The following is a 115343-nucleotide window of genomic DNA, read 5'->3' on the forward strand; positions in this document are numbered from 1 at the left end:
TGGATAAATTCCCCATCATCATTTATGCAGGTTCCGCTTTCTTAACATTCGCTGCCGGAAAAATGATTATCGAAGACAAAGGTTTAACATTTTTAACAAACGATATTCCAGAATCCTATCAATTAGTGATTCCTATCGCAATGGCTATTATTTTAATAACTGCAGCATTTGTAAAAAATAATATTAAAGAAATAAATATAACACTTTAATCAAATAAGCATCGGATGAAATTCCTCGATGCTTATCTTTTTGTATGTTCAAAATAAACTGTTTGCATGACAGCTCTTATTTGCATCGACTTAACTGCGCTACCCCTTTTCATGTCTATCTATCGATTTGAGGTACCCACATAGGAAAAAAAACACATAATAACAACAATAAAAGCAGTGGATTTCACATAAGAAATCACACTGCTTTTGGCCTTTAATTATGTCAAATACGAGTTGACAGTTAGTTATAATTCATGGTAATTTGTATATGCAAATGAAAAAAGGGACTGAATGAAATGAATGAAGAAGAACAAGTATTAATTCATTGTTTATATTTTACAGCCAGCCGTTTTGCTCGCAACATTACAAAATTAGCTGAAAAAACGTTTGATTTCGGGGACCTTGCACCTTCTTATTTATACATGATCATGATTGTTAAATTCCATCCTGAAATCACTCAAAAAGAGCTATGTCACAAGTTATCCATCGCTCCTTCCACGAGTACGAGGTTTATTGATAAACTTGAAAAACTAAAACTGGTTACAAGAAAATTGAGCGGCAAACAAACCTATATCTCTTTAACTGAAGAAGGAGAAAAAATTTACCATCAGTTTCGGGGTTCATTAAAGGAATTATTTACAGGCTATTCTCAAATTTTAGGAAGCGAATTTAGTATAGATTTAAGCAAAAGGCTCAACGAAGCAAGCATTAAATTAGAAAAAGAACTGTAAATTTTTTTACCCCTTCATTTGCATATACAAATAAAAAAAGGAGAATTTATCATGAAATCTTTAGTCATTGCAGCACATCCGAATTTATCGAATTCAGTAATAAACAAAATGTGGATAGATAGATTGCACCAAGAAAAAGACATCACCGTACACGATTTATATACGGAATATCCGGACGGACGAATAAACGTGGAGCGTGAACAACAGCTATTGTTGGAACACGACAGGATTGTCTTCCAATTTCCATTTTACTGGTACAGCAGTCCTTCATTACTAAAGGAATGGCAGGATGTAGTCCTCACTTACGGTTGGGCTTATGGATCGGAAGGAACCAAATTGCATGGAAAAGAGTTTGTCCTGGCGATTTCTACTGGCGGGCCGGAAGCTGCCTATCAAGCAGGCGGCCACAATCAGTACAGCATGAGTGAACTTACAAAACCATTCCAAGCAACGGCAAACCTAACGGGGATGCGTTTCTTACCATCCTTTACAACACAAGGTGTTCGTTTTTTAACAGATGCCCAAATTCGGGAAAGTGCGGAAGAACTGGTACGCCATCTTAAAGCTTCCTATTAATCCTATAGAAGAAGTCTTTAATACTTCGTGGATGTGACTCTGGAAACAAAACTATATTTTTAATTACCTTTTTTTAATTGGATTCTCACTTATGTTCCACTTTGAACGAATTATGTGCCACTTCCCGGAGTTTATGTGCCACTTTCTCCTTTTTATGTACCAGCTACTTCCGAGCACCTAACACCAAAATAGCCAGGCTCAGGAATCTTTCTCTTATCTTAACTTCGGGCGGTACCTAAGCACCGCCCGTTTCTTCACAACGGAGGCAAATCCAGTTTGCCTTCTTCAAACAACGCTTTTAACATATGCTTCGTATACCCTGCCGCCTGGGAAAATTTTATTTTTGCCGGCATCGGTGCTTCATCCGCATCGACAACTACATCAATAATACAGGGTTTCCGTTGCCCGACGGCTTGTTGTAATGCCGGAAGAAGTTCCTCGGGATGCTCCACACGATACCCGATCCCGCCGCATGCATCCGCGTATTTAGCAAAATTAGGGTTTACCAGATCGGTACCGAACTCAATATTTCCCATTACCTCTTGTTCAAACTTGATCATTGCAATCTTATGATTGTTTAAAACAATGACAACCATCGGTAAATTGTATTTAACTGCTGTAACGAAATCATTCATCGTCATCCCAAACCCGCCATCACCGCACACAGCAAAAACCTGCTTGTCCGGATAAGCAATTTTTCCCGCAATCGCCCCGGGAAGACCGCAGCCAAGCGTCGCCAGCCAGCTGGAAATAATAAATTTCTGATTAGTCATATGAAAATGGCGCGCCATCCAAACGGTAACATTCCCCACATCGACAGATAAGACAGCATCATCTGAAGCTACTTTCTGCAAGTCGCTGATCACACGCTGCGGCTTAATCGGAACAGAATCATTCTCTTCCTGATGCTCTAACTTACTCCACCACTTATTCATCCGCTCCTGGCTTTTCTCTAAAAAGTCGCGATTCGCATTTTCACTTACATTCTCTTTAAGCCATTCGAGCGTCAACCTTGCCTCTCCCGCCAGACCGACATCAACCGGATAGCGCTTGCCGATTTGGTAAGGGTCGATATCAATTTGAATCGTTACTGTCTTCTCCGGTAAAAATCCCGTGAACGGAAACGAAGTCCCAATCATGATGAGCAGATCGGTTTCATGCATGGCTTCGTAGGCTGCCTTTGTTCCAATCAGACCTAGCCCGCCCAAACAATAGGGATGCTTATCTGGAATTGCTCCTTTTCCAGGCAGCGTTAACACAATCGGCGCGGCAATTTTTTCAGCAAATGATAATAATGTCTCCCGGATACCATGTGTCCCTCTACCTGCAAGGATAATCGGTCTTTCCGCTTTTTCAATCAATACCTTTGCCTGCTGTAAATCTTCCTGGAGCGGCAGAACGGCCTGTTTCACTATAAAACTGGATGTTACATGCGCTTCCTTCCCTACCTCAAAGCGAGGAACATCATCGGGAATCGTAAGAACGGAAACCCCTCTTTTTACATAAGCCGTCCGAATCGCTTGATTCACAACGGCAGGAAGCTGTTCAGCCGACATAATCCGTTGATTGTAGACGGCCACATCATCAAACAATCTGTCTAAATTAACCTCTTGAAAAAAATCAGTGCCTATCAGGTCCGTTTCCACCTGTCCTGTTATCGCCAATACCGGCACCTTGTCGAGCTTGGCATCATACAATCCATTCAAAAGATGAATGGCACCCGGACCAGCAATGGCGGTACAAACCCCTATTTTCCCGGTCAACTTTGCATAGGCTGCGGCCGCTAAGGCACCCGCCTCTTCATGCCGGACCTGAATAAACTTTATTTTATCCTGGGCTTTTCGCAAGGGCTCGATAATCGAATTTATCGAATCACCCGGCATCCCGTAAATATGATCTACTCCCCACTCAATCAATAGCTCAATTAACTTCTCACCAGCTGTTTGCTTAAACATAGGACACTCCCTTTATGAAAATAGATACTAGTAGTGTGATACTTTTATCAAAAAATTACTCAATATTTCCATTAAAATTGTGAGCAATCCTCAAGAAAAATAGGGTGCTGACAGACACGGCGATTGTAATGCTTAAAAAAAATCACCAAAACGCTCAAACAACCGTGTTCGTTTTGCCTCCGGGTTTATATATAGTTTCAACAACCGTTAAAGATATTTACAAGATTACATTTGACTGACCTATAATAAGTCCAATCTCCTCTACTAAACTTTAGACAAAATGGATGTTAATACGTATGAACTTTCCTCGTAAAAATGTTTTATGGTATGATGATTAAATTGTTTACTACCTTGTTTCACATTTACATTCATCTAAGAAAAGAGGTATTTATGCACTCCACTGAATTATCCAAGCGACATTGGTTGCTCATCTTTACACTTACTTTATTAACATTTGTTCTCGGGACAAGCGAATTTGTTATCGTCGGGATCTTAACCGATATTTCCTCGGGTCTTCATATAACAAATGCAAAAGCAGGCACACTCGTTTCTGCGTTTGCCATTACGTTTGCCATTACCACACCACTCGTGATGTCAGTAACAAGTCATTTTCCAAAGCGTAAATGGATGTTATTTTTGATAGGATCGTTCATCATCCTGAATGCTTTGTGTGTGATTTCGACGGGCTACATCATGCTCCTTGCACTTCGAATGATGACGGCGATTGTAACAGGAGTATTAATCTCTCTTGCCATGATTGTTGCAAGTGAAACCATGCCAATCGCAAAACGCGGACTTGCTATATCATTCGTTTTCGGTGGTTTTACTCTTGCAAACGTGATTGGGGTACCAATCGGCACTGTCATCGCAGAATGGTACAACTGGAATGCAACCTTCCTGTTAACGACTTTTCTAGGTGGAATTGCGTTTTTGGCATCTTTCTTCATTTTGCCTAATATGGTCAGTCAATTTCGCAGTTCGATGCGTGATCAATTTTCATTGTTGACACACCCACGAATCTTAATGGCGTTTTTCATTCCTTCTCTTGGATTTGGAGCGACATATGCCGTTTATACCTATCTTGTTCCGATCCTGAAAGGAATGGAAGCACCAAGTAATTCAATCAGTTTGATCTTGTTTGGCTACGGATTTATTTCGATTTTCAGCAACATACTCGCTGGTAAAATTGCCAGCTACAATGCGATCGGGCGCCTTCGATTGGTTTTCCTCGTGCAAGCAATTGTTCTGGTCAGTTTATATTGGACCACAAATAATTTGATCCTTGGCTTGATTAACATTGGCTTGATGTCATTAATGGCCATCCTTTTAACAACATCAACCCAGCTTTATTTGATTGACCTTGCCGGAATTTATCAACCAAGAGCGACAGGACTCGCTGCTTCACTGATGCCAGTCGCAAGCAATATCGGTATCGCCTTTGGTTCCGCAGTAGGCGGAATAGTTTACCATCAAGGAAATTTGATCAGTGTGACATTGGTCGGTGGGTTGATTGCTATCTTTGCAAGTCTTCTAACTTTCCTAAGTCATCACTTAGACCAAAAACAAATGAAACCCGCATAAGGGAGAAGCTACGAACGCATTGGCATGCTTCCTTTGGTACCTTCCGATGGACAATAAATTTTTCCATGACATAATGTTAATCCTTCAAATAAAATTAAAGAAAGAAGTATCAAAGAACAGCTGAACGATCTTGATACTTCTTTTAAAAATATCTAATTCTAATATCAGAACTAAAAAAGCAAGAGAACTGAAATGTCCCCTTGCTTTCTTACCATTTACTGCGGTTGTGGTACTTTTTTTAATTGTTTTTCGCGATTAGGTACGACTTCTTCTATTGATCGTCTCCTACCTCGAATAAAGAATGACAATATAAAGGCTGCTACTGACAGATAGGTTGCGACCATGAATGCATCATTAATCCCCATGACCGTTCCTCGATTAATAGCCAAGGCCATGTGAAGCTTATCGGTTGGCAAGATATGATTTTGGCTAATGATCGATTTAACGTGGTTTTCCCCCTGATTCGTCATGATCGAGACAAAAAAGGCCATTCCCACTGCTCCAGCCACCATTCTAAACGTATTAACCATAGCTGTACCGTATCGATTTAAACCAAGTCCCAAATCATTAAGGCCAGCTGTAAAGATTGGCATCATCAGGATTGACATTCCAAACATCCTAATTGTATAAACCCACAAAATGTAGGAAAAGTGGGTGTCAGTATGGAGTTTTGTCAGAGCATAGGTGGTAATAATGGTAATCGCTAAACCGATAATCGCTAACCATCTTGCTCCATATTTATCAAAAAGCTTTCCAGTGATCGGCGACATAATTCCCATCACGATCCCGCCCGGTAACAGCATGAATCCCGCTTCGAGCGGGCTAAAACCCCGGACATTTTGCATATAGATGGGCATTAGAATCATTCCTGAGAACATGGCCATCGTCACAAATACGTTAATAATAGTGGTTAAGGTAAACATCCGATATTTGAAAATCCGAAATTCTAAAATTGGATGATTAACAGTCAGCTGACGCCAAACAAACAGGATCAGACTGACAGCACCAATAATAAACAAGGTAACTACCTCCAGGTCACTCCAGCCCTTTGTACCTGCTGTAGCAAAACCATAAAGAATACCGCCAAATCCAATGGTTGATAAAATAACACCAAGGACATCCAGCTTAGGACGGCTCGTTTCTGTCACATTTTTCACAAGAAAAATAGCAATTAAAAGGTCTAAAAGTGCAATCGGGGCAATGATATAGAAGATGACACGCCATGAATACGTTTCAATAATCCACCCTGCCCAGGTTGGGCCTACAGCTGGAGCAAAGTTCATGGCAACACCAAAGATTCCCATCGCAAACCCGCGCCGCTCAAGTGGAAAGATGGTAAAAATGACGTTTGTAATTAATGGAAAAAGGATTCCCGCTCCTATTGCCTGCACAACCCGCGCAACTAACATCATGGGGAAGGTAGCCGCGGTCGCACATATTAAGGTTCCGACCGCAAAAACACCGATTGAAAATAAGAATAATTGCCTCGTTGTATATCTTTCCATTAAAAAGGCGGTAATCGGAATGACGATTCCGTTTGTTAACAGGAAGATGGTGCTCAACCAATTGGCTGTAACAGCAGATATTTTAAAGTAATCCATAATTTTAGGCAGAGCCACATTAATGACCGTTTGATTCAAAAATGCGACAAAGGCCCCGGCAAGCAAAACGGCAAAAATGGGTGTTGTCCGTAGCGTCTGAGTTGTTGCTTTTGTGGTGTCCAATTAAGAATTCCCCCTCACGTATTGTTTTATTTGTTTAGTATGTATTAAAGAAGAAGCACTGAAACATTTATTATGAAGTACAAATAATATAACGAACTTGCAAATGGGTTTTTTTTCAATGCATCCTATTATATATAGAAGACAGGCTATTTTGTCAAACTACTTGCATTAAACAAGTAAAAGCAGACCTTGTGCCTTCATGCAACTTTTTTCTTTCTTTAATTCCTGAACCGCTGCAAGATATGCTAGATTCTTATCTACAGTGATGTCATGCCCGCTACTGCGAGAATGTTAGATTAATAAAATGACTCTTTAAATAAAAGAACCTGCCTTGCTATAGCAGGCAGGTCACAGGAATCATTTAGCTTTTTAAAATATCTTCAATCCGATCCAGTTCCTCTTTAGTGAATGTAAGGTTGCTTAATGCTGCAACGTTTTCTTCAATTTGGCTTACTCGGCTTGCGCCGATAAGAGCTGAAGTCACCTTCCCACTTCTTAGGACCCAGGCAAGTGCCATCTGGGCAAGGTTTTGACCACGCTCTGCAGCCACTTCATTCAATTTTATAACTCGATTCACAACTTCTTCCGTAACTTGTTCCGTTCCAAGAGCTCCGGTAGATTTAGCAGCTCTGGAATCGGTTGGGATCCCCTTAAGATATTTATTCGTAAGAAGTCCCTGTGCTAATGGACAAAATGCAATCGATCCGACACCGTTTTCCTGTAAAACATCCTGTAATCCATCCTCAATCCAACGGTCCAGCATCGAATATTTTGGTTGATGAATGACAAGCGGTGTACCTAATCGATTCAAAATTTTAACCGCTTCTTCTGTTTGTTCTGCACTATAGCTTGAAATTCCAACATATAACGCTTTTCCTTGACGGACCATTGAATCTAATGCCCCCATCGTTTCTTCAAGCGGCGTGTTGGGATCAGGACGATGCGAATAGAAAATATCGACATAATCCAAGCCCATTCGTTTTAAGCTTTGGTCCAGACTCGCAATAAGATATTTCCTTGATCCCCATTCGCCATAAGGGCCCGGCCACATATCATACCCCGCTTTTGTGGAAATGATCATTTCATCCCGGTATGGGGCAAAATCTGTTTTTAGCATCCTGCCAAACATTTCTTCGGCTGAACCGGCAGGCGGGCCATAATTATTGGCTAAGTCAAAATGGGTAATGCCTAAATCGAATGCTCTTCTAAGCATGGCGCGTCCATTTTCATATGTATCAACACCGCCAAAATTATGCCATAACCCAAGTGAAATGGCTGGCAGCTGAAGACCGGAACGCCCGCTTCGATTGTATTTCATTTCATCATATCGAGTTTGTTTTGCTTGGTAAACCATGGTATCCACTCCTTTTTTATCACAAATAATATTTATTACGTATGAGAAACTATCAATTCACATTTCCCATCGATTTCAAATTCTCCCCATCCCACAGGAATGATAAGATGCGAGCCTTTTTTCAATCCATACTTCTCGCCATTATGATTAATTGTCCCCTCACCCTTAATCACGCTTAGAAGCAAATATTGATCAGGAAATGCAAATGTAGACTTCCCGCTTACCTCCCATTTATAAACGGAGAAAAACTCCGATTCCACAAACGTGGTAAACGCCAAATTTTCCGTCTCCAGCACGGAAGGAACACTCACAGCATCTTGATGCGGCACGGTTGTTACCTCAATGGCTTTTTCTAAGTGAAGATCACGCAAATTCCCTTCCGCATCCCTGCGGTCGTAATCGTAGACCCGGTAGGTTGTGTCCGAGCTTTGCTGTGTTTCTAAAACCACCGTTCCTTCACATAAGGCATGGATCGTTCCGCTTGGCACATAGAAAAAGTCACCTGGCTTAATTTTGACTCTGCGGAGTAATTCATTCCAATTTCCTGCATTAATTTGCTCGATTAATTCCTCTTTTGTTTTAGCGTTGTGGCCGAAAATCATGTCGGCATCTTCTTTACAGTCGATGATATACCAGCATTCCGTCTTTCCTAATTCTCCATTTTCATTGACCATTGCATACGAGTCATCCGGGTGAACCTGAACCGATAAATCCATATTCGCATCTAAAATTTTCGTTAATAGCGGAAATACCTCTTCCTTCGGGTTCCCAAAAAGCTCTGGATGCTTACTCCATAGCTCGTCCAACGCCATACCTTCATATGGTCCATTTTCAATAATTGAAGGTCCATTTGGATGGGCGGAAATAGCCCAGCATTCTCCCGTCTGATCGGTTGGAATATCGTATCCAAATTCCTTTTGTAATGCCGTTCCGCCCCAAATTCTTTCTTTAAATACCGGTTTTAAAAATAATGGTTGCATGTATATTTCCTCCATCAAACGATTTAATTCTCTTGAAATGCTTGATGTGCAAGCATCAGTGCTCCCGTAATCCCCGCATCATCACCTAAGCCGGGACTGACAATATAATCAGAAAGCTCAGGCAGCACCACATAATGGTTAACAAGTTCCGGCAAATATTTATAAATAGAAGAAAATACTTGTTCTTGCTTCATAACACCGCCGCCAAGGATAATCCTTTTCGGTGAAAGAATCAAAATATACTGCATGAGTGCCTGTGCAATATAGTATCCTTCCAAATCCCATACTTCAGCGCGTTCAACCAAATGAAAGCCTTTTTCACCCCAGCGCGCTTCAATCGCCGGACCGGCAGCAAGACCTTCCAGGCAATCATGATGATATGGGCACTTGCCTTGATACTCATCGTTTGGATGACGTCTTACGAGAATATGTCCCATTTCAGGATGTGTTAGTCCTTGAAGAAGTTTCCCTTGAACGATTGCTCCTGCTCCAATCCCTGTACCAACGGTTATGTACAAGCAGCTATCTAATCCCTTAGCCGCCCCGATGGTAGCTTCCCCCAACGCAGCTGCATTGACATCCGTATTGAAACCAATTGGAACAGAAAAAGCCGCTTTTAATGTTTGGACAAACGGGTAATCCTTCCAGCCTTTTTTAGGAGTAGAGGTAATATAACCGTAGGTCGGACTTTCCTTGTTCACATCGATCGGTCCGAACGAACCAATTCCAATTGCTTTTACAGGATATTTTTTAAAAAATTCAATTACGTTTGGAATGGTTTCCTCAGGTACTGTCGTTGGGAACTGAACTCGTTCAATAATTTTCCCGCTTTCATCTCCAACCGCACAAACAAACTTTGTCCCGCCTGCTTCAATGGCTCCTAACATCCACAAATCCCTCCCTGTTTTAACTATTAAAAATTGTACCATTTTCTCCGGGATCCAAATGATGAAGTTTTTAGTAACTAAACCTTAGCATCCGAATTTATCCATTAATTGCCTGTCTTATTAATAACCTTTAACAAACTTTTTGGTTTTTTCCAAACAAAATATAATGAAGGAACCATTAACACATACACAATCGGAAAGAGGCTGAATGAAACAGGTAAAAGCCGCTCAATATCAAAGTATTTTCTCATAGCTAAAAACAAAAAAACACCAATAATCCTTCCCAAGCCGAGTGGTATTTCACGAATAATGATATAATCCAAACGCTTTTCTTTATACTGTGGATCCATTTCAATCGATGCATAAATCATCGCATTCATTGACGTGTTAATCATATTCGAGGCAACAGGTTGAATGATACCAAAAATAATCAATGAGATTAATACTGGCAGGACCGACAGCAAAACAGATCCTAGTAAGATACTAACCGATCCGATAGCAAAAATGGCAATCCGATAATCAGGATTGGAAAACTTGGCGAGCACAACAAATGCCAGAATGGAAACAATTTCAGCGCCTGTATTAAAAACGCCCAAATTCATTTCTCCACCGGCTACTTTGAAGGTAATCATCGTAATTAAAAAGGTCGAGTACACGCCTGAAACAATCCCATCGGCAAACATAACAGGGTACATCTTTTTCCACTCATGCGTTGGATGCCTTACTACATCCCAAAAATAGCTTTTAAGAGCAATCGGTTCCCCTTTTATTTTTAAAGAAACTAAAAAAGTAATGAAAAAGAAAACAGACGTCGCGATAAAAACAATATAATACCCAATCATTCCATGGAATTGTGAAATCAACGTTCCGGCTAAAAGCGGAGCGATTACTCCTCCGATGGTATTTAAAATTCCTTGGATATAAAGAAATTGATCGCGCTTATCATTAGTGGTTAAGTCTAAAACGGCCATATGCACACCGACGTAGTACAAGCTCATTGCTAAGCCGTTTGTGCCGCCCAGCAGCATAATATGATCCCTTAAGGTGTCGTGAAAAATAAGGATGATTAAATAAGTAATCAGATAAAAAACAAAGCCCAATCGCATTGTAATCATCGGGCTAGTCTTCCTGGCTATCCACGAACAAAGCACAAAACAAATGATGATCGAAACGGACCAATACAAGCTGTAGTAGGCAAGCAATGAATAGGTTTTATCCATTTTCCACAGGAATACACTTTGAAACACACCGGACAAAGCCCCTCCAAAGCCAAAAAAGGTATTCATGAGCAAATAAAACTTCAATTCTGTGGAAAAAGATTTAAAAATAGCAAACATCGATTTTTCTCCTTTTGTAGAAAGAATCCGGCTCTAGTCCGACAACCTAATAAAGTAGGAAGTCATCTCCAGGCCGAAGACTTCTACAACTAGTGGATAATGATCCCTTTCGAAACCTTTAGGTCAGGATAGCTGGCCATTGCTTCCGGCAGTTCCTCTACCGAAAACCGATGCGAAATAAGCGACTGAACTTCCACTATTCTTTTCGCAATTAGTGAAATGGCTTCTTCCTGAGTATACGGGTTAATGAAAGAGCCTTTGATGGTAAGTTCCTTCGAAAAAATCTCAAATGGTGAAACTGAAATGGTTGTTTCCGGTGAGGCGACTCCAAAAAGTAACACTTGGCCGCCTTTTGCAGCTGATTTTACTGCAAGTTCCATACTTTCCGGCCTGCCCACACATTCAATCACTACGTCTGCCTCAAACTTAGAAGCATACATTGGATGGATAACTACATCTGCACCTAGCTTATAAAGAAGATGTTTCTTGTTTTCAGCAGGTTCACTGACAAGGATCGAATGGACATTTTGTTGTTTCACCAATTGTAAAAATAATTGTCCGATAAATCCGCCACCGATGATAAGTACCTTACTTAGAGAAGTCAGCTGAATTTTTTTAAATCCATGGAGGACACAGCCTAACGGCTCTACAAGTGCCGCCTCTTCATAGGTCATTTGATCTGGAATCTTGTAACAATTAGCAGCGGGTACTGTACAATACTCGCCCATGCCGCCATCTCTTGTTACGCCTACCGCCTGCAGATGGCTGCATAAATGAGCCCGGTTGCTGCGGCAATATTTGCATGTACCGCAATAAATGTTAGGATCAATCGAAACACGGTCGCCCTTTTGTACGTTTGAAACTTCCGCTCCCACTTCAACAATTTCACCTGCTAATTCATGCCCAAGAACAATGGGTGGCTGTACTTCGGCGGAACCGGGATGTCCATGATAAATATGCTGGTCGGTCCCACAAATGCCGCAGCTTTTCACCTTAACGATTACCTCATCAGGTGATGGTGAAGGATTTTTCCAATCCATTACTTCAATTTGCTTTGTTCCTTGTAAAACTGCCGATTTCATCCTCATCATCCCTCCGCCATAATGGTGTTTACACTGTTGATTGCCTTTACTCGCAACGATTTCCAAGGGATCTCTTTCCCCTCTGCTTGCTCAACCTTAATGATTTTTGTCTCATTAGCCAGCAAGTCAAAGAAATTATCCTCGATCACCAGCTGCTCGATATCGATTTCAATCGTTACCATCCGTGCTAGCACATTAGTTGAAATCGTCAGTTCCTGTTTCTCTCGATTAACCGTGACCTGCAATTCCGGCTCTCTCAAGTTCAAATCCTTGTGATCACGGAAATAATAAATATTTTCATAGGTTTTATTATTTTTTGAGCGAATAACCATAACAGCCTCTTCAGGAGGAAGTCCATTTAAAGCATCTTTTTCGAGAACTACATCTACTTGTTCTGCCACATTAGCCTGAACTGCAACATTCCAATGCTTTGAAAATACTTTTTCACCGTTAAAACCATATACGGCTAACTCAACTTCATCTTGATAGGTTTCTAATCGATCATTGACAACCCAAAGGTTAATATCCTTTCCCGGCTCATGGTCAATCGTCAACAACATCGGACTATAGAATTTTCTTGCGTAATGATAGGAAGCCTTTGGCAATAAGTAATAATCGATAACGGACCAGCTCGTACCCGGCCAGCAGTCATTTAGCTGCCAAAACAACGCCCCGCTTGTATGCGGCTTATTGCGGCGGTAATGTTCGATGCCAAACTTTAATCCTTCCGCTTGCGTTAACATCGAAAACGAAATGTACTCACCCAAATCCTTCGGAACTCCTGTGTAGCCTTCCATTAACAAAATTCCTTTTGGATGATGGATATCTTTATTGCGGTACGCCATCTCTTCGCTTCCCCAGAAAAACTGATCCTTAGGGATATTTCGTTCTAACGTATAGCGGTTAGAGGAGGCATGCATGCCAAACTCACTGGCAAAGAGTGTGGTATCATTTTTAAAATTTTTAAATGAAAGACCCTCGATACTGTAATCCACTTTCTGCGGTTCTCCAAATGTCCGTGGCTCAATATTCCCGTGCCATACCTGCCAATTATGGGTGTCACCCTGTTCCCTCGAGTTGTGGTCATTCCCGCCAAACGGAGAGCTCGGCCAAAACAGCCGTGTTGGGTCTAGTTCTTCTAAAATTTCCGGCATTAATTCATGGTATATTTTTTCACCGTAATAAGGATGAGTAATTTCCCCTGAAGAAAACAAGGCTTCATAGAGCCAATCATTCTCATTGTTTCCGCACCATATCGCCAGACAAGGATGGTTCCTTAAGCGTTTCACCACGTGGACCACTTCTTCTCTGACGTTAGCCATAAAGTTTTTATTGTAATCAGGATACAAGGCGCAGGAGAACATAAAATCCTGCCAAACCAAGATTCCAAGACGATTACACTCTTCATAGAACACATCTTTTTCATAGATGCCGCCGCCCCAGACGCGAAGCATATTCATATTGGCGTCTTTAGACATCTTGATTAAATGCTTGTAGCGAGAATCAGGTACTGCTCCAATGAAACTATCAATGGGAATCCAATTGGCACCTTTCGCAAACACCTTTTCGCCATTTAGGACAAAGGTAAAACAATGATTTCCGGCTTCATCTGTTCGGAGTACTTCAATCGTGCGGATTCCAAAGCTTTCCTGTTGCTCATCAATCTTTTCACCATCAGCAAACAATTCGATGGATAGTTGATAAAGATGCGGAGTCCCTATATCATGTGTCCACCATAGCTTTGGATTGGCCACCACTACTGTTGCGGTTGCATTTTTGCGACTAATTTCTACTTTAGTTGAAAAACTTTCTTCTCCATAAGATAGACTAATAGCTGCCTCATATGCTTTATCTTTTTGATACGTTTCGATTGCAAGATCCACTTCGACCATCGCTTTGTCAGGAGAGATAGAGATCGTTTTAGCAAAGACAGAATCGATTTTGGCAAATGTCCGTTTTTGTAAATGGACATCCTTCCAAATCCCTGCAGCCACTAAGCGCGGACCCCAATCCCAACCATAATGACTTTGGGCTTTTCGTGTCCAAATCCGTTTCTTGCTAAAACCGGACCAGTAATATTGAACCTTCTCACCAACATGAACATGGATTGGATCAAATTTAACTGCCAGCGTATTTTTCCCTTGTCTCAGCTCCCGCGTCACGTCAAAATGATGAGCAATAAACATATTCTCAGTTGAACCGAGCTCAACACCATTTAGGTAAACCGTTGCAAACGTATCAAGTCCCCCAAAAATCAACTCATATCGATCTTCTTTGTTTCGCTCATCAGGGAATTCAAATGTGTTTCGATACCACCATACCTTTTCCTCTACCCACTGGCATTTCAAATCATTGTGTCCGTAAAAGGGATCTTCGATCAGTTTTCGGTCAATCAAGGTGGAATGAACATCACCCGGTACAGCTGCTGTCATCCAAAAATAATCAATATACTCAGGAGACGCCACTTCAAGGTCACGCACTGCCCCAACATCAAAATGTTTAATTTTCCAGTTTCCATTCAATTTCATTGAAATGTCTCCTGCCTTGTTTATTAAAAAATAAAAGCAAAGGCCAAAATCGCAAACATGATTTTGGCACTACAAAAGTTCTTTATTTAATATACGTCAACGAATCTAAGATTTCTTGCAGGCTTAATTCAGCACAGGCCATCGAGGTATCTGCAACACCATAGAACATTTTGACAACATCGCCTTCCACAACAGCACCGCAGGAAAAGACAACATTACCGAAGAACCCCTCTACTTCATATGAAGCTTCAGGTTCTAAAATTGGTTTGTCTGAACGAGCAATAACCTTCGTTGGATTTTCTAAGTCTAGTAAAACGGCACCCATACAATAGCGGTGATCCGTAGTCGCACCATGGTAAAGCTCGAGCCAGCCTTTTTCCGTTTTAAATGGAACAGCCCCTCCGCCCATACGTGCACTGTCCCACATACCTGGACGTAAACCTAATAAATGCTTGTGATTTCCCCAGTGTAATAGATTGGTAGATTCAGCAATCCACATTTCCGGCTCCCCTACACTTTTTGGAACAGGACGGTGGATGGCATAATATTTTCCATTTATTTTTTCAGGGAAAATTAATACGTCTTTATTTTCGGGTGCAAAAATCATCCCATGATGCTCTGTTGTGACAAATTCTTTTGTGGAAACCATCGATTCACCAACACCAACAGGTGAAACGGCGCTAAAATAGATATAAAATGTATCTTCTATTTTTGTAATGCGCGGGTCTTCAATCCCGAAGGTTTCTAATTCATTGGATGGGTAAACAAAAGGTTTTTCATCAATCGAAAAATGATGGCCGCCATCCTTGCTGCGTGCAATCCTTAGGTATGCTAATGAGGTTAAATACTCAAAACCCTGTGTATCCCCATTTTTTCGAATCACGCGAGGATCTGAAAAATCGTAAGCAGAATCATCTAAACGAAATTCTAAAATCTCAAGTTCATTTGATTGCGGATTATAAATAGGTGCTTTTATTACATTAGGATCTTCACTGATCGGGCGTTCCGCAACACGAAGAAGCATGATAATTTCATCGTTATAGGTGGTAACTCCGGCATTAAATGCACCAATGACTTCAAAATCGGATCGATGAGGCAACACATCTGCCGGAGTGACTAATGGGTTCTCTTCATATCTATATACGTTCATTTTGATTACTCCCTTTTTATTAGATTGAGCGGACATCCTTAATTCAGGAATGCCCCAAATAAAGCGTGGCTTGCTGTTGTTTCAGGTTCAAATTACCGCTCGTATTGTAAAAACGGATCTACAATCGTAATCTTTTGCGCTTCAGCATCACTAATCCCCGCATAAATAACGGCTTTGCCATCAGAACCACGAACCAATCCGCCACTAAACACGACATCAATTAAGTCCGGTCGTTTCGATGGTCCCGGCAGGAACTGACTTCTTGTTGCGATTAACTCGATATCGGAAAATTCACCTGTTTCAGGATTAAGCGCAAATACCATAGGATAGTAATGACGATTTCCTTCATTATCAAAAGATGCGACATGGCCTAATACACCCACCAGGCCATTTGCCAGCAAATGCGCCTCGTTTGCGCCGCCCCACTCATCCTCAATAAACTGACCTTCCAGCAACGGTGCTTCATTAATTACCTCAATCGTCAATTCCGATAACGAAGAAATGCGCGTCCAGCCAATTTTCCCGCGACCGCCTTTTTCACCCTGCGGCCGTGTTAATACCCCGATGCTGCCATCCTTTAACTCCACAAGGCGAAGATCTTTCATCCCGTCCGGTCCCTTAGCAAATTCCTGCAATTCAGAAATAGTTGTACCCTTGTAGAAGACTGTTCGCCAGCCAAGTGCTCCTTCAAGTGTTGGATGCGGGAAAATCTGCACTCCGCCAAGAACTAATTCGCCGGCAATTTTTGTGAAAAAAGGATCCTGCAATTCAAGCACAGGGGCACCCGCACGTGGAACCCACTCGCCATTTTGCTTAACAAAGAAGTAAACATTGGAGTGCTCACTGTCACGAGACTCAACTCGTCCTGCAATGACAAGCTCCCCCTCATCCTCAAACGGAGCTGAAATATTATAGACATCCTGTTCACCAATACCTGAAAAAACAATTTTTTCAGGATTGGCTGGCTTTGATTTTGAAGCGAATTCCGCTAAAAGCTGTTCACACGTTTTTACATTACCTTTCGTTAAGACGGTCATATTCCCGTATCCTCCTTTAGAATCATGGCTTCATTTGCCAAAATCGTTAGCATCCTTCCACTCTCAAGGGACGTTCGCTTTGTCGACAGCAGCAATTTCACATCCGAACGAACCTCAAGCCTTCGTGGTTTATCAGTAAAGTTCAATACAATCCGTATTTTTCCACTATCGTCTGTTCTCACAAAGTAGACCAGCCCAGCTTCATTTCCTAAAATTTGATACTCACCTAACCGTAGTGCTGAATGTTCTTTCCGCAATTTTAGTAAGCTTTTATAAAAAGACAACATCGAATCAGGGTCACTTTGCTGGTCTGCAACATTCACGTCATAAGCACCTTCCGGAATCGTAATCCAAGGATTTCCCTCCGAAAAACCGACATTCATATCAGAATTCCATTGCATCGGCGTCCGCGACTTATCACGGCTTTTTTCATTCGCGGCTGCTAATGCTTGCTCATGAGATTGACCGGAGTGCAATGCCAGCTTATAGCCCATCAATCCTTGAACATCCTTCATTTTCTCGATTTTATCGGTCACCCAATCTCGCATGCCAATTTCATCGCCATAATAAATGAACGGAACACCCTTTGCCGTCAGCATGAAAGCAGCAACAAGCTTCGCCCGCTCCTCATCATCCCCAAATCGTGAAATAAAGCGTGACATATCATGACTTGAAAAGAACAGGGTTGGAATTTGATCTCGAGAATAAGCCTGCTCCGTTTCTACTAATCCTCTAAAGAGACGATCAATATCAAACTCTCCAATACTTCCAATATTAAAATTAAACACAATATCCAACAGCCCCGGACCCGAATAGCGCTTCAGGATCTCCAGCTCTTCAGAACCCACCTCACCAACAAGGAATTTATCAGGATATTGATGCACAAAAGCGGCAATTTCTTCAATAATCGTTAAAATACCTTCTTGGTCTTTATCGTACAGATGGTTTTGTTCCTTTTTATCAACATCATAAGGATTGTTTTGAAACACATCATTTACCTTTAAAAAATTGATAACATCCAACCGGAAGCCATCGACTCCCTTTTCGAGCCAAAACTTCATAACATCGAACATAGCAGCTTTTACTTCAGGATTTGCCCAATTTAAATCCACCTGTTCCTTGGCGAAGGCATGGTAATAATATTGGTTTGTTGCCGCATCATATTCCCATGCCGAGCCGCCAAAGAACGATTCCCAATTGTTCGGTTCATCTCTCCAAATATACCAATCACGTTTCGGATGATCCTTTGCTGACTTTGACTCTAGAAACCACGGATGCTCCGAAGAAGTGTGGTTCAGCACCAAATCAGCGATTACACGAATCCCGCGCTGATGCGCTTCATCAATAAACAGTTCAAAATCCTTCATCGTTCCATAATCGGAATCAATATGATAATAATCGGCAATATCATAGCCGTTATCGACCTTTGGCGACGGATAAAAGGGTGTTAGCCATATCCCATCTATTCCCAATTTTTTTAAATAATCGAGCTTTGAGGTGACCCCGGCAAAATCGCCGATTCCATCTCCATTTCCGTCTTTAAAACTCGGCATATAGATTTCATAAAAAACCGATTGGTTCCACCATTTTCCCATTGTAAAAGGACTCCCAGCTTCTATTATTTAAGGGTAAACTGCATACCTTCTTGAAACTTCTTCGAGAAAATCAAGAAAATAATAATGATCGGAAGTGTTAGTAACACAGATGCTGCATACATCGGACCTGGATATCCGCCATATGGACCGAACATTTGCGATAACAGAACGTTTAGCGTTAGCATACCATCGCTCTTTGTTACCAACATGTCCCATAAGAGTTCTGTCCATCTTTCCATAAATAGAAACAAGAAAATAACAGTAGTAATCGATTTAGACATTGGCAGGACGATTTTGAACATAATTTGCAAATCACTTGCACCATCTAATTTTGCTGCTTCAATAAACGTATCCGGTATCGCTTTGAAAAAGTTCGTATACATAAATACAGCCCATAAACTAAGTGCTTTTGGCAAAATCATTCCCCAATAAGAGTCATACATTCCTATTTTTTGAATGACAAGGAACGTAGGAATTAACAAAATGATTGCTGGAAAAAACATTTGAAACAAGATAACATTGTTAACGGTATCCCTTCCTTTAAACGGAATTTTCGCAAGCGCATAGGCAACCATAACCCCAGTGACCATCATCAATAGAGTAGAGCTTGCCGAAACAAAAAAGCTGTTAAAAAAGGCATGAATCCATGGCCTTGGGATAACTGATTGCCCTCCACCCAACAGCCATTGATAGGATTTCAAGGTAAAGTGGGTCGGAATTAATGTCTTATCCACTTGGTCCCATGCAGCAAAGGAACTTAACACCATATATAGATAAGGGAAAATCATAATCAGTAAGAGAACGATCGCAATGAGGTAGCGAAAAAACAATCCCTTTTTCTTAGGTCCAACCATTTCGTTTCCCCCACAATTCTAAGAGTTTTCGAATGATAAAAATTGAAATAAACGTCACAATGGAAGCAATAATCGCAACTGCAGAAGCATAACCCGCTTGCAGATTGGTAAATGCCCGGGTGAAAATCTCCATTTGCCACGTATTGGTTGCAAAATTCGGCCCCCCACCGGTTAATTGATAAACCTCTGTAAAAATACCAAATGTCACACCGATTGATAAAATTAACACCGTATATAACGCGGGATAAAGAAGCGGGAACGTAATTTTCCAAAAACGCTGCCAAGGAGTTACGCCATCGATCATCGCAGCCTCATATATTTCCTTACTAATACTTTCAAAACCTGATGTTAGAATCAGTGCATAATACCCTGTGAATTTCCAGGCGATAATCATGGCGACGACAAAGAGTGCGGCAAACGGTGTCCCTAGCCAGTTAATATCTAAACCAAGAGATTTTCGCAAAAACTCATTAATCGGACTGTTGTAGGCTAAAATCCCTTTCACGATAAGCGACGATACTACCCCTGATGCTAAATAGGGAAGGAAAAATCCGATTAAAAATAACCCTTTAAATTTTGGTAATCCATGGATGATTAAGGCAACGATAATTGATGATGCAATAACCAAAGGGACAAATACAGCCATAAATTTAAATGAGACAAAAAAGGCTGCTTGTACTCCCGGACTTTGAAAAGCCTGAATATAATTAGCAAAACCTTTGAAATTAAAGGTTGGCGAGATTAAGTTCCAATCAGTAAACGATAAGAAAAGTGACCACACAAGCGGTATTAGAAAGAAAACGAGCGCATATATAAGATAAGGACTGGCAAAAAGCCAGCCCAACCTCCCTTGTTTCGTTCCCATTATTTGAGAGCCCCCTCAATGGCCTTCTGCATATCAGTCCATGCAGCTTTCGGATCTTTTTCACCCTTAACAACTGGATTGAATGCCTGTTGACCGATGAATGTTTGAAGATCATTATATTTCGCGTTATCCATTGGCGGAATACCATTTGGAACGGCTGCAGCATACGGTTGTAATGCAGGGTTTTTATCAAAGAACGCCTTGAATGTATCGTTTGTTGATAAATCATCACGAGCTGGTGGTAAGCTTGTTTTTTCAAGCCATGTCAAATCATTTTTAGGATTTGAGTATACCCAGTTAATGAATGTCATTGCTGCTTTTTGTTGTGCTTTTGTTGCAGAAGCGTAAATTACTAAACCTTTTGTATCAGCAAACGTATGAACCTTTGTAGTATCCACACCGTCTGGAACTGGAGGCGGTGTTAATGTATAGGTTTCGTTATATTTCATGTTCGGGAATTTATCTGCCCAGTAAGGAATAGTCCAAGGTCCAACATCTACGAAAATTCCTAATCCACTTTCAAACGGATCTTGAGATTGTCTTGTTAATAATGCATTATCTTTACGAAGATCATTCACTAAGCCAAGAACTTGTTCTCCTGCTCTTTGATCGCCTGTAAATTTACTGCCTTCAACGAATTTATTCCCGTTGGATGCTGCATCATACAACATAAAGAAGTCAAACCATCTTTTCCAAGCTGTTGGGTCAGCAAGATCCGCCTTTGCCCACACATATTTGTCAGGGAATTTTGCTTTTAATTTCTTCGCCACATCTAACATTTCACTATATGTTTTTGGCGGCTCGTTATAGCCAAGCTGTTTTAAGATATCAAGTCTCCAGCCAAACAACATCGCATTGGAGTAGATTGGTAATACATATTGGTGGCCGTCCGCGAATTGCCAGCCCTTCATCGTATTGGTCATATTACGGCTTTGTTTTACTTTATCAAATCCAGCCACCGTATCTAATGGTACAAGTGCTTTACTATCCGCTAATTGAGCGGCGAAACCACGGTTAATATTTTCAGACATGGTAGGTGCACTTCCACCGGCAATTGCTGATTGGATACTTGCTTCAGATGTCGGACTTTCCTTCATCGGACTAACATTCACTTTGATGGTAGGATTGGCTTTATCGAACTCGTCCGCCATTTGCTTCCAATAAACTTGCTGTGTCGGGTTTGGAGCAGCCCAGAATTCAATCGTTGTTACCCCGCTTTTTGAACTGGAAGTTTTTGCATCATTATTACCAGTTGAGCAAGCAGCAAGCCCGCCAAGGGTAAGTGAAGCTGCAAACATAACTGACGCCACTTTTTTTATTTTCATCCTATTTCCCTCCAATTTTTAATATCATTTCCATACATACAAATGAAGATGTATATCCTTAATAAAAGGTATTCTATAAAACTACTATTCTAATAGAAAAAAATGAATTACCCATGCTGTCATAATTTAAATCATTGGCAGCGCTATCATTACCTTTTAAAAAAAAGTAAAATACTAATTGTAATGACTAGTTAAAAATGGTTAATGTGCCTAAACCCCTCATTTCTAAACAGGATATATACCATTACAAATATCTTTGTAATGTATCATTTAACATTACATCAACATTATTGCACCTTATTTTTGTAATGTCAAACATTATTTTAAGAAGAATTTACAAAACAAATACAATATTTACATAACAATCCTTTCGAATCACTATTGTAATATTAATTTTGTAACGTTACAATGTAATTACAATTAATTTAGATTTACTTAACCTTAAAGCTAATCGATAAAGGGAGAACGTTTATATATGGAAAAGAAAATTTCAATGCAGGATATAGCGGACCGGCTAAATATCTCGAAAAACTCTGTTTCTCAAGCATTGTCCGGAAAACCTGGGGTAAGCGAAGAGACAAGGCGGCTAGTACAGAAAGCTGCGGATGAATTAGGTTATCAATACCAAACGAATCGTAAACAAAAGCAGGCAGAAACAAACGCACCTAGAAATATCGCGTTAATCGCCTCTGAATATGCTTTTTCACTTAAAAGCTTTTTCGGCGAAATTTACTTAAGTGTTGAAAAAGAACTTAGGGATCGCGGCATGAGTTTATTTATTGAATCGATTAATGATGATTCAAAAAGGGATTTGATATTACCTGCCTTGCTAACCAATTATGACATTGATGGGATCTTAATTTTATCTCATATAAGCACCGATTATATAGCAAAAATCATCAATACAGGAATCCCTACTGTCTTAATTGATCATCATTCACCCTATCTTCAGGCTGATTCGATCTTAACTAATAACCGTTTTGGGGCTTATATGGCTGTAGAACATCTAATCCAATTAGGACATCGTGAAATTGCCTTTGTTGGGGACATCGACTTTTCCCCTAGCTATCAAGAAAGATTAGATGGTTACTTACTAGCTTTAAAAAAATATGGAATTCAGCCAAACCAAGATTTTATCTTTTCAAACGCACAGGAAACTCAAGAACAAATCTCGATGCTAATCGAAACTCTCCCTGCAAAACCTACCGCATGGTTTTGTGTGAATGATGGTCATGGTTTCCTTGTTACAACCGTATTGCAGCAAAAGGGCTTTAAAGTACCTGAAGAGGTTTCTGTATGTAACTTTGACAATGGACAATTATCGCAAATTGCCACTCCGAAGATTACTACAATGAACATTGATCTAGCCTATTTTGGTAACAAAGCAGTAGAACAGCTTTGTTGGAGAATAGAGAATATAGAGGAACCGGTTCATGAAATTCTTTTACCCACCCAGTTAATTATTAGAGAGTCTACTGCGGAAAGAAAAAACTTAAATGAATAGGAATACGCCGAGCTTACTTTTGCAAAAAAGTAGGCTTTTTTTATTTGTAATTTGCTTACTTTCGCCTACTTGAATGTCTTTTAAGCAAACAAAAGGCCGATTGACTAATAAGTGTCATGGTTGAAGCATTTATTAGCCATGCTTTCCTTTTTAATAATAACGAATATTCAACTAGTAATGTTATAAAAGATATGTAACGTTACAAGTTAGTATGTATCTACTCCTTTTATTACAATCATTTTACGTTTCCCGAATATTCAAAAAGTAAATTGACTTTATAATTACACAAGATTTATAATATTTTTTGTTAACATATGGTAACGTTACAAATATTTTTTTGTAATTATGCCTTATGTTTTGTTAACGCTTCCAAATATAACGGAAAGGAGAAATACCTAAGTCTCTATCTGATACAAGAAATATTTTTTAAAATTTCAATTACATGTTTTTCATCGCTGACGACTACACAAAGATGACCAAAAACAAAAAGACATGCAGGAGGGATATTTTTGAAGAAAACCAATGTTTTACTTTCTTTAGCTCTTTTATTTTCCTTTGCAGCACCTGTTTCCGCAAAAGGTATACAAGATACAGGAATGAACATCAATTTAACTCATCTCAATTCTCTAGATCAGGAAGTTAAGATTGATGGCAAAGATATGTTAATTACACATATTTATTCAGAGTACCCTAATTACCAGTGGGTAGATGCTTCAGGTGAGGGAATTGCTTGTGTGGATGACGTAGCACGTGCCACGATCGTTTATTTGAACGACTATGAACAGACGAAAAACAATGACTCTCTCAATAAAGCAAAATTAGCTCTCAACTTTGTAATGCACATGCAGGCAGCTGATGGTGAGTTCTATAACTTTATTAACAAGGATCTCTCAATAAATAAGACTGGCTCTACCAGCCAAAAATCATTTGATTGGTGGGCTGCACGAGGAATGTGGGCATTAGGTTACGGGTATAAGGTATTTAACAAAATCGACCCGCAATATGCAAAAGAGTTGAACAACAGCTTCTTACTTGCAAATAACGCCCTGCAAAAGAAAGTAAATCCAAATTACGGAAAATATTCGACTATTCATGGATACCAAGTTCCTGCTTGGATTGATGGATTCGATGCGATGTCAAACGCCTTATTAGGACTTTCAGAATATTATTCAGCCAGCCCTAACCCGATTGTAAAAGATTCCATGATGAAACTAGGAGAAGGTTTGACAAAATTTCAGTTTGGCAGTTTTGATGAGTACCCATTCAGTGCACATCTTGATTGGAGCGGGTCACCGACTTTATGGCATGCCTGGGGAAGTTCCCAAACCTTCGCGCTAGCTAAAGCCGGTCAAGTTTTACATAAAGAGCAATGGATTCAATCTGCTAAGAAAGAGGCTGATTATCTTTTTACTCATCTTCTTGTTAATGGGATGATTAAAGAGATGGCGCCTACAATGGCAAAGGATGAGCAAATCGCATATGGAGTTGACATGCTTGTCCAAGGGTTTTCAGAACTTTCAAACGTAACCCATGATAAAACATATGCGAAATATGCAGGAATAGCAGCTTCCTGGTTTACCGGAAACAATGATGCACAGTTTGCCATGTATGATCCAAACACAGGCAGAGGCTATGATGGCATAAACGGTGTTACGAAAAAAGTGAACATGAATTCCGGTGCAGAATCAACGATTGAAACTCTTATGGCGTTACAAGCTATTCGTACTATCCCGGATGCGCAAAAATATTTGTATTCTAAAACGATCGAACGCCATACTCAAAGCGTTCTAGAAGCAGAGAATTTCTTACCATCCCAAGGTAATCCACAAATAATAAAGCCTCAAAGCCAATGGACTGGAGATGCGAGCTATAGCGGTGACATTGTAGGTTTACTTCCCGGGGACGGTCTTAAAACGACCATTCAAAGTGACAAAAATGAAGATGTTATTCTGTATGCAGCAGTTGAAAAGAAATACCTTCCGGAAGGCAATCTTTTCTTAGATGTATACGTGAATAATAAGTTGGTAGGAAGTAGCAATGTAGCTGATTCAAATGATACTGACTATTTGACTCTGATTAAAGTTGGCAAATTAGCCACACTTAATAAAGGCAATAATACTGTATCTGTATCACTTCGCGGCAGCCAAAACAAAACTGTAAACTTAGACAATATCATAATCCAACCTGCTATAGAGTCTGCACTTTTTCAAACTGACAATCATAAATTTATCGAGATCAAACGTGACTTTATTCATAAAAAAAATAGTATTATAGAATATAGTAAAAATGCAGATTAAGATTCTATAGGCTTTTCCTTTCGTCTCATTTCCAAGCTCACTTCTTTTGATGGTGAGCTTTTTTTATTAATTATCAACTTATAAAAAACAAAATGAAAAAGGAGAGCTCAGCTCTCCCTTTTCATTTTTAGATTGCAAGTTTTACGATATGATCAAGCTAGCAACATACACCTGCCTACAAACAACTCTTACGCAAGAATTTCGTGCACTTTACCCATCACAGAATCTTGGAGCAAATTAAGCTTCTTTTGGCTATCTGCCATCGATTCTCCCTTTACCGCAAAATAAAATTTCACTTTTGGCTCGGTACCTGATGGGCGTAGGCAAAACCATGAGCCATCAGCAAGGTGATATTTCAAAACATTAGAACGAGGCAAATCAATTTGACTTTCACTATCATTCTCATACTTTTTAGAAATTAAGTAATCTTCAATTGAGGTTACTTCCTTTCCGGCAACTTCACTCAATCTCTCGCTTCTAATAGTATCCATTAAGCGAGCAATCTGCTCTGCACCATCTTTCCCCTTTAAAGTAATCGATTGGAGTGTTTCCTGATAAAAACCGTATTTTTCAAAAATGGCTAATAGACCTTCATACAGCGTCATGCCTTTGGCTTTATAAAAAGCGGCAACTTCTGCAGCAAACACAGCAGACTGTACGGCATCCTTGTCACGAACAAAGTCTCCAATTAAGTAACCATAGCTCTCTTCATATCCAAAAAGAAATGCATGGTCACCAGTCCGCTCAAAATCATTAATCTTTTCACCAATAAATTTAAATCCTGTCAGTGTATCCAACGCTTGTACACCATACTTCTCAGCAATGGCACGACCAATTTCAGAGGTAACAATCGTTTTGATCACCACACCATTTTCAGGAAGTTTTCCTTTGGCTTGCTTTTGTGATAACAAATACTCAAGCATTAAGGCTCCCGTTTGGTTTCCTGTCAAAACAACATATTCTCCTTCAGTGTTTTTAACAGCTACACCCAATCGGTCTGCATCAGGATCTGTGGCCATAAGAATATCCGCACCGATTTGTTCACCATACTGAATAGCAAGTTCAAAGGCTGCATGCTCTTCGGGATTTGGTGATTTGACGGTAGAAAAATTCGCATCGGGCAGCTCCTGCGCCATTACAACCGTGACATTTTCAAATCCGAATGCCTTCAGTCCGGCACGAACTGGTTTATTTCCAGTACCGTGTAACGGGGAATAAATAATTTTTAAGTCCTTTGCCACTTCTGAAACGACTTCAGGATTTATCTGAAGCGTTTTTAAGTTTTCTACATACTTATTATCGATCTCCTCACCTACGAATGTGAGTAATCCTCTTGTCAGTAAATCTTGTTCATCTGCCACATCCACTGTTAATTCATTTTCAACAGCATTTACATACCGTATGATCGTATCAGCTGCTTCAGGAGGAATCTGGCCACCATCTTCACCATACACTTTAAAACCGTTATATTCCGGTGGATTGTGACTTGCAGTAATTACCACTCCAGAAAAAGCATTTAAGTAGCGAACAGCAAAAGACAAAACAGGCGTCGGCCGCAGTTCATCAAATACATATGACTTTATCCCATAAATTCCAACTGTTTTCGCTACCTCCAGGGCAAACTCCGGAGATTTATGCCGGGAATCATAGGCTATAACAACTCCCCGTTGTTTTGCTTCTTCACCCTGCTCGGCAATATAACGGGCAAGTCCTTCTGCAGCTCTACGGATCGTGTATATATTTAGGCGATGAATACCGGGCCCTAGTTCCCCCCGCATCCCACCAGTTCCGAATTCAAGATGTTTATAAAAACTATCCTCTAATAACCGTTTATCATTTTGAATTTCTATTAACTTTGTACGTAAATCACGATCTAAATCCTTATACTCAATCCATTTTTCTGCATTACTTAACCAAGTCAAAGAAAATTCTCCTTCCTTTAAATAACTAAATTACGATAATTCTTATGAATCATTACTTTCTTTAAAAGAATCAAAGATTACTGTTTTCACTATTATGTAATAATATTCTTGAAGTTTCAATAATCAACAATGTAACTGAATAAGGGTTATGCCGATAGTTGGCATAACCTCTTGTAAAGGATACTCATTATAAGATAGCAATTTCTAAGGATAAGCCCCTCACAAGTGCCTGGCGCCCATAATTTATGAAACCTTTTTAACTGTCTTTTTACCCTCCAGTTCAGTCGACTGGCCATTGCTAAATGTTCAAATAATCGTAACACCATTTTTTTCATATTAGAGGTACAATTCATAATATATAAAGGATTTTTACGTTTGTAATAATCTATAGGGGGAGGTGATTGTGCTGTTCAAATTACTATTTTTTGTCGTTTTGATCCCTATTACGATCATATTGTTAGGCGCTTTTATTAATGGGGTGATTGTATTAAATAATAAAGAAAAAGAAGATAAAAAAAGGATTGTCAAAGAAGGAATTGAAGGATATCTTGAGCAAACGTTTGGAATTGGAACGGTTAAAATATTTAAGACGATATTCGATGCAGACGGTATATTAAGATTTATTATCTATTTGCCTCACTACGAGTGGTTTAAGTCCCCAAGGTACCAATGGTATGAAGTGTATGCGACAGATAACGGCTATCATCATATCGAGATTGAAAGATAGGTTACATATGGAGCTTCGGCTCTTTTTTTCGTTTCCATAAAAAAACAGACTTCCTCGTTTTACGAAAAAGTCTGCCATTTAAACCATTATAATACTTTCTCTAAAAAGTCTTTTGCTCGATTGGTACGAGGATTATTGAAAAACTCTTTTGGAGTACCTTCTTCTAATAATTGCCCGCCATCAAGGAACAATACCCGGTCAGCTACTTCTCTTGCAAATCCCATTTCATGTGTAACGATTGCCATTGTCATTCCGGATTGGGCAAGGTCCTTCATCACATTAAGTACTTCCTTAACCATTTCCGGGTCAAGGGCCGATGTTGGCTCATCAAATAACATTAACTCCGGCTCCATCGCCAGGGCCCGCGCAATGGCGACACGCTGTTTCTGTCCGCCCGAAAGATTATTTGGAAAGGCCGTTTCTTTTTCTTTTAAACCTACTCTGGCTAATAATTCCCGGGCTTTCTGTTCAGCAAGCTCACGGGTTTCACCTTTTACCTTCATCGGTGCATACGTTAGGTTTTCCAGAACTGTCAAATGTGGAAATAAGTAAAAGTGCTGAAAAACCATGCCGATCTTTTGGCGAACTTTCATAATATTCGTTTTTGGATCGGTAATATCCTCATTATTGACCCATACCTTTCCCCGGGTTGGAACCTCTAATAAATTAATACACCGAAGAAGTGTAGACTTACCTGACCCCGATGGGCCGATAATCGAAACAACTTCGCCGCCTTCAATTCTCGTAGAAATATTTTTTAGTACCTCGGTTTCACCGAACTGTTTATAGAGGTTTTCTACTTTAATCACTATATTTCAACCTCCTTTCAACACGCTTGCCAATCACCGTTAGTACCATCACTAATATCCAATAGATTACCCCAACAAAAATTAATGGTTCAAAATTCCGATAAATATCCGCTCCAACAACCTGTGCACGACGCATTAGATCTAGGTAACCAATTGTCGATACCAGCGCAGATTCCTTTGTTAATGTAATAAACTCATTCATTAGTGCCGGTAAAATATTTTTTAGCGCTTGGGGGAGAATAAGGTCCTTCATCATCAATCGATAGGGAACACCAAGTGCCTGCGCCGCTTCAGTCTGACCCTTATCCACCGCTCCAATCCCCGCTCTAATAATCTCAGAAACATAAGCAGATGAATTTAAGCCAAAAGCTAAAATAGACGATAAAAATGGTGAGATGTCATAGCCTGTTAATTGAGGAGTGGCAAAATAAATGATCATCAACTGTAAAATTAAGGGTGTACCGCGGAAAATAGAGGTATAAACGTCCCCAAACCAATTTAAAGCCTTTATCCGAGAAATTTTAAATAAAGCTAAAATGGTACCAAGTGCAAAACCAAAAATAATCGATACAAAAACAAATTTAAGCGTAACCCATATCCCTTGTAAGATATAAGGGATATAAGGCACAATTTGGCTAAAGTCCAAATTCATGCCTTACACCTCATTTCAATATTTTTCTATACACACAAGCAACATTACGTTATTGATTTTTTAACCATTTATCTTTTAATTCTTTCATTTTTCCGTTTTGTTCCATTTGTTTAAGAACCTTATTCACATCATTAACAAGTTTACTTCCTTTAGGAAAAGCCACTGCCATCCCCGGAGAACTGCTTGTTGGATCATCAAATCCTGCTAAGCCTTGTTTTTGAATATAACCGGTAGCCACTGATTTATCCATATAGGCTACTTGAATACGTTTGGATAATAACTCTTGAATTAATGTGGTTGAATTATCCAATGGCTTAACATCAAAATTAATTTTTTCTTGAAGCTTTTTAGCACCCTCTTCTTGGATGGTTCCTAACTGTACGCCAACAGCTGTTCCTTTAAGATCATCAATTGTTTTTATTTTGGAATCCTTTAATGTCAGAAACATTTCACCTGAGCGATTATACGGAGTGGAGAAATCAACATTTTTTTTGCGCTTCTCTGTTGCGGACATACCTGCAAGAACGACATCGACGCGTTTTGTTTGTAATGCTCCGACTAATCCATCGAACTTCATGTCTTTTATCTCAAGCTTATCCCCTAATTGTTTCGCAATATAATTGGCCAAATCTACATCAAATCCAATAATTTTACCTGACGGATCTGTTGATTCGAATGGAGCAAAATCTGCGGATGTGCCCATCGTTAAAACTTTTTGTTGTTTATTCGCTCCTTGATTATTAGCATTGCTGCAAGCAGCCATAATGATTAATGTAAAAATAATCGTTATGAATAAAAAACTCTTTTTCATGTTGTTTACCCCCTATTAATAAGTACGATTCGAATTAAATATTCGGATTTTTATTCAACAAAATGAATTTTAACACACGAGATATTATTTGAAAAGAAGATTATTTATATAATAAATTACCAAATATCATCCTGTTTTATACTTGAAAAATACACAAAAAGCACCTCTTTATAAAAGAGATGCTTTTTTGACTATGCATTACTATTTATTATTTTACGAAACTCTTTTTTCATATTTTCCAATTCTTCTTGTTTGGTAATTAAATCATAGCCCGTTAATGCTAGCGCCAGGGCACCGCTGGAAAGAATCTTATGGGAATTTTCCGTAATGGTGGTATCTGCGAATTCCTTCGTATGTCCGATTAGTCCCGGTGAATCCAGTCCGATATAGGGATGGATGGCCGGAACAACATGACTTACATTCCCCATATCAATTGAACCATATGAATCCTTCGCTTTCTTTACTTCCTTAACACCAGCTGTTAAAAGATTTTTGGTAAACAACTGTGATAAGGTTTGGTTTGTGATCATGTTATCATAGCTTAATTCATAATTATCGATATGAACCTCTGCACCGGTTATTAACGCAGCACCCTTAGCAATATTTTTCACCTTTTCAACCACTTCGTTTAAATAGCTTCTGTCTTTTGCACGCACATAAAACTGCGCTACTGCTTTATCAGGTACGACATTGGCAGCAACTCCGCCTTCTTTAATGATTCCATGGATTCTAACATCTGATGTCACATGTTGACGAAGCGCATTAATCCCATTAAATAATTGAATTACCCCATCAAGGGCATTTATGCCTTTCTCCGGAGAAGCCGCGGCATGACTGGTTTGACCTCGGAAATCAAATTGAATCGCATCCATTGCTAATGATTCCCCGCTCTCATAGGATTCATCTGCCGGATGTAAAATCATTGCCGCATCAATGTCATCAAAGATTCCTTGTTCAGACATAGGAACTTTTGCACCGTTTGTTTCTTCTGCAGGTGTTCCTAACACGACCACTCGTCCGCCAATTTCATCGATCACTTTACGTAAGAGAACCCCGGCACCTGCACTCATTGTGCCAATCATATTATGACCGCACCCGTGCCCAACTCCCGGCAAAGCATCATACTCTGACAAATAGGCAATGGTCGGTCCCTCTTTTTTACTATCATATACGGCTTTAAATGCTGTAGGTCTTCCAACAATCCCTTTTTCAACCGTAAATTGATGTTCCTCCAGGAATTGGACTAATCGTTCCATTGATTCAAATTCCTGATCGCCCAGCTCAGGATGGTGAAATAAGTGATCACTAATCTCCCAAAGGCTATTTTGTATAGTATCTAAGTACTTTTTTATATGATCTTTCATTTAAAACGATCCCCCTATTTTTAAACCGATGAATATAATTGCAAATTATTTTATAAATATACACGATAAATATCTTTGGTTCAAGACTTTACCTAGTAGAACTCATAAAGAAAAGTTTGCAGTTACTTACGACGAATCAAAATGAGGAATAAAAATTTAAATAAGTGATTAACTTTCTTATCAAGATGCTTTCACTAACGAAAAGACTCCAATCATGATTACAACAATACTAATGATCTTTTGTAAAGTGAGGGGACGTGCTGCACTAAATAATCCGAAATAATCAATAAGGGTGGATGAGAAAATTTGCCCTGATATAACTAATACGAATACAGAAAGTGTTCCAATCGAACTAATGGAAGAAGATACGCTAAACATCATGATAACGCCCAGTGCTCCGGCTGCAATCATCCATGGCGAGGAAATTGAAGAAAAAGCACTTAATCCCCCTCTCATTAGAATTACAGCGGCTACGATAACTTGTACGAGGGATACACCTATAATCATGCCATACTGCCCGGATACTTTACCGATTTGTGCATTCATCGATGCTTGAAAAGCGCCCAAAATTCCGGCAGAAAACGCTAATAATATACTGGTTAAATTCCCATTCATGATTTACTCCTTACCGATTCCAAAATGATAGATTTTCATTTAAAGAGATATATAACCTAAAAAATGCTCTGCGCTACTTTAAGGAACGAAAGAAGCGGTCCGGCCACTCCATTTTTACATGAAAATTATAAAGTAGGGCCTGCGTATATATGACGGCATTTACCCATTTTGTCTTAAAACAGAGAGGCTTTTTCTGCAGCCATTCCAATGGGTCCACCTGAACGGAAAAATCGCTGTACTCCTCATATGTTCCATCGTATCCTTTAGGCCAGTATTTCTTTAATGGATGGAAAGGCACACGCCCACCTGTTTTCACATGTTCATATGTTTCCCATAGCCATTGAGGCAAAGGTACCCCTGTTAATGGTTCCTTCATGTTTTCCCATCCACAAAGCAGTGATCCATGCTTTCCCCATTCAATCCGGATAATCGGCCGCTGCTGATTGCCATGCGCCTCAACTACTGCCGCTTCCGATTCCAATACGCGGGCATGAAACCAGCTCATAACGTTTGTCACTTCTTCTGTTTCCCGATTGTATTCCACCCAAACCTCTTCATGATCGCAAGGTTCATAGTCATCCGGGTAATCATAATCATCTTCCCAAAATAGATGATAGCCAATCAAAGGCTTGTCCGGATGATGCACTGCAACGATATCCTTTAGCGGGAAACATTCTTTCCGGTTAATTAAGAGAATAGGGCAAAACTTTTGAATCATCCGTTCCTCCTCTGTTGTTAAAGGAAGAAGCGGATCTAGTTCAAATACCTTACGATACTGCTCTCCTGCTCTGCGCAAATTTCCGTCTAAATGATAGAATTCCGCCTGTTGTGAGACATAGGATACATTTGTTGGCTCCGCTTTTTTTAAAAGCTCAAGCTGTCTAATACCCAGATTATAGAATTCAATGGCTGAAATTTTATTTTCATTTGTAAATTCAATGATTTTATCGTTTTTCTCTTTAAATTCATATAAAAACGTATCAATCATAGCTTTTTCCTCCTAAAGATTCCCTTTATATTAGTGTTTTCTTAATTCCATTAATGTTTTGACTTCATGGGTAGTAATGGAATGTACACCCATGTTCAAAAATTTCTCCATTGCATCCGGTTCATCAATTGTCCAGACTAAAACAGGCAGGCAGCGTTTTCTGGCAACCTCCAGCAATTCTTCCCGGCATATGTGATAATTGATATTAATCCCGCAACATGAGGCAGATATCGCATCCTGGCACGTTTCTCTAATAAAAGATTCATAATTCATTTCCATCGACTGTATACCGGCATTTGTATTTGCATTCAGCAGAACTTGGTAGGGACGGTAATGATTCTTTAAATAAGCCGCCCTTTCTTTCTCACATCCGCTAATAATCACAGAATCTCTCATCTTATAGTTTTCGATTATTTGAATCATCGGATGAATCGCACTGTCCTCTTTTATATCGAGATTAATCATTCGATGATTTTCCAAAATAAGCGGTAGAATAGCTTCAAGTTGGATCATTTCTTCATTTTGCGCAAATTTCTTTAATTCCTTAAAGGTTAATTCCTGTATCGCACTGCTTCCGAATGGTGTGGAAATATATTCATCGTGCCTGAGGACAACAACCTGGTCTTTCGTGGCCCTGACATCTACTTCAATAATTTCTGCCCCTGCTTTTAAACCTTCAAGTACAGACTGAATAGAATTTTCGGGTGTATTCATACAGCCACTATGAGCTGTAATCAAAGACCGTCTCATTTTTAACTACACTTCCTCTCATAGTTCCAATAGGTGTCACTTTTCATTCTCAATCCTATTTAAGAATGTCCAACAAGGAATGATGAATAAATCCGTTAGAGGCTACAAGTGTACGATCTTCAAGATTAAATAGTTCACCGAACCGTGTGGTTACTTTTCCGCCGGCTTCTCGCAGAATCAGGAGCCCGGCAGCTGTATCCCATGGGTTAAGCTCGTCATGCCAAAACCCTGATAACAATCCTTTAGCGACAAAGCATAAGTCTAAACTGGAAGCTCCAAGCAGCCGAATACTTCTACATTTCCCGGTTAGTGCATCGATTTGCTTGACGACCGTTGAGTTTTCCTTCCATTCTTTAGATGGATACCCTGTTGCAAGTACGGCTTCTTCTATTTCTCTTTCATTACTTACCTGGATCGGTGTTTCATTATAAAAAGCACCTTCGCCTTTTGCCGCATAATAAAGGTCAGTAGTGAATGGATTATACACGACCCCAGCTATCAGTACTCCATTTTGAACAATTCCAATAGAGACGGCGAAATGAGGGATTCGATGAATAAAATTAGTTGTTCCGTCAATCGGGTCGATAACCCAGCCAATTCCGCTCTTTTTCTGTTTTATGATTTCAAAAGGATTTGCTTGTCCATTTGCTTCCTCTGATAAGATCCAATGGTCAGGATACATGGTTTTAATTCGATCCCGTAATAAAGCTTCACTCAACTGATCCACTTCTGTAACAAGATCCGCATGATTCAGTTTCTGTTTAATGCTGTTACTTTGAGTGGTATTTTCCAGTATGAGCTGACCCGCATCTTTTGCAAATTCAATAGCTGTCTTAAGTAATTCGTTTTTCATGTTCATACTAGCCTTTCACCGGTTTTCGCATCAAATAGATGAACTGATTCTTTCTTTACTGATAAGTATAGAATGGAACCAGCCTCAGGCATTAATTGCGGCGGTATCATAAAGCGAATATAGCTTTGTTCTATTTGAGCACTCACTAATGTTGCATGCCCTAAGGGTTCCGCCAGTAACACCTGTACTTTAAATTGAAGATCACCCTCACTGCCAACATGAATTTCGTGTGGACGAATGCCAAGTGAAACGGATGTCTTATCCTGAATCGGCACATCGATTGGTAAGGTGAACATGGTTTCTCCCATCTTGAACTCGCAGGAGTTTTCATTGGGTACTACTATCCCCTCGATAAAGTTCATTGGCGGTGTGCCAATAAATTGAGCAACAAAGAAATTTTCCGGCTTCTGATATAAATCCATAGGGGTACTGTATTGGACAATATTCCCTTCCTTCATTACTGCGATCCGATCTGCCATCGTCATAGCCTCTTCTTGGTCATGGGTAACCATAATGGTTGTAATACCAAGTTCCTTTTGCAGACGACGTATTTCTTCTCTCATTTCAATCTTCAGCCGCGCATCAAGATTGGATAAAGGTTCATCCAATAATAAAACACGCGGTTCTTTTACGATTGCCCTTGCAAGAGCAACCCGTTGCTGCTGTCCACCGGATAGCTCTGAAGGCTTACGGTCTAGGAAACTTTCAAGATGTACTCTCTTAGCCGCTTCTCTTGCACGTTGATACCGCTCTTCCTTAGGCACCTTCATTTGCTTTAATGGAAACGCAATATTATCCAATACCGTCATATGCGGATATAATGCATAACTTTGAAAAACCATACCAATGTTCCGATCTTTTGTTTCTACATCATTAACCGGTTCATCATCGAATAAAATCGTTCCGGCATTCGGTTTGATGATCCCTGCAATCATCAGCATCGTTGTTGATTTCCCGCAGCCGCTGGGTCCCAGTAAAGCAACGAGTTCTCCTTCAGGTATCATTAAATCTAAGTTTTTAATGGTATTCGTATTTTTATTAAATGCCTTTGAAACGTTCCTTAGTTCAATTTTCATACCCTTTTTCCTCCACCTGCACTGACTTGTAGCAGTGATTTCTGAGTTGTAATAAACATAACAATAATTGGCAGCATGTAAAATAAGGAAACTGCACTTAACAATCCGTAATTAATCATATTTGGATCACTAATAAGTTTTTGGAGGTAAGCAGACAAGGTCACGTTATCATCACTGACGATAAAACTATACAAAAGAAGAAATTCGGACCATCCAGATAAAAATGAAAATATAGTAACCGCAGCAATCCCCGGTTTAACTAGAGGGAGAACAATTTGATACCAAACTTTAAGGCGGCTGCATCCGTCAATTAAACCGGCCCATTCAACATCCCATGGCACCTCATCAAAGAATCCTTTAACAATCCATGCAGTCATCGGTACTTGGAGAGCCGTTTTAACTAGGATCACTCCCCACAATGTGTCATACAAGCCTAAGAAATTTAAAATATAAAAAACGGCAATCAATAAGGCGACACTTGGAAATGCATGCAATAAAAGCGTAACCTTCATGATTTTTTGTCGTCCGGGAAAGTTTAGGCGAGCCAGTGCGTATCCAGCCATTAACCCAATAACCACTTCGAAAAGTGTTAACATCCCAGAAAAGAAAAAAGAATTCCATGTTGCTGTCCAAATACTTGGAAGCACTGTTCCTCCTTGCTTGATAGGAGACCAGAGAAAGCTCCAATTTTCTAATGTGAAATGATCAGGAATGAAACCGTATTTCATTCTAGTAGAAAACGAGTTTAGGATTAACCATATATACATCAAAAGAATAGGTAAAGTTGTTATACCTAAAACGATATAGGCAATAAAGTATGGTGTTTTACGTAACGACTTCATAAAACGTTGATATCCCCTTCCTTAATCGATACGCGAATTCTTTATCATTTTATTCATCCCAAATACCTTCCACATAACAAACGAAAGGATCAGTGCGATGACTACAAGGACTAGGGCAACAGCGGAACCATAGCCAAATTCAAAGTTTTGGAAAGCACTATGGAAAGAATAAAGAGATAGCACTTCACTTTCATGTAATGGTCCTCCTTTAGTCAAGAGAAGAATGTATTCATAGGAGGTTAATAATGAAAGCAACTGCCACATTGTTACAAACATAATAGGCCAGCGTAAAGAAGGAATAATAATTTCATAGATGATGGACCAAGTTGATGAACCATCAACCTTTGCGGCTTGATACAAATCCTGCGGTATGGATTTAATAGCTGAAGAAAAAATAATCATACCGTAAGACGCCCCGATGACTCCATTGGCTAAAATAACAACGAGCATTGGATGAGTTGTCAGCAATGCTTGAGGTCCCATATGCAAAAGAGAACGAATGCTGTTAAGCACACCATATTGGCTTGAATCTAAAAACCATAGCCATAGTAAAATATAGACAACAGGAGGAGACATACGTGGAAGCATCCAAATTGTCCTTATAAATAAACTGACAGATTCTTTCTGAATAAAATATGTGGTAATAATCGACAAGATTAATCCGAATATAACGTTAATCACTAGCGTAAACACTACATAAACCAGTGTATGGGTAAGGATTTCCAAAATGTTTGGATCATGGAATAGCCTTTGAAAATTAGCTAACCCATTAAATGTCCATTGCATTGCAGAATCCATATTTGTAAATGCCAAAATGGTAATCAAAATAACCGGCAAGAAAAAGAAGATGGCAATTAACAAGATAAACGGACCGAGCATGACAGCAGGAAAGCCCCATTTTCGGAAAAAAAGCATCGAATTTCCTCCTTAAAATGTTTGTACCTGGCATAAAGCCAGGTACGTAAGCAATGTTTTATTCAATCACTTTTAATTTATCACCTAGAGAAGATTTCAGTTCGGTTTCTGCATCCTTTAATGCTGCTTCCGGTGTCTTCTTACCTAATTCCACTGCTTGAATAGCACTAAAAATAACCTTGGAATACGTTGGGAATCCTTGAGCATTTGGCAAGAATGTTGTATAGTCCAGCATATACGTAGTCTTACCTAATGTAATATCATTTTTAAATGTTGGTTCCTCTGAAGCCTTCTTAGTTACTGGTAAATGTGTAGTACTAACATCATGTGCAGCTTGAAGCTTTGGATCTGCAACCAGTTCCACTAATCGCTTAGCAAGTTCCGGATGCTTGGATTGAGAAGAAATAGTATACACAAATGGGTGTGATAATGTTACTGCTTTTCCACCTTTATCAGCGGCAGGAATTAGCATCATACCGAAATGATCATTAACCCACTTAGCATCTACTTTTCCAAGCTTGTCATGGAAGTTATCCTGACTCCAGTTGAATACATTCCAAATTCCACCGTAGAAGAACAAGGACTTTCCGTTTACAACTGTTTTATGAATGCTTGGCCAGTCCATGGATGTAAGATTGTCCGGGATCAATTTCTTTTGTGCAAGATCATAGAAGTAGTTTAATTGTTTCGCAACAGCTTTTTTATCAAGAACTAGCTTGTTTTCTTTCGCGTCATATAGCTTTGCCCCAAAATCATAAGCCATTTCTTGGAAGTCTGGGCCATCTACTGGACGATGAATGACTCCATATTGAACGAAACCTTTTGCTTTCGCTTCTTCAGCCAATTTAGTCATATCATCTAGAGTAAACTCGCCTTTTTTCACTTTTTCAGGCAGACTGTTAATTTGATCATCCGACCATCCCAGCTGCTTTAATACATCTTTGTTATAAAATACAGGCCTTACTTCTGTATCCTGTGGAATTCCATAAGTATGATTCTTGTACGTAACAGATTTCCATAAGGTCGGGAATACATCTGAATAGGCTTTATCTTTCTTTACATCATCTAATGGCTGAATATAATGCCCGTCTGCGAGCCAACCGATATTATCATGACCAGTGGCATAAATATCCGCCTCTTTCTTTGCTTTAAAGGACAGCATGAATTGTTTTGCGTAATCGTCCCAGCTTCCTTGGAAGTCATTCGTTTCTACTTGGACTGTAGTATTCTTACCTTCTTTTTTCAACTCTGCGTTAAGTTGTGCCGCAGCTTTAACTAAATTATCAACTCGTGTTTTTTCAGCTCCTGCTGTTTGTGCCTTAATGACCACGACCTCGTTTGCTTTTGCATTTGCATTTGCATTTGCACCCTTGTCTTGATTACCGCAACCGGAAAGAAGACCTACACCTAAAACTGTCGATAGTAGAACTGCTGGAACCATTTTCTTCATAAATGTCACCTCATAGTTTTGTGTGGGAACGTTCCCAGATTTAGGATTGTGTTTTTGAATAAATATAAAAATCAAGGTAAAGATTTTATTTCTATTGTTTTATCTTCCTTTTACTCTCGCCTTAAAAGCTTATGAAGTTATTCAAAAACCAATCCACCGCCTTATTCATTATCATTAATTAGGTAAAGAATAGAAGTGAAGAAATCAGAAAAGGGTATGGGAACGTTCCCATAGTGATAGAAAGTAAGAATTCTTTTATCTCCCTTTTTTAAAATCTTAGATTTACTTCTCTATCTATTTATAACTATAAAATGAATATGTTTAGAGACTATGAATTGAATTTAAAGATAGTGTAAATTCACAATCCCCCTTGAGTTTTTCTATTTACAGCCTGTAGACAATCATTTTTTTCTTACTTTGTAGATTTTCTTATGATCATTTGAGGTTCATATTCAATTCGTTCCGGTGGTACTTGCTCCTTTTTTATTAACTGATCCAGCAGTAGAACGGCGTCTTCACCCATTCTCATATTATCAACCTTTACCGTTGTTAGGGGTGGATGAAACATATTTGAAAAGTCAATGTTATCAAATCCTGAAATAGCCACATCTTCCGGTATTTTTAAGCCCTTTTCCAAAAGGGCCTTCATCGCTCCCAGGGCTAACATATCGTTTGTAGCAAAAATGGCTGTCGGCTTTTTAATACTGAATTGTTCCCAGATAATAGATAACCCCTTATACCCATCTTCATAAGTAGAGGTAGGGGAATAGAAGATATCTTCTTGATTAATTGAGCAGCCCAACTCATTCATCCGTGCTAAAAAACCCTGTAACCGCAAATGATGGCTGCGGTGTTCTTGAGGGCCGGCAATCACCAAGAAATTCTTATGTCCTAGTTGATATAAATGATCTGCAACCATGACCCCTCCTTTTCTATCATGGTTAACAATCTGAATGACATCATTCTTTTCCATTGTTCCGTTTACCATAAGATAAGGAATGTTAAATTGATCAATATGACCGATAACCTCTTGGCTCAGCCGGCTGATTAAAATTAACCCATCTACCCTTTTTTCAAGCATATAGTCAGCAGATATTAATGACATTTCTTTATCTGTTGTCACAAACACTGAGTAGTTTAGACGTGCTGCAGTCATAAGAATGGCATCGAGAATTTTTCCGTAAAAGGGATGTGAAGCAATAGGATGATGCTGGCGGTATATGATGACGCCAATATTGTTTGTTCGTTGCGAAACCATGGCCCTGGCAACACCATTCGGTTTATATTGCATCTCCTTAATTGCTTTTAACACTTTCTCTCGTGATTCCTTGCTTGTATATCCATTTTCGGATATGACACGTGAAACGGTAGATTTTGATACACCAGCCTGTAATGCGATATCTTTTATTGTGTAACTCACTGAATCACCTTCTAAGCTTTTAGTTGTTAATGAGTATAATTAAACTATTATCCTCATAAATTTAAACATTAAATAAACGATAAAAATTGGAATTTATTTCTTTTTTAATAGACTTAGTGTCGTTTTAAAAGCCTTCATTTCCTTTATCGTTGGCTTCCATTGTTTTAAAGCCGTTATCAATGAGCGTTTACCACAGTAGGTTGCCTCTAACCCAGCGTTTTTGGCAATCATGATAATTCGCCGCATATGAAAGGAATTAGATACAATAACGCATGATTTATATCCCTTTTGCTCCATGATATTCTTCGTGAATCGTATATTTTCAACCGTATCTCTTGATTCATTTTCTACCAAAATGCGATTTGGTTCAATACCATGCTCGATCAGATAATCCTTCATTATTTCTGCTTCAGATTTGATCCAGCCAACAGCGCCACCTGAAACAATTACCTTTTTATTCAGGTATTTCTCCATTTGAAGTAGCTGTAAAACAATTTTTAAACGCTCTTCAAGCAATGGGTCGAGATTATTTCCAGTCGTTTTATATCCCAGCACTAATACAACATCATTATTACCAACAGTTAGCGGGGCAGACTGGATCCAAATAAACCAAATGACCATGATGATTAAACAAAAAAGCAAAAATAGTATAATGGGTAATCAATCCTCTCATTTTAAAGAATCATTTATTTAACTCGTAAAATATAGCTTATATTCATTTTGAGACTATTGAAATAATGTTAAGAGTTTGTTAATCATCATTAATATTGCCTGTAACCTACATCTCCCAGGGGAAGAATTAACTATTTAAAAATATCAATCTTCGACAAAAATCGGTTTGTTACGGGCGGTGACAGCTCTAAACTGTGGTATAGTCCAAGCACATTCGGAATATCTATTAGAGAAAACAAAAAAATTATTAAGCACTCATTTTTAATTGAGAAAGGGGGATCTTCACCAATGGATGTTTGCATTTCTTGTGGGAACGAGTTATCGACTATGGAGAGAAATAGGTGTGAATGCTGGGAGTGCAGAGATACGACAGTTGAAGCTTATGAGGAAGAAGATAACTAGGTGATGCCTATCACCATCCGATTTTCCTTGTTCCGTAGCATTGTATTGTTCCACACCCCTCATTTACTTTCTTGTCGTCTCCTACTTCTTTGAAACCCTACACTCTCTTCAATTTTCGGTCATTATGAACGCCCCATGATGACCGTTTAATCTAATATTTAGTTTTACAGAGGGATGAACAGTAGCCAAACTATATAATAAGCTCTCACCCCCCTTACCATAGCTCTTGTTTCTCTTCAACTGCTAACCTGCATCCGTTAGCACAACAAGAAAAAGGGATTGCCGTAGCAACCCTTTCTTCAACTTTACAAAAAAGTGTCGGCTTTAATACCAACACTTTTTTCCTTTTTATTTAACGGTTACCATTGTGCTGGTACCATTTCCCAGAATAGTTGTTGGATTCACACCGTTCCATTTCTGTACTTTATTGTATTCCACCAGCTCAGATGTTAAAGATTTAGATAAAGCCTCATTTGCTGCAGCTTCCCCTTCAGCTTTGATCTTTGCTGCTTGTGCATCTGCTTGTGCGTTTAGGATTTTTGTCTGATTCTCAATCTTCGCTTTATCTTGATCTGCTTGTGATTTCTTAACATTTAGCTCAGCAGTGGCAAGAGCCTGCTGAGACTGCTCCATTCCTTTTGGTGACCCCACATGGGTAAATCCAAATGTTCCGATGGAAATTCCCATTTTATCGAGTTCAATTCCTAATTCTTTGTTAATTTTTGCCGTAACATCTGCTTGCCCTGCTCCCTTTATGTCATTCCATGAATACATATGAGTGATTTTGTTCACGACATTTTTCATAGTCGGTTTCACGATGGAATCTGAAATATATTGAATATCCTTTCCTCCAACCGTTTGATACAACGCAGGGGCATTTTTGGTATTGATTTTCCAGGTTAAAGATGTATTGACTGGTAGTTCCTGTTGATCACTAGTTCCTACCGACCATTGCTGATTGTCATTTCCACCTTCTTTTGGATTATCAGAAAGCACTAGTGACTGCATATAAGTAGGATACTCTTGGACAGCAACTCCCCAACCGACCCAATGAATCCCTTGGTTTAGTTCTGTGACTTCTCCATCTATGTGCTTGACAATCCCCACATTTCCGACGCTAATCCATGAGATTCCAGTAAAACCCGCAACTAATACCAAAGCCAGTACCACCGCAAAGATAAATGCACCAAGTTTAAATTTTGTTATTTTCATCTTTCACATTCCCCTTGTCATTTTCCTCTTTAATTTTTTCTCTTGTTTTTTCTACTTTGTTTCCAATTTTATAAAACAGTTTCCAAGAAAGACAGAATATAATTACGGCAAGAATAACCGCCAAAACCACAAGCTGAAAAACAATTTCAACCAATTTCATCCCCCCATTTCTCTTGAAATAGGCATAATAAAAAGACCTACTTTTTTACCTCAGGCTGCTTATTTGTGATAAACAAAAAAGCCCCCTGAATTAGGTGGTCTTAGTCCCCCCTCGCTTTAGCCGACGAAGTTAGCTGACGGGTAGGATGGCGAAAGAGCAGCTCTCATCCCTTCTGATATCCAGAATTAACCCCTAAAAATTGGTTCCTCCGCTCCTGAGTTTCCTCAGGATTAAGCCGATATATTAAATTACTAATTTATGAAGTAATTGTAAGCTTGAGCCACTCACTTGTAAAAGGCTAAATCGGGTTAAATCTACTCGTAATCTAAGATTTTTCCAAATAAATCCTCTACTTTATCTTATTTTCTAATCCATACTCATTTTTTTATACTTTATTACACAATAAAAAAGGGACTATTGCCGCATCCCACTCTTCAACTCTTGACCCGTTCATTTTTGTCTCGGAAAGGAAAACAAATTACCAAACAGAATGTCCCCTCGGCTTTTCCTTCCTCTTCACGAACTACGAAAATAGAAATAACATCTTCTACTTTAAGATACATTTAGAGTAGTATTTGATTGCTCTTATTGAAGGAAACACCCGGTAGTTTAAAGCTTTCTTAAGGTGGTTGTTGGCTTAATAAAAATGATTAACTCCTTTTTAATTTAAAGTTTTTGTAAAATTTAATGAATTTTCCGATTTGTGATGTAACACCCTATAATTAATGGTATAATTTTCCTTGTTTTACAAATTTATATATTGGGAGGTTACTTATGACATGGTTCACCAAATGGGCATTGCGGAATAGAGCGGCTCTCTTTTATTGCAAAATTTAATTGCCACCTGTTATATTTAATAAGAAACTAACAGGAAGTGTTATTTTATGAAACAGGCTCTAATAATTATTGATATGCAAGAAATTTTCTTTAATTATCCCCAAAACTATTTATTTAAAAATGAGCAATTAGTTATTAATATAAACGAGCTAATTAAGCAGGCTCATGAAAAAAATATACAAGTGATCTTCATTCAACATACTAGTCAAAACGAACAAGACGAACTTTTTGAAGGAAAAAATGACTGGAAACTTCATAAAGATTTATTAGTATCCTCTACCGATAAAATTATTAAAAAATCAAAATGGGATTCATTCTATCAAACTGAACTCTTAGATTACTTAAGAAGTAATGAAATAGAACAACTTATTTTTGCAGGAGCACAGACTGAGTTTTGTCTCGACACAACTATTAGAGCAGCCTTTAGTTTAGGGTACCAAAAAAATCTACTTTTCAAAGAGACACATAGTACATTAAATGGTGTAATTTTAAATGCAAGTGATATTATTAATCATCATGAGTCTATTTGGAATAATAGATTCCTAACTGTTATTGATGGTGAAACAAAATTATAAATTTCTATTTATAGTATGGTTATTTTCCAATCAGACATTGTGAAAGAAAACATCAAAAACAAAGCCACCATTTAAGGTGGCTTTTTATTATATTCTCATATAGTGGAATTTTGTTAGATACTTAGCAGCTGAATCCACAAAATTAAGAATAACACTACGGATCATTACCAGCTGGAATCAGATTCTAGCCGTCTCGTGAACTCTTCCGCAGCACTGTATCCTTGCTGTTTCAGAAGCCAGTTATTTGCCGCAGCTTCAATTAAACCCGCCACATCCCGACCAGGTTGGAGCTGAATTTCAATATGAGGAATTCGAACGTCCATATATTCTGTATATCTAGGTTCGTGATCCAATTCATTATTAAGGGAATTTTTCTGCCATTTGGTCAGTTCAATATCGAGCGCGATCCTCGTTTCATCCTGAAAAGCTTTTCTCCCATATAAGCGGACCACATTCAATAGCCCGACACTTCGTAGAGCGAGAAATTCCTTTGTTTTCCCATCATGGGTACCGAGAATGGTTCGTGGACTGAGCTTTTTCAACACAACGATATCATCAGCCACTAGCCTGTGACCTCTGCCAATCATTGTGTGTGCCGTTTCGCTTTTGCCGACGCCTGATTTTCCTCGAAGTAAAATGCCCATTCCATACACATTGATACAAACCCCGTGAACTGCGATTTCTGGAGCTAATGTTTTTACCATATACTCATCAAGTTTCGTAATAAATTCAGAAGTCATTTGAGGCTCGTTTGTACATAATAACGGGATTCCCTCTTCTACACAATACTGAGTTAAATACGGTAGTCCTTCCTGTCCAGCAGTAACGATAAAGCAAGGGGGGTGGTATTTGACGATATTACCTATTCGCATCTGACGCTCCTCTATACTTAATTTATGCAAATAAGTAATTTCTTTTCTTCCAAGTATTTGAACACGTTCAGTTGGGAAAAAATCAAAGTGACCAACGAATTCCAAACCCGGACGATGACACCGTGATTGCTTAATTGTTTGTTGTAATTGATTTTCTCCAGTCAATACTTTTAATGAAAATTTTCGAACTAAATTTTCAACTGTTAATATTTTCACGTCTATGGCACTCTCCATCCTTAATGACTTTCTTATTCTTGATTTTACTTGTAAAAGGAGGAATTTCAACTCAATATCTTTCTATTAAAATAAACCTTTCACAATTAAAGCTCGGTAAAAATCTGAAGTAGTATCAAAAAACCTCAATTCTTTTATAACAAGGATTGAGGTTTTTTGCAGTGTTCCAATTCACATTCTAATATCCTTCAGCTACCAGATGTTTTGCTTCGAAATACAAAGCCTGTATAAACTTCTTGGCATTTATCCGTGTATGCGTTGATGAAGTTAAAGATGCATGTTTCAATTCCGTCATTCGTTGACGCACTGTTGTAAAATCAAAAAACTTCGACGCGTAATTCTCAAATTTCGGATTCCCAAAATCAGTTAGACCAAGAGATGCCAAATTGTTCAATGATTGGTAAATCGCTCGGCGAATTCGCTGTTCTGATGCTTTTCTCTCCCTGTCAACCTCTTCTTGGGAAGCGGCCGTTCCTAACTTTTTCAAGCTGATTTGGGTGAGGATATCCTTTAAAATTGGAAATCCATTATCAAATGCTAGTTTTGTCTCATATTGATACAAATAATCAATGATATCCAGCAAGTCCTTACTTCCGTTTTCTCCGACTATTCCGAGTTCGGATAAAAGGAATTGGCCCCATTCTGTAATTTTCTTTTCCCCGTAGGAAGGCCTATGTTCTTTGGTGGAATTCCAATCAGATACATTGCTGAGTAATTTTTGAATGTCATGTATAGATCGCTCAAAACGAATACGCTCCATGACCTTTTGTACAACCGTTATTACTTCAATTCTGTTCAGCGGCTTTGTGATGTAATATTCGATTCCAAGGGAATAAGCTTCTCCGATCAGCTCTTTAGATTCGACTTGGGAAATCATAATGATTTTTACTTTAAATGACTGTACAAGGCTCCGAATGGTTTCAATTCCGTCCCGGATCGGCATCAGTAAATCAATAAATAAAATATCGACATGGTTCATTGCAAGCGTATGTGCATCTAGGAAAGAACCATCTTCCGATTCCCCTACAACGTCACCCAATTCTTCATCCTCGATAATTTGTGACAGCATAGAGCGAAAGACTTCATCGTCATCCGTGATATAAAAATGCATAAATTCACCCTTCCTCGGCAAGATTGACGATCGGCAGCCGGATGGTGAAAATGCTCCCGTTCTCTCTCGGTAGGAGTTTTACCTCTCCTCCCAATTCCTCTGCCATTTCTTTTATATAAGATAACCCCATTCCCGTGGAGGGTGTTCCATCACCTCTATATTTAGAGGTAAACCCCGGTTTAAAAATGAGTTGTTTATATTTTGAAGGAACTCCCGGACCGTCGTCAATCACTTTACAGTCAATCCAATTATCCTCTTTATCAATCGAAACGGTTATTGTTCCTGTATTTTCAATCGCTTCTACTGCGTTCGCAACTAAATTGTTGATAAAAGACAGCATAAGATAAATATGATAATTCGGATGCTGTCCCCTAATCTGTGACACAAATTCAATTTTCTTTCCTAACAGCGCCGCATATTTCTGATTGATTCGCACAATCATGTGCGCCAATTCATGTACATTCATATATTCCGGTAGACTTTCACTTGAAATGAGCTTTGTAAGGCCAGCAAAAATTCTTTGGTTATCCTTTTTTATTTCATGCACCTCTCCAGCTATTCGTAAAGCTTTTTTTCCCCAATCTTTAATTGGAAGCCCTTGAACATGGTTAAAATCATTCAAGTTTCGATATAGATTGTAGGATTCTTTTGTGATTGTTTCTGCATTTTGTAGCGTCTTTTTCAAATAAACGGACTCTACATACAAATTGGAAAGGTGTTTAAGCATATTCTCATTCTCCCGCCTGGTTTGCGATTCTTTCAGCTGCAGTTCGTAAATCCTCATCATATTGATGAAGGCCAATACAAAAAAGCTTCGGAACACTGCGATAATAATGATTTTGTTTAATGCCCCTACCGTCACCGTAGTTCCCAATACAAAAAGATGATAAAGCATTAACTCCATAAGACTAGATACTATTTCAATTGTAATACCGAAACATCCTATCAGCAAAGGATGTTGAAAACGATTCACCCTCATCAAATAAAACAGGAAGGCAAATGTGAAATAGTAGAAGAACGTCGGAGACCGTAAAGTGATTGATTCTACCAGGCTAAAGTCCGCCGACATCATCCAATCCAATAGAACACGGAACGCCGAGACGGACATGCCTATTAACAGCCCCATTACAACAGGTGAAATTTTACGAAAGTACAATAAAGAAAAGAAGAAAATGGGTGTTCCAAAACTGACACGAAATACATTATCGAATGGATGAAAGTTCAATTCACCCGCGATCGGTATAATAACCGTAAGAGCTATAATAATCCAGTAATCTTTGCTTTGCAGTTGATTCGCTCTCAAATCCGCCACATCCTAATTTTTGCATCTAGTATACGCTTGTAGTTATAAATACAATTAACATTTATAGTCTCTCGGAAATTAATTTTCCTAATCTCCAATTACTATATAAGAAAATACAGCTTGTTTATCAAAACAAGCTGTTTTTGGGTTCATTATACCATAACTTTTTCCTTTGCAGCTTTCATAGGCCGATAAACCGGTTCCCACATTAAATTTCGAACAGCTTGCTTAATATCGTCATGTTTTATTCGTGCCACACCATCAGCAACAGCCGCCCTTGCCACTTCAATCGCGACGATTTCTGAAATAGTACGGAGATTCTCAACTTGCGGAAGTAATGGGGCACCCGGCTTGCTAGCATCGATCATACCCGCTACAGCTTCTGCTGCAGCAGCGAACATGCCGTCAGTAATGATACTGGCACGCGACACGTTCGTTCCAAGTCCAAGCCCCGGGAAAATAAGAGCGTTATTGGATTGACCGATTACATATACTGTTTTGTTATATGTTACTGGAGGAAACGGACTTCCGGTTGCCACTAGAGCTCTACCCTCTGTCCAATGAATTAAATCAGCAGGGGTTGCTTCCGCAAGCGGAGTCGGATTGGACATAGGCAAAATAACCGGTCTTTCAACGTGTGCCGCCATTTCTTTCACAATATCCTCAGTAAAAGCCCCCGCAACCGTTGAAGTTCCGATCAAAATAGTTGGATGTACTTGACGAACGACTTCAGCCAAGCCTGCTCCTGAATTGTTTTCATCAGCGGGACGCGCATATGGCCGCTGGAAATCGTACAATTCGTCCATATTAACTGCCAGCAAACCATTCCGGTCAATGCACCAAAACCTGCGGTTCGCCGATTCCCATGAAAGCCCTTCGCGTATCATGGCATCACGAACCTGATCGGCAATTCCAATACCGGCTGTACCCGCCCCGAATACGACAATACGATGTTCACTGAGCGGAATACCGGAAGCACGCACTGCCCCCAGCACAGCAGCAAGTGATACGGCACCTGTACCTTGTATATCGTCATTGAATGTACACACTTTATCTCGATATTTCTCTAAAATGTTTCGTGCATTTTGGGAGCTGAAATCCTCCCAATGCAGCAATGCATTAGGAAACATACTCGCCGCTGTGCTTACAAACTGCTCAATGAATTCATCATACCGGCCATCCCTAACACGGGGATGGCGATTTCCGACGTAGAACGGATTGTTTAGAAGCTCTTCACGATCTGTGCCCACATCTAAAATAATTGGCATGACACGGGCGGGATCAATTCCAGCTGCAGCCGTATAAACGGCTAATTTACCGATCGCGATATTAATACCGCCAACACCCCAGTCACCGATTCCTAAAATGCCTTCCCCATCGGTTATAACCATTAAATCGATATCATCCGCACTCGCCCCGAAGTTTTCAAATGCCTGTTCAATGTCGTTAACATTATTAATGGATAAATACACTCCGCGCGGGCGGCGGTATTCAATGCTGTAACGTTGGATTGCCAACCCGACTGTCGGTGTATATACGATCGGAAGCATTTCAGGCAAATGGTCCGTCAGCACACGGTAAAACAATACCTCGTTTCGGTCATGAAGTGCCGATAACGTTATATTTTTACGCAAATCGCTCGTCTGCGAGGAGAATTGTTTATATGCACGGCGTGCTTGCTCATCAAGCGTTAGTACTGCCGGCGGCAATAATCCTGTTAAACCCAGCTCCTTTCTCTCCTCCTCCGTAAATGCAACCCCTTTATTTAACAACGGTGTAGCAATTAATTCCGCACCACGTAAGGCAGTTTCCACTTCCCCATTCGGACTAACTTTGAATTTATACATATAATACCCTTCCTTTTCCAATCAAACTTCTGATATTGATTCTTAATTAGAAAAGCCCAACCAGCATGTTAAGGCGTAAAACCAGAGGTTCTTCTCCCTAAAAAGCGCTTTTTTGTACCGGAAGTTCTTTGATTCTTCCCTTGCAGAAGAAGTTTTATCCCTTATGCCAAGCAAAAAAGGGCGCTTCGCCCTGATTTGCTTGAGATTTACAAGTTTACTATCTATCTAAAAGAGCTGCACCTGCGATCCCTGGATGTGTCATTTCATACGGGTCTAGTATCAAATTTAGCTCCTCTTCTGTCAACACATCATATTTCAAACATAGTTCCCTGATTGGCGCACCGCTTAAGATTGCCTCCCGTGCAATTCGAGCCGCTACTTCGTACCCAATATGGGGGTTAACCGCCGTAATGACTCCAGCACTCTTTTCTACATACTCTTTTAATCTCTCTTCATTTGCTTTTATTCCTTTTAAACAATGGTCTGTAAAAACACGGAAAGCATTATTCATAATACTGATCGATTGTAGAAGATTAAATACTAGGACAGGCTCCATAACATTTAATTCAAGCTGACCTGCTTCTGATGCAAGACAAATCGTATGGTCATTTCCAATTACTTGGAATGCCACCTGGTTAATAACTTCCGCCATCACTGGATTTACTTTACCAGGCATGATAGAAGAACCAGGCTGTCGTGCAGGTAACGTGATTTCAGCCAAACCTGCTCTTGGACCAGATGCCATTAAGCGTAAGTCATTTGCAATTTTTGACATGTTCATCATACAAACTTTCAATGCCGCTGATACTTCTGTGTATGCATCAGTATTTTGCGTAGCATCAACAAGATGTTCTGCACCGATTAGCGGCAGGCCGCTGATGTCTGCTAGATGTTTTACCACAAATTCAATATAACGCGGATCCGCATTTAACCCTGTTCCGACGGCCGTTGCTCCCATGTTCAATTCATATAAATGCTGGCGTGATTGTTTAATCCGCTTGATATCACGTCCGATTACGCGGCTATAGGCTTCAAATTCCTGACCAAGCCGAATCGGCACAGCATCCTGAAGGTGGGTACGGCCCATTTTAATAATAGGATTAAACTCTACGGCCTTTCGTTGAAAAACTGTATGCATTTCTTCCATGGTTGCTAACAATTTTTCTAAAAAGTTTAGGACTGCAATATGAATCGCAGTAGGAAAAGAATCATTAGTTGATTGTGACATATTGACGTGGCTATTTGGACTGCAATGGGAATAGTCCCCTTTTTCTTTCCCAAGTAATTCAATAGCCCGATTGGCAAGGACCTCATTTACATTCATGTTAATCGAGGTTCCTGCTCCGCCTTGGATAGGATCGACAATAATTTGGTCGTGCCATTTTCCTTTAATCATTTCCTCTGCCGCCTTAACTATTGCTTGTCCAATGCCGGAATAAAGACGTTTAACATCCATATTTGCAAGCGCAGCAGCCTTTTTCACCATGGCCATCGCTTTAATTAATTCTTCATGGATTCGATACCCTGTGATTGGAAAGTTTTCAACAGCACGAAGTGTTTGGATCCCATAATAGGCTTCAGCAGGAACTTCCTTTGATCCTAAAAAATCCTTTTCGGTTCGAACGTTTGGTTTTATTTCAGTTACTGTCATTACATTCTCCTCCTATCCCTTTATGCAACATTTGTTTCTTTAACAGAATCCAAATAATCCTGCGCTTTGTCTTTATCAAATTCGCCCTCCCATTTCGCCATTGAGATGGCAGCCAATGAGTTTCCTAAAACGTTTACGGCGGAGCGAATCATATCTAAAATACGATCGATGCCAGCAATCAAAGCAATTCCCTCTAACGGTAATCCCATAGAGCCGAGTGTCGCCAGCACAACGACAAACGATGCACCCGGGACGCCTGCCATACCTTTTGAAGTCATCATAAGTACAAATAACAATGTAATTTGCTGCATCAACGACATGTGGACGTTATACATTTGCGCAACAAACAGCGAAGCAAGCGCCTGATAAATTGCTGATCCCGTCAGATTGAATGTGTATCCTGTCGGAATGACGAAAGAAACAATCGCCTTCGGACAACCGAATTGCTCCATCTTTTTCATAATGTTCGGGAGCACTGCCTCAGAACTCGCTGTTGTAAAAGAAATGATAAGTTCTTCCTTTAAAATCTTAATAAGCGTAAAAATATTTGTTCCTGTCATTTTCGCGTTTAAACCTAAAATCACAATAGTGAAAAATATTACAGTTACATAAACAGCCAATACAAGCTTTCCAAGCGGAAGTAATGTGCTCACTCCGAAATGGGCCACCGTCACCGCAATAAGAGCGAATACTCCAAACGGAGCAGTTTTCATTACTTGATTTGTTACCCAAAACATTGCTTCTAATACACCTTCAAAGAAATGAAGCACAGGCTTACCTTTGTCCCCGATTGCCGCGACCCCTAGGCCAAATAGAACACTGAAGAAAATAATAGGCAATAGATCGCCTTGCGCCATTGATTCAAACACATTTTTCGGAACGATGTGAACAATTGTATCCGCAAAGCCTTTGTTTTGTGTAGCGCTTGCTGTTTGTTCGTATGCTGAGATATCTCCTTTTGCCAGATGGCTCATATCTACACCAGAACCTGGATGAAACACGTTTGCAGCCAGCAATCCAATCCCTATCGCAATCGTTGTAATGATTTCAAAATAAAGAATCGTCTTGCCGCCAAGCTTACCTAATTTTTTTATATCACCTACACCCGCCACCGCAACAACAAGTGCGGCTATTACAATCGGCATAACGATCATTTTAATTAAATGAATGAAAATATCACCGATTGGTGAAATGAAGGCAATTGCTGTTTTGTTCCCGTAAACAGCAGCTCCAACCACTATACCTAATATAAGTGCAACAAAAATTTGCCCAGCTAATCCAAATTTTTTCATCTACATCCTCCTTGTTAACGTTTTCAATTTCTTTCATCGATTACTTCATTAAGTTTATAAGCAAACCTACAAAACGATACAAATCGGTACAAAAACCCACAAAAGGATTTGAAAAAAATTTTAGGGTCACAAAAACTATTGAAATCTTCTCTTGTTAAAACTATCATCTAACCTTTTTCGCAAATGAAATTGGCTTTTCCGCAAATGAAACCCTACCGCTCCGTTTTCATATTTCATGAGAACAAAAGAATTATCCTTTAAAGGAGCGCGACTACTAACAAAACTCTGCCGGTCACATAACTTTTTTAATTTTTAAAAAACTCCCCATCCCTCATTCAATTATTTATAATCATTAAGAGAAAGGAGACGTGCTATGTCGTACATCATTAAATTTATTTATGGCTTTGTTCTCCCTCCGGGAATTTTTGTACTATTCCTTTTGATAGTCGGAATCCTTCTTTACCGCCGGGAGACATTAATAGCAAAATTATTGTTCATTACCGCTTTCCTTTTATATGGTTGTACCATTCCCCTAACCGGCAAACTTTTAATTCAATCATTGGAAAATCGCTATACTCCTCCATCTCAAATTAAAGGGGATGTCATCTTGATGCTTGGCGGAGGGGCAACCCTTGACACACCGGACTTCGATGGTAAGGGCCAGCTTTCAGGTAATGGAGCGAACCGTTTGCTTACTGTGCTAAGACTTTATAAACGGACAGGGCTTCCCATATTACTCTCGAGCGGTCAAGTATTCAGTGATTCCGGAAATGAATCTGAGATTGCCAAACGTGAACTACTTAGTCTGGGAGTTCCGAAAAGTAAAATCTTCTTAGAAAATAAGAGTAAAAACACTGAGGAAAATACGGAGTTCTCAAAACAACTGTTAAATAAGAATGGATGGCACAAACCTGTTTTGGTCACATCTGCATTCCATATGGAGCGCGCGGTATTAGATTTCAAGAAAAATAACATCGATGTACTGCCCTACCCAACTGATTACCAAACAAGCCGAAAGCTGCCATTGTATGCTAATCAATTCACGCCATCAACAAATGGATTAGCCTTTTTAGCAGCTAAAGAATATTTAGGTATATTTTCTCTTCAGTTTTAAATTACCGCTTTACTGGCATTATTCTATAAGTACCATCCTGATTACAATGGTCTTCTCACTTGATTTCCGTGTGGCGCGGATTATCGGTGTTCCATTTATCCTTAGAATTAGTTTTTTCTTACGTGGGAAATCTCTTCCTATGAAATAGACAGTCAATTGCAATCTTAATAGTGAGAGGAAATCCAAAAACATATTAAACAAGAAAAGCCCTAGTGCAGGTACATCACTAGGGCTTTCTTCATTTTAAGAATTGGTGAAATCCTTAAACAGTGTCATAATCCAATTCATTTTAGTTTTTTCAATCCAATCAAGTAGTTTGAAAGGAGTGCAATTTCAATCAAGCGCTTCTACTAAGATGTCATTTTTCGTTCTATTACTGCGATTTCCTATTAATCAAACGTTTAATTAGATTTGCGCGAATGCCCAGAATAAATGGAATCTTGCTGCCTAACTAGTTGAAATTTTGTCATATCAAGTTCGACATATATCGGGGTGATAACAGACACGGGAATTGATTTTGACAGATAAAGGCAAGGTTTTTAAAATCCGTGTCGTTCTTTATCGAGAGAAACTTCTATTAATTGTAAATCTAGTTGTTATAAAATTTAGAATGTTAACATAATAACTTTAGGGGGTTTTTAATGTGAAAAAAAAGAAAAAGGGAATGGCTATCGTTGCCAGCAGTATCCTTGCAATATCTTTATCATCTTTTAGCTTACACGCCTCTGCAACCACACCGACTGTAAGCAAAAATTATCTAATTGCTTATAATAAGTCGTTGCCAGCAGACTATCAATCTATAATTAAAAAAGCTGGAGGAGAAGTATTACGAGCAATTCCAGAGATTAGCGGTTTGGAAGTGCGCTCATCGAACCCAGCTTTTCTTGAACAGTTAAAGTCAGATACAACTATTTCTGCGGCAAATATTGAAAGGGCTTACAAATTGGATGATGAACAACAAGGGCAATCGAATGGGCAGCCTGTGACTCTTGATCCTAATGCTAGTTCTTATTGGGATCTTCAATGGGATATAAAGCATTTAACCAATGATGGGAAATCATACGGAATTGAGACAGGCGGGACAAAAGGTAGCGACAATAAGGTATCCCATAAAGCCGTTGTTGGTATTATCGACTCTGGAATTGACTCAGGACACCCTGATTTAGCGGCGAATTTCATAGGTGGTCAAAACTTCGTCCCTGCTGGAGGCTACTATGGAGGTGTTCCGTCTGAATCAGGTAATTCTTCAGATGTGACAGATACTAACGGTCACGGGACACATGTGGCAGGATCCATTGCCGGGAATGGGAAAATCAAAGGTGTTGGTCCGGATTTAGGAATTCGAGCTTACCGTATTTTTGATGCAAGCGGCAGTGCTCCAACATCACCGATTGTAGCAGCGATTATTGCTGCTGCTAATGACAAAGTCGATGTTATTAACATGTCAATTGGCGGATTTGATAATTTGAAATATTACTCTGATGGCACACGTTATTCAGATCTTGCAGATGTTCTTCTCTGGAAACGGGCCGTGGAGTATGCTGTTAAGCATAACGTAACAGTTGTTTCAGCCGCAGGTAATGAATCGCTAAATTACGCTGATAAAAAGTCGCTTACTGATTATTTGAATGCGAACTATGGTGATTCAAATCTCGTATTTAAAGGTGTAACAGTTGAAACACCGGGAGGAATTCCAGGGGTTATCACGGTTTCATCTTCAAATAAGTGGTCAACTACTCAATTAGCATTCTATTCAAACTATGGAAATAGCTTTATTGATGTAGCAGCTCCCGGCGGTGATAACGGTCCAGATTATGCAGCGACCGGTGATTTAATGAAGCGTGATTTCACTTACCGTGCGTTATCTACTTGGCCAAGGTATTTGGCTAATTATTTTACAACTAATGCTAATGGTTACGCATACTTACACGGTACTTCAATGGCTTCACCAAAAGTCGCCGGTATCGCAGGATTAATCAAAGCTGAACATCCAGATTATAATCCTGCTCAAGTAAAAGCACTGATTGAAAAGACAGCACTTGACTATGGCAAACCCGGCCACGATGCTCTATATGGAGATGGGGAAGCAAATGCCTATACTGCTTTAACAGCTAAATAAAATTCCGGTGACAGGCACCGTCCGTGGACAAAACTACTGTTTTGTCCACATTCAAAAGACAGATAGTTTAGCGACTATCTGTCTTCTTTTTATTCAAACTTAAATGGTTAAGTAATTCCTTAATTCATTTGTGAGAGAAGATCAAACATAACGGTTACCGCCAGAAGATCAGCTGATCCTCCTGGACTGATGTTTCTCCGGATGAATTCCTTGTCCATTTCATAGACCATCTCCACGCCTTTCGGTGTTAGCATACCGCCGGAATCCAGTACCTGATTGGAATAATAGTGAACAAATTTCAACGTTTTTAAATCATGTCTTGCAACGATATTGGTATCTTCGTTTACTCTCATAAGATGAAGGAGTACCTGCACCAAAATATCATTGATATGTAAGGTTTGCATAGATTTTAGCTTTTTTAGCACAGGAAGAGAGTAGTTCCGAACCGTAGGAAAGCCGCTTTCAACTTCTCCGCGTATGCCTTTAAGACCATATTTTTGATACAGTTTTTCCCCAAAAGTAAGACCTTCCGACTTGTTCATGAAAGTCAGTTCCCTCATACATAACCCCTGCGTCATTAGGGAAATTTTTGCACAGATCGTATCCGTATCCACACTTTCGGATTCATTTTCCATCATACAGCATGAAGCTGCCGCGCAGATAATCCCTAAGGAAAAAACCAGTCCCTTATGGGTATTTACGCCATCTGTAGCCTTAAACATCGCTTTTTCAGCGTCAATCCCAAGGCCTCTTAAGGCTTGAAACAGTTCTTCGGGATTTTGTCCCGAGTAGTTTACGCCTTCCGTTACACAGTGATCGAAATAGTTACTCAGTGCAGCACTGCTGGACATAAACGTAAAGAAGTCCATATCCGCATGTGCTCCCTGGTTGAACCTGTCAACAAGCCCTGGTTTAGGGCTTGCTGAAACTTCATAAAGTAAGGCTTGCAGTGCTTTTTGTGAAATGGTTTGTATCCGCCGTTCATCCATATTCAACATTATAGCTCCTTTCAATAATGCGAATGCACCAAAACAGAATGACCAAACCCGATAAACACCTGTGATTCCTATCCCAAAGGATATCTAGAGATAGGAATCACAGGAAGGTTATCACAGTTTGGCCAAATGATTTAACTTAAGATACAATCTTCGAATAAGAATCAACCATAATATGGATCTTCTGCATCAGTGCCTCTGTTGAATGCCGGCTGCTCCTTCCGCAACTATGTGCTTCCTCGTCACAAAGCAGGCATTTACGTTTGGAATTTCCGAAGTCTTCCCTTGAGATAGGGTTACCATCCGCCCCGATGACATCGAGATCAAAGAGTCGGCCCAGCGGATGCTCGTTCTCAATCTGAAGCATATGAGCTTTTAAAGTCCGTTCAGCAGTTTTCACAACAAAGTATGCCTCATATCCCGTATCGGGATTGTTGGCTTCGTAATATTCCGGAGAGCAACCGGTCTCCTTGAGTTTTTTCTCCAGTGCATTGCAACCCTCACGAAAAATGATGCAGCTGTCCGATGTTTTCTTGCACGCACCTGGCATATTGACTGTGAACGATACCAAAGGCAACCTGTATTTCTCTAGTAATTCTTTTTGACGGGCAGCCCTATGCTCGCAAGCCTGCAATAATTGCTCAAGCGTTACTTCACGGACTTCTGTCATCTCCAAGGCTCCTTCTTCACCTGATGAATTACATCTATTACCGAGCCATCCCTATACTTAACCACCCCGATAATTTTATCCTCCACCTTAATCGGTTCAGGCATTCCGACAATTTTATTTGCTTTTTCCTTGAGCTCTTCAATGGACATGACCGGCAGGTTTGCTTTTCTAAGATTATAATACAAATCCTGTCTTCGGGGATTCACGGCAATCCCTTGGTCTGTAACCAATACATCAATGGAACAGCCCGGGGTAACTATCGTGTGTACCTTGTCAAGAATAGTTGGCATTCTGCCCCTGATGAGAGGAGCGACAACAATTGCTGCGGCTGCTCCTGCAGCTGAATCACAGTGTCCACCTGATGCGCCGCGAATGACTCCGTCGGAACCGGTAATGACATTCACATTAAAATCGATATCGATTTCTAATGCACTTAATACTGTTATATCCAATTGATTAACTGCACACCCCGGATTATCGGGGCTTGCATAATACTCAGCATCAATCTGTTGGTGAAATCGGTTATTTTTAAGTGATTCGTCTGCGCTGAGATCAAAGCCTTGGACATCTAGTAATCTTTTAATAAGTCCTTCCTCATGGAGAGCAACAATCTGACCGGTAATCCCACCCAGCGCGAAGCTCGCTTTGATGTTTCTCTCAATCATCTTTTCTCTTAAAAACCTTGTAGCAGCTAGAGAAGCTCCGCCTGAGCCTGTTTGCAACGAAAATCCGTTTTCGAAATAGCCTGAAGCTGCTATAACATCGGCAGCATTCTGAGCGATTAGCAGGTCTTTAGGATTCTTGGTATACCGGGTTGCATCAGACATAATCCCTTTTGGATCACCGATTGAATCCACAACCACGATATAATCGACCTGAGATTCAGGAATAGCGAAGGGTGTATTAGGATATTCGACTAAATTATCCGTGATTAAAACAACTTTTTGAGCATACTGGGCATCAACCTTGGCATATCCCAACGAACCGCATTCGGATATTACTGTATTATCCCTGAAATATCCATTGGCATTGCCTGCAGGATCACAAGAGGGTACGCCTAAAAAAGTAACATCAATCGGTAATTCTCCCGAGACAATCGCCCTTGCTCTGCCGCCATGGGAATTGATAACGATTGGAATGTCCATCAAGCCGTTCGAAATGGCCTCAGCCAATTCACCTCTTAATCCGCTAGTCTCAATCCTCCGAATGACCCCATTTTTTATATGATTAATTAATGGCGCATGGATAGTTGAGAGAGAACTCGGTGCTAAAACGAGGTCCTTAATTCCCATTCTTGAAATGGTATTCATCACCATATTAACGATATAATCTCCGTTTCGGAAGTGATGATGGAAGGAAATCGTCATTCCATCTTTTAAACCTGTTTCTCGGATCGCTGTTTCAAGAGAATCAAGGATTTTATTCCGTTCAGGATTTCTCTGCCGATCTTTGGATCTCTGTGTATTTTTCACCAGTCCATTCGAATCAAACTGTCGTAGAGTTCCGAGTCCAAAAATCTCTTCCGGTATTTTACGTCCAATTCCATTAAACATTATTGCCACATCTCCTCAACGCTGACTCTATCTACAGCCTTAGCTAGTTCAAGTACTCTGTACGCTCTTTCGACTATTGGCTTGTCAATCATTTTGCCATTCAGGCTTATAACACCCGATCCTCTTTCCTCTGCTTCTTTCGCTGCTTCGATAACCTGAATGGATTTCTTTATTTCATCTTCAGTCGGTGTATAGATTTGATGCAAAATATTAATTTGTCGCGGATTAATGAGAGATTTTCCATCAAATCCTAATTGTTTGATGAGCTTGACTTCGCGGATAAATCCTTCTTCATCATTCACATCCGAAAAAACAGTATCCAGGGCATCAATTCCTGCAGCCCGTGCTGCAAAGAGGATTTGGCTCCTTGCCGTTAGTAATTCAATGCCTTCTTTAGACCTTGTAGTTTTTAGATCTGTTACAAAATCCTCAGCCCCAATCGCAATACCAATTAGCCGCGAACTCGCCGTTGCAATTTTATAGGCAGTAATAACTCCCAACGCACTTTCAATAGCCGCCATGAGTTGGATAGTTCCCTGTTCCATTCCAGCTTGCCTTTCAATTTGCGTAATGAGCTCATCCGCTTCCACTACATCCTCAGGTGTTTCGGTTTTAGGTAGACGGATCGCATCCGGTTTTGCTCTGACTATAGCTTCAAAATCATCTCTGCCATAAGGCGTATTTAAGCCATTGACGCGCACAAGGACTTCCGTTCGTCCGTAATCAAATGTTTTTAAAGCTTCATAGACTAAAAGTCTCGCAGCGTCTTTTTCCTTGAGAGAAACTGAATCTTCCAAGTCAAACATGATGGCGTCCGATCCATAGATATGAGCATCCCTGATCATGCCTGGATTGTTCCCCGGAACATACAACATACTTCTTCTCAGCCTGCCCACTTATTTCACCTCCCACGGAAAACAATTATGATATGTAGCCCTACTTACGGCGGTAATAACTCTAGCCCGAATGGTACAATCCAGAGCCCCTTTATCATTAGCTAGGACAACTGCATTCTCTACTCCTAACTCTAGTAACGTCTCCAGAATGACCTTTTTGATCTGCTTACCAAACTGATTTTCAACGCTGCTTTTGAGTGCAAGTTCGATTCCATGACCTTCATTTTTTTCAATTTGGATGGTGATATCGCTTGACTCAAGCGTTCCGGCAATTCCTACATCCTGAATGTTTAATTTTTCTTGAAGAATCATCATTTTTCATGAACCTCCTTTTAATGTCGTCTATGGTCTGCCTGAATCCGCTGGATAATCCCCTTTGCCTCTGCTGATAAAAGAAATTGATACGTTGTTTCGGGAACCAGTTTCTTCACTTCGTAAAGTCTTCCTTCATGGATCAATTCCCGCACTCTAGAGGCGCCGATTGGTCGCCCTTCGTTCAACATCCTCGGAACCAACTGAACCTCTATACCTTGAGCAGGAAGAATCTCCTGCATGATTGAGTTATAGGTTGCTGTAACCTTGCAGTAAGGTTCCTCTCCAACAAATCTCTTTTGAATTCCGAGTGCCGGAGCAATATAGCGCGTGAATAGTTCTAAGTCTAGCCTGGCATGGGTTTCTATCACATCCTGGAAGTCTTTGATAAAGTAGGACGGGAAAGTTGCATCAGATATGATATAGTCCTTTCCCTGATGAAGAACCACATTGGCTAGATGTTTAACCCCTTCTTTCACAAGTCTGTATCGGATTTCGAAAGGAAAGCTCGACTTGTCCTCCCTTAGAACGAAGATATGGAGCGTTTGACATCTGGACGCTGCGTACTCAATCAGGTGCCGATGGCCCAACGTAAACGGATTGCAATTCACAATGACAGCCCCTGAATTACTCTTGTCCCCATCATCCCGGGTGATTTCTTTCAGATATTTTTTAATTCCATCCGGCTTGTTCTCCATGAGAATAACCTTTGACGAAACTTCGGCGATTGGATAAAAGCCTAAGTCCGAGAATATGATCTTATTTTCCGGCTTTGTATAGATAAAGAGATGTGTCTTTCCCCTGGAATAGGCTTCACGGACAAGATGGGTGATAAGTTTTGCAGACAAACCTATATTCTTATATTCTTCATCCACAGCAATGCATTTTAGAATTCTTCCCCCGAGGGAACCTGTAGCCACGATCTTTTCTCTGTCAACTATGGAGACTGTATATTCAACCTCCCGATCTAAAGATAAATTTTGCTTTTTCAGGAATTCCTCCAGTTGAACCCTTTCTGCTTTCGATTGTAGATTTACGATCCGTTCACTCAAAGTGTCATACCACATCTCAGAATCTCCATTGTTTGTTATATTGCAATATACTTCCTATTACCAGTGGATTGAGCGACCTGTTTCACAGCCTCGGCCACAGCCAGACTCACTCTCTTATCAAACGCATCCGGGATAATATAGTTTTCGTTAAGTTCTTTATTTGTCACTAGATCAGCGATGGCTCTTGCAGCTGCTAACTTCATTTCATCCGTAATATCTTGGGCTCTCACTTCCAGAGCACCTTTAAAGATACCCGGAAAAACCAATAAATTATTGATTTGATTAGGGAAATCCGACCGTCCGGTTGCAATGATTCTTGCTCCGCCTGCTTTTGCTAGATCTGGCATTATCTCAGGAACCGGGTTCGCCAGTGCAAAAATAACACTGTCCTGATTCATGGTTTGTACCATTTCTTGTGTTAAAACATTTTCTACTGATACACCGATAAAAACATCTTTGTTTTTGATAATGTCTTCGAGATGGCCTACTTCATATTCCCGATTGGTGCATTCGGAAATTTCCCTTTGTGCATCATTGAGCATGATGTCTCCTTCAAAAATAGCTCCGTTGATATCACATAACACAATATGCTTGGCACCTGCAGCCAAAAGAATTCGGGCAATGGCAATTCCAGATGCGCCGGCTCCGTTGATAACAATCTTAAGTTCACCTAACTTCTTATTAAGAACTTTAACCGAATTATACAATCCTGCTAATACAGCAACTGCTGTTCCATGCTGATCATCATGGTAAACCGGAATATCTAATTTTTCTTTTAATTGATTTTCAATATAAAAACATTCCGGTGCTTTAATATCCTCAAGATGGATTCCGCCGAACCCGGGAGCGATCAATTGTATTGTTTTAACAATTTCATCAGGGTCATAACTGTCTACACAGATAGGAAAGGCATTCACATCGCCAAATTCCTTGAGGAGCAATGCTTTGCCTTCCAGTACCGGTAAGCCAGCAACCGGACTGATATTACCTAGGCCTAAAACAGCTGTACCATTGGTTATCATGGCAATGGTTGTTCCTTTAATGGTATAAAGATAGGCATTATTTTTATCTTTATAGATCTCTTTACAAGGTTCCGCTACCCCAGGAGTATAAATAAGGGATAAGTCTTCTTTCGTTTTCAATTCTACTTTTCTGTTAATCTCTAATTTTCCGTTATTCTCCCTATGCAGTTGTAAGGCTTTTTCTTTAATATTCATAGTGGTTTTCTTATTGAACAATACATTCAATAATTACCTCCTTCAAAAGTTTTTTTAAATAAAGTCCGGGTTACCCCTTCTTTATTTTTTAAGTATAATTTATACTAACGCATATAATTTAAAAGATATATATTGTAAAAATAAGCACCAAAAAGTTTATTTAAGCGAATTAAGTGCATTTTGTTCAAAGAAAAAACATCTCTTTAGGAGTCAAAAAATGCGGTTACAAACGAAATTAGCATTGTTAATATTATCTTTACTTTTATCTATCATTCTTGTGTTTAGCTTTTATTTCCAATCCTTGATTTCCAAGTCCTTAACGAACCAGCTTGGGGGTAGAGTATTAGCCATTGCCGAAACGGTGGCTTCCATACCTGAAATCAGACAAGCCTTTTCGACAAATGATCCCTCAAAAATCATTCAACCTATAGCCGAAAAAATCCGTATAGAAACCGGTGCTGAATTTGTCGTTGTTGGCAATGAGGAGAAAGTTCGCTATTCACATCCTGTCCCGGACCGTATTGGGGAATTCATGGTAGGTAAAGATAATGATGAGGCACTACGAGGAAAAAGGGTTATTTCACAGGAAAAAGGTACTCTAGGTCCATCCCTGAGAGGAATAGTCCCCGTTTATAATCAAAATGGGCAAGTCATTGGGGTTGTAGCGGTGGGCTTTTCCCTACAAGACATTGAAAATATTACAATGAATTACCGGAATAAAATCATTTTCATCGCTGTGGGTGTTATTTTAGTTGGTATTATTGGTGCACTGCTTATCGCTCGTGGTATGAAGCGTTCAATTCTTGGATTGGAACCGAATGAAATAACCCATTTGTATCAAGAAAATAAAGCCGTTTTAGAATCGATCAAAGAAGGGATTGTGGCTGTAAATTTAGATGGAACGATTACGATGGTTAATCAGCAAGCTATAAACATGCTCCATTTGTCGAATGAACAGAATGTTCTTGGTTCAAACATCTTAGAACAGTCACCTTACTCTCCTTTCTTAGAAATCATCCAAAAAGGAGAAGCGGTATTTGATAGGGAATTTTTGCTAAATGATGAATTCTTCATAGCCAATTACATGCCAATAAGGAGTGAAAAGGGGAATATTACCGGTTGGGTATCAAGTTTCCGCAGCAAATCGGAACTTTATCGCCTTACCCAAGAACTTTCACAGGTTAGACAATATTCCGAAGCTTTACGTGCTCAAACACATGAGTATTCGAACAAGCTCTATATGATTTCCGGACTTATTCAGCTCGAATCGTACCAAGAAGCCATTGAGTTCATTGCCAGTGAATTTGATATTCATCAAAATTTATTGAACTTCATTAAGCAAGAAATACCCGATATCATGATTGGCGGATTACTCATTGGTAAATTTAATCAAGCAAGTGAATTAAAAATCCATTTCGAGATCGATCGGGAAAGTAGTTTTAAAGATATCCCGGTAACGATTGAACGTGACAGTCTGACCACGATTATCGGAAATCTTATCGATAATGCGATGGAAGCAGTAATGAAACCTACAGCTAAAGCAAAAAATATAAAAATTTTCTTTTCGGATTATGAAAAGGATTTAATTATTGAAGTTGAAGATTTAGGGATTGGAATTTTACCTGAACATCAAGATAGAATTTTTGAAAGAGGTTTTTCAACCAAAACTATGGAAAGTCACGGTATTGGCCTATTTTTAGTTCAAAAGATCATAAAGAAATTAAATGGATATATTTCATATTCACCTAACCCTGAGGGTGGGTCTATTTTCACAGTAATTATACCCAAGTCTTAGCATAAAAGGATGATCAAAGGTGGCATACCCAAAAATCGAAGACCAAATTTCCGTACTAATTATAGAAGATGACGTTCGAATTGCAGAAATTAACCGGCGTTTGGTAGAAAAAGTTCCCGGTTATCATGTCATCGGTATAGCTACAGATGAACAGCAGGCGAAAGAACAGTTAGCCATTCTCCGTCCACACTTAGTGCTGCTGGATATTTATTTTCCTGATATGAACGGATTGGCTTTTCTGCAAGTGATACGCCAGTACTTTCAGGAAACGGATGTTATTATGATAACAGCATCTCGAGAGATCAATTCTGTCAAAGAAGCTCTTCGCAGCGGAGTTTTTGATTTTATTGTTAAGCCATTAGTCTTTGAACGTTTGAAAAACTCCCTTGAGAATTACCAAGAGTTTCGCAGTAGATTAAGAAAAATTCAAAATGAAAATCAACATGTAAACCAAGAAGAAATTGACAAACTAATGGAAAAAATTGGACAAAAAGAACAACTCACTCCTTATCTCCCTAAAGGAATTGATAAGATTACATTACATAAAGTAACAGAGGTTTTAAATCAATCGGAGGAAGGTTTGAATGCAGAAAGACTTGCAAAGAAAATTGGGATTAGTCGTCCAACCGCCCGCCGATATTTAGAGTACCTTGTAGCAAAAGAACAAATCAGCGCGGACTTGTCCTATGGAGATGTTGGACGGCCCGAGAGAATTTATTTAAAAAAATAATCATATGTTTGAGAAAAGCGGAAGCGCCTTGCTCAGGGGCGACAGGCATAAGACGAGCCGGCTTGAAGGTTGCTTTTTAACCTTCAGGACGGATTGGCTTATGACCCCGAGCCCCTAGGCGCTGGAGCTGGACAATTCTCAAAGTTAAAATTTATACATTCTTATCTTTTTAAAAGAGGGTGTCCCAAAAGAACTTTTGGGACACCCTTTTTTTGCGCTTTTTAATAGATTGCCGTGAACAAAATGTTCAAAATATACAAAAATAATCTTTTTAACTCTTATTTTTATAATATTCATTTTTTTAACCTTTATTGCTATTTTAATACTAGTTTAATAATTTTATAAAAAAATGAGAAAGGAGTAGGACGTTAATTCTATTTTTTGGCATTGACTGTAAACGGTTTCAATTAAAACTCGACTCTAAGAAGATCAAATCTACCATTAGCATTTATTCTATTAATTAAATCTTAGGAGGAACACGAATGGGACTAAGAAAAGAACTACCAGCAGTAGTAGAGACTGAATTCTCTGCAAAAACAAGTCTTATAAACGTTAATATGTATGGTTTGCCTTTATGGGCATGGTTTGCCGGTTTAGTCGTCGTAGCTTTTGGGACAATGACGAAATCCCTTCCTGTAAATTTTGCCGGAAGTATTCTACTTCTATTTACCGTTGGATTTTTCTTTGGAAAAGTTGGCGACACACTTCCAATCTGGAAGGATTATCTTGGCGGTGGTTCCCTGCTTGCCTTCCTAGGCGCTTCTTTTTTAGTATCACAAGGTATTATTTCTAAAGAAGCAGCCACTGGGGTAAAGACACTTTTCGATGATATAGGTATGCTGGACTTTTTTATTGCTGTTATTATCACAAGTTCCATTCTTTCAATTAATAGAAAGTTTTTAGCAAAGGCAATCGGCGGATTTATCCCCTTGGTTCTCGTTGGTACTGCTTTTGCTTTTATCATGGCAATTGTAGCTGGGTTTATTGTTGGCGTTCCTTATAAGGAAGTCTTAATGAATTATGCTCTTCCAATCATGGGCGGGGGCAATGGCGCCGGTGCCATTCCAATGAGTCAAATCTGGGGGCAAGTTACTCACAAGGATCCTAAAATCTGGTATTCTTCTGCAATTGCAATCTTAACAATTGGTAACGTTTTCGCTATTATCATAGGGGCTCTTTTAAATGGGATCGGAAAGAAAATGCCGAAATTGACGGGAAATGGAGAATTAATTAAAGGAGAAGTTACTGAAAAAGCGAAGGAAGGAAAAGCGAAAAATACTGCTACTATGGAAGACGCAGCTTTTGGTTTATTTGTTGCTATTGGCTTCTATGGTCTAGCAAATTTAATTGGAGTTGGGTTACTTCCAAAAATCGGTCCTTTCTCTATTCACCCTTATGCATATATGGTTGTTCTATTAATCGTGGCTAACGCACTGGACGTAATTCCAGCACGTGCAAAAGCCGGTTTAAAAAAGGTTAATGAATTTATGATGGGTAAACTTTTATTCGTCTTTTTAGCAGGAGTCGGTATCACTTATACCGATTTTAATGGACTAGTCCATGCACTTACTATTCAAACTGCTGTTATTTCTTTATTTACAGTTCTTGGTGCTGTTATCGGATGTTGGTTCTTTGCCAAAGTTGTCGGCTTCTATGAAATTGAGGCGGCCATTGCCGGTGGTCTATGTCACGTTAATCGCGGCGGCTCCGGTGACCTTGAAGTATTAGGTGCTTCGAATAGACTTATCTTAATGTCCTATGCTCAGCTGGCTACCCGTCTTGGAGGGGCTCTCATACTAGTTCTTGCAAGCGTTATCTTCGGCATGTGGGCTAGGTAAATAGGTTAAATAAGCAACAAGGCTGAGAGTTTTACCCTTCACAGCCTTGTTTTTTAATGGATTAGAGTGCCATTTTGCAAGAGTGATTACTATCTTTAACCATGGAATTTACTAAATTAAATAAGTGAAAAAGGGATGATTTTTTAAATGTGGGTTATCACTGTCTTTTCAAATGGAGAAAGTATAAGAATGTTTGAGTTTAACACGGAAAAAGAAGCAAGAGCATCTTTCAAGAATATTCAGGGTTATAAGATTCTTACTGAGATGGTTTACTATAATGATCCATGTTCATCTTTAGTAGCTATTTAAATTTTAGTGTGATACTTATAGATTTATAAAAGTTTACCAGTAAGTCAATTGACCCGATGTGATTACTTTCACTTTGGGTCAATTGACTTATTTCTATTTCAATGGATGGTTTTCCCTAGTATATGATATTGTGACAAGCAAATATTATTTTTTATTCATCCAGGTACTATCGGGTCTTTCACGAGGAGTTAAATTGATAATGAAATACCCAATTATTAGGATTAAGATAATAATCGCATAAAATAATGAATTTTCAGGGTGATCGTGATCAACAATAATTATTCTTATCATTGCCGTTATCCCAATATATATAAAATATCTAATAGGGAAGTGATATTCTTCTTTAAAGTATTTAACAATCATAGAAATAAACTCAAAATATAAAAAGAAGATAAGTATATTGGCAAGAAAAAGTTTAAAGTCATTGTTGCCTCCTCCTATCAAAATCTGAATGAAAATGATTAATTCCTTAACTAGTAAAATAGATAAAATTATACCTAGAAAAACGAGGGATATATTCAAAAATAGTTGGAGAATCTTTGGGATATAACATAAGATAATAGAAAAATTCTGTTTTATCTTAACCATGCAAATCTTCCTCTCACTTTTAAAATATAACTCAACTTTAATTATTCTTAGAAATACTGGATTACCTTCTTTCTCTTCCTTAAAGAAAAAGCAAAAATGCACTCTTAAAAAGAGTGCATTACTGACAAATAAAACCTACACTCTTATCGATCAAGGCATCATCACCAGCAGGAGTTAGCACAGTATCTTTGCAGACCTGTTGCTGAGGTTTCATCGGGCCAGTCTATTCACCTCTCCGGATAAGAAATATTTTTTTATAACTTTAACAACCGACAAAAATAATGTCAAGATAATTCTGTCTTTTTAAAAACACTACATCCCTACACCCATAAGCTTTAAGAGTAGATTATGTGAAATTGTTCAAGTGTAATTAACGGGTCTCTTATGTTCAGAATTAAATGTGAGAAAAGACCTATAAATCAATTAGGCTAATTGGCCGATAATAGTGGTATAAACCATAAATCGTACGATAAAGGCAAAATCATTGAAAAATGGTGACGCAAAACTATAGGGGCTAAAATCATGTAAGGGTGATTATGCTCGCCAGTTTCCGAATACGGTCTCTTACGATTTATGAAAAATTTGGAGGAGACATACATTATGGAGATCAAAGGGAATATTACAAAAATTAGAATTAAATGGCATACGTTAAGACGAAACTATTTTGAACTATTACTTGATAGCTGTCTGGATTCAATTGTTAAAACAAAATTGAAACAAAAAATTACCTACCATACCACTAGATTAATTGATCTGATTTAATCGGGCACCTTTCGAGGTGCTTTTTCTATTCCTTAAAACACTATATGTTTTTGGGTATTATAATAGCTTGGCAATTGGTGCCAAGCTATTTCTTCTTTTTTTAATTATTCATTTCTCCTTCAGCTAACACATCCGTTGAAGAAAAGTCCTTCTTTATAAATGTGGCATTGAAATAAAGTTTAATCAAAGATATCTCACAAACCTGTATTTATGTTAAATAAAGAAGAATCCATTTTGAATATAAGATTAATCAAAATGGATTCTTATCTAGCAGTATTAAGCTTAGGTTTTATAAAAAAGTTTAATCATTTTCTACCTGGGGTGCTCCACAATCGCGCCCGATTCTGGAATAAAAACCTATATATTCTCTCAACTAATATCAAGAAATAAACAACAATATGGCTTCTTCTTGTTAAGCAGTTAAACGATAAAATTCAACTAATGATTCAAAATTCTCTATTAGGATTATTATTACTTTTTTAAAATCGGTATCCATATTTCGCTTTTGAAAGTTGGTGAGGTTACATCTTTATCTTCATTCCACAGGATTTCCGGACCTCCTATTTGTTCATAATTTGAGGATGGAAACCATTCTGAATAAATGCGTCCCCATACATCTTGAAGCGTATCTGGAAATGGTCCGATTGCTTCGAAAACAGCCCATGTTGAGGCAGGAACTTCAAGCTGTGAAAGGTTATTTGGATACTCGTTCGTTGTGGCTACGCCAATATAGTGATCAAGCTCTCCTTTTTCCTCCATCCTACCTTCAGAAAAGTTCGTGGAGGCACTAATCAGTCCCAAAGGCGCGACATTAGAAAGGTTTTTAAGTTTATTTATTGCTTCACCATCTAAACTTTCCCACATAGAGGCAATTTCCGGATTAACCCCGTTGAAAATAATAGGAACTCTTTTCTTAATACCAACGATGCGAAATGCCTCTTTTTCTTCAATACGATAGTTCATTTCACTTCCTCCTTTGATTGATAACTGGAAGGTCATTCGTGGGTAAGCTTTAAGTGAATGGCCATTATTTCTGGCTTCTGACGGTGTTATGCCATGCAAATTTTGAAAAGCTCGTGCAAAAGAATCTGGTGAGTTATACCCGTATTTTATTGCAATGTCAATGACCTTTACGCTGCTATCTTTAAGCTCAAACACTGCAAGAGTTAGCCGTCTGCGACGGATGTATTCCGATAGTGAAATACCTGCAAGGAAGGAAAACATCCTTTTAAAATGATATTCGGAGCAGAAAGCAATCCTAGCTACTTCTTTAAAGTCAATATCATTAGTAAGATTTTCTTCAATATACTTTAATGCTCCATTCATGTTTTTAAGCAAATCCATTTATGTGACCTCCTTTATCAAAAGAATAGCAGGAGTTGAATGTATCCACCCGACATTTCGTGCACAATTATGTAGGGTTAACTCATAAGTAATAAAGCATGTTATTCTATTAAATGGCCCAAACATAAAGAAAAAGCACAATTCTTGCTGTAGAATGGCGCCCGATTGCAGAATAAGAGCTCATATCTAAAACCACTTTATTTCAAAGATATAAAATAAAAAAAGAACAGTGATGTATTAAGACCACTGTTCTTCATTTATTGAGTAAATTTTCCCGGGTTTCACTGAAAACCGGGATCGCTTTTATTTTTCTAGTGCCTCGACAACTTGAGAATCAAGAGTCATTGTCGTAAACCAGTTTGGATACAACGGTACAGGACGTGTCAATTTCTCCAACACCTCGATTTCTTCCGATGTCAGGTTCAGCTTGACAGCGGTTAAATTGTCTTCTAATTGGGAAGCTTTGCTCGAACCTACAAGCACGCTATTTACATGAGTCTGTGCCAGTAGCCAAGCGAGTGACACTTGTGCCGGAGTTGCGCCATGATCTTGTGCGAATTCTCGAATCTTATCCAAGATTGTAAAGCCCCATTCCTTGTCATGCGGAAGGAAATCAAATCCGCTCAGCCGATTATTCGGATCATTCAGATTATTGCGGGTATACTTACCGCTTAAGAAACCGCCAGCTAGAGGACTCCACACCGTTAATCCAACATTGTTGTTTTTCATGAAAGGAATTGTATCGTGCTCAATATCCCGACCAACTAATGAATAGTACATTTGCCCATTAATAAAGGTGGCCCACCCGCGTTCACGTTGCATCTGAAGAGCTTGAGCAGCCATCCAAGCTGGCCAGTTAGAATAGCCGAGATATCGAACTTTGCCTTGCCGAACCAGATCATTAAGCGCCTCAAGTGTCTCTTCGAGCGGGGTGAACGGATCGGTCTTATGGACAATATAAAGATCTATATAATCGGTATTTAATCGAGCTAGGCTCGATTCGCACGCAGTGAATAAATGTTTACGGGATAGTCCAGTTTGGACAAGGCCTGAACCCACCCTATTACCAGCTTTAGTGGCAATGATAATTTCTTTTCTGCGAGTCCCCAGCAACCGACCCAATATTTCTTCACTTTGCCCATCTGCGTAAGCGTCCGCTGTATCAAAGAAATTGATGCCAGCATCCAGCGCTTTGTCTACTAGCTCCTTTGCTTGACCTTCACCGACTTTGTATACACTTGGAATATTCCCTGATCCAAAAGTCATCGCCCCAAACGCAAGTTTCGATACAATCAATCCAGATTTCCCCAATCGGACATACTTCATATTTTGCTCAGCCTCCTCATAATGATTGGTAACATAAATTCAAATTCTTCATTTTAAAAAGAATCTTTGTACTAATTCTGCGAAAATAGTGGTAGTACCTTCTAAATATTCACATTTTTTAACTTCTCTACAATATGGCCCATTTCATTAAAATGGGCGCATTTCTGGAGCAGAGGGCACTGCAAAAGTCCAGAAATAACTAAAAAAAGGGTGAGCACCTACCATAGGTAGTGTTTCACCCTTTTTCTGTTCCTCTACATATTGTGTTTCAGAAATTAAATCTTGAGTTTTGCAGTAGCCTCTTTTAGATAATCGCGCCCTTTAATGGAACATTTATATACTCTCAGGTAAATGAAGTTTATACATTTCTAATGCATCTTTATGCTCTTCTAACACAGTTATTGTTTTTGGATTTGGCTTTACATAAATAACAGGATAATCCTTTTCATCAAATTCCTCTTGAATAGGAAACGCTAATTTTTCTTCATCAACTGAAAATTGAGCATCAATGCCCATTTTATTTCCACGAGCATCTAACCTTACCCATTTATTAAGTGATTTAAAGTAAACAGCATTCAAAGCGTGAATACAATACCCTTTTTCTGGCGTATCAAACAACATCAATCGTTGATAACAAAAACCTGTCGGTATTCCTTGTGAGCGTAAAAAGGATGCTAATAGGTTTGATTTTGCATAGCAAATTCCCTCTTTATATGCTAATACTTCTGAAGCGTTACAAGTAACCCGTTTTGATTGAATATCCCAAGAATGAGATATTTCGTCACGAACAAATTCAAAAGCTACTTTCACTTTTTCAATTTCTGTTTGAGCAGGGTTGAAAAGTTCATCCACATTTGCTCTAATCATTGGGTTAGAATAATCAACCATATTTAGTTCAAGTAAATAGTCATTTATATTTTCAGACTCACAAATCATATAAATAAAAATCCACTCCCTTTTATTTTTTGAATATATATGTAAAAATAATTATAATTATACAACAAAAAGTGCCTGAATTATAGATACACTGTTAAACTAAATGACACAATTCATAATCGAGTAGGAGGGGGTGACTAACCCCCGATCTCTCACACCACCGTACGTACCGTTCGGTATACGGCGGTTCAATTAAGTTTGACGTAGAAATTCATATCTGTGATATAGACTTTTCAGCCCTCGATTATTCCAAAAGGAGTTATCCAGGGTTTTGTGTAGAATCGGACTACTAGCGATTCTCCAGTATTTCTTCCTGGAGTTTCCCCATTCGTAAGCCTTGTTTGGTGGTACTCCCAACCCTTTGAGTTTTCTTACTCTTGTTTTGGGTGTTTTCCATTGTTTCCATTCAATCATACGGAGTCTTCTTCTTATCCATTCATCAAATTCTTTAAATTTACTTGGTGTATCCGCTAAAGCAAAGTAACCACAATTGTTCAGTCCTTCCCTTACCATCTCGAGTAGGTAAGGTACTATTACCTCTGCTGACTTCTGATTGTTCAGCTATCTATTGCTAGATAGGTTACCAAGTGTGCTTGGTATTCCAATCTGACCTCCCCAGGTAAGAGTGCAATCTTTCCCTCCATCTATCTGCTTCATTTACTCTATACCACCTTCGGCAGAATGGACTTTGTTTTGTCTTGCAAACTCATCCAATGGTATCTAGCCTTATATGAAGTTCGTGTCCCTCAGACCGGAGGTTTGCCGCTCGCTTCCTTCAGATTCCGCGTCACCACGGACACCCTTGCGTTAAGCTACTGTTACTTCTGCCTTCACAGTTCGGGACTTGCACCCTATAGATTGCACCCATGCTGGGCGCACAAGAAAGAGCACAATTCCTGCTGCAGAATTGCGCCCGATTGTAGAAGATCAAAGTCTGAGCTGGCTGGTACTTATTTAACTCTAGCCCCCTACAGTTCAATAAGGTCAATAAGTTTTGTCCATAAAAAAGGTATCGACAATCTTATTAATGTGAATTGCTGCTGTATTTAATGGATGGATATTTAAATCCTCATTTTTGATTAACATAGGGAGTTCTGTGCAACCCAATACGACATAAGCAAATTAAACATCTTATACATATTAATGCTGCTAATAAAGAGTTCCGGTAATTCTTCTTTACTACCTATCTTTTCTTGAAATTTAGAAATTATCGATTGGTAATAATCTACTGTTGCTTCTGGTCCTATACCTCCAACAATTCCAACCTTTTTCATCCTATCAGTCCCTTATCAGGTATTATTAGATTTTAGCAAGATATCTCATATATTAAGTAGGAATCGTGCTTGTTATCGACATGATGTATTATTTTCAATAGGGTTGTCCAAAAAAATTAATTTTAACTTTTGAAACAGCCCCTTGTCTAAGAATTAACTTCATGTTGTGTTTTTACTACTCTGCTTTGACCACTGGCTAAGACAGCTCCAAAAATTGTAATAATTCCTCCTACAAAAGTGATTCCAGATATTTGTTCCTGTAATAAAAGAACACCCAATAAAACAGTCCAAACCGGAAGTAAGTTAATATATGGTGCCGCACGACCTGCACCAACGATTTTCACACCAGCATTCCACGCAAAATATGCAACGACTGACGCAAAGGTACTTACATAAATAATACAAATCCATGCATTTCTCGTCATATGAATTAGTTTTGGATCAACAGTTCCAATACAACTAATAGCACTAAGAAGGGTCCCGTAAAAGGCTGCCCCGGCAGTCAGTGTTAATGGATCAATCTTTTTTCCATATTTTTTACCAAGAACCGTATACATTCCCCAGGCTACACATGATAAAATGATTTCAATTTCTCCAAGAATGGATCCTTCAGAAGAAGTTGCTTGTTTACCTTGGACTAGCAAGATAACACCAATTATAGATATAATTGCTCCAATCCATGCTTTTATTTTAATTTGCTCTTTAAGAAAAAAGGGGGTGAAGACTAAGATGGTAATAGGAATACCTGCTGAGATCATTCCCGCTTGTGATGCACTAATAGATTTTAATCCCAAATAATTTAAGGTTGAAAATGCGAATACACCTAAAAACCCCAAAACCAAAAATTCCTTCCACCTTATAAAGATAGGAAGTTGTTTCTTATTAAGAATTACTAACCCCCAAAGTATAAGCGTTGAAATTGCCCAACGTATTGTATTCAATAATGTTGCTGGTAACGCTGGACCTAAAAAACGACCACATATGTAGTTGCCCGCCCAAAGAAAGGTAGCTAAGACTAATAATAAAATTCCTTTTTGCATTATTTTGATCCTTTCCCGCTACTCCCCTATTGATTGGAGAAGCAGTCTGTTATTCTATAACAAAGTTACCTTTAAACCAATTGTATGGATTATTGGTACACAGAACTTTTAAGAAAACTTAATGAAGGATATCTATTAATTAAGAAAAAAATTTTCTATTAAAAGAAGAATTTTTTTCAACGGTTAGAGCAATTACTTCTATAACATTGGCAAGATAGTCCCGCCTGACAGTACCTTACCCATAACATTCGTGCAGCGTGTGCGAATTTGGTAAAAACCGCAAAATTTTCATTTACCATTTTATTCACTTTGCAATTCGTAAAAATTTAAACATATATTTCTGCTATGGAATATAAAGCAGCCTTACCGCTTAATTTCGTACGTGTTCCCTCATAATCACAGTATAGGACTCCCCCACGAGGTGATGCCTGATAAGCAACTATTGATTTTTTATTTAGCCGCTCTGCCCAGAACGGAATGATATGGCAGTGTCCACTACCGCATACAGGATCTTCAGGTACATTGCATTTTGGTGCAAATGATCTTGATACACAGTTATAATCTTTTCCTTCAGCTGTAACATGCAATAAAAGTCCATCCAGTTTTTTTACCTTATCTTGGTCAGGATTTACGTTGCGGACTTCATCTTCTGTTTCCAGAATACATACCAGGTCTCTTCCCATATATGCCTCTAGCGGTCTTATACCAATGGCCTCTGCCATTTCATCGGTCACGTCTACCTTTTTCAAATCATATGATGGAAAGTCCATTTCAAATAAATCATCTTTTTTTAACACAACAAGCTCCCCGCTCATTGTCTGAAACGTGATTCTCTCCACATTTTTTTCATAATAGTTAGCAATGACATACGCTGTTGCCAATGTTGCATGGCCACAAAGGTCAATTTCCCCACCCGGTGTAAACCATCTAAGTCGGTATTCATCTCCTTCTTTCACTGCAAAAGCTGTTTCGGAAAGATTATTTTCAGCAGTGATTTTCAGCATCAGTTCTTCCGGAAGCCATTCATCCATGACACATACCGCTGCTGGATTGCCTCCAAAAACTTTATCTGTAAACGCATCAACTACATACTGTTTCATTTATTTGTCCTACCTTTCTATTCATTAGAGATATTTATTTTCTTCACATACTGTTTCTATTATTCTCCCAAATAGGCAATTGCTTCAACCTCACACAATATACCAAGAGGAAGGGATTTCACAGCCAAACAGCTTCTGGCCGGTTTCTCCGTAAAATACTTTTCATATACCGCATTAAAAGCAGCAAAGTCAGACATATCGGCAAGAAAGCACGTCGTTTTAACGATTTTTGTGTAATCTATTCCAGCTTCCTTAAACAATTCACCGAGGTTTTTCATAGTCTGGTCAGCCTGTGCTTCAATTCCGCCTTTAACAACTGTCCCATCTTGAGGATTAAGTCCACCTTGTCCGGAAGTAAAAAGGAAATTACCAGCTACATATGCCTGGGAGTAGGGGCCGATAGCTGCTGGTGCTTCTTTTGTAGTAATTTTTTGCATTTTTATCCTCCTCCATACAATTTTTAATTCGTATTCATTATATAATCATGTTATTATACATACAATAAACCAATTGTATGTACGACAATGTTTTGGAAGGTAACGCTATGCCAATTAATTCATTCGATAATTTCCCAATGTCTTGGAAACCTAATAAATCCCTTATGAAACAACCTTATTTTACGTCTTTAGCAGATCAGCTGGAACATGATATAAAAAATGGCAGTCTGGCTTCTGGAACCAAACTGCCGCCACAACGTGAACTTGCGGATTATCTTGACTTAAACTTTACGACTATTACCCGTGCGTATAATCTCTGTAAAAAAAAGGGGTTGATATACGGTACAACCGGCAGGGGTACATTCGTTTCCCCTCACGTAAATGAATCCATAACAATTACTGGTGCTGACCTTTCTCCTAGTTGTATTGAAATGGGCATGGTAAGTGGTTTTGAACAATACAATGAACTGGTGGCGCAGGCAACAATATCAGTCGTAGAAAAAGGTTATCTAAACAGTCTTTATGAATACTCATATCCGACTGGCCATCCCCACCAACTGGCTGCGGCAATCCGCTGGCTGGAACAAATGGGTGTCCATGTTGACAGCAGCCACATTGCTATTTTCTCTGGTGCCCAAAACACCTTAACTGTTGCACTCATTTCCTTATTCGAGCCAGGAGATAAAATTGCCACAGATGAATATACCTACTCCAATTTTGTTGAACTGGCTAAACTATTAAACATTCAATTAGTTCCTATTTCCGGAGATCAAAATGGTATGCGGGCTGATTTATTGGAACTACAGTGTAAACAGAAGAAAATTAATGGCATTTATCTAATGCCAAGCTGCGCAAATCCGACCACCATTAAAATTTCATTGTCCAGAAAAAGAGAACTGGCCGAGGTCATTCGACGCCACAAACTGATTTTAATGGAAGATGAAATTTTCGCATGCATGATTACTGGCCTAAAGAAATATGAAACAATACCACTGTTCAGTTTGGTTCCTGAGCAGACTATCTATATAAGCAGTACAAGCAAAACTCTTTGTAGTGGTGTCCGTATCGCTTATCTTGCATTCGCCGAGAATTTCCGTGAGAAAATATTACATGGTCTATTCAATACCAATATCAAGACTTCTTCATTAGATGCAGAGATTATTACAGAATTAATTTTAAATGGAAATGCCTATGCTATTGTTAAAAAAAAGCGTGAACTTGCTGCAAAAGCAGGTACAATTTTTGAACGATATTTTCCAGAGTGTCCTCCGCCAGCAACACCATACTGTTTTTATCGCTGGCTGCCGATTCTAAACACCAAACCTTCCTTCCATGTGGAAAAAGAATTAGAACAATCCGGCATCAGAGTCTACCACTCAGACCGATTTATTGTCAGAAATCCAACGGATAAACAATTCCTTCGGGTCTCTCTTTCTGATGCAGGTAGTATGAGCAAACTTGAAAAAGGATTGGCCATTTTAAAAGAATATCTGGAAACATAAAAAGAAGTCTTCACAAATAAATCATCTTTGAAATCTCGCTTTCTTAAGATTATCAAAGTTTTTCATCTGTTAACTGCAACAAAGCAAGCGTTATTTTTCTCTTAAAACTTTAAAAGGTGCAACCATCAATGGTTGCACCTCTATACTACCTACTAAATGTCTGTTTAATTTTTCTTGTCAGTTATTGAATAAAATATCCCATTCTACTACCAAGTGTTATTCAATTATCTGGCCCTTTTCTTGAATAAACAAAAAGCTGATATTAACTGGTATTGTTCAATTAAAAATCCTCAACTGTTAGTGATCAAGGATTGTAATCATTCTTGCCCCTTGTGGTAGAGTACCGGCGGTCATGCCGGTGGAAAGAGCTGTGTAAACAGCTCTTTCTTTCAGCTAACGTCACCTTTTTGAAGAAAAAATGGATTACTCTTCTCTTACCTATTTCTGATGAATCACATTATCAGAATACCAATAAAAAGCATAATCAGTCATAACTGAAGAATCACCCAATTGATGCAACATAGCTGAAATATTCCCTCTATGATAGGTCCCATGATTCACAACATGTAAGATCATTTCAGATAGACTTGTTTCTCTTAAACTTGCCCATGGATTGAACATGCTCGAGTTCTCATCTCGCTTCTTCCATCAATTCTTGGATGAGTGTGATGAACAGTTCTTTTTTAGAATTGAAATAGCGGTAAATTAGTCCTTCGCTAATACTGGCTTCCTTAGCAATCAAGCTCGTTTGTACCCTCGGCGGGCAAACACTTTAAGCGCTGCTTGCTTTATCTCCTCCCTGCGTTCGTCACGGATTTGATCAAGCTGCTGTTTGTTTAATGGAGACAATCGTTCCAACCTCCGGATCTTTGAAAAATGTTATATTCATTGTGCGATCAAACTGATGAAGTTATTGCTTCTACAATGAGGAGATAGACACGGGTGCCAATGGACGTACTCTCTTTATCAACTCCTCAAGGAACTGATCGGCACGGGCAAAACACGCAAGATGTCCAGCGTTCTTGATTAGAACAAATTCCTTGTGGGGAGCTTCAATCTCATCGTAATATGCTTTAGCCAGTTCAGTCGGCGTTAAAATGTCTGTATCTCCTTGAAAGATAAAGATTGGAACCTCAAACCGCATCCCGAGTTTTTTTATGTCAAAGGTCATTAATTCATCAAACAGCTGGTCAAGGGAAAAACTCATACCTTTAAAGATATCCATCATATCATTAATTTTGTGTTCCGGAGAAGAGAGCATAGAGGGCAAAAACAGGTCTGTAATCATATTGGGAACATCCTTAATAGCTTTAACGATCAATCGATTTCTCATGTCAAAGTCTTTACGACTCCAATGGGATTGATCCGATCCCATTTTCTCAACCAACTGCACACCCTTTGTATTACCTGCTGTACGAAGAGCGTTGACTGTTAATTTGTATAAAAGATTTTGCTTTTGTGGATCTGAGGCATTCTGATCTGTGCCGACATAAGCATAAAAAAGGTCTGGCCGAAGCTTTGCCATCATGATACCAATCAGGCTGCCAACAGAGCTTCCAATGAGAATTACTTTTTGATGGCCGAGTTTATCGCGCAAGTATTCTGCTACCTCTATCCCATCCTGCGCGAGGCTGTCGAAAGTGATGGTTCCGCTGCCGTCTTTACCGTTCTTACCGAAAGTCTTTCCTGCTCCACGCTGATCCCACTGAACGACAATGAAGTGCTTCTCCCATGAACGCAACAACGGACTGAAGATGGAATAGGTCGAAGCCGGACCGCCATGAATCAATAACAAAACGGGGTTGTTCCGATTCTCGCCGCGAATCGTGATCCACTGATCGATGCCGCTAATTTTAACGTAACATCCTTCAACGATGCTGTTCGCTGTACTGATCTGAAGTTCCTTGGCCTTCTTATCCTGATTACGCTTTCGCAGAACGATTTCCCGCAGGATATTGGTTTTACTCATTTGAACATGCCCTCTTTCCTTTTTAATGAGGTATTTTCTGGCAGCTGTCAATAATAAATTTTCATCATAATACCAGAGAAGATTTCTTTATAGATTCTTCACAACAGAAAATGTAATAAAATATCGTTCTTGAATGGTGGTTCAATAATCCTTACTCTATTAAATGGCCCTTAAAATGAAATTAGACGCATTTCTTATTAAAGAAATGCGCCCGATTGTGGAAGATCATTGCCTAAATATTATTCAATGTACATCCTAGCTTTCATATCTTTTATGCCATAAGGTGGAAAATAAGAAATTGAAACCCATAAGCTCCTAAAGAGCTAATGCTACCCACTAAAACAACAATCAACAATAAGACTTTTGTTCAGATTGTTGTTTCGCATGGAGCAAATTAAGAAAGGCAAACATTAAACTAATTAAGAAGAAGACAATCCATAGCTTATTTAATGTAAAGGAGTCAAAGTTGATAAGATAAACTGCTATGTAAAAAATATTAATTAAAAACATTATGATTAATATAGATTTCCTCAAAAACACATCACCCCTATATCCCCAATTAACCCAAATTATACCATAGTATGTGTTTCTGATTGAACAATTTGATAACTCTATTTTAAGCACTTAACAACAAGAAAGAGCACAATTCTTGTTCTGGAATTGCGCCCTTTAATGGGATTACTAAATTCTGACCTCTCTCATAAAATCACCTTTCCACTGGTCATAAAAATCTACTCTTACAGTAATCTTAAACATGACTCTCTCCACTTCTTTCTAAAAATAAACATAAAAGGAGCAACAAGCAGTAATTTGAGGTGAAAGATGATGCTGATATTGTATTCCATAAAAAAAATTGTTAATATAAAAATACAATTATGAGAGGACTGATGGATGGATAATGATTAACTAATCTATATATTTATTTGAAATGAATAACTTCAAACTACAAAATATAGGGTTAGTCTATCCATTTTTATAAATCAGTTTACACTTTATTTGTCATGATTCCAATGGCAAAAAAGAACTTATTTAGAATAAGTGAAAGACTAATCCTTCCAATTACAAATTGGGAGGATTTTTTATTCTCTCATAGATAAGATTGATGTTTTTTTATCTGTAACTTTAATAAAATAAATAAAGGAGAGAGAGAAATGAGCAATTCAGACACTATTGTTACGCATGTAATACTCCGTATAAGTCGTTAATATCCATCAAACTTATACGGAGAAATTTAGAATAGATGGATGTGCCGACTTTGTATAAAAAGTAAAAAGTGTTGATATACAAAGGAGGAATTATAATGTCAATGATACAAGTTCAAGACTTAACTTTTTCTTATCCAGGTAGTTTTGACAATATTTTTGAAGGTGTAAACTTTCAAATAGATAGCGATTGGAAACTTGGATTTATCGGTAGAAATGGACGAGGTAAAACAACATTCTTTAATTTATTATTAGGGAATTATGAGTATAGTGGGAAAATCGTTTCTTCGGTAGAATTTAATTATTTTCCTTATCCAGTTTCGGATAAAAACAAGTATACTCATGAAATCTTTGAAGAAATTTGCCCGCAAGCAGAAGATTGGGAATTTCTTCGTGAAATATCCTATCTAAATGTTGATGCCGAGGTCATGTACCGACCATTTAAAACATTATCAAATGGGGAGCAAACAAAGGTGTTGCTTGCTGCACTTTTTTTGAATGAGGGTCAATTTCTATTAATTGATGAGCCAACCAATCATCTAGACACTGATGCACGAAAGATGGTCTCTGATTATCTAAGGAAGAAAAAAGGATTTATTTTAATTTCACATGACAGAATTTTTTTAGATGGATGCGTTGACCATATCTTATCTATAAATAGAGCAAATATTGAAGTTCAAAGTGGTAACTATTCTTCTTGGAAGTTAAATTTTGATAGACAGCAGGAACACGAAGAGGCAACAAATCAGCGTCTACAAAAAGACATAGGGAGATTAAAACAGTCTTCAAAGCGTTCAGCAGATTGGTCTAATCAAGTGGAAGCTTCCAAAAATGGGACAACGAATTCGGGTTCTAAGTTGGACAAGGGTTTTGTAGGACATAAAGCGGCAAAGATGATGAAGAGAGCAAAGAACCTTGAATCAAGGCAACAAAAAGCTATTGAGGAAAAGTCAAAACTGCTAAAAAATGTGGAAAAAACCGAGTCATTAAAATTAGAACCATTAGAATTTCAGTCAAATGAATTGATTGTTTTGGCTGATGTGTCTGTTAAGTACGATGACCATGTAGTGAATAAGCCAATTAGCTTTAAAGTTGAACAAGGTGACCGAATTGTACTTGATGGAAAGAATGGAAGCGGAAAAAGTAGTATCCTAAAACTAATTCTAGGAAATCCCATACAGCATACAGGTACAATGAATTTAGGTTCAGGCCTCATTATTTCCTATGTCCAACAAGATACTTCTCATTTGAAGGGACTGTTATCGGACTTTATTGAAATGCATGAGATTGATGAAACGTTATTTAAATCCATCCTACGTAAGATGGATTTTGACCGAATTCAATTTGAGAAAGATATATCTCATTATTCTGGTGGACAAAAGAAAAAGCTGCTTATAGCCAAAAGTTTATGTAAAAAAGCTCATTTATATATTTGGGATGAACCGTTAAATTTTATTGATATTTATTCGCGCATGCAGATTGAAGAGCTTATTCAAAGATTTAATCCCACAATGGTTATTGTTGAGCATGATCAGGCATTTCAACAAACAGTTGCAACAAAAACTATATCTATGTAGTTAAATATGAAAAATGAAGATATAATCAGTAAATCAGGTAATTAAACTATATGGTGCTTTAGTTGAAGAACGTAGCTAAAATGATCAAACTTTTTTATGAAAACTAAACATAAATCTGTTAGAGAAGAATCTATTTTGATCAATCTTTTTTCAAAATGGATTCTTTTTTTTATCGTAAAATACTGGTTTATGAGGTGTTTTTGAACAAACTTTATTTTAAAGCAACAGCCACAATGTCTAATTCCTGCCCGAGATTAGAAAAAGAAGCTCTTTCTTAAGGTTTATTGACCGCACCAACAGAAATCACTTCATCATAAACTGCAGGAAAGCCAACATTGGCATTCTCATTGCCGGAAACAGCTACAACGAGAATTTCTATTATTAAAAATGAATTTAAATACTCTTTTTCTTGACAAGAAAAGGTTTCTCCTTATTGAAGTAACCTCGCCGTTAGATTAAGTAAAAATATTCATAAAGTATCATATTACATAAACCACCAAGTGTTATTCAAGAATTTGGCCCGATGGTTGACAAGAAAAATCCTGCTTTTCAAGCAGGATTTTGATCAATCTTTTTTACATCTTTTTTATAAACGGTACGACTTTCTAATAAACAGTAAAACTTTGTTTCAAACCAACAATTCCGTGCTTGACTTTTTATTTTTGTACATTTATAAACAGTTTCCAACTATTTTACGGTTTCTAACTTTATTTAACTTTTCCAACTTTATTTTATCTATTCAATAAAAGGAATCGAATGAATTTTACTTAACTTTTTCCTTATCATAGATATCTTCCTGCCATAACTGATAAAAATATAGAATGACGGCTAATATTGTCATTGTCAAAAGGTTGTTGAGTGGAGAGAAACTACCAGATTCTCTTATCTCTAGCTTGTTTAACATTTTAGTAAGACCCATCCCGTAAAAGAGATCGATTATTAAATTAACAATAATATATATCCAAAATTTACGAAATGTAAAATAAAATATCCATATTGTACCGACCAAGAATATGCCATATACAGTAAATAACGGTGCTATTTTGTCCCAGCTTAAAAGAGTCTCTTTAAATTTCCACCAGTTATATGACCAAGCCATTTGTGCTAATATTGTGTTGAGCACTGTAGCAAATAGAGCAACAGGCATATATCTTCGAATTGCTGAACGGTCTAAAAAGATCAAAGAAATCCAAGGAATAATAAATATAGACCAACTAACCACTTTAACCATTTTATAAGTCCTTTCATTATTAACTTTATATATAACTTGTCCTGTATTGGTAAATAAAATGTATTTTCTTCAACTCCTGCCCTGTTAGTTGAAAACGAAATATGCTTAAAAGCTGCCTCATTTCTTCATAATCCAGTAGAATTAGTCTCATTAAAAAAGGTAAAATAGAAAGTACCAGCACGACTTTTTAGAAGGTAGTTATTATTTATTAAAGCTAACAATTTCAAACAATCATATTGGAATAAATCCGTTAATGAGGTGTATTTTAATTGAAAGTCATTGAAACTGATAGGTTGATACTTCGTTGGTTATCAACTGATGATGCAGCGTTTATTCTCGAACTTTTGAATGATCCTTCTTGGTTACGTTTCATAGGGGATAAAGGTGTGAGAACTCTAGAAAATGCTAGAAACTATATTTTAACAGGACCAATGGACATGTACTCCAAACTGGGCTTTGGTCTTTATTTGGCAGAACTAAAGGATGGAAGGATTCCAATTGGAATTTGCGGATTGATAAAAAGAGACTCTTTAGAAGATGTCGATATTGGATTTGCTTTTTTATCGAGATTCCAGTCTAAAGGTTATGCCTATGAGGCAGCCTCTGCTACGATGGCGTATGGAATCGAGCAACTGGGTCTCAATCGGATTCTAGGAATAACCTCTAAGGACAATTATGATTCATCCAGGCTTCTTGAAAAAATCGGAATGACATTTGAACGTATCGTTATACTTCCTCATGAAACGGAAGAGCTTAAATTGTTTTCATCTACATTTTAGGCTCTGTTAAACAACCGTATTGTTTTAAGTTAAAATAATAGCTTGGCGATTTGAACAGCACCCGTTGAATACGTCCTTTATGTCGTAATAGGCTCCAACTAAGTAACAAATTCAAAAAAAAGAGGGCTGAAATTCAGTCCTCTTTTGAAACAGTATATGAACTTTTTTAAGAAAATTAAACCCACGGAGATCTTTTCTTATATAAATCGGCTTATTAAGATCAATGCCCCCACTACCCAACAATAAATGGCAAATGGCATCATCGCATTAATTTCTTTTGTCTTAAACCATTTCATCAGAATCCAAACACTTATATAGGCGAACACCCCAGCAAGTACACCACCAAAGAGGGACATTGGAAGCAATCCATGTGTTCCGCTCTTTGCCAACTTCGGAACTTCCAAGATACTTGCACCTAAAATGATTGGAGTAGCTAATAACATTGACATTTTTGCTGATGCCTCATGCTTTAGTCCCATCCAAAATCCGGCTGTCATGCTGGAGCCTGAGCGAGAGAATCCAGGTATTAATGCTAATGATTGAAATAAACCAATTACAACCGCTTGTCCATAGCTAAGGTCCTTGATTTCTTTTGTTCCACGAGATTGCATTTTTTCTCCAAAGTAGAGAAAAAATCCGTTTACGATTAAAAAGATCGATGCGCTTGTTACGCTACTGAATATCATTGTTAATTTTTTTTCAAAAATAACACCGATAAGAGCTGCTGGCAATGTTGCTACAATTAACAGAAGTAAAACCTTCCTATTCATTTTAGCATCACCACTAAAAATAGAGCGAATTAGATCAATCCAATCTCTCCAAAAGAACACCAACAGTGCTACGGCAGTTCCTAAATGAAGCATAACTACATATGGCAGAAAATGCTCTTTTAAAAACACCGGACTCAAGTTCCAATGAAATACATACGGTGTTAGTACGCCATGTGCAACACTGCTAATAGGGAAAAGCTCTGTTATACCTTGAATAATAGCAAACACAATTGTTTTAATAATATCCACAGTTGATACCAGCCTTCTTTGTAATTTTGTAACTACTTCATTATAGCAATTTGTGATAAATAATAAAGAATACGAGGGATATTATTAACACTAACTTTACAATTGATATGGAGTATGACAATGGAATAAAACAATATTCGCCTACTGCGCAATAAACATTACTTGTTCAACTCCCGTTGGCTGAATAAGAAAAAAAGCTACTTATTTCGGCAGCATGTTCTTTTAGCAGAACATCTATTTACTTAATGTTATAGGATTGTTCCAAATGAAGTAAAGATTGTTCGACTTTATAAAGACCCTTATAGTCTTGATTAGCTATTGCAGTTTTAGTATCAATTAAATCTTTTTGTAAAGAGTCTATTATTTCTTTTGAAGCATTTAACTTTTTAGCAAGATTGACTGCACCATCTTCATACAATACAACTGTATCAAGATTCCCTTTATTTTTAGTAAAATCTATTGTTTTTACTTTCCCTTTTTTCAAAACTCCATTTAAGAAGATATGAGTATTATGAATTGCTTGACCCAAAGTGCCATTTCCAGTAATTGGTTCCCCCTTAATGTTTTGCACAACAGGAGAAACTGATTTGTTAACAGATTCTTTGGACACCTGATCGTGAACTTTAATCCAAGTTAATCCTCCAACGATTGCTAAGATTAAGATTCCAATAGAAATTTTTTCCATACTTACCTCCTATTTTAAATCTCTTTAGACTATTATCCACTTACATAGAACAAATTTAGTAAATATAGAATTCCTTGATGCTTGCCACACGATTAACAAAAATAGTATGCCATTTATGATATAATTATTTTATCATAATTTTCCATTTATTTAATGATTTATAATCGCTAATTTATTAAAGAATGTAAGTCAGCTGAAAGGATAACCATTGAAGATGTAGTAAAAGATATTATCGAAAAAGAGAAAAATTAAACATTAAATGAAAGGCATTCTTTCCAGGAATGTCTTTTTTTGTGCTATCAGACCTTTTAATAAACTAACTCTTCTTAAGCACCTGCCCGTTGCTTGAAGAATAAAAAAGCATTACCGTTGTTCCAGTAATGCACCCTTAACTTAACTTTTTTCAATCTTACAAATCCACTTATAATAATTCAGTAAAATAACTAACAAAACAGGGTCAGCAATAATAGAATACTCCAATTTCCACCACCCATAATGGAAGTACCCCCAAGGTTTTGGAAGTAATGCTATTACTTCATAGATCAGCATAAATCCTATCCAATAAATATAATAAAGAATTCTTTGTAATAATGGAGAGTTAAAAGGATACCAGTTCAAAAACATCATATTTACAGGTGGTAAAAGCATTGTAAGGGTAGGTAAAGCTTCCCAATCAACAGCTTGTGTAAAGTACCAATAACCGTGGTATTTTTGGTCAATAAATAAATCAGCAAAAATCTGTAAAGAAACGGTGAACGACCAAATATGAATAATCTGATTTTTAGTAAGTCGCTTGTTAGTTATAAAAGCTATTAAATTAAAAAGAATAACAGCAATAATAAGTCCAATCATAAAAAATGTCCTTTTTTAACTTATTTTCTCTTATCATTGTTCAATTATTCTGCTTACGATAGCACAATAAATAAAGTAGGGAAACCTCTTTCGAGGATTCCCCCTTTAAGGACAATCCTTCACAAATTTTTTTCTATTTATTAATTAATTCAGTACCATAATCCTCCTGCTTGATTGCAAGATCACACTTCTTAATAAACGCTTTTAATTCGTGTTCCATAATAGCCTCCATAGTAAATTTTCACTTTATTAATACGTGTTAAAAAACTCCGTTAAGACAAAAAGTTCAATAAAATAAGTCTGTTGACTTAACTAAAGTCAATGAAAGGTCTTAATCCAGCTATTACAATGAAATAAAAAACAAAGGAGATTATTTTATGACTAATGTTGGATATAACCGAACATCCGAGCGAAAATATGCATTATCTGCTGGCACAGCACTTATGGTCATGACCCTTGCTGCATTGTTTTCCTATGGACTTGTTCTTGGAAGGCTTGTAGTTGAAGGAGATGCCAGCGCCACATTTCATAACATCAAGTCATCAATTGCACTTTTTAATGCCGGGATTATGGGTTGGCTTATCATCCTAATATGTGACATTGTGGTCGCATGGAGTTTCTATATATTCCTGAAGCCACTAAATAAACTAAATGATGCTCTTACCACTAATCATGTTTTATTGCCAAGATACGTTTTCTCAAAATTCCATAAAATATTCTGTAGTTAAATTCCGAACCATTTTCCTCTACCATCATTTCTAGGGCGGTTAGTAATAGAATTAAAATTTCTATATTTGTATGTTCTTATTTCAAATTCTTTTTCATAAATTAATGTAGAGTACTCCTTTTAATCCAAAAAAAACCTCCCGCTTTTAACTTGTTGTTGGACATTTTCATTCAATTTGAAGCGTCAATCTGACGCTTTTTTTTGTTTCTTTATAACCCCCTATTTTTCCATTTCAATAACTCTTTGAAGAAATAAATAAGAGGCACGAGAAGGGATTGAGTCTGCAAAGGCAAAACTTATTAAGTTGTCGATCAATGTTTTAGTCTTTGCTGCTAACTTTCGACAATATTTTCGAACAAAAAAAGCACCTACGATTAAGTAGATGCTAAGTTATTAGTGAAGTTGTTCAGAAATATGACTTAATGCTTCTCCTGCTTCGTTAACATGAATGTTTACTGTTGCAAGATCACCAATAGCACAAATTCCTAGCATTTCCCCATTTTCAACAACAGGAATACGTCGAATTTGATGTTCGGACATTATACGAGCACATTCATGTACATCTGTATCAGGCGCGCATGTGATGACATCCCTTGTCATACTATCATGGCAATGAACGGACTTACAATCCTTTTCTTCAGCTACACAATTTATTACAATATCACGATCCGTAATCATACCAACAACTTTTTTACCTTCACACACAGGAACAGACCCGCAGTTAATATCACGCATAATTTTAGCCGCTGCTGTCACAGGTTCATGTGGTGAACACACCTTAACATCTTTTGTCATAATATCGCGTAAAGTAGTCATTTTTTCTTCCTCCTCTTGATTAATTAGCCTTAGTATTTTGCCTTTTTTTTTCGTTATTATTAAAATTCTTTATATACTTGAATAAGAAAAAGTAATCCTCAAATTCGAGGAAATTGATTCAAAAAAAATGGCTAGGAGTTTTCCTCCAAGCCATTTTTGAATTTATATCTATTTTTCATTAAAGCAATCGTTAATTGAAGAAGAAAAAAGGCTTTACACCTCTTTGAATCGAAACACCTTAAAAGCACCAGTTTAATTTTTTTTGCTGCTTAAATTCTTGCACACGTTAACGAAATAACCCGTTTAGCCCTATAAACAACTCATTTTCCATTTAAAAGGCATGGGAAATATTTTTCCATGCCTTTAAACTGCTAATTCTTTAAATGATAAGGTACTGTTGTAATAACAACATCTCGATGCCTCAGTAACCATAGTCGAAGTAATAGAGCGGTTTGATTATGCAATATGTTATGCCACCACTTATGAGGAATAAATTGAGGGATGACAATATGAATTTGTGATTTAAACTGTTCCTTTTCTTCGATCAAATGTATTAATCTTGATAAAGGTTCTAAAACGGAACGATATTTACTCTTCAAGGTAACCAATCTGCAAGGGTTTCCCCATTCTTCCCATTTAGCTTCCATCTTTTTCATTGAGTCATCATCAAAGCCTACGTATAGGGCTAATAAATTTTCCTGACAAATACTGGTTGCAAATGATAATGTGTTTTGGACCACACGATGTACGCCTGAAACAAGAACAATCGTGATAACCCTGTTCGCTTCAGGGCGCATGGTTTTCAGATCAATCTTTAACTCTTTTGCTACGTCACGATAATGATGCTGGATTGCCAATGAAAATAAAATAAGTACTGGTATTACGATTAAAACAATCCACGCACCACTTGTAAATTTCGTAACTGCAAAAATTAGAGCAACAATAGTGGTTATGATTGCGCCAATCGTATTAATCGTTAATTTTGTTTTCCAATGTGGTCCTTTTACACGCTTCCATCGTCTCATTAAACCAAATTGGGCAACTGTAAAGGACATGAAAACACCGATTGCATATAAGGGAATTAAAGCATTTGTATGAGCTTGGAATGCGATAATCAATAAACTGGCTGTAGCTGCAAGCACGATAATTCCATTAGAGTATCCTAAACGATCTCCTCTGTTTGTTAGTCCACGCGGCAAGAATCCATCAGCGGCTACGATGGCAGCTAATTGTGAAAAACCTGTAAACGTTGAATTGGCTGCAAGGATTAGCACGATAAAAGTAAACCAGATGATCAACTGATACATGATCCCATGTCCAAAATAATACTCTGTTAATTGAGATAGCATGGTATTATTAGGATTTGGACTAATGCCTCTAACATATAAATGATAAGCAAATCCTAAAAGGGTTATCGATGTGATAGTCCCTAATGCAATGTATGTTTTAATAGCATTTTTTTGTTGGGGCTTTCTAAAAATAGGAACTGCATTTGAGATTGTTTCGATTCCCGTTAAAGCAGAGCAAGCAGAACTGAATGCTTTTAATATAAGTAAAATGGTTAACCCTTTAGGAACCGACCCAAATGGAGGCGTGCTTGGTTGAACAAAACCATGTTTGACCTCGTTAAAAAGCCCTGTAAAAACTAGTATCATCATACACGCCGCAAATCCGATTGTAGGCCACGCAAAAATTTTCGCTGATTCGGCAATTCCCCTAAGATTCACCATTAATAAGATAAAGACACAAAGAATAGCCAGAACCGTTTCATATGGAGCGACAATTGGGTAAGCCGAAACAATAGCCTCTAATGCTGCAGATACAGAAACGGCTACTGTTAAGATATAATCTACAAGTAATGAACCCGAAGCAATTAAAGATACCCAACGTTGTTTAAAGTTATCCTTTGCAATGGCATATGCCCCGCCCCCATTTGGATAGGCCAAGATGCCCATGATATACGAAATGATGAGGATGAACAATAAAACAACAGTAGAAATCGTAATAGGGATGATATACCACTTTGCTTCATTCCCTAACTTAACGAGTTCTGTTATTCCCGACTCAGGCCCATATGCAACTGATGAATATAGATCAGCAGAAAGGATAGGCAGAGCAATATACCAAATTAATTTATTGTGCTGAGCATGCAATTCTGCCGTTCTCATTGGCCTTCCAATTAATGCACGTTTAACACTGCTAAAATTCGAAATCGAAAACCAAATTCCAACTAAGGCCAATATAGCAAAAAATAGTTCTATAAAATGAGATGGATGAGTCACTTTACAAATTCCTTCCTATAATAAAAATGAAAATCGACTTTAACTAGTATTTGAAAAAACCTGAATAAATATCACAAGCAAACAAATTTGTAAGCATTTTTAAATAATAAATTGTTTACAGAATTGGCTACCTATTATTCCAGGAATTAAATTTATGTTATGTTCTAAATTAACTAGGCTTAAAAACTCCTTAATATCCTCTTCAGTTTCGCAAACTTTTATATGCTCAATCCAAATGGAATACCGCTTTTTTTGTATACAAGTTACAGCCATAGGGAAATCATTGCATGATTTTAAAACATACCATCCTTCGGTTAGTTCCTTCCAAGGCTTTTTCATAATTAAAAGAAAATGCAGTCTCCTCCTTATAGACCAATTTTTTTTATTTTGTTCCGTCCTTATAATTTGATAAATTTGGTCTATCTCATTTTTTTGAGATATCATTGGGGCAGAAAATCCTGCCTTTTGTATAGCACAATGAATTTCGTTCTCATGATCTGCAAACCAATAGCCCAAAATATATCTTCTGCCGTCTACTAATTTCCAAACTGCACCAAAGATTCTGTATTTCATAGTATGAATATCAAGGTATCCACTATTAAGCCCGAAATAAGTAGGTAAAGTGTTGTCTAAATAAACATATGTATGGCTTTTACCTAGGTTAGAGGGTTTACTCATCTTTACTTGTCCTCCAAAAAAACGTTTTGAACGATGGGTTATAATAAATAATTATTTTTTCCATTACGTATTTAATTAATCCGAGTAAACCCAAAAGTTAATTTTTATGTTGTTAGGCTATGATCAACACCCCCATATGCGTCTCGCCTTACAAATTCCCTTTGTAAAATGGGCATAATAAAAAGACCTACTTTTTTTATCAAGCCGCATTTTTGTGAAAAAACAAAAAAAGCCCCCTGATTTAGGCGGTCTCTAGACCTCCTTCGCTTTAGCCGACGAAGTTAGCTGACGGGTAGGATGGCGAAAGAGACTTCATCCCTTCTACTGCTGTAGAATTAACCCCAAAAAGTGGGTCCTCCGTTCCCTTACAGGATTAGGCATTATGAAATTGTTTCCTATGTTCAAGATATTACATTGAAGCAAATAAACTGTAAAGGGCAATTTCGAAAAATATTAGCTGTGTTCAGCAAATCATTTTTTATTTTCAACAAAAATAAAAAGACAACATTGAAGTAGTCATTCATTGTCCTTATTGATGGAACTAAAGATTTACGCTTCTACCTTCATTTTATGTGTCCCAAGTACAACAATTTTTAAGCAGTTTTCTATTTTAAATAGTAACAATCTCTAAGAAAAGAGCCTTCAAAAAAAATGTAAACCGATATGAAAAAGGATCCTAACATTGAGTTTGGATCCTTTTCTTTTGGGACATCCGCTTCCAGCCGCCTCACGCTTTATCGAAACCTACAATCTAATTCTCATCATTTCAAAAACAGTCAGTCGGTGATTAGGCACTGGTATCCCTATGAAATAATAGACTTTACCATTCGCATTGTAGGAGGTTTATCCTTACTAATTGTATTTTAAAAATTTAATTAATTCAAAAAACTTTGTAAAGTGTTTTACAGAATTGAACCGGTTTCTCCGTTAAACTAAGTGTGGGGGTTGAAGACCGGGCATCGAATGAATGAGGTACTGTTTATTCATTTTACTGATTACACCTTTTTCCTGTAGCGAAAGCATTACGTTTGAAACACTTACTCTAGAGGCTCCCACCACTTGAGAAAGCTCTTGATGGGTAAACGGGATGGTGATTAACACTGTTTCTCCAGAACGTTGTCCGTAGGTTTCTGCAAGTTGGACCAAGACAAAGATGACGCGCTCTTCGATGCTGGAAAAACTCATTAATTGGGTCTGTATTAACAGTGCGTTTTGTTTTTGGCTGATTGATTGTAGGACGATTTCAAAAAGGCCGGGTGTTGTGCGGACAATATCTTGAAACAAGGTTTTGGGGATCCGAATAATTTCTAAATCTGTAGAAGCTGCGGCGCAATAAGCGTAGGAACCCATTGACCAAACATTGTCTTCGCCAATGATCGAATTGGACCCTACAACAAATAAATGCCTCTCTTCACCGGAAGGCGATAATAAGTAGGCTCTTACCCGCCCTGAAAGAATCAAATACACATCTGTTAATGGCTGGTGTTGCAGAAATAGACTGGTGCCTTTCGGGTAAAACTTTATCGTTCCATTTTGTTTAAATCGTGCAGGATCCCAGATTCCCTTTTCTACCCATAAATTCATCCTTACGCCCCCTTTTTAACACGATAGCAGAACAAAAACCTATATGATCAGAAAGGAAGTAATAGTATGGTTACCCCTTTTAAAAAACAACGAGAGTTATTTCCAACACTATCAAACACCATCCATTTGTCCAGCTGCTCACAAAGTGCAATCAGTTTACCCGTTAAAGACGCCATCAGTTCGTATCTTCAAAGCTGGACTGAAAACGGAATGGATTGGAATGGCTGGATGGATGAGGTTCAACACGCAAAAAACGAGTTTGCTAGATTAATTAATGCAGCTCCTGAAGAAATTGCCGTTTTATCGAGTGTGTCTGATGCCGCTTCTGCTTTTGCGGGTGCTCTTTCTTTTTCAACTGAACGAAATAAAGTAGTCACCACTGATATCGATTTTCCATGCGTAGGCCATGTATGGCTTTCACATAAAAGAAGAAATGCCCAGGTAAACTTCATACCTCCGGAGGAAGATCACTCGATTTCATTCCAAGCATATGAACAAGCGATTGATTCAAAAACACTTGTTACCTCGATTCCTCATGTTTCTTATTATAACGGCTATAAACAAGATTTGAAATTGCTTTCCCAATTAGCTCATAGCCATGGATCCTATCTATTTGTTGATGCCTATCAATCGGCAGGAAGTGTATCAATCGATGTGAAGGATAGTGATGTAGACGTACTGGTAGCAGGGGCGCAAAAATTTTTGCTGGGGGTTCCCGGGATTGCGTTCATGTATGTAAAAAAGGAGCTGGCCAATCAATTGGAGCCACTTACAACGGGATGGTTTGGAAGACAAAATCCATTTGCTTTTACCAATCAAATTTTGGATTATGCGGATGTAACCAGAAGATTTGATACGGGTACTCCACCGATGATCAATGCCTATGCAGCCCGTGCAGGAATCTCACTTCTAAATCAGATCGGAATAAAACCGATTGAGGAATACTTAAATCATTTATCAGGTGTATGCATCGAAACGGCCCAAAAACATCAATTAGAAATTGCCAGTCCGTTGGATATCGAAAGAAAAGGAAGTAATACAGCGATACGGGTTAAACATGCATCCTATTTAGAACAGCATCTGAAATCACAGCGGATCATTGTGGCAGCCCGAAACGATGTCCTAAGAATTGCCCCGCATTTTTATAACACAGAGGATGAAATTGTCAAAACTGTCGAGGCGATCGCCCATGCTCTTATCACAAAGTAAAAAAATACTCGCCATTCTAGCCGGCACATTGCTTGTCGCCTGCGCTTATTATGCTTTTCAAAAACCGAATGGGATCACAGCCCCCGGATTAGGTGGAATAGCAGTTATTCTGGCGAATTTCCTTCATTCGCCCTTAGGTCTTATTTATTTCATCCTTAATATTCCATTATTTTTAATGGGCTACCGTTCCATCGGGTCGACCTTTGCTTTTCTTAGCCTGATTGGGATGGGCTCCCTTTCCTTCTTTTTAGCCGTTTTATCCCACCTCCCGATTCTCCCCTCTCCCATAATCGGCTGTATTTTGGGTGGTTTGCTCTCCGGGATTGGGATTGGGATCGTTATTCATGTTGGCGCCACAACCGGAGGCTTGGATATCGCAAGTGTCGTCATTGCAAAGCGGTATCCCTTTTTCACCATTGGAAAAACGATGATGGCTGTAAACGGCTGTGTACTGATTTTGACTTTTCTGGCAGCCGGATTAACCCATACCATTCTTACCTTTTTAAGCATCATTATTGCTGGAAAATGCGTGGATTTAACCCTATCGTTATTTCAACACGCTAAAAAAAAGGAGGCTAGTTTATGAAAGATCATATTATTAAGCAAGAAGAAGGGTTAAAACGTGCGCTAACAGATCGGCAACTGACGATGATTGCAATCGGCGGTGCCATTGGGACCGGATTATTTATGGGAAGTGGAATCGCCATTAGCTATGCAGGTCCCGGGGTATTGATCAGCTATGTCATTACTGCCTGTATTGCCGTTATAATGATGTTCAGTTTATCTGAAATGGCGGTTGTTCACCCTACTGCGGGTTCGTTTGGAACCTACGCTGAAATGTATCTGAATTCTTGGGTTGGTTATGTAGTTCGTTACACCTATTGGGCGGCCCAGGTTATTGCCATCGGTAGTGAAGCCGTTGCCGTCGGTATTTACATGCAGTATTGGTTTCCGGCTATTCCCGTATGGATTTGGGCTCTTGGATTTGGTGCGATTATTATTTACGTCAATAGCCGTTCTGTCGGAAACTTCGGGACAATTGAATATTGGTTTGCGATGATTAAAGTAGTAGCCATCGTCTTATTTATTATTTTCGGAATCTCCGTTGTGTTGGGGATCGGGCATTCCCATGCCATTGGTTTTAACCATTATACAGACAATCATGGATTCTTTCCAAATGGATTTAAAGGAGTTTGGATGGGCGTACTAATGGCGATCTTCTCTTTTTACGGTGTAGAAATCATCGCTGTAACGGCCGGTGAATCGAAAAATCCACAGAAAGCCGTACCAAAAGCAATGAGAACGATGATTATCCGCCTATTTCTCTTCTATATCCTATCACTGGCCATCATTCTTGCGATCATCCCCTGGGCAAATGCAGGTGCACATGTAGTCGCACAAAGCCCGTTTGTAAAAGTGTTTGAAAGCTCCGGTATCAGATATGCTGCAGGAATCATGAATTTTGTTGTCCTAACAGCTGCATTATCCAGCATGAACACGAACCTTTATCTCACCTCACGGATGCTGTTCTCACTATCCAGAGGCAACTATGCACCAAAATCCTTAGGCAACTTAAGTAAGAACGGAACACCGATAAATGCACTTTTGGCTTCTAGCGGTGGAGTTTTAATCGCAAGCCTTGTTTCCTATTTTAGTCCGATGGCTTTTAACTACTTATTCGGAGTAGCCTTATTTGGAGGAATCCTTGTTTGGATTATCATCCTCGCAAGTCACTTAAATTTCAGAAAAAGTGTTCATCTATACCATCCCGGACCGCTACCTATTAAGGCACCACTGTTTCCAGTCTTACAGTGGATTGGTATTATTCTATTAAGTGCCATTCTGATTACAATGGCCTTCTCCCCGGATTTCCGTGTAGCGTGGATTGTTGGTGTACCGTTTATCCTTATTATTAGCCTATCGTTCTTCTTACGTCGGAAATCTCTGCCGATGGAAATAGACAGTCAGTTGAAATCTTAATCGTATGAAGAAATCAATAAACCTATAAAACAAGCAGGCCCTAGTGAATGCACTTCACTAGGGCTTTTGTCGTTTTTAGCATTGGCGCCGAATCGTATTCAACAGGATTACTTGCACATGTTACTTCCACAATATCCCTTTTAAAAGATTCTATTCTATATACTTCTTATCATTTAGTTTTAATAAACTTTTAAAATCCAGTTCTGCAATTAGTACACTTATTAATAAGAGTGTCGCACCTAAGTAACCTTTATTTGTAAGAGTTTCACCTGTGAAAAAGAAAGCAAAAACGGCTGAAAAAACAGGTTCTAATGAAAAAATAAGACCTGTATGTGTAGGACTGGTATATTGCTGTGCAATTATTTGAACAATGAAAGCGATTGCCGTACAAAATATACTTAATGCTAAGATTGAAAACCATGATTCAGAATTGTTAGGAAGTTTTGGTGTTTCCATAAAAATGGAGAAAATAATACTAAAGAGTCCAACAAAACCAAGTTGTAAAACTCCAAGGGAAATGGAATTGACATGCTTAGCCATTGTTCCAGTAACCATGATATGAACTGCATAAAATAAAGCACAAAGAATACAAAACAGATCACCATAGCCTGTCTTTAATTCGTTATTTAATGTTAATAGACCTATTCCTACTATGGCTAGAACAATTCCAAACACAACTTTTTTTTCAGGCTTTTGTTTTAAAAATATTGATGATAATACGGGAATAAATATGACTGTGAGACTAAATAAGAAACCAGCATTCGAAACTGATGTATACTTTGTACCGAAAGTCGCAAAAACATAAACGATAAACAAAATAGAAGCTAATATAAATGCATATTTAACAGTTTTAAAATCAGTCTTAATTAAGTGCTTGTAAAATACGATCCCTGATAAAAGAAAAGCAATAATGAAACGTAATGAGATTAAATTATATTCTTGCATGTAATTGAGACCAATTTTTGTAAGCAAGATAGATGAACCCCAAAAAAATGTAATCATTAGTAGCATTAAATCAGCTCTTAGTTGTATTTTCATCTCTGTTCCCTCGTTAATCTTTACCTTTAAAATATTTTTTAATTTTTCTTGTGTACTATACACATAAGATAAGCAACTCTTGTGGCGCACTGACATTAACTGTCGTCCTATTTCAGGCGCATTTATCCTCTCTATTATTTCGGATATTGACAACTATTACAAGATATATAATTTCGGATAAAGTTAGTCTATGAGTCTAAACCAGTGACGTATGCCGCACTATATTAATTTGACCTCTTTCCGTACCATAAACATTGTTAATACTTCTCTTCTTACCATTTAAAAACCTAACCGTCTACTTTTTTAAAATAACGATAAATCTTTTCTAGTTTTTTAGTTTGTTTTCCCTTTGGATTTTCCATATTACCAAATTCAAAAAACTTCACGTTTTTGATTCCTACAAAATTAAATAAGGCTTTTTTCATTAATATTTTATGCGAATTATTTAACCAGAGAAGTGGATAATTTGTAGGTCCTTTCATGGTGGACACACATACAACTGACTTTCCTTTCAATAGACCCTCCGGTAGAAGTCCCTTCTTATCCTTGTAGGCAAAATTTGCTGCAAATAATTGATCAATGTATCCCATCAGCATTGCAGGAGGCCTTCCCCACCAGATTGGATAAACAAAGACAATCTTGTCAGCCCAAGTTAGTTGCTTTCTATATTTTTCAAGATGAGGATCACGATACATATCGCGCCTTTGTTTGTGCTCATTAAACACCAGGAGTGGATTAAATCCCTCTTCATACAAATCTAAGACCTGTAACTCCTTTATATTAGGATTTTCATTACTTCCATTAATGACCTTTTGTAAAAATTCATAACATAAACTTTTGTGATTAGGATGTGTGTAAATAACAAGGATTTTCATAACGCACCCCTTTTACTTATCATTTGATAACAAAAGAATAGCACCATCTGCTTTTTATTGTCAAATGATAATTGTATTTTGAAAATAATTTTGTTATCTTCTCAGTACGAGGTGAGAAATATGGACAAAAAAGCTCTTTTTTTTAAATGTGTGTCTTTTACAGCTTCGGTTCATCAGGTGACACACGAATTAACACAAAACGCCAAATCTGATTCCATCACGCAAGTTCAATATAAAATTCTTGAGTATATAACCGTTAGTCAACCTGTTACCCTTAGTGATATAAGTGAGTGTCTGCATATATCAATGCCAAATACTAGCCGTGAGTTGAAAAAATTAAGTGAAAAAAATTTAATTGAAAAAATAGGCGATACCGAAGATCGACGAAAACAATACATTCGTCTCTCTAAAGAAGGAGAAACCATGATGAACGCAGCCTTTGCATCTATAGAGTCTCGTTTCTTAAATCGAATAAACAATGCTTCGAAAGAGGATTTAGTGGATATTGACCGCGCCCTAGATATTCTTCAGACAAAACTATTTTATTAAGAGCTGTTTTCGCAAGAATAGGCTAAACACACGTATTTATCTATGCTATAGCGCTCTTTTCCTTAACGAACTATTCCAAATTAGTAACTGCTCTTGGGAAAAATGTTAAAACGAATCTTACTTTTGATCAGATAATGGACATTCAGTTAACTTAAATAAAAATAAGGCCCTATCGGCATTACTGTAGGACCTGTTACCCTCTACTGCATCTCTTTTTAATTTTCCATACGAGTAGTGAACAGTTCTCCACATGTTGGGATTACTGATACAAATAAACTCTATAGCACTTTGCTTAAGAAAGCTTTGGTCCGTTCGTGCTGCGGGTTGCCGAACAATGCATTCGGTTCATTTTCTTCGACAATATAACCGCGCCGTCCATAAAGATTACCCGGTCCCCCACTTCCCTGGCAAAGCCCATTTCATGAGTCACAACTACCATGGTCATACCTTCTTTAGCCAGCTGTTTCATTACCTCTAAAACATCGCCTACCATTTCAGGATCAAGTGCGGAAGTCGGCTCGTCAAATAACATAATTTTTGGATTCATTGCAAGTGCCCTCGCAATCGCAACCCGCTGTTTTTGACCCCCGGATAGTTCGTCCGGATAACTATTTGCTTTTTCCTTTAGTCCCACTTTATCAAGCAGTTCCAGCGCTATTTTTTCCGCTTCTGATTTCTCCGTACCGCGAATTTTTATTGGTCCTAGAGTAATGTTCTCTAAAACGGTTTTATGAGGAATTTTAGTATATTCATTCATTTTGATATAAAAATTTTAAATATCTAAATATTTAAAATACTAAAATAGTTAAAGATACCCCTAGAGATCATTCGAAAAAGTTTGTAAATCATTTTCGCAAAAAAGGATCTTGTTATACTAAAATAGCATTAACATTCAATAAACATAAATAACTATTAGTAGTTTAAAAGAACTGTATTCTCTTAAAAATACTTGATTCCAATTTGGATATTTTCTATTTTGATGGTTCGGTTTGACTATTCTCATAAGCGAAAATCTCTCCTTTTTAAATAGGTAATTTGTCCAACATATTCAATTTTCGACTATTTATGACAAATACGGACAGAAACCTATATAGACTGACGAATATTACATATGGGGATATATTTGTTATGGCCTATATTTAGTAAAAAATGGATTTAAGTGAAAACCATAACATATACCCATCAATAAATGAACGTATTACTTTACACCATAATGGGGGAGCAGGAGAATTGGTTATTACTACGAAAGAAATTTTTGCAAATGGAGAATTAGCACTAAGAAGGAAAGAAACTCACGGTAAAAGCAAGCAAACAAAAAGTGTCCCGGTTTTCACTACAAGGATGGAAAAACGCGACTATTATAACGAAAATTATTTCACTATTCGAAATGTATTAGATATTAAAGGATTCCTAAAAGATATTCGTGATAATTGGGATACATATGTTTCACAGGTTCACAAGTGGATTCAAATAAATCCAGTAAAAAAACTTGTCGTGACTGGCATTTTTACCATAGTTCTTGGCTTTTTAGGAAGCAGTGCGAATGCAGAATCATTTATTCAAGAATATACGTACCAGGTTAAAAGTGGTGAAACAATTGAACATATCGCTGCGGAACATGGTGTTACAGCACAAGAAATATTAGATGCCAACGGGATATCTTCCATTAACGGTAAAAAAATCCTTTTACCAAAAGTAAACGACAGAACGGTTACCGCCACAATACTAAATATTCGGTCTCAACCAAACACTGAAAGTAGTATTATTGGAAAAGTTAAAAAAGGCGATGTTGTTAAAGTTGCATACGTAGAAAACGGATGGGCCGGCATTCTGATTAATGGAAGAGTTTGTTTTGTAAGTGATACATATTTAACAAATAACGAACCACTTAAAACACAAAATGGGGCAGTTAAAGACAACAGCACAAACACAAGTTCATCTGTGTATGTGATTAAGAAGGGTGATACGTTTACAAAAATCGGTAAAGCACTAGGTATCCCTGTCGCTTCCATTCAAGACCTAAATCCAACAGTAGACTCTTTCAAGTTGAAAATAGGACAACAAATCAAAATCCCTGCCATGACTGCAGCTGATACAAATGACATAAAAGTAACAGCTCAAATAGGAGGGGTAGACCCTCATGGAACTTTTCGTTTTATCACGTCTGATGGTAAAACGTATGCTGCAAAAGCATCTGGCAACATGTTAAATGAATTATTTGAACTAGAAGGAAAAAAAGTAACACTAACCCTTCAAGGAAAAAGGGGTCAACAAATGACCTTAATTTCTCTCACATAAATTTTATCAATCGAACGAGTAGCCTCCATGTGGGGCTTTTTGTTTGTTCAAGTAATAGTATCATTCTTCCTCATTAATCGATAAAAAATCTATCAAACTATGGAAATTCAGCATGATTAATCCTTTTTCTACATATTTTTCATTTTTTGGGTGTGTTGCAAAAAAAGAAATGCTAAAATTAGGATTAATATACTAGTTAATAGTGTTCATTATTAATAGATTATTAAGGAGATAGTGATGAAAAAAGTAATTCTACCTACGATTTGTTTTGCTGTTTTATCAACAACTGCCTTTGAAAAAGCTGTTTTTGCTGAAAATCCCAAGTCACTAACTACTATCGTTAGTAATCACTCAGCTTTAAAGACGACAATCCGATATGTCAATGTCTCTACTGGTTCCAGCTTAAATTTACGTAAAAGTGTTTCTACTAATTCATCCATTGTGGCTAAGCTGGCGAAAGGCGCTCCCGTTACGGTTTACTCTGAAGCCAACGGTTGGGCAAAAATTAAGGCTAACGGATTGGATGGGTTTGTTAGTTCTCAGTTTTTATCTGCTTCGAAACCTAGTGTTACCAGTTCCCCGTCCGCAACGACTAACACGGCACCCACTGCTAAGCCTACGGCTGCACCTGTGACGACCAAATATGTAAATGTATCTGCCGGATCTAGCCTGAATATGCGCAAGAATGCTTCATCCAATGCATCCATCATCATCAAACTAAGTAGAGGAATTCCAGTTACGGTATATTCTGAGGAAAAAGGCTGGGCGAGAATTAAGGTATACGGCCAGGAAGGATTCGTTAGCTCTCAGTATATTACGAAAACGATTCCTAGCTCTGTTTCTTCATCAAATGGCCAGCCTAAGGAGACACCAAGCGTGATCAAATTTGTAAACATCAGCAACGGGTCTTCCCTAAATATGTATAATAGTGCTTCTTCCAGTAGCTCCGTGATAGCAAAACTAGACAGTGGGGCTCAAGTCATTGTTTACTCCGAGAATAATGGTTGGACGAACATCAAGGCAAATGGAAAAGATGGCTATGTAAGTTCAAAGTTCCTATCTTCATCAAAACCAACCACAAAAACGGCATCCGAAACAATCACAACAAAATATGTCAATATAAGCCCAAAATCCAGCCTTACTATGCGTAACAATCCGTCTCCTAGCGCCTCCATTATGGTCCAACTGGCAAGAGGTGTTCAAGTTTCTGTGTATTCTGAGGAAAATGGCTGGACAAAAATAAAAGTTTACAATCAATTCGGCTATGTTTCCTCAGAATATCTCTCGGCCACAAAACCCGGTACGATCGATACCGATACGAACATGAATACATCCAAGACAGAAACAGTTTTAAAATTTGTCAATGTCAACTCCGGCTCTAATCTTAATATGCGTTCAGAAGCAGCTGACACATCCAGTGTTTTGGCTCAACTATCTTCTGGAACCGTCGTTACTGTTTTAGATGAAAAAAATGGCTGGTCGAGAGTTACAGCTAATGGAAGGACCGGGTATGTCCACTCTGAATACCTTGCCATAAAGGCACCGGCCACTGTAAAAAAGGACATTAATTATACATATGAGAATTTAAATATGACATTAAATGAAATGACAGCTATACAATATCATAGTGGGCCGCAAACTGATAAACAATATCATACCTATCTGCGTGAAGACGCATTAATCGTAAATAACCCTTCGAACCCTGTCAGCGGGATTGTTAAAGGGTCCGGTTGGAATATCCGCGGCGGGGCCGGAACGGATTATTGGACTGTTGGAACAGTGAATGGAGGAGAACATCTACAAATATTATCAAAAAAATTAGGATCAGATGGACATTATTGGTTTGAAGTTAATTACGAGAAAAGCTGGGTTAATGCAAGCCCTGATGACACAAAGTATTATTTAGATCCCCATAATTTTGTTAAGAGCTCAGTAGATTCGTACCAATTTCTTAAACTATCTCAAACTACTAATTTAGACTCGAAGGAAGTAAATAAGAAGATACTTTCAGGTAAAGGAATATTGGAAGGACATGCCTCTACTTTTATTTATGCAGCTGAAAAATATGGGATAAATGAAATGTATCTCATTTCGCACGCATTGCTAGAAACCGGTAACGGCACCTCTCAATTAGCAAATGGAATCCAATTAAACGGGAAGACCGTTTATAATATGTATGGAATTGGTGCCTATGATAATTCCGCCTTAACAAGCGGTGTCCAATACGCCTATAATGCGGGATGGTTTACACCAGAAGATGCTATTATAGGCGGAGCAAAATTTATTGCACAGGGATACATAGATGCCGGGCAAGATACTCTTTATAAAATGAGATGGAATCCCAGTATGGCCGCAACAGCAGGATACGCTACCCATCAATATGCAACAGATATCGGATGGGCTGCAAAGCAAGTAAAACAAATCTATAATTTATACACCCTTTTAGATTCCTACCAACTTACATTGGACATTCCTCAATATAAGTAAAGAAAAAAGAACCAACCTGAGTCATCATTCAGGTTGGTTCTTAGATAAATAACTAAATTATTACAATCAACCTTTAATACATCTTTGGCAAAACAGCTTGATGTTTTGCCAAAGATGGCCCACTTCTATATTATTTTTTATAAAAACACGGCGATTTAACTTCCCCCTTTTCTCCAACTGACTCTCGGGAAAATCCATCCTAATCATTAAGTGTTCATTTTGTTCGTATCCCATTAATCGCTCCAGCACTTTTTCCTAATCATCCTTCTCTTTTATAAAAATCATATAAAAACTAAATAAAAATGTAAAAAACGTCCTCAAAAATCACTTTTAATGTAAAAAAGATTGCTTTTTAGTCAATATTCTGATGAAAAGTGATTTTGTGTGGTTCGATAAAATGAGCCATTCCATATATGGTAGAGGTACCCGGGTATACAGGGCAATGCATGCTTTCAGAAGTAGCTCAACAATATAAACCGATGAATCATCTGGCGGCGGCTTCACCTATATTAAGCGGTTCACACGGGCGGTTTTTTATTTTAATAAACTAGTATAAAAGGAGGCGATTTTGATGACTCAATTAAAAGGAATCGACGTATCACACTGGCAGGGTGCTATTGACTGGGGGAAAGTAAAAGGTGATGGAGTAGAGTTTGCATTTATTAAGGCAACGCAAGGGACAAATTATGACGAGGTATCCTATTTTAAAGAAAATGTACCGAAAGCACTTGCGGCCGGGATCCATGTCGGCGCCTATCATTATGGAACCTTCGGAACCGCGGCTGAAGCTAAAGCGGAAGCTGCCTATTTCCTTAGCGTAATCAAAGGTTTTACCCTTGAATATCCTCTTGTTCTTGATTTAGAGGAAAATAAGAAAGGAATGAGCAATACTCAGCTTACCGATGCTGCTATTGCTTTTCTTAAAGCACTTGAAAATGCAGGTTATTTCGCTATGCTGTACACAGGTAAAACCTTCTTAGAAACACAGCTTGATGAAAGTCGATTGACTTCCTATTCAAAATGGATAGCCCGTTATAACAACGAACTAGGTAGAAGTGCAGATATGTGGCAATTTACATCATCCGGAAAAGTCAACGGTATTTCTGGAAATGTTGATTTGAACTGGGCATACCGTGATTTTACAGCAGTAATTAGAGGGATGAATAAAACAACTGCTTCACAACCGGCAGCGGCACAACAACCAAAAAAGGAGTACGCCTATTTCCCTCCTAACGCAGGTACATGGAGAGTATATCCTTTAAACAAAGCTCCAACAGCAGGAAATGAAGTAGGAGCGATCAACCCTACTAAGTTTGGCGGTCTTGAATATGAAATTTTAGCGAGACCTTACCCGAATGTCGCAACAATTCAGACATCGGACTTTGGGAAGGTAAATATTTATATTGGAGCAGACTCTAAAGCTCAAGTAAGAGTTCGATAATAACAAAGCCTTTCTACTAGAAAGGGCTTTGAATGTTATTATAAAAGCTGAACGGAATTTTATCCATTCAGCTTTCATTTTTATTGTTTCAACTCTAATTGAAAAAGAAAAGGAAACCAACAGTTAGATTTAGCATCCTTCCAGGGTGCTTTTTTTATGAGCATAACTGCACTTATGTAGCGCATTTCATTTAAATAAAAACCTCTCCCGGTATTATAAAGTCTTTTTAGTTTAAGGAGGAATATAGATTATATTTTGATAGAAACTTGTCCATACTAGTTTTAAAGTTTAAAAAAGATGGAGGTTACTAACGTGATAACAACCAAAATGAAGAATTTAAGCCTTATTAATGTGCTGGTTATCCTTATTGTTATGGTAGTGCCCTTACTCGAAATGGATCAAACTGCTTATGCTAATACGTCTTCTTCTTCTCAGGCTACGGTAATTGCACCAAATCTTAATGTGCGGGAAGCTTCAGACATTTCGAGTAAAATTATTGGCCTAGTTCATCAAGGAGACACGTTTGAAGTCATACAGACAAGGAATAATTGGGATCAAATTAAACTATCAAGCAATCAAACTGGATGGGTTTACAATGCTTACATAAAAAAGGTGAAGAAATCAGCTGAAAACATAAAAGCAACTGAAGACAATGCTTTAAACATTCGAGAAAATCCAGGTTATTCTAGTCAAGTTGCAAGTAATTTAAAATTGGAAACAATACTAACCGACCAGGATAGTCAGGGCCCTCTTGAAGGGAAAACCATTGTGTTAGATCCAGGTCATGGGGGGATGGATGACGGTACAACAAGCATTTTTGGAACACCTGAAAAAACATTGAACTTAGCAACAGCCACAGTTGTTAAAAAAAGGCTTGAAAATGCAGGTGCCAATGTCATTATGACACGGACCAACGATACTTATGTCTCCTTACAACAACGTGCAGATTTCTCAAACAATAACCATGCGGATGCTTTTATAAGTTTTCATTACAATTGGTCAAATGACCCATCGGTAAATGGATTGACTGACTTTTATTATCAAAAATCAAAAGATAACGCTTTAGCCTCGAATATTTTAAATGAGGTTGCCAAAACTACGAGATTAACTAACATTGGAACAAGATTCAATGACTTGAATGTTTTACGAAGTAATTCGCAACCCAGTACACTGATTGAACTTGGATTTCTTTCAAATAAACAAGATGATTCGGTTGTTGAAAGCACTACTTACCTTGATAACGTAGCTCAAGGGGTTTACCTTGGATTACTTGATTATTTTAATCAAGAATAAGTAACTATATTTTTGATTAATTCATCCTTTTACTATATATGTATACTACTAGTCGATTTTACATTTAATATCCAAAATAAGAAAGCCCCTCTTTATTTCAAGAAGGGCTTTTAATGTTATGGTACGGTTCACCCTAATTTATCTTAAATAAAAGCTGTGTTAAAGGCGAATGTGATTTTTTACAACTGTTGATTGGAGCGGAGGGCGCTCGACTCCTGCGGGATAGAGAGGTCACGGGAGACCCCGCAGGCGCATTAAGCGCCGAGGAGGCTCTCGGACCTCCCCGCGGAAAGCGAGCGCCAGGAGCGGAAATCAACAACCAAGTTTAACAGAGCCTAAATAAAAATAAGGCCCTACCGTCATTACGATAGAGCTTGGTCTGATCCCGTAAAAGATTGATTAAATTACACCAAAGCCAAAACTCTGCTAATCCTGAAAATACTTTGCAATAATACTCTTCATCTGCTGTTGATCAATCACAATCTCATCATTCCTAGCTTTCAGCACATCATCATACAAACTCTCCTGAACCCCTTGGAGCTGCTTGTAATTGACTTGTTTGTTAGGATCAATGCCTTTCACCGCAAGGCCAAGACTCAGCATATCCGACGTCGACATATTGGTTGCAACCATATATTTAGATACGGAATTAACTAATGATGGCAGTTTCGGAATATTACCTGGGCTTAACGCTTCTTCAGCAATTCCCTTTAACACCGCGACCTGTGCCATTTGCCGTCCATAATCCCCACCGGCAGCGGTGTGGCGTTCGCGGGCAATCGCTAATGCCGAAGTTCCGTTCACGAAATGCGGACCGGCCGTAATCACTTGGGAACCGATTTTCACTGTCTCCGGTACGTTCATCGTGATCCCACCCAAGGCATCGACCATCGCTTGAAGGCCTTCAAAATTGGTTTCGGCATAATAATTAATCGGCACTCCCGTAAAATCACTGATCGTTTTTACAGCGCCTTCAATTCCTTGCTTAGGACCATTCTTCGACTGCAGGACATACTGGACGCTCGTTAGTTTGGTATAGCCATACCCGCTTAAATGAACACGCGTGTCACGCGGAATGCTGATCGCGTTGATTTGGTCCTTGCTTAAATCAACATGCGCCAGCATCATCGTATCGGAATGCCCGATGGATTGACCTGGTCGTTGATCCGACCCCATTAGTAAAATGTTAAAGCTCCCATTACTTTGCTGTGTGGTATTCCCCCCGTCCACTACTGGAACGGTTTTGAAGTGCTGGTTTGGCTGAATTCGATTGTAAGCAAATGCAAGGACTGCAACTATAACGATAATGATTCCAAGGATGGTATTACGAATAGCTTTCCATTTGCTCTTCTTTTTCATATGTCTCTCAGATCCCATATATCCTCCATTAGTAAGCGCTTTTATATATAACCACTCTTGTTTAGGTTGACTGAAAGGAACGTTTTCCATTCCATCAATCTAAAGGTTCTTCCGCAAAAATATGAAAAAAGTATGAATTTTACGATTGGTAATAATAAGGAATTACCTATTTTACACCATCCAAACATTGTCTGCGAAAGTCAAACCTAAGTTATTTGGCTTCAGGCACCCAATTTTACACAAAGCTAACATTTTCACAACAGGTTTAGCCGGAGATGTCCCATCCTTCACTGTTGGAAAAAATTTTTTAATAAAAATTTTGTTTAATTTTCTTATCTTATTCATACTTTTTTCAAAATACATGGTTACATTGAAAACTGTAAGGAAATTTATTTTATTAAGGAGAGGTTCTCAAGATGAAAGTTAAATCCAGTTTGATTGCACCGATTTTAGCAGCATCTATATTAGTACCAACTGTAGGAAATGCGATGGCTAATCAAAAAACAGATACATCCAACACATCCGCAACTATCCAAAAAGAGAATCAAAAAGAAACTCATCACAAATTGGGAAAAGAGGAAAAGCAAAAAGATCTTATGAATATTATTAGTCAATATGCTTCTCCTCAATTAAAAACTCAACTTACAAAAGATCTTGCCACTCGTGAAAGTTTAATGAAGCAATTACGACAAACACCTGGTTTCCAAAAGCAAGAAAACCAAGAGAAAACGCAACGACAAGCATTTTACCAAGCTCATAAACAAGAAATTGATTCTATAAAACAACAAGTTAAAGATGGAAAATTAACTAAACAACAAGCACATAAGAAATTAGAAGCACTATTCGGAAAAGAACAAGGTAAAGATCAAGATAATGATAAAGGAAAAGAGCAAGGCAAACGCGGTATCTATCGAGGATTAAAAACAGCGATTCAAAAGAAAGACAAAGCTGCTATTAATTCAGCATTAGAAAAATTTGATGAACAATTAGAACGTTCTAATCAGCAATTACAACAAAAGATCAACGCTAATAAATAATGTTGATTTACATTAAGTAATTCTATTATTATTGGAGATGGCATAAATAGTTAGAGTCATACTTGAATAACAATTAAATTAGCACGCAAAAACGCTTGGGAAAAGTTTGTATCTAATTCTGAAATGACCCCAAAAAGTTAGACATTTTATTTCATTAGGCCGCTTCTAGGGCTTGGGTTCGGTATTGTACCGGACTCAAGCCTTTTAATTTTGCCTTCATTCGTTTGTGATTGTAATAATCGTATTTAAAATCAGGCCAAATTGAACGTTTCGAAGAATTTTCACAGTTTACGAATCATTGTCTATTCTTCTTATCTTTATTGGAGCGTCTTTCATACTAATTAATGCTTTTTTCTAATATTTTATCCCTTTCATTTTCTCCTTTTCCCTAAAGATCTCCTTAATCCATCATGATTTCTTTTATATAGGAAGCAGAGAATCCATCTTGTAATAGCTGTTTCATCATTTTCATGTATGGATTAATATGCTTAAAATATTTCTTATAGGATGCACATAGATAATTTAGTCCTGGCTCACTTTGTTCTGATACTAGAAATCTATGTTTAGGACATTCACCATGACAAGCAAATCGAACCTCGCAATTTCTGCACACGGAGGGAAGTGTATCTCGCTTTTTTTTACCAAAGGTAAGCTGTGATGGCAAATTCATCATATCGGTTAAGCTGTCAGTAATATTACCCAATCGATATTCAGGATAAACGTAATGATCACAGGAAAACAGATCCCCATTATGTTCCATAGCAACCGCTCTACCGCACTCTTCCGAAAAAATACAGATTGGTGACGAGATTCCTATCCAGGAAGCTAATGCCCATTCAAAATTCATGACATAAACCGATCCTACATCATGCCGGACCCACTCATTAAAGATTTGAATTAAGAACTCTCCATACATGTCTGGTTCTACCGTCCAAGGAGTTACCGTTTGTTGAGCTTCTTCCATCAATAGAGAAGGTGGTGTTCCATGGCGTAAAGACAACTCAACTGCCCCTTCATTCACTTCTCTTTCTACAATGGGAATAAACTGTATATATTGAATGTCTTGCTGCTTTAAAAAGTGATAGATTTCCAGAGGATTATATGAGGCATGTCTTGTGACACAGGTAAGTATGTTATATTCTACGAGATGATTCTTTAACATAGAAAGAGACTTCATGACTAATTCAAATGTAGGTTTCCCCCCACGATCAATCCGGTACCTATCATGAATATGCTCCGGCCCGTCTAAGCTTAGACCTACCAAAAAGTGATGCGCTGAAAAGAACTCACACCAACGGTCATTTATTAATGTTCCATTTGTTTGAATCGTATTTGTAATTTGTTTACCATTCGCATATTTGTTTTGAAGAGAGACAGCCTTGCGAAAGAAATCTAACCCTATTAACGTTGGTTCCCCTCCCTGCCAAGCAAAGACAATTTCTTGCGTGTCCTGGGAGGCGATATACTGTTTAATATACGACTCTAAAACGTCATCAGACATTCGGAAGGAATGATCTTTAGGAAAATACGCCTCCTTTTCCGTGTAATAGCAGTACGTACAATCCAGGTTACAAATCGGACCAGTTGGCTTTGCAAGTATGTGGAAACTGTTGTATTTATCCAATTTCTTACCTCTCTTCTTTTGCTGGATCTTTCCAATCTTCATAGGGCATTTAAAGATAAATCATCGTTCCATTTATATTAATGTAAATGAAATCTCTTTTTTTCTTTTTCAAAACCCTGCTATCTTCTTGATCATTATGAAGTTCAATGACCACTCTCTCAATTTGCCCACTAAAAGGAAATTCCGGCACTGGGTAGTTAGGGCTCACTGATGTTAATCGATCCCTGCCTATATCCACTCCCTCAACCGAAATAACAAATGGTAAAGTACGAGGCATATAAAGGGTGCCAACCTGTTGACCATTGATATAAAGATTGCCCGTCCCTTGAATGAACATCTCCCTTTTAAATTCAAATTTTATGGTTGAATAACCAACGGGCACTTCAACAGAGGATTGAACTTTATAGAAAGTGCCAACATAATTATATTCATAGAACAAGTGGTTATCTTTTATATACAATGTATACCCACTTGAATAATTACCATGAGCAATTAATACACCTTCTGCCGTACGATTCGTACGAAAGATTGGTACTGTGATCGAGTAAGAAGAACGTGTTACATTTGGAGCAGCACTTGATGGCAAATGAGCCATACCGGGATAGAAGATGAACGTTGTTCTTCCTTCCTGCAATCCTTTATACCCTTTTCTAAATGGATTGTCATCTAAGGGCAGGACACCGTACTTCTTAGCTTCCTGCCACCATATTTCTTGAAGCTCTTTTAATTTTCCCGGATACTTTTTTGCTACATTATACTTTTGCGAAAAATCTTGGTTTACATCGTATAACTCCCAATGATCTTCATCAAAAGGGACACCCGGTTCATGATAGGTAACAGCAACCCACCCATCCTGCCAAATAGCCCGATGTCCGAGCATTTCAAAATACTGTGTTTTTCTCTTTGATGGGACATGCGGTTCTGTAAATGTATCTAGCATACTCACACCATGAAGGGGCATCTGTGGAACTCCTTCATAAATTTTAGGAGCCTCAATACCTAGGAGATCTAATATGGTAGGAGTAATATCAATAGCATGATAAAATTGGGAGCGAATTGAGCCAGGGTCCGGAATACTTTGAGGGCATTGGATGATAAGGGGGACATGCGTCCCTCCAAAAAACGTATTTTGCTTATAATATTTAAAAGGCGTATTATTCACTTGCGCCCATCCTTTAGGATAATTCGGTCTTGTAAAAGGTCCTCCTATCTCATCAACATGATCAAACATGTCATCCAAGCTTTCCTGGATTCCATTGAAGTATGCGGAATCATTAATGGAACCATTCCAGCCTCCTTCCTGACTACCGCCGTTATCAGAAAGTAAAACAATTATGGTATTATCTAGCTTGTTTTTTGATTTCAGGAAATTGAGCAATCTGCCTATTTGCTGATCCGTGTGAGTTAAGAAGCCGGCAAACGTCTGTTGAAATTTGATAAACAAACCTCTCTCCTTCGTTGTAAGTTCGTCCCATGGCTTAATCCCCGGATTGCGTTCAACGAATTCGGTGTAAGGCGGAATAACTCCTATTTCCTTTTGTCGTGCGAATCGCTCTTCCCTTATTTGATCCCAGCCTTTATCGTAAACTCCCTCATATTTTTCTATAAATTCTCTTGGTACCTGATGAGGCTCATGCTGTGCCCCGAAGGCTAAGTACAGGAAGAATGGACGGTCCGGAGTAACAGAAATATGATCAGTCAAAAATTCCATCGTTCTATCAACCAGGTCCTCTGATAAATGATAATTAGAGTTATCAGGCTTTTGGACACGATGATTATCGTATATTAAATCCGGCGTATACTGATCAGTCATCCCTAATAAAAAGCCATAATACCGCCCAAAGCCTTTTGAGAGTGGCCAGTTTTCAAAAGGTCCACTAGATGCTGCTTCATGACCAGGAACCAGATGCCATTTGCCAACCAGATAGGTCGCCATCCCATTCAACTTTAAAATCTCAGCCAAAATGGCTGCCCTATCTGAAATTCTCCCTCGCTTATTAGGGTATTGAGGTCCCCAATCTATTTCAGTTACGAATCCTACCCCTACCGAGTGGCAATTACGACCTGTTAGAAGACACGCACGAGTAGGAGAACACAATGGAGTTACATTAAAGTTATTATACCGAAGGCCGTTTTTAGCTAATGAATCAATATTAGGCGTTTCAATCTCTGAACCAAAGCAACCTAAAGCTGAATAACCACAATCATCTAGAACAATATATATTACATTGAGCGCAGATTTTTTGTCGGAATTTTCAAGCCCTGCCCTAATCACCATTACCATCTGTCCTTTCATACTAAATAATAGTACAAGGGTTCGTAAACAATGGGCATATATATTAAGTAACGTATGAAGAGGACGATATAATAATGAATAATCTACTTAAAAAGACGCTTTTTTTATTTCCTAAACGGAACCTTGAAAAAACCGCCTTTACTTATGATACGGTTCACCGCGATTAATCCGAAATTATATTAGTGATAGTACCATTTTCATTTCTACTAGTACCTCACACAATTATTCATTTATTAATAAGAGGGATCTTGTCACATTAGTTATAACCAGCTGTGAAAGGAAAGTATTTATAAGTGCTTATAAACCTTAGATAGATCAAGGGTTGTAAACCCAACCACTTATTAGTGGTTGTTTTTTTATGTTTGGCAATTATGAGTCGCACTTTCATCATTCGAGCAATTCCACCAAAAATCCCTTTTAACCAAACGTTTGATTAAAATTGGCACTAGCCCTCCTACTAAAGGATTTCCACCTCAAAACACTTAAAAATTATGTCACAATTTTGTCACCAAAACACTCAAACAACCCTGTCCCTTTTCCCTCTGGATTTATATATAGAGGGTAAAAGGGTGGTGCATTTAAATGAATTTAAAATCAGGCCAAATTGAACGTTTTGAAGGATTTTCGCAGTTTACAAATCTTAAGGAGTTTAATCATTAATCATACGTGAGGTTATTTCGATACAAATGATCTAATACTCTTAGAAAGGAAAATTCTCTTGGTACTTTCGTAGGCACTGACCGTAGGGAATTTATCTTAAACTGAGTGGGCGGGCTGACCCCAATTCTTCCATTATCTAATCATGCTAACGGGGGCCAGAGTGGCGGCAATCCCTTTATTTGTTCATTAACGTAGCAGGAAGATGAAGAAGATAGTAGTTAACATTTCATGTTGGCTCAGATTGTAGACAAAAGGCATCCGATTAAGCCTATTTGGATGCCTAAACATCTTTCTCAAACTAAAGGTTTCCAATCAGCCTAAGGCATAGTAAATCTATATCAGATAATAGATTCGAATATTAGCTTTTTATTAGCATTTTATCTAATTCACGTACTTTATCATATGAATTTAATAGTTGTTTAGGTACCAATGTTCTTCCATATTCCCAGGAATTCGTTTCTATTAGAGATAAAAGCTGTTCTTTTTCTTCTTCCTTACCATACATTATTATCCTAGTATCATGTTTATTTTTCTTAAAATCTAAATAATAACCGAGCACATGATAAAGAATAATTTTAACAAAGTTTTCATCTGTCTCTTTAATCTTAAAGTTCATTTTAGCTTTATATCCGTTAACTTGTAAGTAGTTAAACCTTATAGTATTGTGCGATACGTTATAACTCATTGGTGCAGTTAACTTATTGTTAAATTCATAATTTATATCTAAATTGTGCTCATGTAATGTATTTTCAATTATCTTCTCGATATCCCATATATAAAGCATCTTATTGATCACTTCCCTTTCAAGGATTTACTTCATTTAGAGTAATCTGCTCCCTCGTATTAAGTAGGCAGAAGCGACACAAGTGGCACCTTGTGATAGTATTTCTTCTCGACTTTTACTAATCCTTTACCTAAATGATTCTTTTCAAAATAGCATTTGACCTCATTATGAACTTTTATCTTATCACCCGAAGGGTAGTCTTTAGCAGGAAAATGGATCCGTGTCCCGTCATCAACCTTTTCCGTAGTATTGATTCCCTTGATGCGAGCACCGCTCGGATGATCACTCTTTTGAACATGTTACTCTACCCCCTTCTATTTATTTTAAGAAATGAGAGAGGAAAGTGAATCCTTCTTTGTTCCTTTAGTCTTTATACCTATGTCAGGATTGAACCATATTATTCTAATGCTACAAAAAGGGACAAGTTCACCAAGGGGTGAAGTCTGCCAAAATGAAGTTGAGTTCATACATATTTGTTTGGATTAGCATGTTGAATATTTTAAACAAGAATTAGCAAAATATATTGATTATTATTATCACAAACGAATTAAGACAAAATTAAAAGGCTTGAATCCGGTACAATACCGAACTCAAGCCCTAGAAGCTGCCTAATAAAATAAATGTCTAACTTTTGGAGTTCACTTCATATCCAAGCGTTTTTTCATACCTTATAACTGTTTTTACGCGCCTTAGAGGATTCGAACCTCTGACCGTACGCTTAGAAGGCGTATGCTCTATCCTGCTGAGCTAAAGGCGCATCTTATCTATGGCGGAGAAGGAGGGAATTAAACCCATGTGCCGTTTACTCGACCAACACCCTTAGCAGGGGCGCCACTTCAGACTCCTGATTACTACCTAATAACAATAAAATGGCTCCGCAGGTAGGACTCGAACCTACGACCGATCGGTTAACAGCCGATTGCTCTACCACTGAGCTACTGCGGAACAAAAATATATAATTTTATTATGGTGGGCCTAAATGGACTCGAACCATCGACCTCACGCTTATCAGGCGTGCGCTCTAACCAGCTGAGCTATAGGCCCATAATAAATATGGGGCGGCTGATGGGAATCGAACCCACGAATGTCGGAACCACAATCCGATGCGTTAACCACTTCGCCACAACCGCCATCATGGTGGAGGGGGACGGAATCAAACCGCCGACACAA

The 115343-nt window shown here is 38.3% G+C and carries 94 protein-coding genes, 4 tRNA genes, 7 pseudogenes and 4 riboswitches (1 of these 109 only partly in view); of the genes and pseudogenes, 28 read left to right on the forward strand and 77 right to left on the reverse strand.

Annotated features, from left to right (window positions below; all coding sequences use genetic code 11):
- The 3 genes from J2S10_RS11870 to J2S10_RS11880 form a co-directional block, all read left to right on the forward strand.
- Nucleotides 1–209, forward strand: the end of a protein-coding gene (locus tag J2S10_RS11870) for a YjbE family putative metal transport protein (RefSeq protein ID WP_307407912.1). Its footprint begins 457 nt before the window's first position; 209 of the gene's 666 nt are visible here — the last part of the coding sequence; its start codon lies beyond the left edge, outside the window; its stop codon occupies nt 207–209.
- 296 nt (nt 210–505) lie between these two features.
- Nucleotides 506–940, forward strand: a complete 435-nt coding sequence (locus tag J2S10_RS11875) for a MarR family winged helix-turn-helix transcriptional regulator (protein ID WP_307407914.1) — start codon at nt 506–508, stop codon at nt 938–940.
- Nucleotides 941–991: 51 nt separating this feature from the next.
- Nucleotides 992–1516 carry an NAD(P)H-dependent oxidoreductase gene (locus J2S10_RS11880; protein WP_307407917.1) on the forward strand — a complete coding sequence of 175 codons (525 nt, stop codon included), beginning with the start codon at nt 992–994 and terminating at the stop codon, nt 1514–1516.
- A 254-nt stretch (nt 1517–1770) separates the two neighbouring features.
- Here J2S10_RS11880 and J2S10_RS11885 read toward each other — a convergent pair whose 3' ends face one another.
- Nucleotides 1771–3471 carry a pyruvate oxidase gene (locus J2S10_RS11885; protein ID WP_307407919.1) on the reverse strand — a complete coding sequence of 567 codons (1701 nt, stop codon included), beginning with the start codon at nt 3469–3471 and terminating at the stop codon, nt 1771–1773.
- 390 nt (nt 3472–3861) lie between these two features.
- On the opposite strand from J2S10_RS11885, the gene J2S10_RS11890 reads away from it, so the two are divergent.
- A complete protein-coding gene (locus tag J2S10_RS11890) occupies nt 3862–5052 on the forward strand; it encodes an MFS transporter (RefSeq protein ID WP_307407921.1) in 1191 nt (396 codons plus the stop codon).
- A gap of 215 nt (nt 5053–5267) precedes the next feature.
- Here J2S10_RS11890 and J2S10_RS11895 read toward each other — a convergent pair whose 3' ends face one another.
- The 13 genes from J2S10_RS11895 to J2S10_RS11955 form a co-directional block, all read right to left on the reverse strand.
- Nucleotides 5268–6776 (reverse strand): DHA2 family efflux MFS transporter permease subunit, encoded by a 1509-nt coding sequence (locus tag J2S10_RS11895; protein WP_307407923.1) that lies wholly within the window; start codon nt 6774–6776, stop codon nt 5268–5270.
- Nucleotides 6777–7137: 361 nt separating this feature from the next.
- Nucleotides 7138–8130: an L-glyceraldehyde 3-phosphate reductase gene (gene mgrA / locus J2S10_RS11900; RefSeq protein WP_307407925.1), complete on the reverse strand. Its 993-nt coding sequence runs from the start codon at nt 8128–8130 to the stop codon at nt 7138–7140.
- Between the two features lie 35 nt (nt 8131–8165).
- Nucleotides 8166–9116 (reverse strand): mannose-6-phosphate isomerase, class I, encoded by a 951-nt coding sequence (manA, locus tag J2S10_RS11905; RefSeq protein ID WP_307408136.1) that lies wholly within the window; start codon nt 9114–9116, stop codon nt 8166–8168.
- A gap of 17 nt (nt 9117–9133) precedes the next feature.
- A complete protein-coding gene (locus J2S10_RS11910; RefSeq protein ID WP_307407927.1) occupies nt 9134–9997 on the reverse strand; it encodes an ROK family protein in 864 nt (287 codons plus the stop codon).
- Between the two features lie 104 nt (nt 9998–10101).
- Nucleotides 10102–11334, reverse strand: a complete 1233-nt coding sequence (locus tag J2S10_RS11915; RefSeq protein ID WP_307407929.1) for an MFS transporter — start codon at nt 11332–11334, stop codon at nt 10102–10104.
- Nucleotides 11335–11423: 89 nt separating this feature from the next.
- Nucleotides 11424–12482, reverse strand: coding sequence for a zinc-dependent alcohol dehydrogenase family protein (locus tag J2S10_RS11920; protein ID WP_307407932.1), 1059 nt, complete (start codon nt 12480–12482; stop codon nt 11424–11426).
- Complete coding sequence (locus J2S10_RS11925; protein ID WP_307407934.1) at nt 12422–14944, reverse strand: beta-mannosidase; 2523 nt, start codon at nt 14942–14944, stop codon at nt 12422–12424. The genes J2S10_RS11920 and J2S10_RS11925 overlap by 61 nt, the downstream gene beginning before the upstream one ends.
- Before the next feature lie 82 nt (nt 14945–15026).
- Nucleotides 15027–16094 (reverse strand): BtaManbiosPhlase, encoded by a 1068-nt coding sequence (locus J2S10_RS11930; protein ID WP_307407937.1) that lies wholly within the window; start codon nt 16092–16094, stop codon nt 15027–15029.
- A 92-nt stretch (nt 16095–16186) separates the two neighbouring features.
- Nucleotides 16187–17131: an MTP-1 family protein gene (locus tag J2S10_RS11935; protein WP_307407939.1), complete on the reverse strand. Its 945-nt coding sequence runs from the start codon at nt 17129–17131 to the stop codon at nt 16187–16189.
- Entirely contained in the window at nt 17128–18726 is a 1599-nt protein-coding gene (locus J2S10_RS11940) for an alpha-glucosidase (RefSeq protein ID WP_307407941.1), read from the reverse strand. The genes J2S10_RS11935 and J2S10_RS11940 overlap by 4 nt, the downstream gene beginning before the upstream one ends.
- Before the next feature lie 23 nt (nt 18727–18749).
- Nucleotides 18750–19580 (reverse strand): carbohydrate ABC transporter permease, encoded by an 831-nt coding sequence (locus J2S10_RS11945; RefSeq protein ID WP_307407943.1) that lies wholly within the window; start codon nt 19578–19580, stop codon nt 18750–18752.
- A complete protein-coding gene (locus tag J2S10_RS11950; protein WP_307407945.1) occupies nt 19567–20445 on the reverse strand; it encodes a carbohydrate ABC transporter permease in 879 nt (292 codons plus the stop codon). The genes J2S10_RS11945 and J2S10_RS11950 overlap by 14 nt, the downstream gene beginning before the upstream one ends.
- On the reverse strand, nt 20445–21770 hold the full coding sequence (locus J2S10_RS11955) for an extracellular solute-binding protein (RefSeq protein WP_307407947.1): 1326 nt from the start codon (nt 21768–21770) through the stop codon (nt 20445–20447). The genes J2S10_RS11950 and J2S10_RS11955 overlap by 1 nt, the downstream gene beginning before the upstream one ends.
- 475 nt (nt 21771–22245) lie before the next feature.
- On the opposite strand from J2S10_RS11955, the gene J2S10_RS11960 reads away from it, so the two are divergent.
- Both J2S10_RS11960 and J2S10_RS11965 read left to right on the forward strand, forming a co-directional pair.
- Complete coding sequence (locus J2S10_RS11960) at nt 22246–23274, forward strand: LacI family DNA-binding transcriptional regulator (RefSeq protein WP_307407949.1); 1029 nt, start codon at nt 22246–22248, stop codon at nt 23272–23274.
- A 509-nt stretch (nt 23275–23783) separates the two neighbouring features.
- Nucleotides 23784–25571, forward strand: a complete 1788-nt coding sequence (locus J2S10_RS11965) for a glycoside hydrolase family protein (protein WP_307407951.1) — start codon at nt 23784–23786, stop codon at nt 25569–25571.
- Nucleotides 25572–25759: 188 nt separating this feature from the next.
- On the opposite strand, the gene J2S10_RS11970 is transcribed toward J2S10_RS11965, so the two are convergent.
- On the reverse strand, nt 25760–27493 hold the full coding sequence (locus J2S10_RS11970) for a phospho-sugar mutase (protein ID WP_307407953.1): 1734 nt from the start codon (nt 27491–27493) through the stop codon (nt 25760–25762).
- Between the two features lie 403 nt (nt 27494–27896).
- On the opposite strand from J2S10_RS11970, the gene J2S10_RS11975 reads away from it, so the two are divergent.
- The gene (locus J2S10_RS11975) at nt 27897–28220 is read left to right on the forward strand and encodes a hypothetical protein (RefSeq protein WP_307407956.1); all 324 of its coding nucleotides are present in this window, start codon (nt 27897–27899) and stop codon (nt 28218–28220) included.
- Nucleotides 28221–28306: 86 nt separating this feature from the next.
- Here J2S10_RS11975 and J2S10_RS11980 read toward each other — a convergent pair whose 3' ends face one another.
- The 16 genes from J2S10_RS11980 to J2S10_RS12055 all read right to left on the reverse strand — a co-directional run bounded on the left by J2S10_RS11980 (nt 28307) and on the right by J2S10_RS12055 (nt 43205).
- On the reverse strand, nt 28307–29029 hold the full coding sequence (locus J2S10_RS11980; RefSeq protein WP_307407958.1) for an amino acid ABC transporter ATP-binding protein: 723 nt from the start codon (nt 29027–29029) through the stop codon (nt 28307–28309).
- Nucleotides 29022–29681 (reverse strand): amino acid ABC transporter permease, encoded by a 660-nt coding sequence (locus J2S10_RS11985; protein WP_307407960.1) that lies wholly within the window; start codon nt 29679–29681, stop codon nt 29022–29024. The genes J2S10_RS11980 and J2S10_RS11985 overlap by 8 nt, the downstream gene beginning before the upstream one ends.
- Nucleotides 29682–29730: 49 nt before the next feature.
- A complete protein-coding gene (locus J2S10_RS11990) occupies nt 29731–30492 on the reverse strand; it encodes an ABC transporter substrate-binding protein (RefSeq protein WP_307407962.1) in 762 nt (253 codons plus the stop codon).
- 191 nt (nt 30493–30683) lie between these two features.
- Entirely contained in the window at nt 30684–31856 is a 1173-nt protein-coding gene (locus tag J2S10_RS11995; RefSeq protein ID WP_307407966.1) for a M20 family metallopeptidase, read from the reverse strand.
- Between the two features lie 180 nt (nt 31857–32036).
- Nucleotides 32037–32471 (reverse strand): DMT family transporter, encoded by a 435-nt coding sequence (locus tag J2S10_RS12000; protein ID WP_307407968.1) that lies wholly within the window; start codon nt 32469–32471, stop codon nt 32037–32039.
- A gap of 73 nt (nt 32472–32544) precedes the next feature.
- A complete protein-coding gene (locus tag J2S10_RS12005; protein ID WP_307407970.1) occupies nt 32545–33459 on the reverse strand; it encodes a hypothetical protein in 915 nt (304 codons plus the stop codon).
- Nucleotides 33460–33489: 30 nt separating this feature from the next.
- Complete coding sequence (locus tag J2S10_RS12010) at nt 33490–34209, reverse strand: glycerophosphodiester phosphodiesterase (protein ID WP_307407973.1); 720 nt, start codon at nt 34207–34209, stop codon at nt 33490–33492.
- A 55-nt stretch (nt 34210–34264) separates the two neighbouring features.
- A complete protein-coding gene (locus J2S10_RS12015; protein ID WP_307407975.1) occupies nt 34265–35068 on the reverse strand; it encodes an inositol monophosphatase family protein in 804 nt (267 codons plus the stop codon).
- Entirely contained in the window at nt 35065–36138 is a 1074-nt protein-coding gene (locus J2S10_RS12020) for an ABC transporter ATP-binding protein (protein WP_307407977.1), read from the reverse strand. Before J2S10_RS12020 ends, J2S10_RS12015 begins: the two co-directional genes overlap by 4 nt.
- Nucleotides 36135–36980, reverse strand: a complete 846-nt coding sequence (locus J2S10_RS12025; protein ID WP_307407979.1) for a carbohydrate ABC transporter permease — start codon at nt 36978–36980, stop codon at nt 36135–36137. The genes J2S10_RS12020 and J2S10_RS12025 overlap by 4 nt, the downstream gene beginning before the upstream one ends.
- 21 nt (nt 36981–37001) lie before the next feature.
- On the reverse strand, nt 37002–37895 hold the full coding sequence (locus tag J2S10_RS12030; RefSeq protein WP_307407981.1) for a carbohydrate ABC transporter permease: 894 nt from the start codon (nt 37893–37895) through the stop codon (nt 37002–37004).
- A 58-nt stretch (nt 37896–37953) separates the two neighbouring features.
- Nucleotides 37954–39345: a sugar ABC transporter substrate-binding protein gene (locus J2S10_RS12035; protein ID WP_307407983.1), complete on the reverse strand. Its 1392-nt coding sequence runs from the start codon at nt 39343–39345 to the stop codon at nt 37954–37956.
- A 412-nt stretch (nt 39346–39757) separates the two neighbouring features.
- Nucleotides 39758–40765, reverse strand: a complete 1008-nt coding sequence (locus J2S10_RS12040; protein ID WP_307407985.1) for a LacI family DNA-binding transcriptional regulator — start codon at nt 40763–40765, stop codon at nt 39758–39760.
- Between the two features lie 93 nt (nt 40766–40858).
- On the reverse strand, nt 40859–41386 hold the full coding sequence (locus J2S10_RS12045) for a YdcF family protein (protein WP_307407987.1): 528 nt from the start codon (nt 41384–41386) through the stop codon (nt 40859–40861).
- Between the two features lie 801 nt (nt 41387–42187).
- A complete protein-coding gene (locus J2S10_RS12050; protein ID WP_307407989.1) occupies nt 42188–43051 on the reverse strand; it encodes an SPFH domain-containing protein in 864 nt (287 codons plus the stop codon).
- The gene (locus J2S10_RS12055) at nt 43032–43205 is read right to left on the reverse strand and encodes a hypothetical protein (protein WP_307407991.1); all 174 of its coding nucleotides are present in this window, start codon (nt 43203–43205) and stop codon (nt 43032–43034) included. The genes J2S10_RS12050 and J2S10_RS12055 overlap by 20 nt, the downstream gene beginning before the upstream one ends.
- Before the next feature lie 109 nt (nt 43206–43314).
- Nucleotides 43315–43458: riboswitch (cyclic di-AMP (ydaO/yuaA leader) on the reverse strand.
- A gap of 637 nt (nt 43459–44095) precedes the next feature.
- Here J2S10_RS12055 and J2S10_RS12060 point away from each other — a divergent pair.
- A complete protein-coding gene (locus J2S10_RS12060) occupies nt 44096–44623 on the forward strand; it encodes an isochorismatase family protein (protein WP_307407993.1) in 528 nt (175 codons plus the stop codon).
- Nucleotides 44624–44787: 164 nt separating this feature from the next.
- On the opposite strand, the gene hprK is transcribed toward J2S10_RS12060, so the two are convergent.
- The 7 genes and pseudogenes from hprK to J2S10_RS12095 form a co-directional block, all read right to left on the reverse strand.
- Complete coding sequence (hprK, locus tag J2S10_RS12065) at nt 44788–45711, reverse strand: HPr(Ser) kinase/phosphatase (protein ID WP_307407996.1); 924 nt, start codon at nt 45709–45711, stop codon at nt 44788–44790.
- A gap of 196 nt (nt 45712–45907) precedes the next feature.
- Complete coding sequence (locus J2S10_RS12070; RefSeq protein WP_307407998.1) at nt 45908–46840, reverse strand: response regulator; 933 nt, start codon at nt 46838–46840, stop codon at nt 45908–45910.
- Nucleotides 46841–46844: 4 nt separating this feature from the next.
- The gene (locus J2S10_RS12075; protein ID WP_307408000.1) at nt 46845–48152 is read right to left on the reverse strand and encodes an ATP-binding protein; all 1308 of its coding nucleotides are present in this window, start codon (nt 48150–48152) and stop codon (nt 46845–46847) included.
- A gap of 143 nt (nt 48153–48295) precedes the next feature.
- Complete coding sequence (locus tag J2S10_RS12080) at nt 48296–49990, reverse strand: NAD-dependent malic enzyme (protein WP_307408002.1); 1695 nt, start codon at nt 49988–49990, stop codon at nt 48296–48298.
- A 217-nt stretch (nt 49991–50207) separates the two neighbouring features.
- On the reverse strand, nt 50208–51641 hold the full coding sequence (aspA, locus tag J2S10_RS12085; RefSeq protein ID WP_307408004.1) for an aspartate ammonia-lyase: 1434 nt from the start codon (nt 51639–51641) through the stop codon (nt 50208–50210).
- Between the two features lie 20 nt (nt 51642–51661).
- A complete protein-coding gene (locus tag J2S10_RS12090; RefSeq protein ID WP_307408006.1) occupies nt 51662–52933 on the reverse strand; it encodes a cation:dicarboxylate symporter family transporter in 1272 nt (423 codons plus the stop codon).
- Nucleotides 52934–53143: 210 nt separating this feature from the next.
- Nucleotides 53144–53245: pseudogene (locus J2S10_RS12095) on the reverse strand (hypothetical protein); the annotation flags it as partial.
- A 61-nt stretch (nt 53246–53306) separates the two neighbouring features.
- Between J2S10_RS12095 and J2S10_RS12100 the strand changes: the two are divergent.
- Nucleotides 53307–54047 carry a YdcF family protein gene (locus J2S10_RS12100; RefSeq protein ID WP_307408008.1) on the forward strand — a complete coding sequence of 247 codons (741 nt, stop codon included), beginning with the start codon at nt 53307–53309 and terminating at the stop codon, nt 54045–54047.
- 643 nt (nt 54048–54690) lie between these two features.
- Nucleotides 54691–56166 (forward strand): S8 family serine peptidase, encoded by a 1476-nt coding sequence (locus tag J2S10_RS12105; RefSeq protein ID WP_307408010.1) that lies wholly within the window; start codon nt 54691–54693, stop codon nt 56164–56166.
- A 119-nt stretch (nt 56167–56285) separates the two neighbouring features.
- On the opposite strand, the gene citG is transcribed toward J2S10_RS12105, so the two are convergent.
- The 7 genes from citG to J2S10_RS12140 all read right to left on the reverse strand — a co-directional run bounded on the left by citG (nt 56286) and on the right by J2S10_RS12140 (nt 62891).
- On the reverse strand, nt 56286–57155 hold the full coding sequence (gene citG, locus J2S10_RS12110) for a triphosphoribosyl-dephospho-CoA synthase CitG (RefSeq protein WP_307408138.1): 870 nt from the start codon (nt 57153–57155) through the stop codon (nt 56286–56288).
- Between the two features lie 145 nt (nt 57156–57300).
- Nucleotides 57301–57831 (reverse strand): citrate lyase holo-[acyl-carrier protein] synthase, encoded by a 531-nt coding sequence (gene citX, locus J2S10_RS12115; protein WP_307408013.1) that lies wholly within the window; start codon nt 57829–57831, stop codon nt 57301–57303.
- Complete coding sequence (gene citF / locus J2S10_RS12120; protein WP_307408015.1) at nt 57828–59384, reverse strand: citrate lyase subunit alpha; 1557 nt, start codon at nt 59382–59384, stop codon at nt 57828–57830. The genes citX and citF overlap by 4 nt, the downstream gene beginning before the upstream one ends.
- Entirely contained in the window at nt 59384–60280 is an 897-nt protein-coding gene (gene citE / locus J2S10_RS12125; RefSeq protein ID WP_307408017.1) for a citrate (pro-3S)-lyase subunit beta, read from the reverse strand. The genes citF and citE overlap by 1 nt, the downstream gene beginning before the upstream one ends.
- On the reverse strand, nt 60281–60595 hold the full coding sequence (gene citD / locus J2S10_RS12130; protein WP_307408019.1) for a citrate lyase acyl carrier protein: 315 nt from the start codon (nt 60593–60595) through the stop codon (nt 60281–60283).
- 17 nt (nt 60596–60612) lie between these two features.
- Entirely contained in the window at nt 60613–61659 is a 1047-nt protein-coding gene (gene citC / locus J2S10_RS12135; RefSeq protein ID WP_307408021.1) for a [citrate (pro-3S)-lyase] ligase, read from the reverse strand.
- A 20-nt stretch (nt 61660–61679) separates the two neighbouring features.
- Nucleotides 61680–62891: an NAD(P)-dependent malic enzyme gene (locus J2S10_RS12140; protein WP_307408023.1), complete on the reverse strand. Its 1212-nt coding sequence runs from the start codon at nt 62889–62891 to the stop codon at nt 61680–61682.
- Between the two features lie 187 nt (nt 62892–63078).
- On the opposite strand from J2S10_RS12140, the gene J2S10_RS12145 reads away from it, so the two are divergent.
- The 3 genes from J2S10_RS12145 (at nt 63079) to J2S10_RS12155 (ending at nt 67224) form a co-directional block, all read left to right on the forward strand.
- A complete protein-coding gene (locus J2S10_RS12145; RefSeq protein ID WP_307408025.1) occupies nt 63079–64656 on the forward strand; it encodes an ATP-binding protein in 1578 nt (525 codons plus the stop codon).
- 19 nt (nt 64657–64675) lie between these two features.
- The gene (locus J2S10_RS12150; protein ID WP_307408027.1) at nt 64676–65386 is read left to right on the forward strand and encodes a response regulator; all 711 of its coding nucleotides are present in this window, start codon (nt 64676–64678) and stop codon (nt 65384–65386) included.
- A gap of 482 nt (nt 65387–65868) precedes the next feature.
- The gene (locus J2S10_RS12155) at nt 65869–67224 is read left to right on the forward strand and encodes a 2-hydroxycarboxylate transporter family protein (protein WP_307408028.1); all 1356 of its coding nucleotides are present in this window, start codon (nt 65869–65871) and stop codon (nt 67222–67224) included.
- A 453-nt stretch (nt 67225–67677) separates the two neighbouring features.
- Here J2S10_RS12155 and psiE read toward each other — a convergent pair whose 3' ends face one another.
- On the reverse strand, nt 67678–68121 hold the full coding sequence (gene psiE / locus J2S10_RS12160; RefSeq protein ID WP_307408030.1) for a phosphate-starvation-inducible protein PsiE: 444 nt from the start codon (nt 68119–68121) through the stop codon (nt 67678–67680).
- Between the two features lie 140 nt (nt 68122–68261).
- Nucleotides 68262–68367: riboswitch (SAM riboswitch) on the reverse strand.
- A gap of 218 nt (nt 68368–68585) precedes the next feature.
- Nucleotides 68586–68676, forward strand: a riboswitch (cyclic di-GMP riboswitch).
- Nucleotides 68677–68721: 45 nt separating this feature from the next.
- On the opposite strand from psiE, the gene J2S10_RS12165 reads away from it, so the two are divergent.
- Nucleotides 68722–68883: a hypothetical protein gene (locus J2S10_RS12165; protein WP_307408031.1), complete on the forward strand. Its 162-nt coding sequence runs from the start codon at nt 68722–68724 to the stop codon at nt 68881–68883.
- Between the two features lie 471 nt (nt 68884–69354).
- Here the strand turns inward: J2S10_RS12165 and J2S10_RS12170 are convergent, their stop codons facing one another.
- From J2S10_RS12170 to J2S10_RS12205, 8 genes and pseudogenes are all read right to left on the reverse strand, one after another.
- A complete protein-coding gene (locus tag J2S10_RS12170; RefSeq protein ID WP_307408033.1) occupies nt 69355–70227 on the reverse strand; it encodes an AraC family transcriptional regulator in 873 nt (290 codons plus the stop codon).
- A 303-nt stretch (nt 70228–70530) separates the two neighbouring features.
- Entirely contained in the window at nt 70531–71553 is a 1023-nt protein-coding gene (locus tag J2S10_RS12175; protein ID WP_307408035.1) for an aldo/keto reductase, read from the reverse strand.
- Between the two features lie 333 nt (nt 71554–71886).
- Nucleotides 71887–72489 carry a transglutaminase-like domain-containing protein gene (locus tag J2S10_RS12180; RefSeq protein ID WP_370876189.1) on the reverse strand — a complete coding sequence of 201 codons (603 nt, stop codon included), beginning with the start codon at nt 72487–72489 and terminating at the stop codon, nt 71887–71889.
- Nucleotides 72490–72681: 192 nt separating this feature from the next.
- A pseudogene (locus J2S10_RS12185) lies at nt 72682–72978 on the reverse strand (group II intron maturase-specific domain-containing protein); the annotation flags it as partial.
- Between the two features lie 590 nt (nt 72979–73568).
- Nucleotides 73569–73763 carry a hypothetical protein gene (locus J2S10_RS12190; protein ID WP_307408037.1) on the reverse strand — a complete coding sequence of 65 codons (195 nt, stop codon included), beginning with the start codon at nt 73761–73763 and terminating at the stop codon, nt 73569–73571.
- A 146-nt stretch (nt 73764–73909) separates the two neighbouring features.
- Nucleotides 73910–74803 carry a DMT family transporter gene (locus tag J2S10_RS12195; RefSeq protein ID WP_307408038.1) on the reverse strand — a complete coding sequence of 298 codons (894 nt, stop codon included), beginning with the start codon at nt 74801–74803 and terminating at the stop codon, nt 73910–73912.
- Nucleotides 74804–75129: 326 nt separating this feature from the next.
- The gene (locus J2S10_RS12200; RefSeq protein ID WP_307408040.1) at nt 75130–75903 is read right to left on the reverse strand and encodes a PhzF family phenazine biosynthesis protein; all 774 of its coding nucleotides are present in this window, start codon (nt 75901–75903) and stop codon (nt 75130–75132) included.
- Between the two features lie 59 nt (nt 75904–75962).
- The gene (locus tag J2S10_RS12205) at nt 75963–76340 is read right to left on the reverse strand and encodes a RidA family protein (RefSeq protein WP_307408042.1); all 378 of its coding nucleotides are present in this window, start codon (nt 76338–76340) and stop codon (nt 75963–75965) included.
- Between the two features lie 107 nt (nt 76341–76447).
- On the opposite strand from J2S10_RS12205, the gene J2S10_RS12210 reads away from it, so the two are divergent.
- A complete protein-coding gene (locus J2S10_RS12210) occupies nt 76448–77842 on the forward strand; it encodes an aminotransferase-like domain-containing protein (RefSeq protein WP_307408044.1) in 1395 nt (464 codons plus the stop codon).
- Between the two features lie 438 nt (nt 77843–78280).
- Here J2S10_RS12210 and J2S10_RS12215 read toward each other — a convergent pair.
- The 3 genes and pseudogenes from J2S10_RS12215 to J2S10_RS12225 all read right to left on the reverse strand — a co-directional run.
- Nucleotides 78281–78457, reverse strand: a pseudogene (locus J2S10_RS12215) (DinB family protein); the annotation flags it as partial.
- 19 nt (nt 78458–78476) lie between these two features.
- A pseudogene (locus J2S10_RS12220) lies at nt 78477–78691 on the reverse strand (TetR/AcrR family transcriptional regulator); the annotation flags it as partial.
- Between the two features lie 70 nt (nt 78692–78761).
- A complete protein-coding gene (locus tag J2S10_RS12225) occupies nt 78762–79811 on the reverse strand; it encodes an alpha/beta fold hydrolase (protein ID WP_307408047.1) in 1050 nt (349 codons plus the stop codon).
- Between the two features lie 1300 nt (nt 79812–81111).
- On the opposite strand from J2S10_RS12225, the gene J2S10_RS12230 reads away from it, so the two are divergent.
- Nucleotides 81112–82590 carry an Lsa family ABC-F type ribosomal protection protein gene (locus J2S10_RS12230; RefSeq protein ID WP_307408142.1) on the forward strand — a complete coding sequence of 493 codons (1479 nt, stop codon included), beginning with the start codon at nt 81112–81114 and terminating at the stop codon, nt 82588–82590.
- A gap of 763 nt (nt 82591–83353) precedes the next feature.
- Here J2S10_RS12230 and J2S10_RS12235 read toward each other — a convergent pair.
- Nucleotides 83354–83821, reverse strand: a complete 468-nt coding sequence (locus J2S10_RS12235) for a hypothetical protein (protein WP_307408049.1) — start codon at nt 83819–83821, stop codon at nt 83354–83356.
- Nucleotides 83822–84090: 269 nt separating this feature from the next.
- On the opposite strand from J2S10_RS12235, the gene J2S10_RS12240 reads away from it, so the two are divergent.
- Nucleotides 84091–84600, forward strand: a complete 510-nt coding sequence (locus tag J2S10_RS12240) for a GNAT family N-acetyltransferase (protein ID WP_307408051.1) — start codon at nt 84091–84093, stop codon at nt 84598–84600.
- 197 nt (nt 84601–84797) lie between these two features.
- Here J2S10_RS12240 and J2S10_RS12245 read toward each other — a convergent pair whose 3' ends face one another.
- The 3 genes from J2S10_RS12245 to J2S10_RS12255 form a co-directional block, all read right to left on the reverse strand.
- Complete coding sequence (locus J2S10_RS12245; protein ID WP_307408053.1) at nt 84798–85619, reverse strand: undecaprenyl-diphosphate phosphatase; 822 nt, start codon at nt 85617–85619, stop codon at nt 84798–84800.
- A gap of 238 nt (nt 85620–85857) precedes the next feature.
- On the reverse strand, nt 85858–86304 hold the full coding sequence (locus tag J2S10_RS12250) for a hypothetical protein (RefSeq protein ID WP_307408055.1): 447 nt from the start codon (nt 86302–86304) through the stop codon (nt 85858–85860).
- A 393-nt stretch (nt 86305–86697) separates the two neighbouring features.
- Complete coding sequence (locus tag J2S10_RS12255) at nt 86698–87156, reverse strand: hypothetical protein (protein ID WP_307408057.1); 459 nt, start codon at nt 87154–87156, stop codon at nt 86698–86700.
- A 377-nt stretch (nt 87157–87533) separates the two neighbouring features.
- Here J2S10_RS12255 and J2S10_RS12260 point away from each other — a divergent pair, with 377 nt between their 5' ends.
- Nucleotides 87534–87884: a DUF4386 domain-containing protein gene (locus tag J2S10_RS12260; RefSeq protein ID WP_307408059.1), complete on the forward strand. Its 351-nt coding sequence runs from the start codon at nt 87534–87536 to the stop codon at nt 87882–87884.
- A 392-nt stretch (nt 87885–88276) separates the two neighbouring features.
- Here the strand turns inward: J2S10_RS12260 and J2S10_RS12265 are convergent, their stop codons facing one another.
- The 4 genes from J2S10_RS12265 to J2S10_RS12280 all read right to left on the reverse strand — a co-directional run bounded on the left by J2S10_RS12265 (nt 88277) and on the right by J2S10_RS12280 (nt 93243).
- On the reverse strand, nt 88277–88699 hold the full coding sequence (locus J2S10_RS12265) for a CBS domain-containing protein (protein ID WP_307405913.1): 423 nt from the start codon (nt 88697–88699) through the stop codon (nt 88277–88279).
- A 371-nt stretch (nt 88700–89070) separates the two neighbouring features.
- A complete protein-coding gene (locus J2S10_RS12270) occupies nt 89071–90981 on the reverse strand; it encodes an APC family permease (RefSeq protein WP_307408061.1) in 1911 nt (636 codons plus the stop codon).
- Nucleotides 90982–91080: 99 nt separating this feature from the next.
- Entirely contained in the window at nt 91081–91659 is a 579-nt protein-coding gene (locus J2S10_RS12275) for a hypothetical protein (protein WP_307408063.1), read from the reverse strand.
- Between the two features lie 255 nt (nt 91660–91914).
- Nucleotides 91915–92049, reverse strand: a riboswitch (cyclic di-AMP (ydaO/yuaA leader).
- A 537-nt stretch (nt 92050–92586) separates the two neighbouring features.
- Entirely contained in the window at nt 92587–93243 is a 657-nt protein-coding gene (locus J2S10_RS12280; RefSeq protein ID WP_307408066.1) for a Crp/Fnr family transcriptional regulator, read from the reverse strand.
- A 66-nt stretch (nt 93244–93309) separates the two neighbouring features.
- On the opposite strand from J2S10_RS12280, the gene J2S10_RS12285 reads away from it, so the two are divergent.
- From J2S10_RS12285 to J2S10_RS12295, 3 genes are read left to right on the forward strand one after another with little or no spacing between them, the layout of a single operon-like run.
- Nucleotides 93310–94452 (forward strand): aminotransferase class V-fold PLP-dependent enzyme, encoded by a 1143-nt coding sequence (locus J2S10_RS12285; protein ID WP_307408068.1) that lies wholly within the window; start codon nt 93310–93312, stop codon nt 94450–94452.
- Nucleotides 94433–95038 (forward strand): YitT family protein, encoded by a 606-nt coding sequence (locus tag J2S10_RS12290; protein ID WP_307408070.1) that lies wholly within the window; start codon nt 94433–94435, stop codon nt 95036–95038. The genes J2S10_RS12285 and J2S10_RS12290 overlap by 20 nt, the downstream gene beginning before the upstream one ends.
- On the forward strand, nt 95035–96432 hold the full coding sequence (locus tag J2S10_RS12295) for an amino acid permease (RefSeq protein WP_307408073.1): 1398 nt from the start codon (nt 95035–95037) through the stop codon (nt 96430–96432). Before J2S10_RS12290 ends, J2S10_RS12295 begins: the two co-directional genes overlap by 4 nt.
- Nucleotides 96433–96582: 150 nt before the next feature.
- Here J2S10_RS12295 and J2S10_RS12300 read toward each other — a convergent pair whose 3' ends face one another.
- The gene (locus J2S10_RS12300) at nt 96583–97470 is read right to left on the reverse strand and encodes a DMT family transporter (RefSeq protein ID WP_307408143.1); all 888 of its coding nucleotides are present in this window, start codon (nt 97468–97470) and stop codon (nt 96583–96585) included.
- Between the two features lie 287 nt (nt 97471–97757).
- Nucleotides 97758–98345, reverse strand: coding sequence for an NAD(P)H-dependent oxidoreductase (locus J2S10_RS12305; protein WP_307408075.1), 588 nt, complete (start codon nt 98343–98345; stop codon nt 97758–97760).
- Between the two features lie 120 nt (nt 98346–98465).
- Between J2S10_RS12305 and J2S10_RS12310 the strand changes: the two genes are divergently transcribed.
- On the forward strand, nt 98466–98894 hold the full coding sequence (locus tag J2S10_RS12310; RefSeq protein WP_307408078.1) for a MarR family winged helix-turn-helix transcriptional regulator: 429 nt from the start codon (nt 98466–98468) through the stop codon (nt 98892–98894).
- Between the two features lie 278 nt (nt 98895–99172).
- On the opposite strand, the pseudogene J2S10_RS12315 reads toward J2S10_RS12310, so the two are convergent.
- Nucleotides 99173–99633: pseudogene (locus J2S10_RS12315) on the reverse strand (amino acid ABC transporter ATP-binding protein); the annotation flags it as partial.
- A 491-nt stretch (nt 99634–100124) separates the two neighbouring features.
- On the opposite strand from J2S10_RS12315, the gene J2S10_RS12320 reads away from it, so the two are divergent.
- From J2S10_RS12320 to J2S10_RS12335, 4 genes are all read left to right on the forward strand, one after another.
- The gene (locus J2S10_RS12320) at nt 100125–101192 is read left to right on the forward strand and encodes a LysM peptidoglycan-binding domain-containing protein (protein WP_307408080.1); all 1068 of its coding nucleotides are present in this window, start codon (nt 100125–100127) and stop codon (nt 101190–101192) included.
- Nucleotides 101193–101429: 237 nt separating this feature from the next.
- Nucleotides 101430–103679: an SH3 domain-containing protein gene (locus J2S10_RS12325; RefSeq protein ID WP_307408082.1), complete on the forward strand. Its 2250-nt coding sequence runs from the start codon at nt 101430–101432 to the stop codon at nt 103677–103679.
- Nucleotides 103680–104250: 571 nt separating this feature from the next.
- Nucleotides 104251–105120: a glycoside hydrolase family 25 protein gene (locus tag J2S10_RS12330; protein WP_307408083.1), complete on the forward strand. Its 870-nt coding sequence runs from the start codon at nt 104251–104253 to the stop codon at nt 105118–105120.
- Nucleotides 105121–105432: 312 nt separating this feature from the next.
- A complete protein-coding gene (locus tag J2S10_RS12335) occupies nt 105433–106413 on the forward strand; it encodes an N-acetylmuramoyl-L-alanine amidase (protein WP_307408085.1) in 981 nt (326 codons plus the stop codon).
- Between the two features lie 426 nt (nt 106414–106839).
- Here the strand turns inward: J2S10_RS12335 and J2S10_RS12340 are convergent, their stop codons facing one another.
- Nucleotides 106840–107790, reverse strand: coding sequence for an LCP family protein (locus J2S10_RS12340; RefSeq protein WP_307408087.1), 951 nt, complete (start codon nt 107788–107790; stop codon nt 106840–106842).
- A gap of 398 nt (nt 107791–108188) precedes the next feature.
- On the opposite strand from J2S10_RS12340, the gene J2S10_RS12345 reads away from it, so the two are divergent.
- Nucleotides 108189–108809 carry a hypothetical protein gene (locus tag J2S10_RS12345; RefSeq protein WP_307408090.1) on the forward strand — a complete coding sequence of 207 codons (621 nt, stop codon included), beginning with the start codon at nt 108189–108191 and terminating at the stop codon, nt 108807–108809.
- A 154-nt stretch (nt 108810–108963) separates the two neighbouring features.
- On the opposite strand, the pseudogene J2S10_RS12350 reads toward J2S10_RS12345, so the two are convergent.
- From J2S10_RS12350 to J2S10_RS12365, 4 genes and pseudogenes are all read right to left on the reverse strand, one after another.
- Nucleotides 108964–109050 (reverse strand): annotated as a pseudogene (locus tag J2S10_RS12350) (IS3 family transposase); the annotation flags it as partial.
- A gap of 159 nt (nt 109051–109209) precedes the next feature.
- A complete protein-coding gene (locus J2S10_RS12355; RefSeq protein ID WP_307408092.1) occupies nt 109210–110433 on the reverse strand; it encodes an anaerobic sulfatase maturase in 1224 nt (407 codons plus the stop codon).
- 49 nt (nt 110434–110482) lie between these two features.
- A complete protein-coding gene (locus tag J2S10_RS12360; protein ID WP_307408094.1) occupies nt 110483–112711 on the reverse strand; it encodes an arylsulfatase in 2229 nt (742 codons plus the stop codon).
- A 1036-nt stretch (nt 112712–113747) separates the two neighbouring features.
- Nucleotides 113748–114173 carry a hypothetical protein gene (locus tag J2S10_RS12365; protein ID WP_307408096.1) on the reverse strand — a complete coding sequence of 142 codons (426 nt, stop codon included), beginning with the start codon at nt 114171–114173 and terminating at the stop codon, nt 113748–113750.
- 489 nt (nt 114174–114662) lie between these two features.
- Here J2S10_RS12365 and J2S10_RS12370 point away from each other — a divergent pair.
- Nucleotides 114663–114785, forward strand: a pseudogene (locus J2S10_RS12370) (IS3 family transposase); the annotation flags it as partial.
- Nucleotides 114786–114856: 71 nt separating this feature from the next.
- Here J2S10_RS12370 and J2S10_RS12375 read toward each other — a convergent pair.
- From J2S10_RS12375 to J2S10_RS12390, 4 genes are all read right to left on the reverse strand, one after another.
- Nucleotides 114857–114930: transfer RNA gene (locus J2S10_RS12375), tRNA-Arg, on the reverse strand.
- Between the two features lie 113 nt (nt 114931–115043).
- Nucleotides 115044–115118 (reverse strand) — tRNA-Asn (locus J2S10_RS12380).
- Between the two features lie 22 nt (nt 115119–115140).
- A tRNA-Ile gene (locus J2S10_RS12385) sits at nt 115141–115217 on the reverse strand.
- Nucleotides 115218–115227: 10 nt separating this feature from the next.
- Nucleotides 115228–115303: transfer RNA gene (locus J2S10_RS12390), tRNA-His, on the reverse strand.
- Nucleotides 115304–115343 lie beyond the last annotated feature (40 nt).

It is taken from the genome of Neobacillus ginsengisoli (genome assembly GCF_030813055.1).

Bases quoted from the DNA above. Each gene is read 5' to 3' on its own strand.
- J2S10_RS12060 (WP_307407993.1), top strand. From the start codon at position 44,096: ATGAAACAGGCTCTAATAATTATTGATATGCAAGAAATTTTCTTTAAT.
- J2S10_RS12280 (WP_307408066.1), bottom strand. From the start codon at position 93,243: ATGAATTTATGGGTAGAAAAGGGAATCTGGGATCCTGCACGATTTAAA.
- J2S10_RS12275 (WP_307408063.1), bottom strand. From the start codon at position 91,659: ATGAGTAAACCCTCTAACCTAGGTAAAAGCCATACATATGTTTATTTA.
- J2S10_RS12235 (WP_307408049.1), bottom strand. From the start codon at position 83,821: ATGGTTAAAGTGGTTAGTTGGTCTATATTTATTATTCCTTGGATTTCT.
- citD (WP_307408019.1), bottom strand. From the start codon at position 60,595: ATGATGATTCTTCAAGAAAAATTAAACATTCAGGATGTAGGAATTGCC.
- J2S10_RS11890 (WP_307407921.1), top strand. From the start codon at position 3,862: ATGCACTCCACTGAATTATCCAAGCGACATTGGTTGCTCATCTTTACA.
- J2S10_RS12175 (WP_307408035.1), bottom strand. From the start codon at position 71,553: ATGAAGTATGTCCGATTGGGGAAATCTGGATTGATTGTATCGAAACTT.
- J2S10_RS12100 (WP_307408008.1), top strand. From the start codon at position 53,307: ATGTCGTACATCATTAAATTTATTTATGGCTTTGTTCTCCCTCCGGGA.
- J2S10_RS12285 (WP_307408068.1), top strand. From the start codon at position 93,310: ATGGTTACCCCTTTTAAAAAACAACGAGAGTTATTTCCAACACTATCA.
- J2S10_RS12015 (WP_307407975.1), bottom strand. From the start codon at position 35,068: ATGAACATGAAAAACGAATTACTTAAGACAGCTATTGAATTTGCAAAA.
- citG (WP_307408138.1), bottom strand. From the start codon at position 57,155: ATGGATGAACGGCGGATACAAACCATTTCACAAAAAGCACTGCAAGCC.
- J2S10_RS11990 (WP_307407962.1), bottom strand. From the start codon at position 30,492: ATGAAAAAGAGTTTTTTATTCATAACGATTATTTTTACATTAATCATT.
- J2S10_RS11885 (WP_307407919.1), bottom strand. From the start codon at position 3,471: ATGTTTAAGCAAACAGCTGGTGAGAAGTTAATTGAGCTATTGATTGAG.
- J2S10_RS12340 (WP_307408087.1), bottom strand. From the start codon at position 107,790: ATGGGATCTGAGAGACATATGAAAAAGAAGAGCAAATGGAAAGCTATT.
- J2S10_RS12005 (WP_307407970.1), bottom strand. From the start codon at position 33,459: ATGATTGATACGTTTTTATATGAATTTAAAGAGAAAAACGATAAAATC.
- J2S10_RS11955 (WP_307407947.1), bottom strand. From the start codon at position 21,770: ATGAAAATAAAAAAAGTGGCGTCAGTTATGTTTGCAGCTTCACTTACC.
- J2S10_RS12300 (WP_307408143.1), bottom strand. From the start codon at position 97,470: ATGAAAATACAACTAAGAGCTGATTTAATGCTACTAATGATTACATTT.
- mgrA (WP_307407925.1), bottom strand. From the start codon at position 8,130: ATGGTTTACCAAGCAAAACAAACTCGATATGATGAAATGAAATACAAT.
- J2S10_RS11935 (WP_307407939.1), bottom strand. From the start codon at position 17,131: ATGACCGTCTTAACGAAAGGTAATGTAAAAACGTGTGAACAGCTTTTA.
- J2S10_RS12360 (WP_307408094.1), bottom strand. From the start codon at position 112,711: ATGGTGATTAGGGCAGGGCTTGAAAATTCCGACAAAAAATCTGCGCTC.
- J2S10_RS12290 (WP_307408070.1), top strand. From the start codon at position 94,433: ATGCTCTTATCACAAAGTAAAAAAATACTCGCCATTCTAGCCGGCACA.
- J2S10_RS11925 (WP_307407934.1), bottom strand. From the start codon at position 14,944: ATGAAATTGAATGGAAACTGGAAAATTAAACATTTTGATGTTGGGGCA.
- J2S10_RS12050 (WP_307407989.1), bottom strand. From the start codon at position 43,051: ATGAAAATAACAAAATTTAAACTTGGTGCATTTATCTTTGCGGTGGTA.
- J2S10_RS12305 (WP_307408075.1), bottom strand. From the start codon at position 98,345: ATGAAAATCCTTGTTATTTACACACATCCTAATCACAAAAGTTTATGT.
- J2S10_RS12195 (WP_307408038.1), bottom strand. From the start codon at position 74,803: ATGCAAAAAGGAATTTTATTATTAGTCTTAGCTACCTTTCTTTGGGCG.
- J2S10_RS12010 (WP_307407973.1), bottom strand. From the start codon at position 34,209: ATGAGACGGTCTTTGATTACAGCTCATAGTGGCTGTATGAATACACCC.
- citX (WP_307408013.1), bottom strand. From the start codon at position 57,831: ATGACAGAAGTCCGTGAAGTAACGCTTGAGCAATTATTGCAGGCTTGC.
- J2S10_RS12365 (WP_307408096.1), bottom strand. From the start codon at position 114,173: ATGCTTTATATATGGGATATCGAGAAGATAATTGAAAATACATTACAT.
- J2S10_RS12030 (WP_307407981.1), bottom strand. From the start codon at position 37,895: ATGCTTTTTTTCCGAAAATGGGGCTTTCCTGCTGTCATGCTCGGTCCG.
- J2S10_RS12200 (WP_307408040.1), bottom strand. From the start codon at position 75,903: ATGAAACAGTATGTAGTTGATGCGTTTACAGATAAAGTTTTTGGAGGC.
- J2S10_RS12210 (WP_307408044.1), top strand. From the start codon at position 76,448: ATGCCAATTAATTCATTCGATAATTTCCCAATGTCTTGGAAACCTAAT.
- J2S10_RS12165 (WP_307408031.1), top strand. From the start codon at position 68,722: ATGGAGATCAAAGGGAATATTACAAAAATTAGAATTAAATGGCATACG.
- J2S10_RS11950 (WP_307407945.1), bottom strand. From the start codon at position 20,445: ATGGGAACGAAACAAGGGAGGTTGGGCTGGCTTTTTGCCAGTCCTTAT.
- J2S10_RS11915 (WP_307407929.1), bottom strand. From the start codon at position 11,334: ATGTTTGCTATTTTTAAATCTTTTTCCACAGAATTGAAGTTTTATTTG.
- J2S10_RS12260 (WP_307408059.1), top strand. From the start codon at position 87,534: ATGACTAATGTTGGATATAACCGAACATCCGAGCGAAAATATGCATTA.
- J2S10_RS12265 (WP_307405913.1), bottom strand. From the start codon at position 88,699: ATGACTACTTTACGCGATATTATGACAAAAGATGTTAAGGTGTGTTCA.
- J2S10_RS12045 (WP_307407987.1), bottom strand. From the start codon at position 41,386: ATGGTCATTTGGTTTATTTGGATCCAGTCTGCCCCGCTAACTGTTGGT.
- J2S10_RS12250 (WP_307408055.1), bottom strand. From the start codon at position 86,304: ATGGAAAAAATTTCTATTGGAATCTTAATCTTAGCAATCGTTGGAGGA.
- J2S10_RS12230 (WP_307408142.1), top strand. From the start codon at position 81,112: ATGTCAATGATACAAGTTCAAGACTTAACTTTTTCTTATCCAGGTAGT.
- J2S10_RS11930 (WP_307407937.1), bottom strand. From the start codon at position 16,094: ATGAACGTATATAGATATGAAGAGAACCCATTAGTCACTCCGGCAGAT.
- J2S10_RS12225 (WP_307408047.1), bottom strand. From the start codon at position 79,811: ATGAGTAAAACCAATATCCTGCGGGAAATCGTTCTGCGAAAGCGTAAT.
- J2S10_RS12020 (WP_307407977.1), bottom strand. From the start codon at position 36,138: ATGAAAATTGAACTAAGGAACGTTTCAAAGGCATTTAATAAAAATACG.
- J2S10_RS12330 (WP_307408083.1), top strand. From the start codon at position 104,251: ATGACTCAATTAAAAGGAATCGACGTATCACACTGGCAGGGTGCTATT.
- J2S10_RS12170 (WP_307408033.1), bottom strand. From the start codon at position 70,227: ATGGATTTGCTTAAAAACATGAATGGAGCATTAAAGTATATTGAAGAA.
- citC (WP_307408021.1), bottom strand. From the start codon at position 61,659: ATGTGGTATGACACTTTGAGTGAACGGATCGTAAATCTACAATCGAAA.
- J2S10_RS12180 (WP_370876189.1), bottom strand. From the start codon at position 72,489: ATGATTTGTGAGTCTGAAAATATAAATGACTATTTACTTGAACTAAAT.
- J2S10_RS11875 (WP_307407914.1), top strand. From the start codon at position 506: ATGAATGAAGAAGAACAAGTATTAATTCATTGTTTATATTTTACAGCC.
- J2S10_RS12080 (WP_307408002.1), bottom strand. From the start codon at position 49,990: ATGTATAAATTCAAAGTTAGTCCGAATGGGGAAGTGGAAACTGCCTTA.
- J2S10_RS12310 (WP_307408078.1), top strand. From the start codon at position 98,466: ATGGACAAAAAAGCTCTTTTTTTTAAATGTGTGTCTTTTACAGCTTCG.
- J2S10_RS12190 (WP_307408037.1), bottom strand. From the start codon at position 73,763: ATGAAAAAGGTTGGAATTGTTGGAGGTATAGGACCAGAAGCAACAGTA.
- J2S10_RS11960 (WP_307407949.1), top strand. From the start codon at position 22,246: ATGGAAAAGAAAATTTCAATGCAGGATATAGCGGACCGGCTAAATATC.
- J2S10_RS12000 (WP_307407968.1), bottom strand. From the start codon at position 32,471: ATGAATGGGAATTTAACCAGTATATTATTAGCGTTTTCTGCCGGAATT.
- J2S10_RS12025 (WP_307407979.1), bottom strand. From the start codon at position 36,980: ATGAAGTCGTTACGTAAAACACCATACTTTATTGCCTATATCGTTTTA.
- J2S10_RS11880 (WP_307407917.1), top strand. From the start codon at position 992: ATGAAATCTTTAGTCATTGCAGCACATCCGAATTTATCGAATTCAGTA.
- J2S10_RS12090 (WP_307408006.1), bottom strand. From the start codon at position 52,933: ATGAAAAAATTTGGATTAGCTGGGCAAATTTTTGTTGCACTTATATTA.
- J2S10_RS12325 (WP_307408082.1), top strand. From the start codon at position 101,430: ATGAAAAAAGTAATTCTACCTACGATTTGTTTTGCTGTTTTATCAACA.
- J2S10_RS11995 (WP_307407966.1), bottom strand. From the start codon at position 31,856: ATGAAAGATCATATAAAAAAGTACTTAGATACTATACAAAATAGCCTT.
- J2S10_RS11945 (WP_307407943.1), bottom strand. From the start codon at position 19,580: ATGGTTGGACCTAAGAAAAAGGGATTGTTTTTTCGCTACCTCATTGCG.
- psiE (WP_307408030.1), bottom strand. From the start codon at position 68,121: ATGGTTAAGATAAAACAGAATTTTTCTATTATCTTATGTTATATCCCA.
- J2S10_RS12255 (WP_307408057.1), bottom strand. From the start codon at position 87,156: ATGATTGGACTTATTATTGCTGTTATTCTTTTTAATTTAATAGCTTTT.
- J2S10_RS12345 (WP_307408090.1), top strand. From the start codon at position 108,189: ATGAAAGTTAAATCCAGTTTGATTGCACCGATTTTAGCAGCATCTATA.
- J2S10_RS12155 (WP_307408028.1), top strand. From the start codon at position 65,869: ATGGGACTAAGAAAAGAACTACCAGCAGTAGTAGAGACTGAATTCTCT.
- J2S10_RS11985 (WP_307407960.1), bottom strand. From the start codon at position 29,681: ATGAATTTGGACTTTAGCCAAATTGTGCCTTATATCCCTTATATCTTA.
- J2S10_RS12295 (WP_307408073.1), top strand. From the start codon at position 95,035: ATGAAAGATCATATTATTAAGCAAGAAGAAGGGTTAAAACGTGCGCTA.
- J2S10_RS12205 (WP_307408042.1), bottom strand. From the start codon at position 76,340: ATGCAAAAAATTACTACAAAAGAAGCACCAGCAGCTATCGGCCCCTAC.
- J2S10_RS12035 (WP_307407983.1), bottom strand. From the start codon at position 39,345: ATGAAGAAAATGGTTCCAGCAGTTCTACTATCGACAGTTTTAGGTGTA.
- citF (WP_307408015.1), bottom strand. From the start codon at position 59,384: ATGTTTAATGGAATTGGACGTAAAATACCGGAAGAGATTTTTGGACTC.
- aspA (WP_307408004.1), bottom strand. From the start codon at position 51,641: ATGACAGTAACTGAAATAAAACCAAACGTTCGAACCGAAAAGGATTTT.
- J2S10_RS11910 (WP_307407927.1), bottom strand. From the start codon at position 9,997: ATGTTAGGAGCCATTGAAGCAGGCGGGACAAAGTTTGTTTGTGCGGTT.
- J2S10_RS11940 (WP_307407941.1), bottom strand. From the start codon at position 18,726: ATGGGAAAATGGTGGAACCAATCGGTTTTTTATGAAATCTATATGCCG.
- J2S10_RS12145 (WP_307408025.1), top strand. From the start codon at position 63,079: ATGCGGTTACAAACGAAATTAGCATTGTTAATATTATCTTTACTTTTA.
- J2S10_RS12070 (WP_307407998.1), bottom strand. From the start codon at position 46,840: ATGCATTTTTATATCACGGATGACGATGAAGTCTTTCGCTCTATGCTG.